Here is a 93,306-nt window from a genome sequence, read left to right as displayed (position 1 = left end):
TAGACCGCGTACCGTTCATGGTCGAACCCGGCCGTGCCCACCGGCCGCCACACGTCCTCGTCCTTCACCCAGGCGACGACGTGCTGCCACTGCAGTGCACGCGCCTCTTCGGTGCGGATGCCGGTCATGAGGCTGAGCACGACGTAGGCGTGCAGCCTCGACGCTTTGGCGGTCTCCAGCACCGCCGTGGCCTGCTCGAGGGTGAGCGCCTTGCTCGGCCGCCCGGCCCGTCCCTTGGGAGTGGTGACGAACTCGGCCACGTTCCGCACGACCCCGTAGACCTCTCTTCTCCTGGCGGATCCGAGAGCGAGGGGATGCTGCCGTTGGCGTCCAACCTGCGCGATGGGCCGTCCACGGCCTCGTGGGCGTCGTGGTGGGCGCGGCCGTGCGGGCCCGCTCTTTCTCGTGGAGGAGTTGCAGAACGAGCGACGCCATTGTAGTGATCTACAACGTAAAAGCAGCGTTCGAGTGAGGAGCCTTCGAGGTCGGCTGTCGTCCTGTCGCCTCAGGGCGCCGCTAGGTGACCTGCACTGGTTCGGGGCTGATCAGGTTGATCGGCGTTCGATGACGTGGACGCTGGGGCGGAGGGTGGAGAAGTCTTCGGGGTCGCCGTCCAGGGAGCGTTGCAGGGCGTGGGCGAGGTCGGCTCCGAGGGAGCCGCTGTCGAGGGCGACGGTGGTCAGGGGAGGCACGGCGAAGGCCGCGGCGGGGATGTCGTCCGAGCCGATGACCGCGAGGTCGTCCGGGGCTGAGAGATCGATGTTGCGCATTCCTGCGAGGAGGGCGAGTGCGACCTCGTCGTTGTAGGCGCAGACGGCGGTCGGAGGAGTGGGGGAGTCGCGCCATTGCGACACGGTTCGGGCGGCCTGGTCCGCGTCGAGGGGGACGGGGGCCGCGAGCGGGGGGGCCAGACCGGCGTCTGTGCATGCTCGTGCGACGCCGTCGAGTCGGCTGTGGGCCAGTTCTGCGAGTCGGGGGTCGTCGGGGAGGGCGTAGGAGATCTGCTCGTGGCCGCGGGCGATGAGGTGCTCGGCCTGCATGCGGCCGACGCCGCTGCTCCAAGGGGTGTCGGCGAGGTCGTGGTCCGGGGGCGGCTGGGGCAGGATCAGGCCGACGCCCGCGCGCCGCATGACGTCCTGCTCCTCTTGGGTGAACGGCTGCATGCCGAAGACGGCTGCGGGGGCGAGGGAGGTGTTCAATGAGGCCAGCCGTTCCGGGCCCCCGAGGTGGATGTGGGCGACCAGGGTGAGGCCCGCCTCGGTGAGCACCTCGGCGGCGGCGTCGACGAGCCGGTTCATGGCCGGGCCCAGGGGCCATGGGGGGAGGACGAGGAGGACGATGTCGCTCCTGCCGCTGCGCAGTGTGCGGGCGGGGGCGTACGGGATGTAGCCGAGACGGGCGGCGGCCTGCAGGACGCGTTCACGGGTCGCCGGCGGTATCGACTGATTCGGCTTGTCGTTGAGGACGAAGCTCACCGTCGCGCGCGACAGGCCGCTTTCCCGCGCCACGTCGGCACTGGTGACCCTGCGTGATGGCTTCTTCGCTGACACCGTCGCTCCCGCCGTCGGTTCCCTGCTGCGCTGCAAGGAACCGATGTTAGCCCCGGAGAAGCACGTGGGTTACACGTGTAATACGGCTGCGGTCTCGAGGCGCCGTCCTCGGGCTTGTCGGTGGGCGGTCAGGAGGTGACCATGAGTCGGGTGAGCCGGTGGAGATGGCGGCGGAACCGTTGCAGTGTTTCCGGGTCGTCAGGTGGCCGGCGGTGACTGGAGGCGTCGGGGTAGCCGCTCAGCATGTAAGCGTGGACTGCCCAGACGAGGGTCCACATGGTCGCCTCCGGGTCGAGGGCCGGGTCGATGGCCTGGGTGAAGAACGCGAGCGCCGTTCGCTGGGCGGGCGCGCCGACCTCTTCCTCCACGCCCGTGACATCGCTGGCATCGGACATCCAGCGGTGGAACCAGAGTTTCGGCACCTCAGGGTGTTCCAGGCACAGGTGCAGGTAGCGGTCCATCATCCGGAACAGACCCTCGGCATCAGGTGTGAAGTCTTCGCCGACCTTGTCCAGATGCTCGCCGATTCGCTGGGCGATCTGCTCGAACGTCGCCAGGTACAGGCCGCGCCTGCCGCCATGACGATCGGTCACCGTGTCGGGGGCGACGTCGGCTGCATCGGCGATCATCTGTGTGGACACCGCGTCGTAGCCGAGTTCGGCGAACAGGTGGGTGGCCGTGGCCCTTACCCGTTCGTCGGATGCCTCGCCCCGACCGTTGAGATCGTGGCCGGCGTGCATGTTTCCATTTGCCACGAGGACCACCACCAGGTCATCCGGCTGAAGGAACGCCTGGTCCCACGCTACCCGCCTTGAAACGGCTTACCCGGGGGCCGTCGGGGAAAGCCTTCGGCCCGTGTCCGAGGTTCGTCGGGCACGGGCCGAGCGCCGGTCAGGGTGCGGCCTTGCCGGTTTCGGCCTCCTCCAGCCGCTTCAGCTTGGGGATCAGTGCGACGGCCAGGAGGCCGGCGACCGCGAATCCTGCGGCCAGCCAGAAGCCGTTGGTGAATCCGGCGTCCAGGTAGAACTGGGTGCCCTGGACGACCCTGCCGTCCCGGGCCAGTACGACGAAGAACAGTTGCGTCACGACGGTGAGGAGGGTGCCCTGCAGCATGTTCTGGAGCCCGTTGGCGCGCGCCTGCTCGGCCGGGGACACCACCTCGATGATCATGACGGGGACGAGCGCGACGATCGTGCCGAGACCGATCGCCGACACGATGCCGACCGTCATCAATTGCGGGACGGTGTGGTGGAAGTTCGTTGTGAGCCCGTAGCCGACGGCGGCGAACAGCGCGCCGATCGCGAGCAGGATCCTGCTGTCCACGCGTCGTGCGAGCCATCCGGTCGCGACGGCCGTCAGGACGATCACGACGCTGGCCGGCGCGCCGATCCACGCGAGCTTGGTGGCGCTGAACCCCAGGCCGTCGGAGACGGTGGGGATCTTCGGCATCAGCCCCAGCAGCTGGCTGATCGTCCCGGCCGACAGCACGGTGCCAGCGAGCAGCGCAGTCGCCAGGAAGACCGACCAGACGCGGCGGCGGGACAGCATCGAGAGCTCGTAGAGCGGATGCGCGACGCGGCCCTCGACGATGACGAAGGCGATGATCGCCGCTGCTCCGCCGATGACGAAGGCGAGGAACCCGGCGCTGGACCAGCCCCAGTCGCTTCCCTTTCCGACGCCATAAACGATGGCGGTGATGCCGCCGCCGAGGAGCAGCCCGCCGGCCCAGTCCATCGGCGTGCGCTCGTCCCGGACCGGGCTCTCCGGGACGACGGTCAGCAGGAGGACCAGGCTCAGCGCGGACGCCGCGGCGAGGAACCACATGACGCTGCGCCAGCCGTAGCCGTCCAGAAGCCAGCCGGACAGGAAGGGCCCGAACACGGCGACCAAGCCCACTCCACCTCCGATCAGCCCGCTGGCGGGACCGACGAGACGCGGCGGGAACACGTCTCGGGCGATGGCGAACACCAGAGCCGCGATCGGCGCGTAGAACCCGGCCACGCCACGGCCGATCAGGAGCGTGGCGAAGTTCGGCGCGAGCGCCGAGATCAGGTCGCCGATCACGCCGAGCACGGTGAGGGCGATCATGACGCGCCTCTTGCCGTACAGATCGGCCGCCCTCATCACGAACGGGGTGAAGAAAGCGCCGATCAGCGCGCTGACCAGAACGAGCCAGGCGATCTGTGTCGTATGGAAATGAACGGCGATCTCGGACTGGGCGTTGCCGACCAGTAGCCCGGTGACCGACAGCAGTTGGGCCGGCCATATCAAGGCCACCAGAAGTAGTACGTAGCGTCCGGTGAAGTCGTCTTGCTCTGCGCCGGGTGGTGGGGAAGAGGCTGAGGTCATTGGGGTGGTTCCTCTTTGGAAGGGGGGAATGTGAGGGGGGTGGGTGGCGGTCCGTGATGGGTGCCGGCCAGATGTTCGCTTTTGGCTCCGAAGGGGCGAACTGACACGTGTAAGTAAAGTGGAAGGATGGTGCTGGTGACGCGCGGACATGGAGGGAAAGGGGGAATGTCGTTTTTGGAAGACGAAGTACTTACACGTGTAACTTCGGTGGAGCGTACCGTAACAGCGGCGGAGTGCCGCGGCAAGGGTGAAATGTGGGTTCGGGGATCACGCGGTCGCCTCACGGGCTTCGCGGGAGTCGGTGGCCTGGGTGGCCGCCGGTGAGCCGCCTCTTGCCGTGACCTGAGCTCGGTGTTAACGTCCTCGCATCCTAAGTTACACGTGTAAGTACCAGGATCGACGGCCGTTCCCTCGGCGAGCGCGGCCGGTCGATCGAAGCCACCCCGGAGACCGTGTTGTCCGAACCAGTTCCCCTGCCCTCCGTCGCGACACGCGAGGCGGCCCCCTCCCCGGCGGGCCCGAGTCGCGTCGGCGGCGGGTTCGTCGCGGTCTACGTCGTGGCGTACCTAGCCCTGTACGTCGCGGTCATGACGCCGGTGCTGGCGTCTCTCGCCATTCGCCTCGAGCAGATCGATCCCGCGGGGAAGGAGGCGGCCCTCGGGCTGGTGGTCGGGGCGGGGACGTTCGTCGGGCTTGTCTCGGGCCTGGTGGTCGGGGTGCTCAGCGACAACACGGCCTCCCGGATGGGGCGCCGCCGTCCCTGGATGCTGGGCGGCATGCCGGTGCTGGTCGCCGGTGCGGTGCTCACCGCGGCGTTCGGGTCGGTCGGCGGAGTCCTGGCGGGCTACGTGGTCATGCAGCTGGGCGTGAGCATGATCATGTCGCCGCTGACGGCGATCCTGCCCGACCAGGTGCCGGAGGAGCAGCGCGGGAAGGTCGGCGGGCTGCTCGGGTTCACCGCGCAGATCGCCGGGGTGGCCGGATTCCAGTTCGCGGGCGCCCTCAGCGGCTCGACGACGCTGCTCTTCCTGGTGCCGGCACTGGTGGCGTGCGGCGGAGTGCTGCTGCTCGTCGTGAGGATGCCCGACCCGCCGCTTCCTAAGGACGCGCGTCGGACCGGTGACCTGGCCGGGCTCGCCCGCAGCCTCGTGTTCGACCCGCGGCGGCACCCCGACTTCGGGTGGGCCTTCGTGGGGCGTTTCCTGATCCAGTTCAGCCTCATGGTCCTATCGACGTACCAGCTTTACTTCCTGACCGATCACCTGGGATACGAGTTGGACGAGGTGACGGGGCTGCTCGCGATCACCGGCGGGGTCGGGCTGGTGATGACCACGGTGGGGGCGGTCGCGAGCGGTTTCCTCTCCGACCGGTTGAGGCGGCGGAAGCCGTTCATTTACGCGGCGGCCGGTCTCTTCATGGTCGGCTTCCTGGTCGTGGCCTCGGCCTCCTCGTACGCCGGCGTACTCGTCGGGTCGCTGTTCATCCTCTTCGGAGCCGGGGTGTTCGGGGCGGTGGACCTGGCGCTGGCGACGGACGTCCTGCCGAACCGGGAGCGGGAGGCGGGCAGGTTCATGAGCATCTTCCATATCGCCAGCGCGCTTCCCCAGTCGGCGGCGCCGGCGGTGGCGCCGCTCGTCCTGGCGCTGGGAGGCGGTGGGAACTACCCGCTGCTGTTCGCGTTCGCGGCGGGCGTCGCGCTCCTCGGCGGGCTGAGCGTCCGGCCGATCAAGGGGGTTCGCTAGCGTGCTACTTACACGTGCTAGTAACCGTGTGCGCTCCGGCCGGATTCTGATGAGGGGGACTACTCGATGACAACACACGTAAGCGTGATCCGTTTCGAGCACCTGCGCGAGCCGCTGGGCGTCGGGACGCCGTGCCCGCGCGTGTCGTGGATCGTCGAGGCCGACGGGGATGGGTGGACGCAGAGCGCGTACGAGATCGAGGCGCGAGGCGAACGAGTCCGGGTCGATTCCGGTGAGTCGGTGCTGGTGGCGTGGCCGTTCGCGCCATTGGCGTCGCGCGAGCGGGCCGCGGTGCGGGTGCGCGTGCAGGGACCGGACGGGTGGTCGCCGTGGAGCGACGAGGCGCACGTCGAGGCGGGACTGCTGGACCCGGACGACTGGTCGGCGCGGTTCGTCGGCCCCGGCGAGGGCTCGCTGGTCCGCGGCGAGTTCGAGGTGCGCGGCCCGGTGCGGGCCGCGCGGCTGTACGCGACGGCGCTCGGGGTCTACGAGGCGGAGCTGAACGGGACGGTCGTCGGCGACCACGTGCTCGCCCCGGGCTGGACGGCCTACGAGCACCGGCTGCGCTACCAGACGTTCGACGTCACCGGGCTGCTGCGGGAGGGCGCCAACTGCCTCGGGGCCACGCTCGGCGACGGCTGGTACCGCGGGCGGCTCGGCTTCGAGGGCAAGCGCGCCCTGTACGGCGACCGGCTCGCGTGGCTCGCCCAGCTCGAGGTCGTCTACGAGGACGGGACGAGCGAGCGGTTCGGCACCGACGCGTCCTGGCGGGCGGCGTCCGGGCCGCTGGTGTCGTCGGACCTGTACGACGGCGAGGTCCACGACGCGCGGCTGGAGCGTCCGGGGTGGTCGTCGCCCGGCCACGACACCGGCGGCTGGTCCCCGGTCGAGGTCGTGGAGCGGGACCCGGCCACGCTCGTCGCGCCGGCGGGCCCGCCGGTGCGCAGGACCGAGGTCCTGGCGCCCGTGGAGACGAGGACGACGCCGGACGGCACCCGGATCGTCGACTTCGGCCAGAACCTGGTCGGCAGGCTGCGGGTCACCGCGCGCGGCCGGGCCGGGGAGAAGGTCGTGCTGCGGCACGCCGAGGTGCTCCAGGACGGCGAACTCTGCACCGCCCCGCTGCGCACCGCCAAGGCGACCGACACCTACGTCCTGCGCGGCGGCGAGGACGAGACGTGGGAGCCGCGCTTCACCTTCCACGGGTTCCGCTACGCCGAGATCAGCGGTCCGGTGCGGGACGTTGCCGCTGTGGTGTGCCACTCGGATCTCGAGCGCACCGGCTGGTTCACCTGCTCCGACCCTCTGGTCGAGCGCCTGCACGAGAACGTCGTCTGGGGAATGCGCGGCAACTTCCTCGACGTGCCCACCGACTGCCCCCAGCGCGACGAGCGCCTCGGCTGGACGGGCGACCTGCAGGTGTTCGCGCCGACGGCGTCGTTCCTGTTCGACAGCGCCGGCCTCCTGACGTCCTGGCTCGCCGACCTGGCCGCCGAGCAGCGGCAGGACGGCCTGGTGCCCTTCGTCGTGCCGAACGTGATGGGGACCGCCGGCAACGCGGCTGCGGCCTGGGGCGACGCCGCCGTCATCGTGCCCTGGGTGATGTACCGGCGCTACGGCGACACCGGCATTCTGGAGTCGAGTTTCGACAGCATGCGCGCGTGGGTCGACCACGTCGCGGGGCTGGCCGGGCCGGACGGGCTGTGGAACAGCGGCTTCCAGTTCGGCGACTGGCTCGACCCCACCGCGCCCGCGGAGCGGCCCGAGCAGGCCAAGACCCCGCCCGAGATCGTGGCCACCGCCTATTTCGCGCGGTCCGCCGATCTCCTCTCCCGGGCCGCCGCCGTCCTCGGTCGCGAGAAGGACGAGGGCCGCTACCGCGTGTTGGCGTCCCAGGTCCGCCGGGCGTTCCAGGACGAATACACCACCGCGTCCGGCCGGCTGCTCAGCGACTCTCCCACGGCGTACGCGCTGGCGCTGGAGTTCGCCCTCCTGCCTGGACCCGAGCAGCGTCACCGCGCCGCGGCACGGCTCGTCGAACTGGTACGCGGCGGCGGCTACACGATCGCCACCGGTTTCGTCGGAACGCCGCTGATCTGCGACGCCCTCACGGAAGAGGGGCATCTCGACGCGGCCTACCGGCTGCTGATGCAGCGTGAGTGCCCGTCATGGCTCTATCCGGTGACGATGGGCGCCACGACGATCTGGGAGCGGTGGGACAGCCTCCTGCCCGACGGCACCGTGAACCCCAGCGGCATGACGTCCTTCAACCACTACGCGCTGGGAGCCGTCGCCGACTGGCTGCACCGCACCGTCGCCGGCCTGGCCCCGGCCGCGCCCGGCTACCGGGAGATCGAGATCCGCCCCCGGCCCGGCGGGGGGCTGACCCACGCGGGCGCCCGGCTGCGCACGCCCTACGGGGCCGCCGAGTGCACCTGGCGGATCGAGAACGGACGCCTCGACGTGAAGGCCGTCGTCCCCGCGAACGCCACCGCGCACGTCACCCTGCCGGGCGCCGACCGGTTCACCGTCGGCTCGGGCGCGTACCGCTGGGACCTCCCGTACGCCGACGACCGGGACGACGCGGCGCCGCTCACCCTGGACAGCACCCTCGCGGAGGTCGCCGACCGGCCCGGCGCCCGGCAGGTCCTCGGCGACGCGATCGTCCGGCGGCTGCCGGAACTCGCCGAGCACGTCGAGGCGGGGCTGGGCGCCGTCCAGCAGAACATGACCGTCCGCGAGGCGATCGCCATGATCCCCGGCGGCGGCGACGACCTGCCCGCCGACATCGAGGCCGGCTTCGCCCGGCTCGGCTGACCGAGAGAGAAGAGGAACACCATGATGCGACTCGCCGACCGGCGCGTACTGATCACGGGGGCGGGCTCCGGCATCGGCCGGGCCGCCACGCTGCGGCTGCTCGCCGAAGGCGCCCGCGTGGTGGCCGGCGACATCGCCGAGGACGGGCTGAAGGAGACCGCCGCGCTGGCCGCGGAGGCCGGGACGGCCGACCGGCTCACCGTCGCGCCCGTCGACATCTCCGACGAGGCCGCGGTCGGTGCGGCCGTCACCGCGGCGGTCGAGAGCCTCGGCGGCCTGGACGCCCTGATCAACACGGCGGGCATGCTGCGCGGCGCCCACACCCACGAATGCTCGCTGGAGCTGTGGAACCGGGTGATCGGCGTGAACCTCACCGGAACCTTCCTGATGACGAGGGCCGCGCTGCCCGCGCTGCTGGAGTCCGGGCGGGGCGTGGTGGTGAACTTCAGCTCCACTTCGGCGTTCTTCGCCCACCCGTTCATGGCGGCCTACTCGGCGAGCAAGGGCGGCATCGCCTCCTTCACCCACAGCCTCGCGCTCGAGTACTCCAAGCAGGGCCTGCGGGCCGTGAACATCGTGCCGGGCGGCATCAGCAGCGGCATCACCGACAACATCGCCGACCTGGTGCCCGCGGACGTCGACTGGAACCTCTTCCTGAAGCTGACCCCGGCGATCGGCGACGGCATGCCCGGCCCGGAGAACGTCGCCGGGGTCGTGGCGATGCTCGTCTCCGACGACGGCGCGTTCGTCACCGGCACCGAGATCCGCATCGACGGCGGCGCCCACCAGTGACCCCGCCGCCCTGGCGGACCGACCCGCAAGCAACGTGAAAGGAACCCGAACGTGCCGCGAACCGACCCCGCCGACCTCCCGCTGGAGCGGAAGGCCGCCCTCTTGTCAGGGCGCGACTTCTGGAGCACGGAGCCGGTGGACGAGGCGGGCGTCCCCTCGATCGTCCTGTCCGACGGACCGCACGGCATCCGCCTCCAGAAGGGGGCCGCCGACCACATGGGGGTCCACGCGAGCCTCCCGGCCACGTGCTTCCCACCCGCCGTCGCCATCGGCTCGAGCTGGGACGTCGAGGTGGCGGCCCGCCTGGGCACCGCCATCGGCCGCGAAGCCCGGGCACTGGGCGTCGACGTGGTCCTCGGCCCGGGCGTGAACATCAAGCGCTCGCCGCTGTGCGGGCGCAACTTCGAGTACTACTCCGAGGACCCGCTCCTGTCCGGGGTGCTCGCCGCCGCCCACGTGAACGCGCTGCAGGGCGAGGGGCCGGGGGCGTCGGTGAAGCACTTCGCGGCCAACAACCAGGAGACCGACCGGATGCGCGTCAGCGCGGACGTCGACGAGCGCACCCTGCGCGAGATCTACCTGTCCGCGTTCGAACGCGTCGTCACCGACGCCCGGCCCGCGACGGTGATGTCGTCCTACAACCGGATCAACGGCGTGCCCGCCTCGCAGAACCGGTGGCTGCTCACCGAGGTGCTGCGGGAGGAATGGGGCTTCGACGGGGCCGTGGTCTCCGACTGGGGCGGCGTCTACGACCGGGTCGCCGCCCTGGCCGCCGGGCTCGACCTGCAGATGCCCGGGGACGGCGGCGACGGCGACGCCGCGGTCGTCCGCGCCGTCCGCGCCGGTGAGCTGGACGAAGCCGTCGTGGACGCGAGCGCCCGCCGCGTCGCGGACCTGGCCGGCCGTCGGGCGCCGGCGACGGGCGTCTTCGACACCGACGCCCACCACGCCCTCGCCAGGGAACTCGCGGCGGCCTGCGCCGTGCTGCTGAAGAACGACGGCGCCGTCCTGCCCATCGGCGAGGACGTGCGGCGCATCGCCGTCATCGGTGAGTTCGCCGCCGTGCCGCACTACCAGGGGAGCGGCAGCTCCCACATCAACCCGACCCGCGTCGACGCTCCGCTGGAGGCCGTCGAGGCGCTGGCCGCCGACCGCGGCCAGAGCGTGGCCTACGCACGCGGGTTCGCGCTCGACGGCGACGGCGACGGCGACGGCGACGGGGCGGGCTTGCGCCAGGAGGCCGTCCGGGTGGCAGGGGAGTCCGACATCGCGGTCGTCTTCCTCGGCCCCGCCAAGGACGCCTCCGAGGGCTTCGACCGCGCGGACGTCGACCTGCCCGCCGAGCAGGTCGAACTCGTCCGCGCCGTGGCGGCCGCCGCCCCGCGGACCGCGGTGGTGCTGTCGAACGGCGGCGTGGTCTCCCTGGAGGGCTTCCACGACGACGTCGACGCGATCCTCGAGGGCTGGCTGCTCGGCCAGGCCGGGGGAGGGGCCGTCGCCGACCTGCTGTTCGGCGTCGCCGTCCCGTCCGGCCGGCTGGCCGAGACGATCCCGCTGCGCCTGCAGGACACCCCGAGCCATCTGAACTTCCCCGGCGAACAGGGGCACGTCCGGTACGGCGAGGGCGTCATGGTCGGCTACCGGTACTACGAAACGGTCGACCGCGCGGTCCGCTATCCGTTCGGCCACGGCCTGAGCTACACCACGTTCGCGACCGGCGACCTGGACGTCACCCTGACCGGCGAGGACACCGCGATCGTCACCGTGACCGTGACCAACACGGGAGAACGGGCGGGCGGGCACGTGGTGCAGGCGTATGTCGCCACGACCGCCGGGCCCGTGCGCCGTCCCGCGCGGGAACTGCGCGCCTTCACGAAGGTCTTCCTCGAGCCCGGCGAGTCGCGGACGGTCGAGCTCTCGCTCGACCGGCGCGCGTTCGCGTACTACGACGTCGAACTCGGCCGCTGGGCGGTCGCGCCCGGCGACTACACGGTGCAGATCGGCGAGAACGCGACTCGCGTCGTCGCCGAACGGACGATTACCCTCACCGGCGACGCGGTCGCCGCGTCCCTGTCTCTGGACTCCCCGGTCGCCGACTGGTTCGGCCACCCGGTCGTCGGCCCCGTCCTCACCCGGACCATCAGCGAGGGCATGACCGACGAACAGCGGCGGGAGTCCGAGAAGCACGCCGACATGCTCGACATGGTCGCCTCGCTGCCGATGCGGCAGTTCCTGGCGTTCGTCAGCGTCTCCAGCGAGGACCTCGAGGCGATGATCGAGCTCAGCGAGCAGGCCCCGGCGTCCGTCACGGCCTGACGCTCCGCCGTGGCCCGCCGAGCGCTCCGCACCGGGTCACGGCACCCACCCCACCCGCACATGAGGAGTCCCCATGCCCCCCACCCCACGCAGACGGCTGCGCGCCGGCGTCGTGGCACTGCTGACGATGGCGGCCGTCGTCGTGGTGCCCGGTGCCGCCGCGGCCGCTCCGCCGTCCCCCTTCGGCGCCGCCTTCGCCCGCCAGTTCGCCGACCCGCCCGCCGACGCGCGGCCGAAGATCCGCTACTGGTGGGCGTGCGGGCAGATCGAACCGCAGGAGATCGAGAGCGAGATCAGGGCGATCGCCGACCGCGGGTTCACCGCCGCCGAGATCGCCTGCATGTTCAGCACGGACCCCGGCCAGTACGGCTGGGGCGGCCCGGTCCTCACCGACCGGCTCCGGCGGGCCGTCGAGGCAGGTCGGCGGCACGGCGTCCGCGTCGACCTCACCGTCGGGCCGTCCTGGCCGCTGGTCGTTCCCGGCCTGACCCCGGACGATCCGCGTGCCGCGCAGGAACTCGCCTACGGGCGCGCGATCGTGAAGGGCGGCACGGCTTACGACGGCCCCGTGCCGGCGGCGCCGCAACCGAAGACGGGCGTCACCAAGCAGACACTGGTGGCGGCGCAGGCGATCCGCTGCGCGCAGGAGTGCACCGGGACCAAGCCCGTCGAGCTGGAGAAGGACACCCTGACCGACCTGACCGGGTCGGTCCGCGACGGGCGGATCGCCTGGACGGCGCCGGACGGCGGGGAGTGGCTGCTGTTCGGCTACTGGCAGCGCGGCACCGGCCAGGCCGCAGTCTCCGGCCAGTCGGTGTCGGAGCAGGCCGCCCACGTCGTCGACCACTTCAGCGCGGCCGGGGTCGAGGCGGCGACGAGCTTCCTCGACACGAGCGTCCTGACGCCGGAACTGCGGCGCCTGCTGAAGAGCAACGGCGGCGACCTCTTCGAGGACTCGCTGGAACTCGACTCGGCGCAGCATTGGACCTGGGACCTGACGACACGGTTCAGCGAACTCCGCGGCTACTCCCTGCGCGAGAACCTGCCGATCCTGTTCATCGAGAACATCCACCGCCAGTACACGTCCGCCACGCCCGAGGACGAGCCCGACTTCACGTTCGGCGACGGCAGCGGCGAGCGCGTCCGCGACGACTACTACCGCACGCTGACCGACCTCTACATCGACGCGCACGTCCGTCCCTTGCAGAAGTGGGCGCACTCGCGGGGCCTGCGCTACCGCGCCCAGCCCTACGGCACGACGATCGACACACCGACGATCGACGCGGCGGTGGACGTCCCCGAGACGGAGTCGCTCGGGGGGAACGGAGGCTACACCGACGAGCCGTCCCGCTGGATCGCCGACGGCGCCGTCCACCTCGGCGGCAAGAAGGTCTACTCGCTGGAGTGCTGCGCCGCCTACGACCACGCCTACGCACAGACTTGGCCGCAGATGCTGGGCCACTTCAACACGGCCTTCGCGCACGGCGTGAACCAGGTCGTCTTCCACGGGTTCGCCAACGAGGGCGCGCTCGGATCGCCGTGGCCGGGTTTCTCGCCGTTCACCATGCAGACCGGCGGCAACGGCTTCTCCGAAGCATGGGGCCCGCGGCAGCCGACCTGGGACGACACCGGCAAGATCACCGACTGGACGGCGCGCATGCAGTACGTGCTGCGCCAAGGCGGCCCCTCGGTCGACCTCGCCGTCTATCGGCATGAGTACGGCGCCGACGTGCAGGTGCCGAACACGGCGGGCTTCACGCACGACCATGTCGGCCCCGAGCAGCTGGACGGAACGCGAGTGCGGAACCGCCGACTCGCCCCGGACGGGCCCGCCTACCGCGCGCTGATCCTGGAACAGCAGACGACGCTCCCGGTCGAGACCGCGCGGCTGCTGCTCCGGCACGCCGAGAGCGGCCTGCCGATCGTGATCGTCGGCGATCCGCCGTCCCGGACGCCCGGCGCCCACGAGGCGGCCCGGCAGGACGCCGAGCTGGCACGGATCGTCCAGCGGCTCCTCGCGCAGCCCTCCGTCCGCCGCGTTTCCGACCGCGGCGCGCTGCCCGCGGCGCTGCGCGGCCTCGGCGTGCGCCCTTCGGTGGAGACCGGCACGGCGTCCGGACTGCTCACCGTCCGGCGCGACCTGGACCGAGGAGTTCTGTACTACCTCCACAACCCGACCTCGAAGGCGATCACGGCACCGGTGTCGCTGGAGGGCAACGGCCGCCCGTACGAACTCGACGCGTGGACCGGCGGGATCACCCCGATCGGCCGATACCGGGCCTCCGCAGGACGGACGACCGTGCGGGCCGACCTGGCCCCGGGCGGCTCCACCGTGATCGCGCTGGCGGGACGACCCGGCGGTCACGTCACCGCGACGTCCGCCGGCGAAGTGACCATGCGGAACGGCCGTCCGCACCTGCGCGTGACGGAATCCGGCGTCCACACGGTGACCTTCGACGACGGTGAGCAGGTCCGCGTGGACGTGCCGGACGTCGATCGGCCCGTGCAACTGGACGACTGGACGCTGGCGGTCGACGACTGGCATCGGGGCGCCGACGGCTCCCGGGAGATCACCCGGCACGAGCTGCGGCTCGACGCGCTGCGGCCCTGGTCGCGCATCCCCGAGTTGCAGGACGTCTCCGGAGTGGGCACGTACACGACGACGGTGCGGCTCGACCACGCCGAGGGCGCCCGCCTCGACCTCGGCGAGGTCACCGACACCTTCACCGTGCGCGTGAACGGCCGCGCGATCCCGCCGTCCGACCAGGTCACCGGACGTGTCGACCTCTCCGGTCACCTGCGCCCCGGTGAGAACACGATCACGGTCCGGGTGGCGACGCCGCTCCGCAACCGGCTCCGGGTCACCCCCGGGTTCCCCGGCCAGGCGCAGCAGGCCCGCCAGGACTACGGCCTGATCGGCCCCGTCCGCCTCGTGCCGTACCGCGAGGTGCCGATCGAGTTCTGACGGCGCCGACGAAGTCCGGCATTTTCAGCCCTCGGGAAATGTCTCGAGGGCTGAAAATGCTGTCCTCGTTTGGGCGTAAATAATGTCGATAAAATGTCTGTCCCGCATCTTGATGTATTGCGGAAATGCTGGTTTATTACATATTGCTACCGGCCGGTAGGGAACTGTTCGTTCTCCCCTTGGAGTCATTCCATGCGCGTTGCCCGCCCCAGCGGCTCGTGGCCTCGATGACCGCAGTTTCCGCACTCGCCGTCGTCCTCTCCATCGCATCGCCCGCTCCCGCGCACGCGGAGCCCGCCTACGCGGAATACGTCGCCCTCGGCGACTCCTACGCCTCCGGGCCCGGCATTCCCGAACAGAAAGTTCCGGAATGCGAGCGCTCGGACCACAACTACGCCCACCTGCTGGCGGAGGCGCTGCAGCCGGCCTCCTTCACCGATGTCACCTGCGGCAGAGCCACCACCGAGCACCTGACGTCATCGCAGAAGGCCGGGGTGCCTCCGCAGTTCGAGGCCCTCGGCCCCGACACGGACCTGGTCACCCTCACGATCGGCGGAAACGACGCAGGGTTCATGACGTCCATCGGCACCTGCGCGCTTCTCGCCTTCGGTGAATGGTGGAGCAACCCGTGCCAGAAGCACTTCACCGCGGGTGGAACCGACCAGGTCGAGGCGAGAATCGGTGCCGCCGCCGCGAAACTCGACACGGCGATCGAGGGAATCCGCGCACGGTCACCGCGTGCACGCATCGTCCTGACCGGCTACCTGCGGCTCACGCCCGACTCCGGAGGCTGCTGGCCGTTCCTGCCGTTCGCGCCCGGTGACATCCCCTGGGTGACGGCCAAGCAGAAGAGCCTCAACGACATGATCGAGGAACGCGCCGAGGACGCCGGCGTCATGGTCGTCGACCCGTACGAGGCGAGCACCGGGCGTGACGCGTGCAAGAGCGCGAACGTCCGCTGGAACGAACCGACCCTCGGCGGGACGGCGCCCGCCCACCCCAACGCCGCGGGAATGGCCGCGATGGCCGAGCTCATCGAAGCCGAACTGAACGGCTGACGACGCCTGCCTCGCCCCGGCCCGCCCACGACGACGTGGACGGCCCGGGGGCCGGGCCTCAGCCGCCGACCGCCGTCCTTGGAGATCGACGTCCGCGCCGCCGCCCCGCGAGCCGGAAGGCGCGTCGCGGCGTGCCGCCGTTCACCACGGCAGGGGGTGGCGGAACTTGGCGTTCAGGAGGGCGCCGATCTCCGCCATCGCCAGACGGGCGCGAGCGAGGTGGTCGACCTGCATGGCGAACCCGTGCGTCAGGCCCGGGTAGCGGGTGACGGTCGTCTGGACCCTGGCCCTGACGAGGCGGGACGCGTACCGCTCGCCCCAATCGCGGACCGGGTCGCACTCGGCCACCGCCACGATCGTCTGGGGAAGGCCGGACAGGTCCTCGGCCAGGATGGGGAGGACGTACGGGGAGGTGGATCCGAATCCTTCGCCGGACAGTTCGCGGAGGTAGCGGATGTCGTCCAGTGTCAGGCCGGGGCCGCGGGCGAACTCCGCGATCGACTCCGCGGCCATGTCGGCGTCGACGCCGGGGTAGATCAGCACCTGGCAGCCGAGCGCGGGGCCGCCGTCGTCGCGTGCCTTGAGCGCGACGCCGGCGGCCAGCGTGCCGCCCGCGCTGTCGCCGAGGACGCCGATGCGGCCGGGGTCGACGCCGAGCCGGGCGGCGTTCTCGGCGACCCACACGGTGGCCGCGTAGCAGTCCTCCAGTTGCGCGGGCACCGGGTGCTCGGGGGCGAGCCGGTAGTCGACGGCGAAGACCTTGGCGCCCGAATAGTGCGCGAGGTTGATCGCCATCGGGCGGAACGAATGGTTCGAGCCCATCACCATGCCGCCGCCGTGGAAATAGACCACGGCGGGAGACGGGGTCTGCTCACCGGGCGTGTAGACGTCGAGGCGGAGCCTTCCACCGGGCCCGGGGATCCAGACCGTGTCGACGTCGGCCATGTCCGGCAGTCCCTCGGGATGCGGCAGTCCCTCCAGCCATTCGCGGACGCTCCGGAAACCGGCGTCCGCCATGCGGACGGGGTTCGTCTCGGCCCTGGCTTCCTGCAGCGCTCGCACGTCCGGGTCGAGCCTGAGGTCCATACGTGCTCCTGAGGGGTGGCGGCGGCGTGGCGGGCGTCCGGTTCAGACGGCGCCGCGGACGGCCAGCGGTGCCTCCGCCGGGTACTCGCGGGGAGCCATCTCGTAGGTCTTGTTCAGCAGCGCGATGAACGCCGGATCGGACATCGGGGCGGTGGGCTCGGTGAACCTGACGCCTCTGCGCCTCAGGTCGTGGATCAGCACCTCGAAGACCTTCTCGTGGGTGAGGTCGTCGGTGTGGTCGAGGTACGTGCGGACGTCCGACAGTTCGTCGAAGACCAGGGCGGTGTAGTGGAAGAGCGTCCGGATGTCGCGGTCGCGGTATCGCGCGATCTCCTGGTCGCCGTTGCGGATCACCCAGTCGTCGGGGTCCTCGGAGTGCAGCAGCGACTCCAGGCGGATGTCGGGGTGGTCGCGTTGGTGGGCGGGGCCGTTGCTCTCCCTGCGGTGGTACATCTTCGAGTTGTCGGACAGGATGCAGGTGTTGTTGAACGGCGCCTTGAACCGCTGCGGAGGCATGTCGGGGCCGTCGGGCCAGTAGGTGAAGCCCCCGTCGATGTCGGAGTCGTAGAAATACGTGATCATCTGCCCGGTCTTGACGGCCCAGTGGTCGAACAGGCCAGACTTCGCCATGACGCTGAGCAGCCAGATCGGCGTGTTCACGATCGAGCAGCCCCGCCAGTTGGCGCTGTCGAAGTGGCCGGCGTCGAAGCTGTGCGAGGGAACGCCGGTGTTGAAGAGCATGTGGAGGGCCAGGCCGTACTTCGCGCCGTGCATCTCCTTGACCGGGTCCAGCAGTTTCTTGCTGAAGTAGAGGTCGTGGATTTCGGGGTAGAAGACGACCCCTTCCTCGGCGAGGTAGTCACGGAAGACCGGTGCGATGAAGTCCGAGAGGCTGACCTCGGCCGGGTCCACGCCGGCGCCGCCGGAGACGGCGAGGTACTCCTCCGTCGACGAGAAGTGGTGGGCGAGCACCAGCTTCCATGGGGCGTGCCGGCGGACGACGTCGAACAGGGCCTCGACCTCGCCCGGCTCGTAGAAGTCGTGGATGAGCGTGGGGTGCATGACCGGTGTGATGGGGTGGCGCTGCTTCCTGGTCACGACGCTTCCTTTCTGGGCTCGACGAGTCTCGGACGGCTCAGGCCAGCGGCTCGATGATCTCGATCAGGTTGCCGCCCGGGTCCTGCACGAATACGACCTTCACGCCGTGCTCCTCCTCGGTCTTGAGCGGCCTCACGACCACCGCTCCGGCGTCCACCGCGCGTTCCAGGGCGGCGTCGATGTCGCCGACCCGCATGCCCAGTACGATCCCGCCGGGCTCCGGAACGGGGCGGGCCAGGAACTTCAGCAGGACGAGCGTGCAGCCCGCGTCGTTCGCGGCGTGCGTGATGATCTCTTCGAGCTCCCACTCGGTGCCCGCGCTGGACTTCACCCGCTGGATCACCTTGAAGTCGAAGGCCCGGCTGTAGAAGTCGAGCAGCGCTTCGGGGTTGTCGGTGACGATCTTGACGAAGGGCATGATCGCGGGGGGCGCCGCGGCATCGGCGGTGGGTGACATGTGTTCGGCTCCTTTGCGGATCTCAGCGGTCGCCGAACCGGGGAGTCCGCTTCTCCCGGAAGGCGGCGAGGGCGAGGCCATGTGCTTCGCGCCCGTCGGCGTCTCGCCGCCTCCGGCGATGCGAGCAGCGTCCGGGGAGGCGCCCGGGCCCGCCGGTGCCGGGCGCGGATGGCCGGCGGGCCCGGGGGTCACCAGGTGACGGGGAGGTCGGTCATGCCGCCGGTGAGGACGCCCTCCAGGTAGACCGGCTCGCCGGCGAGCTTCAGCTCGGGGAGGCGCCGGAACAGGGTGGCGATGCCGACCTGGAGCTCCATGCGGGCCAGCGGAGCGCCGAGGCAGTGGTGGAGCCCGTGGCTGAGCGTGAGGTGCGGGTTGCGCTCCCTGGTGACGTCGAACCTGTCGGAGTCGGCGAAGACGCCGTCGTCGTGGTTGGCGGTGCTCAGGTCGACGGCGACCGCGTCCCCGGCCTTGATGAGGACGCCGTCGAGTTCGACGTCCTCGGACGCGACGAAGGGGACGAGCCCGGCGAAGCCGCTCATCTCGCGGCCGAGGACGAAGCCGCCGTGCCGGAGGATCTCCTCGACCGCGGTCGGGATGACGCCGTCGATGTCGGCCAGCAGCGCGGCGTGCTGCCCGGGGTCGGCCAGCAGCGCCTGGACGCCGAGTTCGATGAAGTTCGCCGTGTTGTCGAAGCCGCCCGCGACCAGCAGCATCGCGATCTGGATGATCTCGTCGTCGGTGAGCCGGTCGTCGGCGTCCCGGGCGGCGACGAGGGCGCTGAGCAGGTCGTCCCGCGGGTCGTCCCGCTTCCGCGTCATGAGCTCCTGCAGGTAGAGGTACAGGGAGGTCATCGCCTCGGTGACCTCGTCCTCGGTCATGCCCGACGTGGCGAGCATCGCGTGGCTCCACCGGACGAAGTTCCCCCGGCCGTCCTCCGGCACGCCGAGCATGTCGCCGATGACCCGGATGGGCAGCCGGAGGGCGAAGGACTCGACCAGGTTCGCGGGCGGCCCCGTCTCGACCATCGCGTCGACGAGTTCGTCGGCGACCTCCTGGACCTTGCCGCGCAGCCGCTCGACGCGGCGCAGCGTGAACGCCTTGGAGACCAGCCGCCGGAACCGCGTGTGGTCCGGCGGGTCCATGAACTGCAGGGTCTGGGTCAGGAACGCCGGGAACGCGAAGGCGTAGGGGACCGGACGGCCGTCGGTGAACGGCCTGCGCACGAAGCGGCGGTCCTCGAGCACGGCCCGGCAGGTCTCGTGCCGGTGGAGCATCCAGCATTCGCCGCCGACGGGGAACGTCACCCTGGTCATCGGACGGTCGTCGCGGATCGCCCGCATGATCTGCAGGGCCTCGGCCGGGGGGACCGGGCCGAAGGGGAACTCGGCTCTGGCGACGGTCATGGTCGTGTGTCTCCTGGGTCTGGTGCGCGGGTCAGCTGGGTTCGACGAGGGCGCCGGTCTCGTCGCGGACGGTGATGGCCGAGGTCGGGCACAGTTCGAGGGCTTCGAGGACGTCCTCGGAGGGGGCGACCGAGTCGGCGACCGGCCGGGACCTGCCGTCCTCGAGGACGAAGTGGTCGCCGGCGGCGGTCACGCACATCTGGTTGCCGATGCAGCGCCGCCGGTCGACCTCGACCGTCCACCGGCCCCCGCTCACGACGCGTCCCCGGGCTCGTCGACCCCCATCAGCTCGGTGACGCGCGCCTCGGCGGGGTCGCAGATCTCCTTGATCCGGTCGGCGACCGTCTCGGGCGTGAGGGCGGGGTCGTGAACGCCGGGGGTGGTCATCATGACCTGCCGGGAGACCGTGCCTCCGGCGGCGTTCAGCACCTCGCCGGTGAGGGTGCAGGCCGGGTGGGCGAGGTAGGCGGCGACGGGCGCCACCAACTCCGGCGGCATGTGCTCCTTCATGTACTCGGCGGTGCCGGGCGGGAGCGCGTCGGCGGCAACGTCCATCATGCGGGTGCCCGCGCCGGGCGCCACCGCGTTCACCTTGATCCCGTGGGCGGCCCCGGCGACGGCGAGGTTGCGGGTGAGGCCGTAGACGGCGCCCTTGGACGACCCGTAGTGCACCATGTCCGGGACGCCCATCATCGCCGCGGAGATCGTGTTGACGATGCGTCCCTCGCCGGCCTCGGCGAGGTGCGGCCACGCGGCCTTGGCCATGAGCAGTGCGCCCTTGTAGTGGACGTCGAGGAACGCCTGCGCGGTGTCCAGGGTGAGGTCCTCGAACGTCGAGAGCCGGTAGTTGCCCGCGTTGTTGATCAGCGCGTCGATCCGGCCGAACGCCTCCAGCGCCGTGTCGATGATCGACCGGGCGCCCTCGGCGGTGGCGACCGACCGGGAGTTCGCCACGGCGGAGCCGCCCGCGGCGGTGATCTCCTCGACGACGTGCGCCGCGGGTCCGGGCGAGGGCGCGCCGCCGTCGGTGTCGCCGCCGAGGTCGTTGACGACGACGTTCGCGCCGCGGCTCGCCAGGAGCAGGGCGTGGGCGCGGCCGATGCCGCGGCCCGCGCCGGTCACGATCACCGTCTTGCCGGTGAAGTCGAGCATGGTCGTTCCTCTCGATGCGCCGTGTCAGGGACGGGTGGTTCCGCCGGAGACGTCCACCCGCGCCGCCCAGATCGACCCCTGGGCGCCCTTGCGGGACGCCTCCCAGTCGAAGACCTCGAAGCCGCAGCACAGGTAGAGGGTGGTGCGGTCCGGGCCGCCGAGTCCGCAGGCCGTGCTGGATCCCGCCTCCTCCGGCGGGACGGTGACGCGGCCGGTGACCTCGCCGCCCTCGACGATCCGCAGCGCGCGGAACGCGGGCGGCTGGGCGACCCAGACCGCGCCGTCGGCGTCCATGCACATCCCGTCGGGCAGCTCGTCGAGCTCGGCGAACACGCGGCGGCCGGTCAGCGACCCGTCCGGGCGCACGTCGAACGCGGTGAGCTTGTTGGCGAACGCCTCGGCGGTGACGAGCGTGGAGCCGTCCGCGCTGATCGCGATGCCGTTCGCGCCCATCAGCTCACCGGCCTCGTCGGCGACGTGGGCCGTGCCGTCCGGCTCCACGATCATGATGGGGGAGGGGGCGGGGGTCTCCTGCGCCCACAGGTTGAAGCCGAGCTGGGTGACGTACGCGCGCCCGGCGGCGTCCACCACCATGTCGTTGATCGGCCCGGCGGCGAGGTCGCGCAGGTCGGCGTGGACGGTGACGGCGCCGCCGTCCACGGCCAGGACGAGCTTCTCGAACATCGAGTTCACCAGCATCCGGCCGTCGGGCAGGAAACCGGTGCCGACCAGGATGACGGGCTCGCCGTCGCGGCCCTCCCGGGCGGACAGGTCGACCAGGGTCTCCGGGGTTCCGCCCTCCGGGGACAGGGCCAGGACGCGCGCGTTGTACATGTCGCTGAAGACGAAGCGGCCCTCATGCCAGCGCGGGCACTCGGTCCAGCTGAAACCGCTGGCGATGCGGTCGGCGGTCGCCTCGAACATGGCGTGCCTCATTTCGGGGTGGTGGTCCGGTGGGATGGGTTTCGGCGGGGGCGCGTCAGGCGGAGGGCCGGTCGTCGGCGTCGAAGAAGAGGTGGTCCGCGGGGTCGGGGGCGCGGAGCATCGCCCAGTAGTCCACGAGCCGCCACGGGCAGCTGATCCACGCCCGCCCGGCCTCGTTGCGGTAGTAGCCGCCGGCGGTACCGCCGTGCCGCCAGACGGTCCTGTCGAGGGACGCGTCGACGCGCCGGTTGTACTCGTCGGTCACGTCGCGGCGGGGCTCCATGGCGGAGCGGGAGTTCTCGACCAGGTATTGCAGGCACTCGATCATGTAGTGGACGTGTCCCTCGCTGACCGAGTTGTGGCCGCCGCCGTGGTTCGGGGCGGAGTTCGGCCCCGCCGTGACGAAGAGGTTCGGGAACCCCGGGACGGTGATGCCGAGGTGGGCGCGCGGGTCCTGGTGCCCGGCCCACTCGTCGGCGAGCTTGCGGCCGTCCCGCCCGATGACGTCCATGAACGAGAGGAACTCGAGCTTGAAGCCGGTCGCGAAGACGATGACGTCGGCCTCGATGAACTCGCCCGCGGTCGTCACGACGCCGTTCGGCTCGATGCGCCGGAACGACGCCCGGTGCAGCGAGACGTCGTCGCGGGCGAGCGCCGCGAGGAACCCCGGGTCCTTGACGATGCGCTTCGCGTACGGGGGGAAGTCGGGGGTCAGCGCCGCGCGGATGTCGGGGCGGTCGGGGAACGTGCGCTCGAGATGGTCGAGGCACGCGCGCAGGACGACGTCGTTGGCGGCCGACACGGACGGACGGTCGGCGTCCCACCCGGGGTCGATGCGCGGCTTGTCCCATCCCTTGTCGCCCGCGTACCAGTACGTCTTCACACGGAACCACTGCTGGTAGTACGGGATGTGGGACATCGCCCAGCGGGCGCCCTCGGGGACGGCCTTGTCGACCATCGGCTCGGGCACCATCCAGTGGGGCTGCCGGCACACGACGTGCAGCTCCGCGACGCGGCCGGCCAGGCTCGCCGCGACCTGGACGGCCGTGCAGCCGGTGCCGAGCATGACGACCCGCGTGCCCGTCAGGTCCACCGACGGATCCCACTCGGCCGTGTGCATGACTGTGCCGGCGAAGGAGTCCATGCCGTCGATGTCGGGCGTCGAGGGCGCGTTGAGCATGCCCGTAGCGGTCACCACGGCGTTCGCCTCGTGCACCCGGACGGCCCCGTCGGCGGCCCGGACCGTCACCCTCCACCGGCACGACTTCTCGATCCACTCGCAGCGCAGCACCTTCGTCCCGAAGGCGATGTTGGGGCGGAGGCCGTACTTGTCGACCACGTGCCGCATGTACTCCAGGTATTCGGGGCCGGTCGGGTAGTACATCGACCAGTCCGGGTTGAGTTCGAAGGAGTACGAGTAGAAATGGCTGGGCGTGTCGACGGCCGCGCCCGGATACACGTTGCGCGACCAGGTGCCGCCGATGTCGTCGCGCTCCTCGAAGATCAGGTATTCGAAACCCGCCTCCGCCAGTTTGACGCCCGCGTTCAGCCCGACCATTCCCGCGCCGATGACGATGACGCGGAAACCGTCCGGCGGCGCCTTGGTGACGGGCACCTGCCGCCGGTCCGGCTCGAATCCGCACATCTCCCGCAGGTGCGCCGCGAACTCCTTCCCGACGGAGTCGTCCACGCACACCTCGGCCATGCGCAGGAACAGGTCGTCGTCGGGAACGGTCAGCCGCGGGGTCATCCCGCCCTCGAACAGCGCGAACGCCCGCGCGCGGACTTCGGCCGCGACCGCGTCCGGGTACCGGCCGGGAACGCCCGGCCCGTCGCCCCGTTCGGCGTCGAGCCTCGCGCAGAACTCGCTCAGCAGCGAGGCGTCGCCGGTCATGTGGACCATCGCCATGAGCAGCGGGCCGGGTTCCGCGGCGTCCACCGCGGCGCGCAGCCGCGCACGGTCCACATCGGGCACCGGCCGCACGACATAGGTGGGTTCGGTCGGCGATATGACGGTCATGGGCACCGGAATCCTTCATTCACTTCGACGAGCCCCGCGGGCGCTGCCCATCAGGAAATCGTCCACCGATGCCCCGCGCCGCACGGCCGCCCAGTGAGTGGAACACTTCATGCGGCCGTTCACCGGAAGGCGAGAAGGCCGGAGAATAACGCGGAAACGCCTCCACCCCCGGAATTGGGTCCGGGGGGTGGAGGCGTCGGAATCGGGTCGGCGGGATCGGCTCGCGCCGCCGCCGGTTCGGTCGGTCAGACGACCACGCGACGGAGCGCCAGGCGCCAGCCGTGCTCGAGGCGTCGCAGGACGTCCTGGTACTGGCCGAAGGCGAGGATCCTGCCGGCGCCGTCGTCGCCGCGGCCGACGAGCGTCCAGTAGCAGCGGGCCCGCGCGGAGTCGGCGCCGTCGAAGTCGACCTCGACGTTCGTGATGACGTGCCGGGTCCCCGACTCGGGGCCCGCCACGCCCTTCTCCCGGTAACCCGTCAGCACGCGGGCGATCTCGCCGGGTCCCTGGAAGGCGCCGTCGTGGGTCTCCCACACGCCGTCCGGGGTGAACAGCGCGCCTACGTCGGCGGGGTCCCCCTCGTCGGCGAGGAAGGCGAAGCGCGCCAGCAGGTCGGAGATCTCCGCGCGGTCGTCGCCGCGGCCGGTTCCGTTCGGCATCTCGCTCAGTTCCCTTCCCGGCGGTCGGCGGCGACGGCGCGGACCGCCTCCGCGATCGGGACGAACGGGTGCGCGGACGCCTCCATCGGGCCCTCGTGCATCCGGTTGTGGCAGATCGACACGGCGAGGCCGGTGTCGAGTTCCGCCCAGGAGATCGACCCGCCCGCACCGGGGTGGTGCAGGATCCGGGGATCGGAGCCGACGGCCGGGTTCGCCGTCGGGCTGGATCCGCCCAGCCAGTACCCGAACGCGCTCACCGCCGCGACGCCCCCGAGGTAGCGGTCGGGGACGTCCGCCTCGTCGCGGGGCTCGGCGAAGCCGTCCACGCGGTCGGCCGGCAGCAGCCGGACGCCGTCCAGCTCGCCGTGGCCCGCGAGCATGGCGAAGAACCGGGCGAACGAACGCGCGTTGCCGATCGCGCCCGCGCCCGGGTTGACCGTCCGCCGGGCGAGTTCGGTGTTGTAGACCGTCGAGCCGGGGAACACCTGGCGCGGCATGCCGCGCAGGTAGTCGGCGGGCGCGTCGGGCGCCGGATCGCCGCCGAGCAGCCGGGCGACCCGCGCGTCCTCGGACTCCGGCAGCGGCAGGAACAGGTCGGTGATGCCGAGCGGCTCCACGATCTCATCGCGGATGAGCGCGTCGACCGTCCGGTGCTCGGGATCGGCGCGCCGGGCGATCTCGCCGACGATCCAGCCCCAGATCAGCGCGTGGTAGGCGTTGGTGCGGCCGGGCTCGAACGCGGGTTCCAGCTCGGCGATGGCGCCGACCATCCAGTCCCAGTCGGCCTGCCGCTCGGGCGTGACGTCCGCCGGCATCCATGGGATGCCCGCGCGGTGGCTCAGCACGTCCCGGACGGTGACGGCCTCCTTGCCGTTGCGGGCGAACTCGGGCCAGTACGTCCCGACGGGTTCGCGGTAGTCGACGAGCCCGCGCGCCGCGAGAATGTGCAGCGCCGTGGCGGTGATCGCCTTGGTGACCGAGAAGACGTTGAACAGGGTCGTGCCGTCCACCTCCCGCCCGGTCCGCGGGTCGGCGGATCCGGCCCACGCGTCGACGATGAGCTCGCCGTCCAGGTAGGCGGCGACCTGGAGGCCCTCCTCGCCGAGCTCGCGCGCCCGGTCGAGCGCCTTGGTGATCCTCGGATCCTGTGCGGGTGCGGCACCCATCTGTTTCCCCTTTCTCCATGGAAACGGCGGTGGGCGCGCCGGGGCGCGCCCGCCCGGTCAGGCGGAGCGGTCGGTCGCCAAGACCTCGAACATGTCGCGGGGGTCCGGCGGTTCCGTCTGCCCGCCGAGGTGGTCGGCGCGGGCCCGCAGCGCGTCGGCGCCCCGCTCGTCGTCGGAGAAGACCCAGAAGCGGCCCGCCGCGATCTGGTCGGTCATGTGCCGGGCGGCCTCCACCGGGTCGAGGCCGCTCGCGACGTTGGCCCGCTGCATCCAGTCGAAGAGACGGTCGGAGTCGGGGTCCCCGGCGGGCGCGGCCTCCTGCGCGTCGAGGAAGATCCGGCTGCGCACCGAGTGCGGCAGCACCGCGCAGACCTCGACGGGCGCGTCGAGCAGCCGCAGCTCCTGGTGCAGGCACTCGGTCATGGCGAGCACCGCGTGCTTGCTGACGATGTAGGGGGTCTGGAACGGCACGGTCCGCACCCCGCCGACCGACGACAGGTTCGCCACGACGGCCGGGCGTCCGGCGGCCATCATCCGGGGGACGAACGAGCGCACGCAGTGGTACACCCCGTCGACGTTGACCGACATCACCTGCCGCCACCGGGCGGCCGGCACGTCCCACAGCCGTCCGGCGGTCTCGATCCCGGCATTGTTGATCAGCAGGTCCAGGGCGCCGAACTCCGCGAAGACGTGTTCGGCCATGCGGTCGACGGCCGCGTCGTCGGTGACGTCCACCTCGTACGGGACGGCCCGGCCGCCGCCCGCGCGGACGTCGTCCGCGACGGCTTCGGCCCGGGAGCGGTCCACGTCGGCCACGACGACCCGCGTTCCGAGCGCGGCCAGGTGACGGACGAACCCCTCCCCGATCCCCGCACCGCCGCCCGTCACCAGCGCCGTTCCGTTCCCGAATCGTTCGGCTGCACTCGCCACACGTCCTCCTGCGGGCTCTGCGGTGTCGCGGCGCCCCGGACCGGCGGGCCGCGCGTCGGCTCACGGTGGCCGATCCGGCGAGGCGATGGGGAGCGCGTCTCCCACTGGGCGGACGGTCCGTTCGGTGTTCCGGTCGGTGGACGCCCCCGGACGGGCGATTACGCTTGTTCCCTAGGCTCGGATCGGCGTCATGAAGATCAGCGACCGGAAAGGGGGCTCGGCGTGAAGACCCCGGCGCGACGGACGTTGACCGAACGTCGATTCGAGGAACTGCGGCTGTCGGTGGCGATGGCCGCCCGCGACCTGTTCGTCCTCGACGGCGGGACCTCACCCACGGTCGACAGCATCTGCGAGCGGGCCGGGATCTCCCAGCGCACGTTCTACCGGCACTTCGCCGTCAAGGAAGACGTCGTCGTCCCGCTGTTCGAGCGGGCGGCGGAGCTGATCATCGAGGCGCTGGAGTCCGCGCCCGAGGACGGCGACGTCGTGACCGTCCTGGCCCAGGTGTTCTCCTGGGAGGTGTTCGAGGACACCAGGCCGGGCGAGCCGTGGCGGCGGTTCCTCTTCGTGATCGCGGAGTCGTCCGAGTACCGGCTGCGCTGGCACGCGATCGACGAGCCGCTGACCGGACCGGTCGCCGACTTCCTGCGCCGTCGCGGCCTGCTGGACGGGGGACCGTTCGAGAGCATGCTGCAGGCGGGCCTCGTACTGCAGGCGGCTCGGCTGGCCTACCAGCACTGGATCCACACGGACGCTTCCACCGACCTGGACAAGCTGCTCGAGCGGTCCCTGACGATCGTCGTGTCCTCCTGGAGCCAGGACGATCAGGCGCGCTGAGGCGCCTCGGCCCGCCCGCGCACGGCGCGGTGCGGCCCCGGTCCGGCGGGACGTGCGGGACGCGTCGCGCTCCGCTCGGCCTTCGCGGCGGTCCAAATCTTCGCGGCGGTGCTCTGCAGGTCGCCGCCCAGCCGCTTCTGCTTGAGGACGCCCGCCGGACCGGTGATCGACAGCGCCGCCGAGGCCCGGTCGGTGGGGCCGACGGCGGTCGCGATCGAGGCGAACCCGACCACCGCGCCGTGCGCGTCGTAGGCGACGCCGAAGTCGCGGATCTTGTCGAGTTCCCGCTCGAGCTGGGCGCGGGACCGCATGCCGTAGGCGGTGGGCGGGGCCGGCAGGTCGGCGTCCGGACGTTCCGCGGGGTCCAGCCCGGCGAGCAGGACGCGGCCCGCGGCCGTGTGCGGCGCGGGCTGGCGTGCCCCGACCTGCCAGCAGTTCCCGTCGTCCGGCCGTCCGCCCGCCCGCTCGACGTGCAGGATGTCCGCGTCGAGCAGGACGCTGAGATGGACCGTCAGTCCCGTCCGCGCGTGCAGGTCCTGCATGAACGGGCCCGCGACGCGGCGGATCCCGTCACCCCGCGCGACCAGCGACCCGAGTTCGAAGATGCGCAGCCCCAGCCCGTACTCGAACCCGTGCCGCTCCACCCAGCCGAGCTCGACGAGGCGCTGCAGGATCCGGTGCGCCGAGGATCTGGGCAGGCTCGACCGCCGGGATATCTGGGCGAGCGTGAGCCGCCGCGAACCGTCGAAGACCCCGAGCAGCGACGAGACGCGGTCGATCATCGCCGCCGGCGCCTGTTCCGCTTGCGATGAGGTCATGGTCCCCTCCAGCGCCACGATCACTGTGATGACAGAATCTGCGTAAGTGGCAGAATCTGTCACGGTGGTGTGATGCTATGCACACGTTCACACGGCTGTAAAGAGCGGATGAACGTCAGGCGGCCTCCGAACCCGCCGGTCGGCGGCGCTCGCCGCGCGACAGATGCGGGAACGATCGCAACGCTCGCGAAAGCCGGATCGAGCGGGCCACAAGACCTCCCGCCCATTGGGAGGTTGCGTGGCCGGTGACGTCGCCGGAACCTAGCGTCGGCGGTTCCCAGGGCGAAGGCGACGCCCCATCGCCGGCCCTTCCATGAACCGGCGCTGGACGGGCACCGGCCGACATGCACGCGGCTGTTGCGAGAGCTCACCTGCGACACGGAGACGTTGCACGAGGGAATCGGTGCGCGGGACCCGAGCAGCGGGCTGGGGACGGTGACCATCTCACCGTCCGGCGTTGAGAAGCAGAAAGGTTCTGTGATGACCGCACCCGACGGACGGACCGGGACGCCCGACGCGAACGTCGATCGGGCCGAGTTGCGGCGTCGCTACGGCCCATGGGCCGTGGTGACCGGCGGCTCGGAGGGCGTGGGGGCCGCGTTCGCGCTGCAACTGGCCGAAGCCGGTGTCCATCTCGTGCTCGCGGCTCGGCGGGCCGGCCCCCTGGAGGAGACCGCCGGAAAATGCCGGTCCGCCGGAGCCACCGTACGAACGGTGAGCGCGGACCTGACGTCCGAAGCGGGCGTGGCGGCCGTGCTGGAGGCGACGAAGGACATCGAGGTGGGCCTGCTCGTCCTGAACGCCGGAGCCAACACCCACGGCAGGCCGTTCTTGGATGGAGACCTGGACGCCTTCAACGCGGTCATCGATCTGAACGTGACATCCAGCTTGGCGCTGGTGCATCCGCTGGGGCGCCTGATGCGCGACCGAGGCCGCGGCGGCATCATGTTCATCGGCTCCTTGTCCGGTGGCCACGGCGCCGCGCGGCAGTCCGTTTACGGTGGCTCCAAGGCGTTCCTGCAGGTCTTCGGGGAAAGTCTGTGGCTGGAGTTGCGGGGTACCGGGGTGGACGTGCTGGTCTTCGTGCTGGGCCTCACCCGAACCCCGGCCATGGAACGGGCCGGCCTCCGTTTCGATCTGCCGGAAATCCCGTGGTCGCACCCGGACGACGTCGCACGCCAGGGGTTGGCTGCTCTACCGCACGGCCCGGTCGCCATCGTCGATGGATTCGACGAGAACTTCGCGCGGGCCGCCGACCCGGACCGGCGCGATGTCGTGTTGAAGGCCGCCGAACGCATGGCGAAGATGTTCGCTTCTTGACGGCCGCCGACCAGTGCCGTCCGCCGATGTGGAATGCGAGTCGATGAACGTGAGCACCGAGGAATTGCTCGAGGAGCTACACGCGTTGCGCGGGCGTGTCGCGCACCTGGAGGACGAGCTGTCCGTGCGCCGGGTCATCGCGGCCTATGGTCCGTTGGCGGACAGCGGGGACGCGGAGGCGACCGGTCGGCTGTGGGCCGAGGAGGCGGTGTACGACATGGACGTGGGCACGCTGAACGGGCGCGCGGAAATCACGGAAATGGTCGACGGTCCGGTGCATCAGGAGATCATCGGCGGCGGCGCGGCACATGCCAACGGGCCGGTGGTCGTCGAGTTGAACGGCGACACCGCCGTTGCGACCGGCCACTCGCAGTTGTTCCGCGGTGACGGTTCGGGAGGCTTCTACGTGTGGCGGATCGCCGCCAACCGCTGGGAGCTGGCGCGTGGGGCCGGTGGCTGGCAGGTGACCCGGCGGACCACCCGGCTGCTGGACGGGCGTCCCGATGCCCGCGAGCTGCTACGCCGTGCGGGCCGGAGCGACGGCGCGGCGTGCTGAGCCGGTAACGGATCGGCCTCCCGCCGGTACCGGCCGGCACCGGCGGGAGGCCGCGGCTCTGTCGGCGCCGATTCCCGATTCGGCCGGCGTCAGCCCTGCCACGGGACGATCGTGCGCACCGGGCCGGACAGCAGCACGCGCTCCGCGTCCGGAGCGGGAGCACCACGACCGGCCGCGTCCCACTGCCGTTCCCGCTCGCGGATCTCCCGGGCCACCTCCACCGGATCCTCATCTAGGTACAGCACCCGCATTCTCAAGGACCCTGCTCCCCTCTTCGTCCTGGGTGTGAACGGCAGCGTCCCATGCTCCTGCGGACCGAAATACGAAAATGTCCAAGCGCCGGCGACGCCGTCGCAGGTGAGCAGATCCGGGATGCGCATCGTGTCATGCCAGGCAAATTGCTCGTGGGCGCTCTCGCTGTGCGGATCGGCCAGTTCGGTGAGAGAGATGTGCAGCCCGCGGTTCGGGCGGAACGGAAGTACGTCCGCCGATACCCGCACCCGCGGATGCGCATACCCCTTGACCGGTGTGAAGAAGGCGAGCAGCGGACGCTGCACGCCGGGAATCAACGGCCCCCGCCCCCACTGGAACGAGTCCTCGGCGAGTTTGTTCCACTCGGCAATGCTTTCTTCGTAGGGCGGGCGGAACCAGTACATCGCGACGTAATCAACTTCGGCGAAGTCGCCGTTGACCGCTTCGTCCGCAGCGGCGCACTCGGCGGTACGGGACCAGCGATCGCCCCATGCCACGCCGGGCAGTGCCAGGTTCTCCGGCCGATGGTCGAGTTGATGCCACTCATTGTACTCGCGATGCCGCGACGGGTCGTTGAGTGCAACAAATGAGAAGAATGCGCGTTCGGAGAACACGTGCACCTCCGATGGGTGTCGCGGCGGACGAAGGGGTGGACCTTTTTTGTGTACTAGTTTTATTGAACTCTACGTGGTTTTCCGATGCCGATGATGTCGCTCTCCCAATGAGTGGGAAGCGTCGTCGCACTTCCCGAAATCGCTGGTCGCTTCTACGTTCGGGCGAGAGTGCAAGCGGCGGACGACGGTGACCGTCCACCGGTGGAGGCCGTCGCTCGACCGGTGACGGGCTTGTCATGCCGACCGGTTCTCCCGCCCATTGGGAGATTTCGTGGCCGCCGCCCCCAGCGGTGCCTAGCGTCTGCTTGCAGGAGATGCACGTCACCACCGGTGATCCCACAGCACACCCACCCTGTCCGGCCCCGGCTCCGCCGGGCACCGACTCCCTGGAGGTCTTCGTGACCACGACCCAGAATCCCCTGGACGACGAGGTCCGCGTGATCGAGGCGGTCGCGCCGCCCACCCGGTACGCGCGCGGATGGCACTGCCTCGGCCTGCAAGAGCAGTTCAACGATGGCAAGCCGCACGCGGTCGAGGCCTTCGGGACCAAACTGGTGGTGTTCGCCGACAGCACGGGCAAGCTGAACGCGCTGAACGCCTACTGCCCCCACATGGGCGGGGACCTCACCCAGGGCGAGGTCAAGGGCGACGCGATCGCCTGCCCGTTCCACGACTGGCGCTGGTCCGGCAACGGGCGGTGCGCAGGCATCCCGTACTCGAAGCGGGTGCCGCCCCGGGCGCGGACGAAGTCCTGGCTCACGCTCGAGCGCAACGGGCAGCTCTTCGTGTGGCACGACCCGCAGGGCAACCCGCCGCCGCCCGAGGTGACCATCCCGGAGATCGCCGAGTTCGGCTCGGACGAGTGGACGTCGTGGACGTGGGACAGCGTCCTGATCGAGGGGTCCCACTGCCGGGAGATCGTCGACAACGTCGTGGACATGGCGCACTTCTTCTACGTCCACTACTCGTTCCCGACGTACTTCAAGAACGTCTTCGAGGGCCACATCGCCAGCCAGTACATGAACGGCAAGTCCCGCCCGGACGTGGACCTGGGGACCCACTACTCGGGTGACGAGCGGACCAACGTCTCCGAGGCGTCCTACTACGGGCCGTCCTACATGATCAACCCGATGAAGGGCACGGGCGGCGGGGTGACCACCGAGTCGATCCTGATCAACTGCCACTACCCCGTGTCGCCGACCAGCTTCGTGCTCCAGTGGGGCGTGATGGTCAAGCGGCAGGAGGGCGTCTCCCTGGAGGAGGCGGAGCAGATGGCGCAGGGGTTCGCCGCCGGCGTGGAGAAGGGCTTCATGCAGGACGTCGAGATCTGGCGGAACAAGACCAAGATCGACAACCCGCTGCTGTGCGACGAGGACGGGCCCGTCTACCAGCTGCGCCGCTGGTACGAGCAGTTCTACGTCGACGTCGAGGACGTCACCCCGGAGATGACCCAGCGGTTCGAGTACGAGATCGACACGCAGCGGGCCAACGAGTTCTGGGAGAAGCAGGTCCAGGAGAACATCGCCGCGGGCCGCCTCGTCAAGGTCGAGCCGGAGCCCGCGAAGGCCGAGAGCTGACCACGACCGCGCGGGGTGCGGTGCGCACCCCGCGGGTCCCTTCCCGAGAACGGACGTCAGGAGTCAACGCGTGCAGCCCGTGTCCTGCCACTTGTGTGGTTCGTGCGTACTGGTCAAGAAGAACAGCCTCGCGCACACCGAAGTCCAGTGGACGACCGACACGAACCAATGCCTCGAACTGAACGAGCAGGCCGAGCGCGGTGTGCTCCGCGGCACCGTGCCCACCTGCCTGCAGTTGCGCGACAGCATCGAGGCGTCCGTGCGCGCCGGGGCGGTTCGGGTGCCCGTCCCGGACCTCGAGTACGAGGACGGCGGGCCGTGACCGGAACCGGGGCCTGCGCGGTGACGGTCGTCGACGTCGTCGAGGAGACCGCGGACGCCCGGTCGCTGGTGCTCGCCGCGCCGGATGAGGCACGCGACCGGTTCGGCTACCGGCCGGGTCAGTTCCTCACGCTGCGCATACCGGGCGACGGCGGCTCCGGGACGGCCCGCTGCTACTCGCTGTCGAGCGCGCCGGGAGTCGATGAGCACCTGAAGGTCACGGTGAAGCGGGTGGCCGGCGGGCTCGGGTCGAACTGGCTCTGCGACAACGTCCGGCCCGGTGACACGCTGGAGGTGCTGCCGCCCGCCGGCCTGTTCACGCCGGATCGGCTGGACGGCCGTCTGCTTCTCTTCGCCGGCGGCAGCGGCATCACCCCGGTGATCTCGATCGTCAAGGCCGTGCTGGCGCGGCCCGAGGGGAACGCGGTGCTCTGCTACGCCAACCGCGACGAGTCGTCGGTGATCTTCGCCGCCGAACTGCGGGAGCTGGTGGAGCGGCATCCCGACCGCTTCCAGGTGATCCACTGGCTGGAGAGCGTCCAGGGCCTGCCGACGGTCGGCGCCCTGGCCTCGCTCGCGGCCCCGTACGCGGACGGCGACGCCGCGTTCGTCTGCGGGCCGGAGCCGTTCATGGACGCCGTCCGCGAGGCGCTGCGGAGCGTCGGGATGCCTCGGGACAAGGTGATCGCGGAGCGGTTCCACTCGCTCACCGGCGACCCGTTCGCGGAGCCGGAGCAGGTTCCCACGGCGCCCGAGGAGGCCGCCGGGGCGCTGGTCACGGTCACGCTCGACGGGGAGCGGCACTCGCTCGCCTGGCCCTCGGAGACCCCGTTGCTCGACCTGCTGCTCGCCAACGGGATCAGGGCGCCGTTCTCCTGCCGGGAGGGGGCGTGCAGCGCCTGCGCCTGCCAGGTCGTCGCGGGCGAGGTGAAAATGCTGCGCAACGACGTCCTCGAGGAAGAGGACCTGGCGGAGGGCTGGGTGCTCGGCTGCCAGTCCGTGCCGGTGACCGACAGCGTCGAAGTCACCTACGACTGAATGTCACCGACGACGGAGCCCGGGAAGGCGGTGCGCGGAGGACCCGGCGGTGTTCCCGCCGCCGAGCCCCCTGCGCGGATCGTCTCGCTATTCCCCGGGGACGGGCCGGGCCGCCGCGTGCCGCGCGGCGACGTAGCCGAAGGCGATGGCGGGCCCGATCGTGGCGCCCGCACCGGCGTACTCGTTGCCCATCACCGAGGCGGACGCATTGCCGGTGGCGTAAAGCCCGTCGATCGGGGCGCCGTCGGCGTCCAGGACCCGGGCGTGCTCGTCGGTGACGAGGCCGCCCTTGGTGCCGAGGTCGCCGGCCTCGATGCGGACCGCGTAGTAGGGCCCGGCGCCGATCCGGTCGAGGTTGGGATTGGGCAGCGTCGGGTCTCCGTAGTAGTGGTCGTAGGCGCTGTCGCCGCGGCCGAAGTCCTCGTCCCGGCCGTTCCGGGCGAAGCCGTTGAAGCGTTTCACGGTGGCCTTGAGCGCGTCCGCGGGCACGCCGATGCGCCGGGCGAGCTCGTCGAGGGTGGCGGCCTTGGTGACCAGGCCCGTGGTGTACCAGTCCCGGGGGAACGGCTGTCCCGGCATGATCCCGGCGAACTGGTAGCGCTTGCGCGCCGTCGCGTCGAAAATCTCGTACGCGGGGACGTGCCCTCCCTCGAGCTGTGCGTGGACGAAGTTGACATAGGGCGCCGCCTCGTTCGTGAACCGTTCGCCCTTCTGGTTCACGATCACCATGCGGGGGATGCAGCGCTCGGTGACGAGGGGGAAGATCGAGCCGCCGGGCAGCCTGATCGACGGCATCCACCAGGCGTCGTCCATCAGGTCCAGGCCGGCGCCGATCCGCCGCCCGATCCGGATACCGTCGCCGACGTTGGAGCGCGCCCCGGCGCTGAAGTCCTCGCGGCCGAGTTCGGGCAGGTGCTCCTTGCGCAGTTCGGCGTCGTGGTCGAAGCCGCCGGTGGCGATGACGACGCCGCGCCGTGCCCGGACGCGCAGGGTGCGGCCGTCGCGCTCCACCACGGCGCCCGTCACCCGGCCGTCCTCGACGACCAGGTCGATGAGCGGGGCGTTGAGCCACAGCGGGATGTGCAGGTCCTGCATCGTCAGCCGCAGCCGGACCACGAGCGAGGCGCCGAGCGTCTTCATGTGCCGGCGGCGCACGAGGTTGCTCAGCACCCGCCAGGCGGCGACCCGCAGCATCCACTTGCCGGACCAGGTGCGCCGGAACATCATCAGCTGCCGTCCCTCGTACCCGGTGAACCACAGGCCCATCGGGGACGGCAGATCCGCCTCCAGCAGCAGCTCCTCGTCCGGGCCGAGACGCCGCGCGTCGATCGGCTTCGGCTCGATCGTCCGTCCGAGGGGGCGGCCGCCCGGTTCCTCCGGGTGGTAGTCGGAGTAGCCGGGGCACCAGCTGAAGTCCATGTGCCGGCTCGCCCGGTGCAGCATCTCCATCGCCGCGGGGCCCTGCTCGACGTAGGCGTCCAGCCGGGACGCCGGGACGCGGTCGCCGATGATCGCCCGCAGGTAGCGCCGCACGTCCTCCGGGTCGTCCGTGCGGCCGAGCCGCTCGAGCGTGGGGTTGTTGGGGATCCAGATCCCGCCGCCCGACAGGGCGGTCGATCCGCCGTAGCGCGGCGCCTTCTCGACGACGAGCGCGGACAGTCCCGCGTCGTGGGCGGCGATGGCGCCGGCCATCCCGCCCGCGCCGCTGCCGGCCAGCAGGATGTCGACTTCGTGGTCCCAGGTCGGGGGACTGGACGTCATGAGGAGGGCCTCCGGTCGAGAGGGAAGGGTCGCGCACGGACACGATCGGGAGCGCGACGAGCCGCACGTCGGCGGGGGGCGAGCCCGCTGGGGCGCGGGCGACGCGCAAGGTGGGCTCCCGATCGATTCTTCGCCGGACCGCCTCCGGGGGCGATGCGATCTCCCGGCCATTGGAACGTCCCGTCAACTGCGGCGATGCCGACCGGAGCGGTCCGGTGGCCACCCGGGGACGGCCGGACGGGCGCCGTGCGACGGAGATCAGAACCAGTCGGTCAACCGCGGCCAGGTGGCCCACGCGTCCAGCGCCCCGGTCGGCCATCCGCCGCTCCGGCGGTGCTCCGCGTCGTCCGGCCGGTCCCGCGGCGGGCGGGCGCCGGACGCGCGCCAGACCCGCTGGGCGGCGTGCTGCACCGCCGGGGTGAGCCGGCCGAAGTTCATCCGGCGGATCGGCCCGCACACCGACAGCGCCGCCGCGGGCGCGCCGGGACCGCGGACGGCCGCGGCGACGCAGCCCACGCCCCGGACCGCCTCCTCCCGGTCGAACGCCGCGCCCAGCTCCCGCACCCGCTGGAGCTCGCGCAGGAAGCGGCCGGGGTCGGTGATCGTGAACGGCGTCCGCGCCCGCAGGCCCCCGTCGATCACCTGCTGGACGGTCGCGTCGTCGGCGTACGCCAGCAGCGCCTTCCCGACGCCGGTGCAGTAGGCCGGTGCCCGGCCGCCCATCCGCGAGGGGAGTCCCGCGCCCTGCGGCCCGCCGATCTTCTCCAGATAGACGACCTCGGCACCGTCCAGGACGGCCAGGTGCACCACGTTGTGGCTGGACGCGGCCAGCTGGTGCATGAACGGGATCGCGGCGTCGCGGAGCCGGTCCCGGTGGAGCACCAGCGACCCGAGTTCGAGCATGCGGAGGCCGAGCCGGTACTGGTTGCCCTCACGGATCAGCCACCGGACCGCGACCAGCCGTTCGAGGATGCGGTGCACGGACGAGCGGGGCAGGTCCGTGCGGCGGACCACGTCGGCGAGCGACAGCTGGGCCGGGCCGTCGAACGCGTCGAGGATGAGCACGACACGGTCGATCATGGACGGCGGGGTCGCGGGGCCGTTTCTCATCCGGACTCTCCTGTTCGCCGCGGCGGCCCCTCGGCGCGGGACGCGGTGATCTGACATGGGTGACGGGGCCGCCCGAGCGGGAGGAGACCACGATGGGTGAGCGGGTCGGGGACGCCGTCGCGGAGGTGCTCCCCCGGCTGCGGGACCGCGCGGACGGGGCCGACCGGGCCGCGGCGGTTCCCCGCGCGTCGCTCGACGAGCTGACCGCGGCCGGTGTGTTCCGCATGCTCGCGCCCGTCCGGCACGGCGGAACGGAGTCCGACCTCGTCGGGTTCCTCGAGGTCGTCCGGGACATTTCGGCGTCGTGCGGATCGACGGGCTGGCTGGCGGGATGGTTCGGGGCGCACCTCTGGCATCTCGCGCTGTTTCCGGCCGAGGCCCAGCAAGACGTGTGGGGCGCCGAGCCGGACGCGCTGGTGGCCGCGGCCTACGCGGCGACCGGGAACGTCGTGGAGGTCGCGGGCGGATACCGCCTGCAGGGTCGGTGGAGCTGGGCGACCGGGTGCGAGCACGCCGGCTGGGTGCTGCTGGGCGGGATGCTCACCGCTCCGGACGGCGGGCCGACGGACCTGGCGGCGTTCCTGGTGCCCGCGGGCGAGCTGCGGATCGAGCGGAACTGGGACACCGTCGGCCTGCGGGCCGCCGCCGCGCACGACCTCGTCGCCGAGGACGTCTTCGTCCCGGCGCACCGGACGCTGAGCTTCGCGCCCTGCCTGGAGGGGAACGCCCCGGGCCGGGCGGCGAACCCTGGCGTGCTGTACCGGCTGCCGCTGCCGTCGGTGTTCGCCGCGGTCGTCGCCGCGTCGGCCATCGGGATGGCGGAGGGCGCGTACGCCTCCCAGGTCGGGTGGTTGCGGACCCGGCTCGGCGCGTCGTGGAGCGGGTTCTCGCCCGGCACCGACGACTTCAGCAACGCCCGCCTCGCCGCCGCGGGCGTCGACGTGGACGCGTCGTGGCTGCAGGTGGTCCGTGATGTGCGGGAGCTCGTGCGGGCCGCCGCGACGGCCGGTTCGGCCGTCCCGATGGAGCTGCGGCGGCGGATCCGGCGCGACCAGGTGGTGGCCACGCGGCGGGCGGCCGCCGCCGTGGACCACCTGTTCGAGCACTCCGGCGGCGAGGTCGTGCGCCTGGGCAACCCGGTGGAGCAGGCGTGGCGGAACATCCACACCACGCAGGCGCACGCCCTCAACGACCTGGACCGGACCCTGGCCATGTACGGCGCGGGCGAACTGGCGGTCGACGTCCATCCGCCGATGGTCTGAGACCGCCGTGACCAGGGTGGGGGACAGGGACAGGTTCGTCACCTCACCCTTCGCCGAATCGCGCCAGCCCGGAACCGAGCACCGGCGCGGCTCCCATGCGGACCTCGAAGGCCGCGTCGGCGCCCGTCACGTCCGCCTTCAGCTCCAGGACGTCCCCGGGGACGACCGGTGCGGTGAAGCGGCAGCTCGCGACGCGCAGATCGGCGGGGTGCGCGCCGATGCCGCGCGCGAGGACGAGGAGGCTCGCGGCCATGGTGCACAGCCCGTGCAGGATCGGACGCTCCTGGCCGATCGCCCGCGCCGCGTCCGGATCGATGTGGATCGCGTGCCTGTCGCCGCACAATCGGTAGAGCGCCGCCTGCTCGGGGAACGTTTCGACCGGCAGCGTGTGCGTCGCGGACTCCACCGCGGTGCGCGGGCCGCCCGGCCCGCGCTCTCCGCCGAAGCCGCCGGCTCCGGGCGCGAAGATCGACCAGCGGGCGACGAAGCACGCGCTGTCCACCCGGACCTCGAAGACGGCCGCCGAGCCCTTGTCCCATACGGCCTCCACCGACGCCGACATCGTCAGCTCGCCGCTCGGCGGCAGCGGAGCCAGCACCTCCAGGTGCTGGGCGCCGTGCAGCCCGCGGGACGTGTCGAACGCGCCCGCCGCGCCGAGCGCGTCCGGCCCCCACTGGGCGAGCGTGAGCCCGAAGGTGGGCAGCGTGCGGAGCCGGTCCTCGTGGACGAGGTCGAGTTCGGTGGCTTTCGCCCCGACCGCGAGGGCGTACAGAATCGCGTCCCGCTCGGTCCACGCGACCGTCCGCTCGCCGAGGGAGCGGCCGGCCCAGTCGCCCGCGTTCGTCGGGGTGTCGTGCGCCTGCGGCATCAGGACGTCCGCTCCAGGATCAGCGCCATGCCCTGGCCGCCCGCGGCGCACATGGTGACGGCGCCGACCTCCCCGTCGCGGTGGCACAGCCCGTTGACGAGGGTGGTGATCATACGGGCGCCGGTCATGCCGAACGGATGGCCGAGCGCGATCGCGCCGCCGTGCGGGTTCACCACGTCCGGGTCCAGGCCGAGGTCGTCGCACACCGGGAGGACCTGCGCGGCGAACGCCTCGTTGATCTCGACGAGATCGAGGTCGGAAGCGCTCAGCCCGGCGTTGTCGAGGGCCCGGGTCATCGCCTCGGTCGGGCCGAGGCCCATGATCTCCGGGGAGAGGGCCGACACCCCGGTGGAGACGATCCGGGCCAGCGGCGCCAGCCCGAGGTCGCGGGCGCGCTCGTCCGACATGACGACCAGGGCGGCGGCGCCGTCGTTGAGCGGGCAGCAGTTCGCCGCGGTGACCGTCCCGTCCGGGCGGAACACCGGGGCGAGCCCCGACACCTTCTCGACGGTCACGCCCGGTCGCGGGCAGTCGTCGCGGGCGACGACCGTGCCGTCCGGGAGAACGACCGGAGTGATGTCGATGTCGAAGAACCCGTCGGCGATCGCCTTCTCCGCCAGGTTCTGGCTCCGCACCGCGAACTCGTCCTGACGCTCGCGGCTCACGCCGCGCAGTGCCGCGACGTTCTCCGCCGTTTGTCCCATGGCGATGTAGGGGTCGGGGAGTTCGCCGGCGTCGCGTGGATCGGTCCACGGGGGAGCGCCCGCGGTGGAGCGGGCCTCGGTCCGGGCCGCCGCCTCGGCGTACCGCGGGTTGCGGGTGCCGTCCATCCCGTCCGCCTTGCCCTTGCCGAACCGGGAGACCGACTCCGCCCCGGCGGCGACGAAGGCGTGACCCTCGCCCGCCTTGATCGCGTGCAGCGCCATCCGGGTCGCCTGCACGCTCGAGGCGCAGTACCGCTGCACGACCGTGCCGGGAACCCCGTCCAGTCCCGCGCCCACGGCGACCTGCCGCGCGATGTTGTACCCCTGCTCACCCGCGGGCTGCGCGCATCCGACGACGATGTCGTCGAGGGACGCCGGGTCGAGCGCGGGTACCTGCGCGAACGCGGCGGCGAGCATCTGCCCCAGCAGATCGTCCGCGCGGACGTCTTTCAGCGATCCCTTGAACGCCCGGCCGATCGGTGACCGGGCCATGGCGACGATGACGGCGTCGGGCATGACTACCTCCAATGAAGAAACCTGGGGTGGCGGATCGGCACGGGTCAGCCGGCGCCGTAGACCGGCTCGGGAGCGGGGGAGCCGTCGATGAGCCCGCGCAGCGCGTCCCCGACGTCGGCGGCGTCCCACCGGTGCCCGAGGGCGGCGGAGAGGCCGTGCCGCCAGCCGTCCTCCAGGCAGATGCGGCCGCCCTCGACCTCGATCACCCGGCCGGTCACGTCCACGGACTCCTCGGCGGCGAGCCAGGCCACGACCGGTGAGACGTTTTCGGGGGCCATGGCGTCGAATCCGGTCCCGGTCGCGGCCATCTTCTCGGCGAACGCCTGCTCGGTCATCCGGGTCCGGGCGGAGGGGGCGATCGCGTTGGCGGTTACGCCGTAGCGGCCCAGTTCCTCCGCCGCGACCAGGGTGAGGGCCGCGATCCCGGCCTTGGCCGCGCTGTAGGTCGCCTGGCCGACGCTGCCCTGCAGCCCCGCCCCGGAGGTCGTGGCGATGAAGCGCGCATCGCGTGCCCGTCCGGCCTTGGACTCCGCGCGCCAGTACGCCGCCGCGTGCCGCAGCGGGGCGAAGTGCCCCTTGAGATGCACCCGGATGACGGCGTCCCACTCCTCCTCCGAGGTGTTGACCAGCATCCGGTCGCGGAGGAACCCGGCGTTGGCGACGAGGACGTCCAGCCCGCCGAACGTGTCGATCGCCTGCCGGACGAGCCGGTGCGCGCCGTCGAAGTCGGCGACGTCCTCGGCGTTGGCCACCGCCTCCCCGCCCAGGGCGCGGATTTCCTCCACGACCTCCTGCGCGGGTTCCGACGAGCGGCCGCCGCCGTCGAGCGCTGCGCCGAGGTCGTTGACGACCACCCGGGCGCCCTGCCGGGCGAGTTCGAGCGCGTGCGCGCGCCCCAGCCCGCGTCCGGCGCCGGTGACGATGGCGATCCGGCCGGTGCAGATTCCGTTCACTGTCTCTCCTCGTCCGTGATGCGCGCCGACGATCCGCTCGGGATGCCCGGGGGCGGGGCGCACCGCGATGCTAAGTTACCTAACAAACATTTGGCCAACAAGCGTGCCCGCAGGTCGGCGCGCCGGAAAGGGGCAGGGCATGGGCATCACGTCGGAGACGAAGGACGGCGTCCGCGTCATCACGATGGACTTCCCTCCGGTCAACGCGCTCCCGGTGGCGGGCTGGGGCGACCTGGCCGCCGCCGTGGACGAGGCAGGCCGGGACGAGGACACCCGGGTGGTCGTGCTCAGGGCCGAGGGGCGCGGCTTCAACGCGGGGGTGGACATCAAGGAACTGCAGCGGACGCCCGGATTCGAGGCGCTCGTCGGGGTCAACCGGCAGTGCTACGCCGCATTCAAGGCCGTCTACGAGTGCGCCGTCCCGGTGGTCGCGGCGGTGCAGGGCTTCTGCCTCGGCGGCGGCGTAGGACTGGTCGGGAACTCCGACACCATCGTGGCGTCCGAGGACGCCTACTTCGGGGTCCCCGAGGTCGACCGCGGCGCGCTCGGCGCGGCCACGCACCTCGCCCGGCTGGTGCCCGTCCACCTGCTCCGCACCCTCTACTACACGAGCCGGGCGATCCCGGCCCGGCAGCTCGTGCAGTTCGGCTCGGTCCTGGAGGTGGTGCCTCGCGAGCGGCTCGACGACGCGGCCCTGGCGGTGGCGGGGGAGATCGCGGCCAAGGACACGACGGTCGTCCGGGCCGCCAAGGAAGCGCTGAACGGCATCGATCCCGTGGACGTCAACCGTTCCTACCGGTTCGAGCAGGGGTTCACGTTCGAGCTCAGCCTGTCGGGGGTGGCCGACCGGCACCGGGACGCGTTCGTCGCCACCGGCGAGCCGCTGAAGGGGGACCAAGCGCGCTCCTGACGCGGGAGGCCGGCGCCGCCGCCGGACCGGCGAACGCCACGACGCTCCCTTGACGTGTGATTCGGGTCATCTTACGCTCCCGAGGCTAACAAATGTTTGTTTTTGCCGTGGACGCGGCGGACGGGCGGAGGACCGGGAGATATGAGACGACGTTTCATGGCGGCGGCCGCGGCCGCCGCGAGCGCGGCGGCGTTGCTCGCCGGCTGCGGGAGCGGGCCGGAGGGCGGCGCCGGCGGGCCCTACCGGGTGCTGATGACCGCGGGGCTCAGCGCCCAGGGGACCCTGGCGGGCAACGCCGCGACGTCCGTGCTCGCGGTGAAGGCCGGGGTCGCGGCCGTCAACGAGGCCGGCGGCGTCGCCGGCCGCGAGGTGAAGCTGACCGTCGTCGACGACGAGGGCAACCCCACCACCGCCCTCACCAACATCCGGAAGGCGATCGCCTCGGACCGGCCCGACGTCGTCATCAACGCCGGGCCGTCCCCGGTGACGGCCGCGACCCTGCCCGTGCTCGGGCAGAACGAGATCCTCTCCTTCAACATCGCCCCCACGGCGGACTCGGCGGATCCGAAGAAGAACCCGCTCAACTTCGACCTGACCGGCAACCCCGAGGACTACATCCGCGGCTTCATCCCGTACCTGCGGGAGAAGGGGTACAAGTCGGCCGGGATCGTGCACGGGAGCACGGCCAGCGGCGTCACGTTCGCCGAACAGATGGAGCCCGCGCTGGAGAAGGCGGGCATCACCGTCGCCGGAAACGAGGAGTACGACACGGCGGCGCTCGACATGACGCCCCAGCTCCAGGCGCTGAAGTCGCGGAACCCGGATGTACTGATCATGGACGGCTACGGGGCGCCGGTCGGGCACCTGCTCAAGGGCGTCGAGAAGCTCGGCTGGGACGTGCCCGTCGTCGGCAACAACTCGGTGAGCGCGACCAGCCTCGTCTCGACGCCCCCGCCCGGCGGCGTCCTCGGCACGGCCCAGACCGAGAACCTCGTCATGCAGGTCTACAAGAGCACCGTGCACGACCCGGACGACACGGCCGTGAACGACGTGGTCGCGGCCATGACCGGACTGGGGAAGATCGAGTCCACGCTCATCATGGCGACCAACTACGACGCGCTGCCCCTGATCGCCGCGGCGGCCGCCGACGTCGGCCGGTCCGACGACCCGAAGGCGCTCGCCGAGGCGCTCGAAAAGCCCGAGGTGCAGAAGACGGCCGAGGTCGTGATCATCGGCGGCTACAACTTCAAGCCCGGATCCCACGGCCCCAACCTCACCGCCGAGGACTTCGACTTCGTCGCGCCGTCACCCGTGAAGAACGGCCAGTTCACGTGAGGCGGCCCGGACGGGCCGGGGGAGGCGGCCGACCATGACGATCATCTGGGGCGGGCTGGCGCTCGGCGCGGTGTACGCGCTGGTCGCCATCGGATACAACATCGTCTTCATCTCGTCGAAGACGTTCAACTTCGCGCAGGCGCAGCTCATGATGGTGGGCACCTTCGTCGCCTACACCGGTCTGGTGACGCTGCGGCTCCCGGTGGCGGTCGTGGTCCTTCTCGCCACGGCCGCGGTCACGCTCGTCGCGGCGGTCGAGGAGCGGCTTGCCGTCCGGCCGGTCGAGGACCCCGAGACGGTGCTGGTCACCACCCTCGGCGCGGGGGTGCTCATCAACGGCCTGACCCAGGTCGTCTGGGGCGGGCAGCCGCTGGCCGTGCCGTTCTTCGGCGGTGACGGGGTACTGGAGCTCCTCGGCGGACGGGTCTACCCGGTGGAGATCGCGCTCGTCGCCGTCGCCGTGGCCCTGGTCGTCCTGTTCGGCTGGTTCGCCCGCCGTTCCGTCACCGGCCTGACGCTGCTCGCGATGGCCGAGGACCGCGAGGCGGCGATGCTGCGCGGGGTCGACGTCCGCCGGCTGGCCTTCGGCGCGTTCGCCGCGTCGGGGGCGCTCGCCGGACTGCTGGGCGTCTTCGTCGGCCCGAAGACCTTCGCCGTCGCGACCCTCGGCGCCTCGCTGGCGCTCAAGGGCTTCGTCGTCATGGCGATCGGCGGGTTCGGGTCGATGCCGGGCACGCTCGTCGGCGGCATGGTGGTCGGGCTGGCCGAGGCGCTCGCCGCCCGCCATCTGGGCAGCGAGTTCGCCGCGATCTCCGTGTTCGCCGTGCTGATCGCCATCCTGCTGGTCCGGCCGTCCGGGCTGTTCGTCCGCACGCGGGAGAGGTTGGTGTGACGATGGGCCTCTGGCGGGGACTGCGCGCCCTTCCCACCTGGACCGTGCCGGTGCTCTGCGCGGCCGTGCTCCTGCTGCTCCCGGCGTTCGGGCTCGGCTTCTCGGCCACCCGGCAGATCCAGCTCGCCTGCATCCTCGCCCTCCTGGTCAGCGGGCTGAACCTCAGCCTCGGGTACGCCGGGGAGCTGGCGCTCGGCCAGGCGGCGATGTACGCCTTCGGCGCCTACACGGCCGGCCTGCTCTCGGTCGCCGGGCACACCGACATCGTGCTGCAGCTCGCCGCCGCCGGCCTGGCGGTCCTGGTGGTGGGCGTGCTCACCGGGATGGTGGGGCTGCGGCTGGGGAGCTGGTCGCTGGCGATGACGTCGTTCTTCCTGGTGCTGATCGTGCCGGACGTCCTCGCCGTCTTCGACGATCGCACCGGGGGCCGGAACGGGCTCAGCGGCATCCTCGGCCCGACGCTGTTCGGCCGTCCGCTGGGCCCGACCGAGATCTACCTCGTGATCGCGGTGGTGCTCGTCGCCTGGTTCGCGGTCATGCGCAACATCGTGACGTCCCGGCACGGCGTGGCCCTGCGGGTGCTGAAGCAGAGCCCCGTCCTGGCGTCGTCCATGGGGATCTCGGTGTTCCGGATGAAGCTGCTGGCGTACGCGCTGGGCGCCATTCCGGCGGGCCTCGCGGGCGCCCTCTTCGCGAACCTCGACCTGTACGTCTCGCCCGAGGCGTTCGGCTTCGTGCTCGCCACGACGATCCTCGCGGCGGCGATCCTCGGCGGCGTGACCAGCGTGTACGGCGCCCTGGCGGGAGCGGCCATCATGCAGTTCGGGCCGAACCAGTCGTCGCGGTTCCAGGAGTTCGCGCTGGTCTTCACCGGCGCGTTTTTGATCATCGGTGGGGTCCTGCTTCGCGGCGGGCTGGCGGGCCCGGCCCGCCGTGCCGTGGCGCGCCTCGACCGGGCCGCGGGGATCCGCCCCCGGCCCGGGGCCGGTGCCGCGGAGGCGGCCGTCCCGCGGATCCGCGGGACGGAACTGGTCGTGGACGGCGTCTCCAAGTCGTTCGGCGGCAACCGGGCTCTCGACGGGGTGAGCTTCCGTGCGGAGCCGGGGCGGGTGACCGCGCTGATCGGGCCGAACGGCTCGGGCAAGACCACGCTGCTCAACATGGTCTGCGGCTTCTACCGCACCGACTCCGGCCGCATCCTCCTGGACGGCGCGCGGCTGGACGGGGCCGCCGCACACCGGGTGTCGCGGGCGGGCGTCGCGCGGACCTTCCAGACGCCCAGCGTTCCCGACGGGGTGACGGTGCTGGAGGCCGTCGCCGCGGGCCGGTACTCGGCGGACCGGGTGTCCGTTCTGTCCGCCGTCCTGCGGCTGCCGCGGTTCCGCCGGGCCCGGCGCGCGGACGTCGCGGAGGCCGAGCGCATGCTCGCGCTGGTCGGCATGGCGGAGCTGCGCGACGAACCGGCGTCCTCGTTGCCCCTGGGCATGCGGCGGCTGCTGGAAGTGGCGCGGTCCCTCGCCGCCTCGCCCGGGGTGCTGCTGCTGGACGAGGCCGCGTCCGGGCTGGACGAGGACGAGGTCGAGCGGCTGGCGGAGCTGATCCGGCGGATCCGCCGGGCGGGCGGGACGGTGGTCCTGGTCGAGCACAACTTCCGGCTCGTCCTGGACCTTGCGGACGACATCGTCGTGCTGGCGCACGGCCAGGTCGTCGCGCACGGGCCGCCGGCGGAGATCGAGACGAACCCGCGGGTGCTCGCCGAGTACCTGGGAGCCACGGAGGAGGTGTCATGACGGACGAGTCCCCGGACGCGTCCCCGCGGAAGCCCGTGCTGCGGGCGCGCGGGCTCGCCACCGGGTACGGCGACCTGCGGGTGGTCTGGGACGTGAGCCTGGACGTGTGGCCCGGCGAGCTGACCGTGCTCCTCGGGCGCAACGGCGCCGGCAAGACGAGCACGCTGCGGGCGCTCGCCGGTCTGAACAAGGCGTCCGGCGGGACGGTCGAACTGGACGGCGCCGACGTGACCCGGACGCCCGCGCACCGGAGGGTGCGGCGCGGCCTGGCGTACGTGCAGGAGGGCAAGCGCGTCTTCCACCGGCGGACGGTCGAGCAGAACCTCATCGTGGGCGGCTGCACGCGCCGCATGTCGCGGTCGGCGCTGCGCGGCGAGGCCGACCGGATCTACGAGATCTTCCCGGTGCTGGGCGAGAAACGGAACGTGCTCGCGGGCGACATGTCCGGCGGGCAGCAGCAGATGCTCGCGATCGGCCAGGCGCTGATGGCGGCGCCGAAGGCGCTGATGCTGGACGAGCCGTCCGGCGGCCTCGCGCCGGTGATCGTGGCGCAGGTCATGGAGCAGGTGGCACGGCTCACGGAGCACGGCATCGGCGTGCTGCTGGTGGAACAGGCGCTCGAGGCGTCGGTCCGGGTCGCCGACCACATCGTCGTCCTCGACATGGGACGGGTGCTGGTCGGCGTCCGCAAGGACGAGGTGGACGACATCGCCACGCTGCGCGAGGCGTACTTCGGCCGACGGGCCGGGCGGCCGCCGGAGCACGCGCCGACGGAGCCGTGAGGAAGGAACGAGAGTTGGCGTTGCAGATCGATTTCGCGGGCCGCGTGGTCCTGGTGACCGGGGGCACCCGGGGCGTCGGGGCCGGGATCGCCCGGACGTTCCTGGAGGCCGGTGCGGTCGTCGAGGTGTGCGGCCGCACCGAGCCCGAGGGCACGGCGTCCGGCCCGAGGTTCAGCCGGGTGGACGTGCGGGACGAGGACCAGGTCGCCCGGTGGGTCGACGAGGCGGCCGGGCGGCACGGCCGCATCGACGTCGCCGTGAACAACGCCGGCGGAGCGCCCTTCACCGGGTTCGCCTCGGCGTCCTCCCGCTTCCACCGCAGGGTCACCGACCTCAACTTCCTCGCGGGCGTCTTCGTGGCACAGGCGGTGCACCCGGTGATGAGCGAGCAGGACTCCGGAGGCGTCGTCCTCAACATCACCTCGATCAGCGCGCGGCGGCCCAGCCCCGGGACGGCGGTGTACGGGGCGGCGAAGGCCGCGCTGGAGAGCCTGACCCGCAGCCTCGCCGTCGAGTGGGCGCCGCGGATCCGGGTCAACGCCGTCAGCTGCGGTCTCGTCGAGACCGAGGGTTCGGCGGAACACTACGGGGAGCCCGGCCAGATGGAACGCGTGGCCGCGACGATCCCGCGGGGCGTGTTCGCCGCGCCCGCCGACATCGGGCGCGCCTGCGCGCTGCTCGCCTCCCCGCTCGCCGCCCACATCACCGGCGCCGTCCTCAACGTGGACGGCGGCGGCGAGTGGCCGGCGTTCCTCCAGCACGCGCCGGGTACCGAGAAGCTGCCGGGATCGGCGCCCTGAACGCGGGCGGGGGCCGGGAGCGGGCCTCAGCCGCCGTCCGTCCGGACGGCGGCGGCCCGCTCCCGCAGCACCGTCTTGAGGATCTTGCCGGCCGCGTTGCGCGGCAGGCTCGCGGTGAGGACGATCTCGCGGGGCGCCTTGAACCCGGCCAGCCGGGCACGGCAGTGCGCGACGAGCTCGCCGGGGTCGGGCGCGGCTCCCGGACGGGCGACGACGTGCGCGACCGCGACCGAGCCCAGGCGCGCGTCGGGACGGGCCACGACCGCGGCCTCGGCGACGTCGGGGTGCGCGGCCAGGACGTTCTCCACCTCGGCCGGGTAGACGTTGAAACCGCCGACGGTGAACATGTCCTTCAACCGGTCGGTGATCTTGAGGCAGCCGTGCTCGTCGAGGCGGCCGACGTCGCCGGTGCGCAGCCAGCCGTCCGGATCGACGGCGGCGCGGGTGGCCTCCTCGTCCTCGAAGTAGCCGAGCATCGTGTTGCGTCCGCGGACCAGGATCTCGCCGTCCTCGCCCGGCGCCGCCTCCGCGCCGTCGCGCCCCACCAGGCGCAGCTCCACGCCGTCGACCGGCGGCCCGGTCGTCTCCGCGACGTGGCGGGGGTCCTCGTTCGGGCGGGACTGGGTGACCATCATGCACTCGGTCAGCCCGTACGCCTGCGCCACCTGGTCGAACCCGAGTTCCTCCCGCATCCGGGTGAAGAGGGTCTCCGGGACGGTCGCCGCGCCCGCGGTGGCGAAGCGCAGCGAGGACAGATCGTGCTCCGCCAGCCGTGGGTTCGCCAGCAGCGACAGGAACAGCGTCGGCGTCCCGGGCATCACGGTGATGCGCTCGCGCTCGATCAGCTCCAGCAACCGGTCGCCGTCGAAGACCGGAACCGGGTGGATCGAGGCTCCGGCGGTGAGCGCGGTGATCACCCCCGCCTTGTATCCGAAGCCGTGGAAGAAGGGGTTGACCACGGCGTAGCGGTCGTCCGGGGACAGGTTCGCGCCTGCGGCCCAGATGCGGGCGACGTCGACCGTCTGGCGGTGGGCGCTCATGACGCCCTTCGCCCGTCCGGTGGTGCCCGACGTGTACAGGATGTCGCACAGATCGTCGGGCTTCACCCGGTCGGCGGCCTCCCGGGCCGTCTCCGGGGGGACGCCGTTCCCGGCGGCGAGGAAGTCGTCCCAGGGCAGCGCGCCGTCGGGCGCCCGTCCGGCGGGCACGTCGATGACGGTCCGCAGGTGCGGCAGTCCCGGGACGGGGCCCGTGCCCCCGGGCTCCGCGGGCTCCTCGGCGGCCGCCGCCCGCAGCATGCCGACGAGGTCGAGGTCGAGGAAGCCGTTCGCGGTGACCAGCGCGCGGGCGCGGGAGCGCGCGAGGATCGCCGCGGCCTCGTGGCCCCGGTAGCGTGTGTTCATCGGCACGACGACCGCGCCGACGGACTGGGCGCCGAGCATCGCGACGACGAACTCGTACCGGTTCGGCATCCAGATCGCGACGCGGTCGCCGGAGCGTACCCCGATCCCGAGGTAGGCGCGCGCGGCGCGCTCGACGAGCCCTGCCAGGTCCCGGTACCGCAGGCGCACGTCCCCGTCCACGACGGCCGGGCGCGCGCCGTGGTCGCGGACGGCGTCGCGGAGCATTCCGGGGATGGTCGTCGACGGGCTCACGGCGTGCATGTCACTCCAAGGGTGCGGGGCGGATGCGGTGTCCGGTCGCGCCGTGCGCGACACTGGACCACCGAACGAACAAATACTTGGTCAACCAGAGGGAGACGCAGATGGCGGTGGCGAAGGCGGGCGGCCGGGCGCCGAAGAAGGAGGCGGTCCGGGCGGACGGCATCGACAGGCGCGCTCGCCTGCTGGCCGTCGCGGCCGAACTCTTCGCCACCAAGGGCTACGCGGCCACGACGGTGCGCGACATCGCCGATAACTCCGGCATCCTGGCCGGCAGCATCTACCACCACTTCAGCTCCAAGGAGGCCATGCTCGACGAGATCCTCCGGGACTTCCTCTCCCGGCTCTACGAGCGGTTCTCCGAGATCGAGCGGCAGGGCGACGACCCGCGCGAGGCGCTCGGCAAGCTCATCCGCGTCTCCTTCGGATGGATCCACGAGGCCCCGCACGCGGTCGCCGTGTACCAGAACGAGAGCGACAACCTGATCGGGCAGGAGGCGTTCGCCTACGTCGGCGACTACAGCCTGAAGATCGAGCACATCTGGCTGCGGGTGCTCACCGCGGGTCAGACGTCCGGGGTGTTCCGCCCGGACCTCGACATCAAGGTGTCCTACCTGTTCGTCCGCGACGCCATCTGGTCGTCGGTGCGCTGGTACCGTCCCGGCGGGCAGCTGACGTCCGAGAGGCTCGCCGACGAGTTCCTCGCCCTGGCCCTGAACGGCCTGCTCTAGGGACGCCCGCCGCCCTCCGCTCAACCGGCGACCTCGCGCGCCCGCGCCGAGGACGGGTCGATCACCTCGCGGATCAGCCGCAGTTCCTCCGGCGTGGGCGCGCGGGTCTCGGTCGCGTCCGTCCCGTCGATCGCGAATCCCGTGTTGCGCCGGACGTCCTCGACGGTGACGCCCGGATGCACCGACCGGATGCGCAGGGTCCCGTCGGCGGCGTAGTCCAGGACGGCGAGGTCGGTGATGACGACCCCGAGGTCGTGGAACCGCAGCGCCGCGCCCCCCGCCGCGCGCGCCCGGTCGTTGCCCACGCCGGACACGATGTCGACGCGCTCGACGAAGACCTTGGGCGAGTGGCGGGCCACCCAGTAGTTCGTCCGGTGGTTCACGGTGTTGCCGGGCGCCCCCCGCACGCCGATCAACTGCCGCTTGGGACGGCGCCAGTCCCCGATCGCGGAGATGTTCTGGTTGCCGTACCGGTCGAGCTGGCTCGCCCCCATCATGCTCTGCCGCCGACCCGACTGCAGGACGTCGAAGATGTTGCGGAACGGTACCCACGCCTCGATCACGCCGCCGTGCGCGGCGGTCCGGCCGAGCGGCGGGGGCTCGCTCATGAAGAACGCCTCGCCGTCGGACAGCACGAGGTCGGGGGAGTGGGTCAGGCGGGCGAGGCGGGCGCCGATCACCGGAACGGTGCCCACGGCGTGCGCCAGCACCTCTCCGGCGCCGCGCCAGGAATCGGACGCGGCGGCGATGCAGACCTCGGCTCGGGTGAACTCCACGGTCAGGCACTCCTCTCGTTCGCGCCGGACGCGGCGGGGGCCGCGCGGCCCTCGACGGCGGCGCGGTAGCCGTCCTCGCCGGTGCGCAGGTACGTCTCCTCGAAGGCCCGCCAAGCCTCGGGGTCCTTGGCGGCGGTGGCGTACTCCTTCTGGAACGCCTCGTCGCGCTCGTAGCCGGGGGCGCAGGACGTGAAGTGGGCGCCGCCCGGCGCCTCGATCACGCCCGTCACGTACATCCGGCCGACGAGGAGCGACTGCACCGGTGCGGCGCGCCCGTCCGCGCCGGGCGCGAGCAGCCGCTCGGTCGGCACGACCTCCTCGCAGCTGAGGTAGCAGCGGTCCGCGCCCATGGCGTACAGGTCGTCGAAGTAGGGGTCCGGGCCGAGGTACTGCCCGTTGCCCGCGGCGTCCGCGCGGTCGAGGTGGATCAGCGCGACGTCCGTCCGGAGCGCGGGCATCGCGACGTACTCCTCGTCGGAGTAGGGGGACGCGACGGTGCGCAGGTCCGGATTCATGGTGAGGACGTCGGAGGCCAGGCCGGCGCGCGTCGGCAGGAAGTCGAGGCGCTGCGCGGCGGCCCGCAGGCCCGCCACGTACATGCCCTCGTCGTACTCGGCGATTTCGACGGTGCCGCTCTCGCGGGCGGCGCGGAAGTGCGGGTCGAGGGGGATGCTGTCCAGCGACACGAAACCGTAGACCAGCTTGCGCACCTTTCCGGCCGCGCAGAGCAGCCCGACGTCGGGCCCGCCCAGGCTCACGACCGTGAGGTCGCGCACGTCCGTCCGCAGCAGCGCGCGGACGAGCGCCATGGGCTTGCGGCGGGAGCCCCAGCCGCCGATGCCGATGGTCATCCCCGATTCGATCGTCCCGGCGAAGTCCTCCAGGGACATCGTCTTGTCCGTCAACGTGGTCGGTCCTCCTCGGTCTTCGGGGACGCCCGGCGCTTGCCGGTGCACGTCGCGTCCCGCATACTCGTCGGACAGTATCAAAACAAACATTTGTTAGAGAGGGAAGGCCCCGTATGGCACAGCAGCCCGCCACGGCCTCGCCGACGCCCGACGAGAACGGCTCCGGGACGCGGAGACATCCCGCGCTGAGAACCCGGGCGACGGAGCTGTTCGGCGTCGAGTACCCGATCGTCCAGACCGGCATGGGATACGTCTCCGACGCTCGCCTCACCGCGGCGACCGCCGAGGCCGGCGGCCTCGGCGTCCTCAGCGCCGGGCTGCTGTCCTACGAAGAGCTGTCGCAGGCCATCGACGGTGTGCAGTCGCTCACCGACCGGCCGTTCGGCGTCAACCTCCGCGCCGACCAGCCGGACGTCGTCAAGCGCGTCGACCTGCTGATCCGCAAGAAGGTGAAGGTCGCCTCCTTCGCGCTGGCCCCCCGCGAGGACCTGATCAAGCGCTGCAAGGACGGCGGGCTGGTGGTGATGCCCTCCACCGGCGCCCGCCGGCACGTCGAGAAGGTCGCCGCCTGGGGCGCCGACGCCGTCGTCGTGCAGGGCGGGGAGGGCGGCGGGCACACCGGCCAGGTCCCGACCAGCCTGCTGCTGCCCCAGGCCCGCGACGCGGCCGACGACATCGTCGTCCTCGGCGCGGGCGGCTTCTTCGACGGCCGCGGCCTGGTGTCGGCCCTCGCCTACGGAGCCGACGGGATCGCGATGGGCACCCGCTTCCTCCTCACCACCGACTCGCCGGTGGCGCAGGTCGTCAAGGAGGAGTACCTCCGCCGCGGCGTCGACGACACCGTCCTCACGCTGCAGATCGACGGGGTGCCGCAGCGGGTCGTCCGCGGCCGCACCATCGACCGGCTCGAGCGCGGCACCGCCCCCGGCCGCCTGCTGCGGGCGGCCGGGAACGCCGTCGCCTTCCAGCGGATGTCCCGGACGCCCTGGAAGGAGATCGTCCGCGAGGGCCTGGCGATGAGGCGCAACCACGGCCTGAGCTGGAGCCAGGTCGTCATGGCGGCCAACGCCCCCATGCTCTACCGGACCGCGCTGCTGGACGGACGTCCCGACATCGGCGTCATGGCCACGGGGCAGGTCGTCGGCCTCATCGACGACCTGCCGAGCTGCCGCGAGCTGATCGCGCGCATCGTCGACGAGGCCGTCGACGTCCTCGAACGCCTCGAGCGCGGCGGACGCTAGGGTCCCGCCGGGGCGGCCCCGGCCGCCCCGGCGGAGGCGGGCAGCAGACGGCGCCGATGCTCGTGCGGCTGCCCGAACAGCTGCGACGTCGCGTGCGCCCGCTTGAACAGCAGCTGCGCGTCGTGCTCCCAGGTGATGGCGATCCCGCCGTGCAACTGGACGGTCTCCGCGGCCACCGCGTTCAGCGCGTCCGAGCACCACGCCTTCGCCATCGCCGCCCGTTCCCCGAAGTCCGGCGCGTCCCGGGCGGCGGACCAGGCCGCCGCCCAGGACAGCGTCCGGGACGTCTCCACGTGCACGAGCATGTCGGCCATCCGGTGCTTGAGCGCCTGGAACGAGCCGATCGGACGGCCGAACTGCTCGCGCTCCTTGGCGTAGGCGACCGTCATGTCGAGACCGCGCTGGGCCGCTCCGACCTGCAATGCGGTGACGGCGACGGCCGCGACGTCGCGCAAATCGGCGAGCAGGCCGCGCGCGTCCCCGCCCAGCGGACGTGCGGGAGCCGCGTCGAAGTCGATCCGCGCGAAGCGCAGCGTCAGGTCCAGGCCGGTCACGGGGGTGCGCCGGACGCCGCCCGCGCCGGGATCGACCTCGTACAGGCCGACCCCGCCGGTCTCCCGGGCGGCCACGACGAGCAGCACGTCGGCTTCGGCGCCGTCGAGGACGAGGTGGGACGTCCCGCTCAGCGAGGCTCCGCCTTCGGCGTCCGCGGCCCGCACGTCGGAGCGGTCCAGGTGCCAGTGCCCGTCGCAGGAGGCCCAGGCGAGCGCGGCCAGGGACGTGCCCGCGGCGATGCCGGGAAGCAGCCGTGCGCAGGCGTCGGCGTCGCCCGATCGCAGGATCGCCTGCGCGCCGAGGACCGCCGAGCCGAGGAGCGGGGAGGGGGTGAGCGCGTACCCGAGCCGCTCCAGCACGACATGCGTCTCGAACAGGGAGAACCCCGCACCGCCGTACTCCTCCGGGATCGCCAGGGCGGCGGCGCCGATCTGCCCGCAGAGCGTCGACCACAGGTCCGGATCGTGGCCGCGCGGGCTCTCCACGGCGCGGCGGACGGCCGCGCCGTCGCCGCGCCGCTCCAGCAGGGAGCGGACCGCGGCGTCGAGCGCGGCCTGCTCCTCGCTCAGTGCGAAGTACACGAGATCCTCCTCAGACGGACGCGACCGGGGCCGCGGGCGCGGCGGTGACGGCGGCGAGGACCCGGGACCGGTGGAACCCGGCGGTGCCCCAGGCGGAGACGAGGGCGCGGATCTTCGTGATCCACAGGCCGAGGTCGAACTCCTCGGTGTAACCGATGGCGCCGTGCGTCTGCAGCGCGGTGCGGGACGCGCGGTACGCCGCCGCCGACACCGCCGTCTTGGCCGCCGACACGTCGCGGGAGGCGTCGGCCGAGCCCGCGCCGAGCGAGACGGCCGCGCCGTAAAACAGCGGACGGGCGAAGTCGAGCGCGACGCGGACGTCCGCGAGCGCGTGCTTGACCGCCTGGTACTCGCCGATGGCCCGCCCGAACTGCCGCCGGGACCCGGCGTACCCGACCGAGTCGGCCAGCACGCGTTCACCCGCCCCGAGCAGCTGGGCCGAGCAGGCCAAGACGGCCAGGTCGAGCGCTCGCGAGGCCCGTTCGGGCTCCAGAGTGCCCAACTCCTCCTCCGGGTGCGCCTCGAAGAGCAGGCGGGAGCGGTCGACGGAGGTGCGGGCGGCGCCGGTCCGCGCCGCGCTCAGCGCCGTCCCGTCGAGCAGCAGCACCCGGTCGGCCGCGTGGGCGTCCAGGGCGAGCGGCGCGAGCGGCGGCGCGGCGGCGGTCACGACGGTGCTCCCGTCGGCGATTCCCGCCAGGGACGGCCCGTCGGGGACGGCGCCGAGCAGCGCGGGCGCCAGGACCGCCGACTCGACGTACGGGCCCGGTACCGCGTGGCGTCCGAGGGCCTCGAAGGCGACCACGAGGTCGGCGGGCCCGGCGTCCAGCCCGCCGTGGGAGCCGGGCACGCAGAGGGCGGTGACCCCCAGGTCGGCCAGCCGTTTCCACAGTTCCATGCCCGGCCCGGCGTCGCCGTTCGCCCAGCTCCGCGCCACGGCAGGGACGCGCGCGCCGGCGAGCAGGTCGTCCAGCGCACGGGAGAAGGCGTGCTGCTCGTCGCTCAGGGCGAACCTCATCGGCGTCCTTTCGGCAGGCCGAGCAGGCGCTCGGCCACGATGTCGCGCTGGATCTCGTTGGTCCCCGCGTAGATGGGGCCCGAGAGCGCGAAGAGATAGCCGTCCATCCAGGCGCCGCCGCCGGCCGCGCCCGCGTCGCGCAGCTCCGCCCTGGACCCGAGCAGGTCCAGCGCGGTCTCGTGCAGCCGCACGTCCAGCTCCGACCAGAAGATCTTGTTGACGCTGCCGTCCGCGCCGACGGCGCCGCCCTCGGCGATTCGGCTGACGGTGCCGAACGTGTAGAGGCGGTAGGCCTGGGCGGCGATCCACGCGTCGGCGACGTCCCCGCCGAGCGCCGCCGCCTCCGGGGCCGACGCGTCCGCGCCGTGCTCGCGCCACAGGTCGAGGAGCCGGTCGGCGGCGGCGCAGAACCGTCCGGGGGAGCGCAGCGACAGGCCGCGCTCGTTGCCCGCGGTGCTCATCGCCACCCGCCACCCCTCTCCGGGCGCCCCGAGGACGTCGGAGTCGGGCACGAAGACGTCCTCGAAGAAGATCTCCGCGAAGCCCGGATGACCGTCCAGTTTGTGAATCGGGCGCACGGTGATGCCGTCGGCGTCCAGGGGGAACATGAAGTAGGTCAGCCCGCGGTGGCGTTCCGCCTCCGGATCGGACCGGAACAGGCCGAAGCCCCGGTGCGCGAACGCGGCCCGGGAACTCCAGGTCTTCTGCCCGTTGAGCACCCACCCGCCCCGGGACTCGTCGCGGGCGGCGGTGCTGCGCAGCGCCGCCAGGTCACTGCCCGCCTCGGGCTCGGACCACGCCTGCGCCCAGATCTCCGAGCCGTCCGCCATCGGCCGCAGGTAGCGTTCCCGCTGCCCGGGGGTGCCGTACTCGAAGAGGATGGGCGCCAGGAGCGAGATGCCGTTCTGCGCCACCCGGGCCGGGCCGCCCGCGCGGTAGTACTCCTCCTCGAAGAGCACCCACTCGAGGAGCGAGGCGTCGCGGCCGAGGTACTCCGCCGGCCAGGACACGACCGACCAGCGGCCCGCGGCGAGCGTCGCCTCCCATTCGCGGTGCGCCTCGAAGCCCTCGGCGGTGTCCATGCCGGGCAGGGGGACGGGCGGGACGTGCTCGCGCAGCCAGGCGCGGGCCTCGTCCCGGAACGCGCGCTCGCGGTCGTCCAGGTCGAGGTTCACCGGCCGTTCTCCGCGTTCGAGTCGCGCATCTTGCGGGCGTCCATCCCCGCCAGCGAGTCGACGCCGACCTCGGCGTTGTGCGCGTGCGCGGCGTGGTGCAGGCCGAACACCGAGTCCATCCCCGCCCGCATGCCCTGGAGGTCCTCGGCCTGGTTGATCGCCTTCTTGGTGAGCGCCAGCCCGAAGGACGGCATCTGGCTGATCCGCTCGGCGATCGCCAGGGTCGCGGCCTCCAGGTCCGCGCGCGGCACCACGTGGTTCACCATGCCGAGGTCGAGGGCGCGCTCGGCCGAGACGCGGTCGCCGGTGTACAGGAACTCCTTCGCCGCGCGCGGGTTCATCACCCACGGGTGGGCGAAGAACTCCACGCCCGGGATGCCCATGCGCACCACGGGGTCGGCGAAGAAGGCGTCGTCGGCGGCCACGATGAAGTCGCAGGACCAGGCCAGCATGAGCCCGCCGGCGATGCAGGCGCCCTGCACCATCGCGATCATGGGCTTGGGGATCTCCCGCCACCGGCGGCACATGCCGAGGTACACCTCGGACTCCCGCGCGATCCGCCGGTCCACCCCCTGCCTGCCGGTGTGGTCCCACCAGATCACGGCCTTGCGCTCGAAGGACTCGTCCACGTCGCGGCCGGGCGTGCCGATGTCGTGCCCGGCGCAGAAGTGCTTCCCGTTCCCGGCGAGCACGATGACCTTGACGTCGTCGTCGTCGACCGCCCGGGTGAACGCGGCGTCGAGGGCGTAGGTGACCTTCGAGTTCTGGGCGTTGCGGTACTCGGGGCGGTTGAGGGTCACGATCGCGACCGTCCCGCGCCGCTCGTAAGTGACGACCTCCTCCTCGGTTCGTCCCCCGGCGGCGTTCTCCGCGTTGCTCATTCCGTCTCCCGATTCCTGTCCGGTGAGTGGCACGCGCCCTTGCGATCGCGACCCTAACAAATGTTTGATTTCTCTTGCTATGGTGCAGTCCGCGGCGGACGGCCGCAACCCCGGCACATCGATGAGGACGGCGGAGGGGCGGATGTGGATCTGACGTACTCGGCGGAGGACGAGGCGTTCCGGCGCGACGTCCGGGACTGGCTCGAGACCCGTCTGCACGGCGACTTCGCCGGATTGCGCGGGCTCGGCGGGCCCGGCCGGGAGGACGAGGCGTTCGGCGAACGGCTCGAATGGGACCGCCACCTCGGCGCGCACGGCTGGACCTGCCTCGGCTGGCCCGTCGAGCACGGCGGGCGCGGGCTGAGCCTGGCGCGCCAGATCATCTTCCACGAGGAGTACGCGCGGGCGGGCGCCCCCGCCCGGGTCAACCACCTCGGCGAGGAACTGCTCGGCCCGACGCTGATCGCCTTCGGGACCGAGGAGCAGCGGCGCCGGTTCCTGCCGGCGATCACCGCCGTCCAAGAGCTGTGGTGCCAGGGGTACTCCGAGCCCGGCGCCGGTTCCGACCTGGCCGCCGTGTCGACCCGGGCGCGGCTGGACGCGGACGGGTGGGTCGTCGACGGCCAGAAGGTGTGGACATCGCAGGCGCACCACGCGGACTGGTGCTTCGTCGTGGCCCGCACCGTCCCGGGCTCCCGCCGCCACGACGGGCTGTCGTACCTGCTCGTCCCGATGCGCCAGGACGGCGTCGACGTCCGGCCGATCACCCAGCTCACCGGGACTTCGGAGTTCAACGAGGTGTACTTCGACGGCGCCCGCACCGAGGCGTCCCTCGTGGTGGGCGCTCCCGGCGACGGCTGGAAAGTCGCGATGGCGACGCTCGGCTTCGAGCGCGGCATCTCCACCGTGGGACAGCAGGTCGGGTTCGCCCGCGAACTCGACGCCGTGATCGAGCTCGCCCGCCGCAACGGCACCTTCGACGACCCGGTCGTCCGGGACCGCCTCGCGCACGCCCGGACGGGCCTGGAGGCCATGCGCCTGCACGCCCTCCGGACCCTTTCCGGTGACGGCTCCACCGGCGCGATGCAGGCGTCGGTGACCAAGCTGCTCTGGGCGAACTGGCACCGCGACCTCGGCGAGCTCGCCATGCAGGTCGCCGGTGCGACGTCCCTGGTCGTCGAGCGGGCACCGTACGAGCTGGACGACCTCCAGCGCCTCTTCCTGCACAGCCGCGCCGACACGATCTACGGCGGCTCGGACGAGATCCAGCGCAACATCCTCGCCGAGCGGGTGCTCGGCCTGCCCAGGGAGGCCCGACCGTGACCACCGCCAAGACCGAACAGCCCGCGCCGGACTACGTCCCGGGCCACGCCCTCCTGGAGGGCCGGACCGTCGTGGTCACCGCCGCCGCGGGCGCGGGCATCGGCTCGGCCGTCGTGCGCCGCTGCCTGGAGGAGGGCGCCCGCGCCGTCGTCCTCGGCGACACCCACGAGCGGCGGCTCGACGAGGCGCGGGAGTCGCTCGGCGCGGAGTTCGGCGCGGACCGGGTGGCCGCGGTGCCGTGCGACGTGACCGACGAGTCGCAGGTGGCGGCGCTGCTGGACGCGGCCGACCCGTTCGGCGGCGTCGACGTGATGATCAACAACGCGGGGCTCGGCGGCACCGTCTCCCTCCTCGACATGACCGACGAGCAGTGGAGCAAGGTCCTCGACATCTCCCTGACCGGGACGTTCCGGTGCGTCCGCGCGGCCGGCCGCCGCATGGTCGCGGCCGGACGGCGCGGCGTCATCGTCAACAACGCCTCGGTCGTCGGCTGGCGCGCGCAGGAGGGGCAGGCGCACTACGCCGCCGCGAAGGCGGGCGTGATGGCGCTGACCAGGTCCGCGGCCATGGACCTCGCCCCGCACGGGATCCGGGTGAACGCAGTGTCGCCGAGCCTGGCGATGCACCCGTTCCTCGCCAAGGTCACCACCCCCGAGTTCCTGGCGGAACTGAAAGGCCGCGAGGCGTTCGGACGGGCCGCCGAACCCTGGGAGATCGCGAACGTCATGGTCTTCCTCGCCTCCGACTACTCGTCCTACCTCACCGGCGAGGTCGTGTCGGTGAGCAGCCAGCACCCCTGATCCCGCCGCACCCCGACACCCGAGGAGGGTTCACATGGCCGAGGCCTACATCATCGAGGCGGTTCGGACGCCGGTCGGCCGCCGGGGCGGCGGACTGGCCGGCGTCCACTCCGCGGACCTGGGCGCCCACGTCATCTCCGCGCTCATGGACCGCGGCGGCGTCGACCCGGGACGGGTGGACGACGTCATCTTCGGCTGCACCGAGACCATCGGCTCGCAGGCCGGGGATATCGCCCGGACCGCCTGGCTGGTCGCCGGGATGCCGGACCACGTGCCGGGCGTGACGATCGACCGGCAGTGCGGATCCAGCCAGCAGGCGGTGCACTTCGCCGCGCAGGGCGTCATGTCCGGCACCGCCGACCTCATCGTCGCGGGCGGCGTGCAGAACATGTCGACGATCCCCATCTCCGCGGCGATGACGGTCGGGGAGCAGTACGGCTTCACCACCCCGTTCGCCGAATCGCCGGGATGGATCGCGCGCTACGGGGACCAGGAGGTCTCCCAGTTCCGGGCCGCCGAGATGATCGCCGACAAGTGGGACATCTCGCGCGCGGAGATGGAGGAGTTCGCGCTCCGCAGCCACCACCGCGCCATCGCCGCGACCGACGAGGGACGGTTCGCCAAGGAGATCGCGCCGCTCGACGGCGTCTCCGCCGACGAGGGGCCGCGCCGCGACACCGACCTGGAGAAGATGGCCGGGCTCCGGACGCTGCGCGAAGGCGGCCGGCTCACCGCCGCCGTCGCCAGCCAGATCAGCGACGCCGCGTCCGCCGTGCTGGTCGCCTCCGAGCGGGCCGTCCGGGAGTTCGGCCTGCGGCCCCGGGCGCGCGTCCACCACATCTCGGTGCGCGGCGACGACCCCGTCTGGATGCTGACCGGCCCCATCCCCGCCACCCGGCACGCCCTCGACAAGACCGGCATGTCGATCGACGACTTCGACCTCATCGAGGTGAACGAGGCGTTCGCGTCCGTCGTCCTCGCCTGGGCCAAGGAGACCGGCGCCGACATGGACCGCGTCAACGTCAACGGCGGCGCGATCGCGCTGGGCCACCCCATCGGGGCCACCGGAACCCGCTTGCTGACGACCATGCTGCACGAACTCGAACGCCGCGGCGGACGCTACGGCCTCCAGACCATGTGCGAGGGCGGCGGCCAGGCCAACGTCACCATCATCGAACGGCTCTGACCCGCTCGGTCACAACGCACAGATGCCGACAAGGGAGCAATCATGAACGACAGCGGCCGTCAGATGCATCTCGCGGTCTTCGCCCGCGGACTGGGCGCGGCGCACTCGGTGTGGCGGTCCCCGCGGACGGAACCCGAGAAGGTCCACACCCTGGAGCACTGGACGGGCGTCGCCCAAGTTGCGGAGCAGGGCAAGTTCGACGCGGTGTTCGTCGCCGAGGCCCTGAACCTCAGCACCTCGATCGGCACCGACGCCACCGAGTGGCCGGACGCCGTGAGCCTCGTGGCCGCGCTGTCGGCGGTGACGTCCCGCATCGGACTCGTCGCCACCAGCTCGACCACCTACAGCCACCCCTTCACCGTGGCCCGCCAGTTCGCCACCATCGACCACCTGAGCGGCGGCCGGGTCGGCTGGAACATCGTGACAACCGCGATCGCCGCGGCGGCGGGCAACTACGGCTCCGCCGACCTGCCCGAGCACGAGTCCCGCTACGAGCGCGCCGACGAGTTCGTGGACATCGTCACCCGGCTCTGGGACGGCTGGCGGGACGACGCGATCGTGCTGGACCGGGAGGCGGGCGTGTACGCCGACCTCGACCGCATCCGGCGGCTCGACCACGAGGGCGCGCACTTCACCGTCCGCGGTCCGCTGACGATGCCCCGGTCCCCGCAGGGCCGGCCCGCGCTGGTGCAGGCCGGTTCCTCACCGACCGGGATGAACCTGGCGGCTCGGTACGCCGACATGGTGTTCACCACGCAGTTCGACATCAAGGACTCCAAGGCGTTCGTCGACCGGATGCGGGAGCTGGTGACCGCCAAGGGCCGCGACCCGCACGCGGTCGCCGTCATGCCGGGCCTCACCCCGATCATCGGCAGGACCGTCCAGGAGGCCCGCGACCTGGCACGGGAACTCGGCGGCTTCGTGCAGACCGACGCGACGCTCGCCTTCATGCAGCAGATGTTCGGCGGAATCGACTTCACCGTCTACGACCTGGACGAGCCGTTCCCCGACGTCGCGGACCTGCTGCCCGCGCACGCGGGCGTGTCCCGGCCCCGCCTGTTCATGGACATGGCGAAGGAGGAGGGCCTGACCCTGCGCCAGGTCGCGCAGCGCATCGGGCTCAGCACCGGCCACCGCTCCATCGTCGGGACGCCCGACCAGGTCGCCGACGAGATGGCCGCCTGGTTCACCGCCGGCGCCGCCGACGGCTTCAACCTCCTGCCCGCCGACCTGCCCCGCGGACTCGAGGACTTCGTCGAGGAGGTCGTCCCGCGCCTCCAAGACCGCGGCCTGTTCCGCAAGGACTACACGGGCACCACCCTCCGCGAGCACCTCGGCGCGCCCGCGCCCGAGCCCGCCCCCGGGGACGGTCCCACCCTGAAGGAGGCCCGATGAGCGCCCCGGCCCCGGCCTTCGACCGGCGGCGGTTCCGCGACGTCCTCGGCCACTACCCGACGGGCGTTGTCGTCGTCACCGGCGTCGCCGACACGGGGGAAGCGGTCGGGATGGTGGTCGGCTCGTTCTCCTCCGTCTCCCTCGACCCGCCGCTGGTCTCCTTCCTCCCGAGCAAGACGTCGAGCACGTGGGCCCGGCTGCGCACCGCCTCCTCGTTCTGCGTCAACGTGCTCGCCGCCGACCAGGAGCACGTGTGCAGGCAGTTCGCCGCCAAGAGCGGCGACAAGTTCGCCGACGTGCCGTGGCGGCCCGCCCCGTCCGGCGCGCCCCTGCTCGAGGAGGCCGTCGCCTGGATCGACTGCGACTTCGACGCCGTCCACGAGGCCGGCGACCACCTGATGGTCCTCGGCCGGGTCCGCGATCTCGGCGTGCTGGAGCCCAGGTCACCGCTGCTGTTCTTCCAGGGCGGCTACGGCGGGTTCTCGCCGGGCGCGCTCGTCGCCCCCTACGAGAGCGACCTGCTCGGCCACATCCGGGTGGCGGACATCGCCCGCGAGCACATGGAGGCGGTGTCGGCCGACCTCGGGCTCGAGTGCTACGCGCAGTGCATCGTGGCGGACGAACTCGTCATCGTCGCCGGTTCCGCGGGCACCGGGCAGAGCACCGTGCACGGGCACATCGGCCGCCGGATGCCGTTCGCGCCGCCCTACGGCGCGCTGTTCGTCGCCGGACGCGACGAGGCCGCGATCGACGCCTGGCTCGCCCGGCGCAACCTCCCGCTCACCGAGCAGGACCGGGAGCACTACCGGCGGGCGCTGCGCCGGGTGTCGTCCCGGGGCTGGTCCATCGCCCTGCGCGCCCCCGAGCACGACGAGGTCTGGGACGAGATCGACGCGTTCTCCACCACGCCGCGCACACCCGAGCTGGAACGCCGGGTCGGTGCGCTGCTGGAACGGCTGAAGGAGCACTACGAGCCCGAGGACCTCGAACCCGAGCGCCTCCACGACGTCCGGCTGCTGGGCGCGCCCGTCCACGGGCCGGACGGCGACGTCGTGCAGGTGCTCGCCCTGTTCCAGATGCCGCCGCGGGCGAGCGTCGAGCGGATCGCCGGATGGCGGGACCGGCTGGTCCGCGCGGCCGACGCGGTCACCGCCGCGATCGGCGGCCGTCCGCCGCAGGCCCGCTGAGACACCGACCGGCCGCCCGCAGGACGCGGAGCCCGTACAGCGAAGAGGAGATGAGCCCATGCCCGGAGAACAGGCTCCCCGAGAACACGCGGTCGTCACCGGCGGCAGCAGCGGCATCGGTCTGGCGGTCGTGCGGCGGCTGATGAAGCGCGGGCTGGCCGTGACCGTCCTGGACATGCAGGCGCCGCCGGACGACGTGCCGCGGTCGTTCCAGATCGACGTGACCGACGAGGCGAAGGTGCGGGACGCGCTGACCGCCTCGGCCCATGCCGCGGGAACCGCGACCCGCCTCGTGACCTGCCACGGCATCCGCGGCGAGTTCAAGCCCGCCCTGGAACTGGACCTCGACGCCTACCGGCGGGTGCTCGACGTCCACCTGGTGGGGACGCTCGTCACCGCGCGGTCGCTCGTCGCGGGGATGCTGGAGGCCGGTCTCGACGGCGGGTCCATCGTGACCATCTCCTCCACGACGGCCTACGGCGGGTGGCGCGACCAGGCCGACTACGGCGTCGCCAAGGCCGCGATCGAGCAGCTCACGCAGAACCTCGCGATCGAGTGGGCGCCGTACGGCATCCGCGTCAACGCGGTCGCGCCGGGGCACACCCTGACGCCCATGGTGCAGGAGATGGTCGACCAGGGATACGACCTGTCCGCTACCGAGGCGCGGATGCCCCTCGGCCGACTGTGTTCCCCGGACGAGATGGCGGTGGCGATCGAGTTCATGCTGCTCGACGCCACCTTCTCGACGGGCGTGCGGATGCCGGTGGACGGCGGCTGGACCGTGGTCGGCAAATGACGGACGTCCCCCTTCGGCGGCTCGGGGACCTGCGGGTCTCCGCGATCGGCCTGGGAGCGATGACCCTGACCCAGGTGCCGGACTACGACGAGGAACGCGGCGTCCGGACGGTGCACGCGGCCCTGGACGCGGGCGTCACCCTGCTCGACACGGCCGACGTGTACGGCCCGGCGGGGGGCGACTACGGCGTCAACGAGCTCGCGGTCGCCAGGGCGCTCCGGCTCTATCCCGGTTCCACCGACCACGTCGTGGTCGCGACCAAGGGCGGTCACGTCCGATACTTCGACACCGACACATGGTGGATCGACGGCCGTCCCGAGTGGCTGCGCCGCGCCTGCGAGGCGTCGCTGCGTCGGCTCGGCCTCGACTCCCTTCCTCTCTACGTGCACCACCGCCCGGACCCGCGGACCCCGTACGACGAGAGCATGGGTGCGCTCAAGGAACTGCACGAAAAGGGGCTCGTGCAGCGCGTGGGCGTCTCGAACGCGAGCGTCGAGCAGGTCCGGATCGCCCACGACGTGCTCGGCGACGCCCTCGTCGCGGTCGAGAACGAGTACTCGCCGCGGGCGCGGGCCGCCGAACCCGTGATCGACCTGTGCGAGGAACTCGGCCTCACGTTCCTGTCCTGGGGGCCGCTGGGCGGGATGCGCGGCGCCAAGGACCTCGGATCGGCATTCGCCGCTTTCGGCTCCGTCGCGAAGGCCCGCGGGGTCAGCCCGCAGCGGATCGTGCTCGCGTGGCAGCTCCACCGGTCCCCTTCGATCATCCCCATCCCCGGGGCGAGCAGGCCCGAGTCCGTCCTCGACTCGCTCGCCGCGGCCGATCTCGTCCTCACGTCCGACGAACTCGGACGACTGAACCGGAAGTGAGAGCGATCCAGTGACCACAGAGAACAGCGACGTGATCGTCGTCGGCTCCGGCGGCGCCGCCCTCGCGGCCGCCTACACCGCCGCGGCGAACGGGCTGCGCACCATCGTCCTCGAGAAGACGGAGTACTTCGGCGGCACCAGCGCCTACTCGGGATCGGGCATCTGGCTTCCGGGCAACCAGGCGCAGCACCGCGCGGGAGTGCCCGACAGCGTCGAACTCGGAACGGAGTACTTCACGGCCATCGTCGGGGACCGCACCCCGGCCGAACTGCAGCGGGCGTACCTGTCCACCGGCCCCGAGCTGGTCGAGTTCCTCGAACGCGACCCCGCCCTCCAGTTCCGGTACCAGCCCTTCCCGGACTACTTCGAGGCTCCCGGACGCGTCGAGAACGGCCGGGACATCTTCCCCGTGCCGCTTCCCGCCGCCGAACTCGGCGACCGTCTCGCCCGGCTCCGCCCAACCGTCGCGCTCGACCAGCACGGCATCGAGCAGGACCGGGAGAACCTCATCGGCGGCCAGGCGCTCATCGGCCGGTTCCTGCTCGCGCTGGACAAGACCGGCAACGCCGACCTCCGCACCGGCACGCGGATGCGGTCCCTGATCGTCGAGGACGGGCGGGTGACCGGCGTCGTCGCCGACGGCCCGGACGGGACGGTTCGGCTGCGGGCCGACCGGGGCGTCGTGCTCGCCGCGGGCGGGTTCGAGCGCGACGACGAACTGCGCGCGCGGCACCACGGGCTGCCCGGCGGCGGCTGGACGTCCGCCGCAGCGGGCACGAACACCGGCGACGCACTTGCCGCGCTCCGGGCCGTCGGCGCGTCCGTCGACCTGATGGACGAGGCATGGTGGTGCCCGGCGACGCCCTTCCCGAACGGCCGCGCCGAGTTCACCCTCGGGCTGCGCGGCGGGATCTTCGTGAACTCGGCGGGGGAGCGGTTCGCCAACGAGTCCCTGCCCTACGACCGGATGGGCCACGAGATCCGCCGAGGCCACGCGACCGGCGTCTCCCACCTGCCGGTCTGGTTCGTGTTCGACGACAGGTTCGACAACGTGCCCGCCCTGTGCGAGCCGCGCCCGGACCCGGCCGCGTTCCGCGAGGCCGGGCTGTGGCGCACCGCCGACACCATCGATGGCCTGGCCGGCCTGATCGGCGTTCCCGCGTCGGCCCTGGCGAGCACCGTCGACCGGTTCAACGGCTTCGCCGCCACCGGCGAGGACGCCGACTTCCGGCGCGGCGAGGACCCGTTCGACCGCTTCTTCGCCGCCGGCGACGGCCCGAACCCGTGCCTGGTCCCCATCGACCGCGGGCCGTTCCACGCCGTCCAGATCGTCCTCGGCGACCTCGGCACCAAGGGCGGTGCCCGCATCGACCCCGACGCCAGGGTGCTGGACGAGTCCGGCGAGCCGATTCCCGGCCTGTACGCGGCGGGCAACTCGGCGGCGTCCGTCGCCGGTCACGTCTACCCGGGGCCGGGCGTCCCGCTGGGCTCGGGCATGGTCTTCGGCTACCGAGCCGCCCGCCACCTTTTGGCCGGCTGACTCGGAACGCGTGAGAAGGGGGCGCCCTCGGGGGGTGCCCCCTTCTTCGCGTTCGTCCTCTAGGCCGACGCCCGTGAACCCGCGGTCACGAGCGAACGTCCGTCGGGTCCGTCGGGTCGAGCCCGCGCAGCGCCTCGGTGAGCCGGCCGGTGTGCTCCCGGCTCTCCACGAGCTGCCGGAGCAGCCACAGGCGGAGCACCTGGGCGAGGGCCGCCGCGATGTAGAGACCGGCCCCGGCGATCGCGAGGGTGGCGAACGCGGTCGCGAGGACCTGGCTCGACACGATGTCGCGCAGGTCGCTCTGCGAGAGCGAGGCGTTGTAGGCGACGAACGCGCCGACGACCCCGGCGAGCATCAGCAGGACGCCGATGACGCGCATCGGCCGGTCCGACCTGGCCGAGCCGGCCCTGAGCCGGTGTGCCGCCGCGGCTTCGTGGAACTCCTTGCGGCGAGTGTCGGTGGCCATGTCATCCTCCCAGGTAGGCGGTGGAGAGTTCTTCTTCGATCTCGGCCGGGGGGCCGGTGCGGACGGCGCGTCCGTTCACCATCAGGACGGCCAGGTCCGCCAGCGGCAGGACGACCCGGGCGAACTGCTCGGCCAGCAGGATCGAGACGCCGTCGGCGGCGAGCGCCGCGACGACCTCGTACATCTCACCGACCACCAGCGGGGCGAGCCCCATGGAAAGCTCGTCGATCAGGAGCACGGCGGGATTTCTCCCCAGTGCCCGCGAGAGGGACAGCATCTGCTGCTCACCGCCCGACAGCGAGCCCGCGAGCTGGTCCCGGCGTTCCCCCAGAGCGGGGAAGCGGCTGTAGGCCGCCTCTTCCATGGCCTCGAGAGAGGTGTGCCGCCCCGCCGAGACCCAGAGGTTCTCCCGGACCGTGAGGTTCGCGAAGATTCCCCGGCCTTCCGGAATCAAGCACATCCCGAGGCCTGCGGCATCCGCGGCCGTGATCCCGGTGACGTCTCGTCCCGAGTAGTGCAGGGTTCCCGAGGTGGGGCGCACCAGCCCGCCGATGATCTTCATCGTGGTCGTCTTGCCGGCGCCGTTCGGTCCGAGGAGGGCGACCACCGCTCCGGTCGGCACGGTGAGATCGATGCCGTGCAGGACGGGGATGTCGCCGTACGACGCGTGGACGCCGCGCAGTTCGACGACGGGATCGAGGATGGTCATGCGACCGTCTCCGTTCCGATGTAGGCGGCGATGACCTCCGGCGACCTGCGCACTTCCTCGGCGGTCCCGGAGGCGATGAGCGTCCCGTGGTCGAGAACGTGGATCGTCGAGCAAAGGGACATCACGAGCGGAAGGTCGTGCTCGACCAGGCAGACGGCGATGCCATCGTCGGCGAGTCCTCGCAGCAGCTCGGCGAACCGCCCGCTCTCGTGCTCGGTCTGCCCCGACGCGGGTTCGTCGAGCAGCAGGAGTTTCGGTCGCGTCATCAGCGCGCGGGCCACCTCGACGACGCGCGCACGGCCCGTCGGGACACCGGCGACGTTCTCGTCCGCGATGTCGGTGAGCCCGGTGAGTTCGAGGATCCGGTCGGTCTCGGCATCGACGGGGAACCGTCGTCGCGTGTTCGCGCGGACGATGTCCCCGGCGACCCGGACGTTGTCGCGGACACTCAGCGACAGGAACAGCTCCAGACGCTGGAACGTGCGCGCCATCCCGAGCCGCGCGCGACGGCCGGGCCCGAGGCCGGTGACGTCCTCGCCTTCGAACAGCACGCGCCCGGACGCCACCGCCTGCATGCCCGTGATGCAGTTGAACATGGTCGTCTTGCCCGCTCCGTTGGGGCCGATGAGTCCCGTCACCTGACCGGACCCGACGGTGAAGCCGACGTCCCGGAGGGCCGTGTTCCCGCCGAACCGGACGGTCACGCCCTGAACCTCAAGCACCGACATGAGACCCCCTCACCTTGGCGCGCAGGGCGCTAATGCCGAGCCGCTCGTCCAGCCGGTCCGCGAGGTCGGGCGGGTAGTCCGAGTCGATGCCGATCAGCTCGGGGACCTCGGGTCGTGCGGGGCGGTGGCCGGGGACGCGCTCCGGGCGCAGCACCGCCCCGATCCGCGGCAGGCACAGCCAGAGGGCCGAGCTGAGGACGAGGAACGACATGGTGCCCACGACGTCGAACCAGGCCAGCGCGTAGAGCCCGCATTGGACCGCGACGGCGCCGCAGCGGATCTCGGGCGCCGTCGCGAGCCGGCGGTGGGCCGCGAAGACATCGTGGAGGACGCCGCTGGGATTGCGGGCGACCCCTATTCCGGCGAGCGCGGCGCTCACCGGGACGAGGTGGGCGAGGAGCCCGAGCGTCCCGCCGAACTGCGGGTGCGCCGTCGCGGTTTCGCTCAGCAGCGTCACCAGCGCCGTCATCCCCGCGCCGACGATCAGCCCGCCGAGCAGCGCGCCGCTGACGTACCCGATGCCGCCGATGACGGACAGCATCACCAGCGACAGGCTCAGCGTGAGGATGAAGTGGTCCTTGGTGACCGACCTGAGGGACATCGACATGAGGATCCCGCCGAGGCCGGCGATCGCGGTCGAGGTCGCGAAGACCGACAGCTTCAGCCACAGCAGCCGCTGCCCGAGCATCGCGGAGGCCGCGGGGCTGTCCTTCATCGCGGCGAGGCGGCGGCCGTAACCGCTGTTGCGGAGCGCCACCAGCCCGACGCCGAGCCCGGCGAACAGCACCGCGGAGACGAGGAGGAAGACGTCGTCGTCCGCGAGGTCGACCGGCCCGACCGCGAGCCGCGGGAACAGCAGGTTGCCGTTCGGGAAGATCGAGAACGTCCTGCCGAAGAGGGTGTGCTCCTGGACGTCTCGGAGCACCATGGACGAGACGAACACCCCGAAGGCCAGCGTGGCGAGCGCCAGATAGAGCCCGCGCAGCCGCAGCGCCGGTACCGCGACGAGCGCCCCGGTCACGGCCGCCGCGACGACTCCGGCGACCAGGCCGCCGACGCTGAGCCGCGTGTCGGCGCCCTCGCCTTGGACGCCAGCGTGGAAGGCGACGACGGTGGCGATGGCGGCGAAGGCCAACGGTGCGAGGTTCAACTCCCCCGCGTACCCGGTGAGAAGGGTTTGCGAGAGCGCGATGACGGCGAAGGCGATGCCGAGGTGCAGGAGGCCCACCGACGAGGGGTCGATGATCTGGCGGAAGGCCAGGACGGCGAGGACGAACACCCCGCCCCACAGGGCCGCGCGGCGGACGGTCGGCACCTCGTAGCGCTCCCGCGAGCGGGTCGCGACGCCCCGGAGCCGGTCGTGCCTGAGCACGAGCAGGACCGCGAACAGCACGACCATGGCGAGCGAATGGCGCAGGTTGCCCATCCACGTCCAGTCGGTCGGCGCGTAGGCGACGAGGTAGCTGCTCATGAGCCCGAGCACGACCGCACCGAGGAAGGTGAGCGGAATGCTCCTGAGCCGGCCGAACAGCGCCGCCGCGAACGCGTCGACGACCAGGAGGGTGAGCGCGTTCGCCTCGAGCGGCCCTCCGATGACCGGCGTGATGAGGACGCCGGCCAGCACGGCGAGGGTGGAACCGAGCGCCCACGCTCGCGCCGCCACCCGGTCGGGATCGTGCCCGGCCAGGCTCAGCAGGTCGGGGTCGTCGACGGTGGCCCGCATGAGCACCCCGAGCCGTGCCTTGACGAACAGCGCACGCAGGCTCACGGCCAGGGCGGCCGCGATCAGCAGGCAGATCACCTCGTGGTAGCGGAGCGTGACCCCGAAGGCGGTGACCGTGCTGTCCACCCCGAAGAACATCTCGGGGACACGAGCCTCCTGCGGGTCCCACAGCCACTGCGACAGCGCGACGAGGCCGAGCATGACGGCGACCGTCACCACGATCCGGGTGATCGGCTCGGTGTCGCGCAGGCCGCGCATGATGAGGGCGTGCTGCAGCAGTCCCATCGCGGGGCCCAGCAACCCGAGGACGACGGCCAGGGCGAACCAGGCGGGGAGGTCCCAGGCCACATCGAGCTGGTAGTAGGTGAACGCGCCGAGCATCGCCTGCGCGCCGTGGGCGAAGTTAAAGATCCCGGAGGTGTTGTACGTCAGGACCAGGCCTGACGCGGCGATGGCGTACACCGCGCCGAGCACCAGGCCCAGCACGGTGTACGTGAGGAAAGCGGTCACGGTTACTTCTTGAGGAACCGGGTCGAGACGCGGTCGCCGTTCAGCGTCACGCCCGAGAGCTTGGGATCGAGTTCGATGACCTTGCTCTTGTCACACGAGAACTCGCCCTGCTTCGCGGGGGACACCTGCTTCCAGGAACCGCCGTCGAGCCGGACGACCAGCGCGCAGTGGCTCGGCAGGTTCCCGCCCGGGTCGCTGGGCGCGTGCAGGCCCCCGCCAGTCCACTCGTGCACCTCGGACAGGCCCTTGACCACGCACTCGCGGGTGAGGTCGTCACCGCATCCCTTCGCCGCGGTCGCCCAGAGCAGGAACGCCGACGTCGCGGACATGCCCAGCATCGCCGGCTTGTTGCCGTCCGCCTTGACCAGGTCCACGTACTGCTTGACCGCAGGGGCCTGGGCGGCGTTCTCGAACGGCTGGAAGTACAGGGAGGTGATCAGGCCGTCCGCCGCGCCTGACTTGCCGTTCCACTGCGAGGCGACCTCGGTGTACCACTGGGCCTCCACGACCTTCGGCGGGTTAGAGCCGATCCGGTCGAGCGCCTCGAACAAGCCCATCTGGCTGGGGATGGGACCGTTGCTGGTCCAGACGGCCGAAGCGCCGCAGTCCTTGAACTTCTGGGCGAACGGCACGTAGTTCGCTTCGCCGTTCTGGCTCATCGAGATGCCGCAGTCGTTGACCTCGACGCCCAGTTTCCCGAGGACGGCGGCGACCTTCGCACTGGAGGCCTTGACCGGCGGCGAGTCGGAGAGCACCATCGTCGGGCTCTGCCCGAACTCCGGAACGAGATCGAGCGACTGGGCCAGCCCCGACGCGTTGTAGCGGTCGACCGGGAACGGCATCGGCTCGAACTTGTCGGGCCCCATGCCGGCGTTCGGGCCGACGGTGTACGACGGCACCGAGGGCAGACCGCAGCCGACCCGGATGGGCTCGGCGGCTTCGTCGTAGGCGAACCCCTGCCCGACCAGCATGAAGTCGGACGCGCACGCCTTCTGCATCACTGCGGCGGCGTTGGTCAGCGCGGCGTCGTAGCGAGTCCCGGTGATCTTGCGCCCGAGGATGCCGCCCCGCGCGTTGCACCACTCGATCATCGCGTCGATCGCGTCGCCGTTCTCCTCGCCCAGCCCCGGCGCGGCGGTGAAGCCCCGGTCGTCGCCGTACCCGATCCGGATTTCGGTGTCGGTGACACCCTGTGCGGTGGCGCCCTTGGCGGAGCCGGGCCCGCACGGCGAGGGCAGATCGCCGAACGTCTTCGCCGAAGCGGCCTGGTCCGGGCCGTCCGCGTCGGTGACGGGGTCCCCCGAGCGGCTGGATCCGCATGCGGTGGCGGCCAGACTGAACGCGAGGACGATGCCTCCGGCCTTCGCAGTCGTGCTGATTCTCATGCCGACGTGCTCTCCTTCGATCCCGCACCGCTCTGATCGGCGGTGCGCGCAGGAGAACTGTCGGTGTGACTGAGGCCACATGTATACGCGGTCTCCCATTCATTGGACGGCCTCTGGCCCGCACGTGCGAGGGCGAGACCCGCATCGGACGAGGAAACCGCGGCGAGCGACCGTTGCCCGTGCCGCCCTTCCATACGACCGAGAGAACGTGAAAGGGAGACACCGCATAGCGGTGTCTCCCTTATAAACTGAACTACTGATGGCCTCCAGGCGGTGGCCTCCTGGAGGCTCGGTAGGAGCTCGAAGAGTCAGGGCGACGGTTCGAGGACGAAGACCGGGATTTCGCGGTCGGTCTTCTGCCGGTATTCCTCGTAGTCGAGCCAGACCTCCGTCGCCATGGCCCACCACTTCTCCCGTTCCTCGGCCTCGACCCGTCGCGCGACATAGTCGCCGGCGACCGCGCCGTCCTGCAGCGATACGTGAGGGTCGGCCAGGATGTTGTGGTACCAGGAAGGATTGGTGGGTGCTCCACCTTGGGAGGCGACGACGGCGTAGCGCGTGCCGTCGGTGACCCGCATCAGCGGCGTCTTCCTGATCTTTCCGGACTTTGCGCCTTTGGTCGTGAGGATGATGACGGGCTTGCCCTGCAGCACATTGCCCTCCGTGCCGCCGGTGCGTTCGTAAAGTTCCACCTGTTCGGCGACCGGGGAGTAGGGGCTCGGTTCGTACTCGCCTGTCAGCGGCATCGCTACTCCTTTTCCCTTGTCACTCCGTAGACGTCAACGCGCCGTCCTCAAGTCATGAGCAACCGGTTGAGTCATTCCCCGGGCGGGGCGAAGGCGGCGAGGGGTTCGGAGCCGGACCAGTCGTGGCCCCAGTAGCTGTCGGCGGTGATCTCCTCGGCGGTGTAGTGCGTCTCGTCGACGAGCATGCCCTCGCAGCCGTACTCGAGGTCCCAGCCGCCGGGGGCGCGCACGTAGAACGACACCATCTTGTCGTTCGTGTGGCGGCCCAGTGTGGAGGAGATCGAGAAGCCCAGGCGGTTGACGTTGTCGAGCGCCCGGCCGACCGCGTCCAAGGTGTCGACCTCCACCATCAGGTGCACGAGGCCGGGGTCGCCGTCGTGCGGCGCCGGGATGACGGCGAGACTGTGGTGCCGCCTGTTGACGCCCATGAACCGGACGCGGACGGGACCGGCCGGGGTGTCGGCGGCCTTCATCGCGCCGCGCGGCAGGAACCCGAGAACCTGGGCGTACCAGGTCACGAGTTCCTCGCTGGCGGGAACGGGCAGAACCACGTGTCCCATCCCCTCGGCGCCGGTCACGAACTTCTGGTCCAGGCCGAGCCGCAGCGGACTGTGGTCGAGGACGGGACCGAAGAACACCTCGACCGGCGTGCCGCCGGGGTCGGTGAAGGAGATCGCGGCCTCGACGTCGCGTTCGGCGGCCTCGGTGTGCGACAGCACGGAGACCGCGACGCCGGACTTCTCGACGGCCTCCCGGACGGCGGCGAGCGCGAACTGGTCGCGGACCTCCCAGCCGACGGCCAGGACCCGGTCGGCGTCGCCCGGCAGGACGGCGAGGCGGTACCGGCGCTCGTCCATGCGCAGGTACAGGCCGTCGGAGACCGGGCCGGACCCCTCGGCGAAGCCGAGTCCGTCGATCGCCAGCTCGCGCCAGCGCGGCAGGTCCCGGGTCTGCACCCGCAGGTACCCGAGCCCTCGGATGTGTGTCACTGTGCCTCCTGTTGCCAACGGATTCGCCGGGTCTACCGGCGGTTTTCCCGATCAGTGGGAACGCGGGTCAGATCATCGAGCGCATCGGGCCCTGCGGGGGCTCGATGTCGAGGTCGGTGAGCGCGGACACGTGGTAGACCGCGCCGGGGACGTGGATGGCGTGCGCGAGGCCGACGTGGGCGTCCCGCCAGAATCGCTGGATCGGGTTGTCGACGCGCATCGCGTTGCCGCCCGAGCGGATCACCAGCTCGGTGACCGCGTGCACGGCGCGCCATGCCGACCGGACCTGGAGGCGGCGCCCGGCCGCCCGCTCGCCGAACGAGACCTCCTCGCCGGCGGCGGCCTTGTCGTACATGCGGGAGGCGAAGTCCAGGAGGCGGGTGCGGGACGCGGCGATCTCCTCGGCGGCCTCGCTCATCGCGTACAGCACGTACGGGTCGTCCTTGACCTTGGTACCGACGATCTGCACCCGGTCGCGCTGGTACGCCATGTGGTGTGCGAGGACGCCCTCGGCCATGCCGATCACGGCGGAGGTGATGCCGAGGGGGAACGCGCAGGAGAACGGCACCAGGTAGGTCGGGTTGGTCAGCCCGGCCTCGCGGGGCGCGGACCCGTCGATGACCTTGCCGAACTCCATGACGCGGTAGTCGGGCACGAACGCGTCGCGGACGATGATGTCCTTGCTGCCGGTGCCCTTCAGCCCGGCGACCTCCCAGGAGCCGTCCACGATCTCGTAGTCGGAGCGCGGCAGGATCAGGTGCAGGCCCACGAACGGCTCGACCGGCTTGCCGTCCTTGTCGCCGAGCATGCCGCCGAGGAAGATCCAGTCGCAGTGGTCGGTGCCGGAGGAGAACTGCCAGCGGCCGTTGAAGATGTAGCCGCCGTCCACGGGGCGGGCGACGCCCATCGGCGCGTACGGGGACGCGATCCAGGTGTCGGGGTCGTCGCCCCAGATCTCCTGCTGCACGCGCGGGTCGGCCATCGCCATCTCCCACGGGTGCAGGCCGACGATCCCGGCGACCCAGCCGGTGGAACCGTCCAGAGCGGCGATGCCCATGACGGCCTCCGCGAACTCCCGCGGGTGGGTTTCGAGGCCGCCGTGCGTCTCGGGCTGGAGCATCCGGATCACCCCGGAGTCGCGCAGCACCTTGGCGGCCTTGTCGTCCAGCTTGCCGAGCCGCTCGTTGACCGGGCCCAGCTCGCGGATCTCCTCCGCCCGTTCCATGATCGTGTCGAGCACGCGGTTGGTCATCGCCTGTTTCTCCATTGCAGTCTCGAGCCGTCCGGGGAATGGCCGGGAGCCGGTCCGGGCCGGCGGCGCCGGGGGTGGGAAGGGGGCGCCGAGAGCGGCCGGGGGAGTGGACGTTCGTCGGCGCGGCCCGCCGAGGCTAGGCGGCCTCCTCGCGGGTGAGGAACGCCAGGACGGCGTTCTCGCCGGCGTGCTTCCGCTCGATCGTCACCCGGTGCGGGCCTAGACCGTCCAGGAAGCGGGTCACCGCGCCCGAGGCCGCTGGAAGCCCAGGTCAGCTCCGTGGTCATGTCCCTCGATCCGCTCGTGGGGCCTATCGAGGAACGTAATCGCGGCCGTGCCGGGGGCGCCTCGTGGTCTCCCAGCCAGTGGGAGGCCGCCGCCGACGGTCCGTTCTCGGGGGTGGACGGCGTGCGCGGGCCCCGGCCGGGGTGATCGGCCGGGGCCCGTGTCCGTGGGGTCAGGACGTGGTCGTGCCGCCGTTGAGGCCGATGGTCTGGCCCGTCATCCAGGACGCCTCCTCGGACGCCAGGTAGGCGACGAGGTGCCCGGCGTCCTCGGGCGTGCCGAGACGCCCCACCGGGATCGGGTCGGCGAGCTTCTTGACCAGGTCGGGGTCCTTGACGTTGCGGAGGACCAGGCCCAGCGCCACGGTGTTGGCGGTGACGCCGGACCGGGCGTTCTCCTTGGCGATGTGCCGCATGAACCCGATCGCGCCCGCCTTGGCCGCCGCGTAGGTGGACACGCCGATGTCCAGCCCGACCGTCCCGGCACCGGACGAGATGGTGATGATGCGTCCCCAGCCGTTCTCGACCATCGGGTCGAGGGCGGCCTTGCAGCAGTTGAGGACGCCGTACAGGTTGACGTCGATGATCTGCGACCAGTAGCCGACCGGCATTTCGCGGAACTGGTGCATCTCCATGGTCCGGTCCGGGCCGCCCGTTCCGGCGTTGTTGACCAGGATGTCGACCGGCCGGCCGCGGTCGGCGACCGCGGCGAACCCGGCGGTGACGGCGTCGAGGTCGGTGACGTCGAAGGGCACCGGGAACGCGGAGCCCCCGGCCGCGGTGATCTCCTCGGCGACCTGCCGCGCGCGGTCGGGGTGGTAGTCGTTCACCGCGACCGTCGCGCCCTGGCCCGCCAGGGTGCGGGCGATCCCGGCGCCGACGTTCTGCCCGGCGCCGGTGACCAGCGCGACCTTGCCGTCCAGCTTGAACATTGATGCGTCTCCTGCCTGTTGGAATGCGAGAACTGTGCCGGGGGCGGCGGCCGGTGGGCGCGCCGTTCGGGTCATTGCCACTGTTCCGCGCCGGGGACGGCCGACGCCTCGATCTCGGCGAGCAGCGCGTGGGGGTTCCGCGGCGGCGAGCGGTGCGCCAGCTGGTCGGCGCGGGCCCGCATGGAGGCGATGCCCGCGTCGTCGTCGGAGAAGACCCAGAAGTCGCCCGCCGCGAGGGCGTCGGTCATGTGCGCGGCCGCTTCCACCGGGTCCATCCCGGCGGCGACGTTGGCGGCCTGCATGGCGTCGAAGAGCCGGGCGGCGACGGGATCGCCGGTCGGCGCGGACGCCTGGGCGCTCGTGAAGATCCGGCTCTTGACCGAGTAGGGCAGGATCGCCGAGATCTGAATCGGCGCGCCGGTCAGCGCCACCTCCTGATGCAGGCACTCGGTGAGCGCCAGCACGGCGTGCTTGCTGACGATGTACGGCGCCTGCAGCGGCGCCGACGACACCCCGCCGACCGAGGACATGTTGGCGATGACCGCGGGCCGTTCCGTTTCGATCATCCGGGGCAGGAACGCCTGGACCGAGTGGAAGATCCCGTCGACGTTGACCGCCATCACCTGCCGCCACCGGGCGACCGGGACTTCCCACAGTGGCCCGGCGGTCTCGAGCCCGGCGTTGTTGACGAGCAGCTCCACCGAGCCGAACCGCGCGAACGTCTGCTCGGCCAGCATCGACACGGCCTCGGGGTCGGTGACGTCGACCTCGGCGGCGATCATCCGTCCCGGGCCGAAGCCGAGCTCGCCGGCGAGCCGCTCGGCCCCGTCCGCGTCGAGGTCGGCGATGACGACGTTCATGCCGATCGAGGCGAGGTGGCGGACGAAGCCTTCACCGATTCCGGAGGCGCCGCCGGTGACCACGGCGGTCCCTCCGGCGAACCGTTCCCGCGCGGTGGGGCGCGCTCCGTCCGGCCCTGTGGTCGGCCCTGTGGTTGGCCCTGTCATGGCAGCTCCTCGAACTTGGCGCGGGCGAGCGCGCCGATCTCGGTGAAGGCGATCCTGGCCCGGCGCAGGTGCGCGGCCTGGGACAGGAACCCATGGCACACCCCGGGATATCGCAGCAGCGCGGTCGGGACGCGGGCGTCCCGCAGCCGGCGGCCGTAGTCCTCGGCCGCGTCGCGGAGCGGGTCGGCCTCGGCCGTGACGACGATCGCGTCGGGCAGGCCGGCGAGGTTGCGGGCCAGCGCGGGGACGCCGTACGGGGTGTCGGCGGACTCGTCCGGGCCCAGGTACTGGTTCTTCATCCAGACCACGTCGGCGCGGGTCAGGATGGGGCCGTCGGCGAACTCCACCATGGACGGGCGGTCGGAGGCGCGTTCCAGGCCGGGGTAGAACAGCATCTGCGCGCGGATCGGAGGACCGTTCTCGTCGCGGGCCCGCAGGGCGGCGCCCGCCGCCAGCGACCCGCCCGCGCTGTCCCCGGCGACGGCGATGCGCGCCGGATCGACGCCCAGCTCGTCCGCGGCGGCATGGGCCCAGCCGACCGCGGCGAACGCCTCGTCGCTCGCGACCGGGTAGCGGTGCTCGGGGGCCAGCCGGTACTCGACGCTGAGCACCGTCGCGCCGCAGGCGGCGGCCAGGCGGCGGGCGAGGGCGTCGAAGGAGTCGAGCGTGCCCATGATCATGCCGCCGCCGTGGAAATAGACGATCGCCGGGCCGCCCCGTTCCGGCCCCGGCCGGTACAGCCGTACCGGGACCGTGCCGTGCGGCCCCTCGAACGCCAGGTCGGCGACCTCCGCCATCTCGGGTGCGGGCGGCCGGGGGACCGACTCCATCCGCGCCCGCACCCCCTCGATGCCGATCTCTCCGTACGGCTTCGCTCCGGCCGCCTTCGCGGCGTCGACGAGCGCCTGCGCGTCCGGGTCGAGAACCACCATGCCGGGTCTCCTTTCCATGTCGGCGCGGCCGGATGTCAGCGCAGGTCGAAGCAGGACGGGTCGGGGGTGCGGCACATGTGCCAGTAATCGACCATCCGCCACGGCTGGGGCAGGAGCACCCGGCCCGAGGCGTTGCGGTAGTAGGTGTGCGCCCGGTCGGAGTTCCGCCAGATCGACCCCTCCATCTGGGCGTCGACCCGCGCCACGAACTCGTCCAGCGCCTCCGGCGTCACCTCGATGGAGCGGGCGCCGCGTTCGACGAGCAGTTGCAGGCACTCGGTGATGTAGTGGACGACGACCTCGGTCATGAAGTTGTGGCCGCCGCCGTGCCCGTTGCTGGAGTTGGGGCCCGAGGTGACGAACAGGTTCGGGAAGCCCGCGACCGTCCCGCCGAGGTAGGCGCGCGGGTCGTTGCCCGCCCACGCGTCGGCCAGCCGGACGCCGTCCCGGCCGACGATCTCGATCGTGGACAGGAAGTCGAGGGTGAAGCCGGTCGCGTAGATGATGACGTCGAGCTCGACGAACGTGCCGTCCTCGGTACGGATGCCGTCCGGGGTCACTTCGGCGAGCCCGCCGGTGACGACGTCGGCGCGGTCGCCGGCGAGCGCGGTGAAGTAGCCGCCCGGGTCGCGGATGATGCGCTTGCCGTGCGGCGGGAAGTCGGGCGTCATCTTCTTCAGAAGGTCCGGGTCGTGGCCGAAGGACGCCTCGAGGTGCCGCAGGCACATCTGCAGGTATCGGTCGTTGGCCTCGGAGATCGACAGCGGATGCGTCGCCATCCACTCCTTGTCGGCCCGCACGGTCGGATAGTTGTTGTCCGTGACGAACCAGTAGGTCTTGGCCCGCTGCCAGCGCTCGTAGAACGGGACGTGCCGCTTGAGCCAGCGCTCGCGTTCGGGGACGATGCCCTCGCCGAGGTTGTTGGGCATGACCCAGTGGGGCTGACGCTGGAACAGCGTCAGATGCTCGACCTCGTCGATGATCGCGTCGACGACCTGCACCGATGTGGCGCCGGCGCCGATGACGCCGACGCGCTTGCCGGTCAGGTCGATCGAGCGGTCCCAGGCGGCCGAGTGCACGCTCGTCCCGGCGAACGTCTCGCGGCCGGGGACGTCCGGGTACTTCGGGCGGTTGAGGAATCCGGCGGCCGTGATGACGGCGTTGGCGCGCGAGGTGACCTTCCGCCCGCCGTTGTCCGCGGTGATGACCCACACCTGGTCGTCGTCGTCCCACACCAGGGACTCGATCGTGGTGTTGAAGCGGATGTTGGGCCGGACGCCGTACTTGTCCACGACGCGCCGCAGGTACTCCTGGTACTCGGTGCCGACGGGGTAGTACCGGGACCAGCCGCCCTCCAGTTCGAACGAGAACGAGTAGTAGATGCTCGGGGTGTCCACGGCGACGCCCGGATAGGTGTTGATCCGCCACGTCCCGCCGATGTCGTCGGCGCTCTCGAAGATCTCGTAGGCGAATCCCGCGTCGGCGACCGCGATGGCGGCGCCGATCCCGCTCATGCCCGCGCCCAGGATCGCCACGGTGAAGTCGGCGGGCGGCGGCGTGCGCCGTTCGATCACGGGCGTGCTCGGCACGAACCCGGCCTGCTCCTTGATGACGCCGACGAACTCGTCGGCGACGTCCTCACCGGTGGCCAGGCTGATCATCCGGCGGAACAGGGCGTCGTCCGGCACCTGGAGGTACTCGCCCTGCGCGGCGCCGGAGAGCGCCTCGACGAGCAGCTTCTTCAGTTCCGCGAACTCCTGCTCGGGGAGGCGTCCGGCGGGAAGCAGGCGGAGGTCGCCCTTGTGGGCGGGCTCCTCGAAGTCGATGAGCGGCCCGAAGCGGTCCAGTGGCGAGAGGTCGCCGGTGATCTGCACCAGGCTCATCAGCAGCAGGGCGGGATCCCCGGCGTCCAGGTTCTCTTCGAGGTCGGAGGCGTTGAGACGGCGGGGCGGGACGTGCAGGTCGAGGAGGCGGTGGGGCTTCGGTGTCATCTACGACTCCTGCCGGAGAATCCGGGCCGGTGAGAGGGGCGGAAGAAGAGAGGAGGTGATCGGGATCACCCATTGAACGGCCCCGCCCGAGGGCTTGTCAACAATCCTGTTCTTCAAGATAGGATCCAATTCCACCGTCGAGCGTGAGGAAGAGCGGTCACGTGACACTGAGGATCACGGCGGTCGACGAACCGCCCGGGGCGCTGCACGCGCTGAGACGCGAGGTCGCCGAGTTCCTGGACCGGGAGATCGCCGAGGGCGGTTTCGAGCCGGAGGCCGATGCCTGGATGTCGGGCGTCGATCCGGCCTTCAGCAGGCGGCTGGCCGGTCGCGGCTGGGTGGGGATGACCGTCCCCGCCCGGTACGGAGGGCACGGCCGTTCCGCCCTCGAACGGTACGTGGTCACCGAGGAACTGCTGGTGGCGGGCGCCCCGGTGGCCGCCCACTGGATCGCCGACCGCCAGATGGCGCCCGGCATCCTGCGCAACGGCACCGAGGAGCAGAAGCGGCGCTACCTGCCCGGGATCGCGCGCGCCGAGCAGTTCATGGCGATCGGCATGTCCGAGCCGGACTCCGGTTCCGACCTCGCCTCCGTCCGCACCCGCGCGGTCGAGGTCGACGGCGGCTGGCGGCTCACCGGCACCAAGGTCTGGACGAGCGGCGCGCACATCGCCACCGCGATCGTCGTGCTCGCCCGCACCGACGACGGCGGCGGCGACCGGCACGCCGGGCTGTCGCAGTTCATCGTGGACCTGCCGCGTCCCGGCGTCACCATCTCGCCGATCATCACCATCGACGGCGCGCACCACTTCAACGAGGTCGTCTTCGACGACGCCGTCGTGCCGCCGACCGCGCTCCTCGGCCGTCGCGGCGACGGCTGGCGGCAGGTCACCGCCGAACTCGGCAACGAGCGGTCCGGCCCGGAACGCGTCCTCAGCACGATGCCGCTGCTGCAGGCGTGGGCGCGCACCGGCGCGTGGCGGGACGACCCCGTCGCGCGGGCCGACCTCGGGCGGCTCGTGTCCCGGCTGGCCGCGCTGCGGCGGCTCTCCCTCGCGGTGGCCGGGCGCCTTGCGGCGGGAGAGGACCCCGCGCTCGAAGCCGCCCTGGTCAAGGACCTGGGAACCGCGTTCGAGGGGGAAGTGGTGGACGTCGTCCGGCGGCATGCAGGCGCGGACAGCGGAGCGATGCCCGATGGGTTCGCGATGATGCTCGCCAAGGCCGTCCTGCACGTGCCCGCCTTCACGCTCCGCGGCGGCACGAACGAGATCCTGCGGACCATCGTGGCGAAGGGAATGGCCGGGCGATGAGCGATCACCTGACGGATCTCGCCGCGGCCGTCCGCGGAGTCCTGTCGGCACGCCGAGCGGTCGACGCCGCCGCTCCGCCGGGCGTAGACACCGCCCTGTGGGACGAGCTCGAGAGCCTCGGGTTCGTCTCGCTCGCCCTCCCCGAGGACCTGGGCGGAGGCGGCGGCACGCTCCGCGACGCGGCCGTGCTCGTCCGGGAGGCCGCCGGAGCGGGCGCGGCCGTTCCCGTCGCGGAGGCCGCGTTCATCGCGGCGCCGCTGCTGGCGGCCGCCGGGACGCCGCTTCCGGACGGCCCGTTCACCGCGGCCCTCGGTGACCTGCGGGCCGGGCCGGCGTCCGGCGGCGGATGGCGGATCGACGGTGCCCTGCCTCGCGTGCCCTGGCTGCGGTCCGTCGAGCACCTCGTCACCCTCGTCCGGACGCCGGACGGGCCCGCGGTCGCGATCGTGCCGGTCTCGAGCGCCGGGTTGCGCCCTGCCGACCGGCCGGACCCGGCCGGTGAGCACGACCCCGGCGCCGTCCTCGAGGCCGTCGAGACCGCGCGGGTGCACCCGCTGCCGGCGGGGGAGTGGCACCGCGAGGCCGAACTGCTCGGCGCGGCGGCCCGTTCGGTGCAGATGGCGGGCGCGGCCCGCGAGGCGCTCGACGCGACGCTGCGACATGTGGGGGAGCGGGAGCAGTTCGGCCGTCCCCTGGCGCGTTTCCAGGTCGTGCAGCATCGCGTCGCGGCCATGGCGGCCGACGTCGTGACCATGGAGGTCGCGGCGGACGCGGCGGTTCTGGCGCTCTCGGGCCCGGGTCCGGATCGCGAGCTCACGGTGGCGTCGGCCAAGGCGGAGACGTCTGCGCTCGCACGGTCGGTCGCGGCCGCCGCGCACCAGTTGCACGGCGCGATCGGCTTCACGATGGAGCATCGCCTGGGCGCGTTCACCCGCCGACTGTGGTCCTGGCGGGACGACTACGGCAACGAGCTGTACTGGCACCGCCGGATCGCCGACCTCGTGGACGGGAACGGCGGCGACACGTGGGGGCTGGTGTCCGGCGCCGGCCGGGCGCCCGCGGAAACGAGGGCCCATGGCGATGACTGAGCCGGAGGCCGAGACGCCCGAGACGTCCGCGGCCTGGGCCGTCCCGGAGCGACCGGCCGGCATCCTGCACGGGCTGCGCGTCCTGGACCTCAGCCGTGTGCTCGCCGGGCCGTACTGCGCCCAGATGCTGTCCGACCACGGAGCGAGCGTCATCAAGGTCGAAGGACCGGCCGGTGACGAGACGCGTGGATGGGGGCCGCCGTTCCACCCGGACGGGACGAGCGCGTACTTCCACGGGCTCAACCGCAACAAGCGCAACATCGGGCTGGACCTGTCGACCGAGGCCGGGCGCGCGGTACTGGCCCGCCTCATCGCCGAGGCCGACGTCGTCGTGGAGAACTTCAAGACCGGCACGATGGCGCGCTGGGGCCTCGGGTACGAGGAGACGCTCGCCGAGCGCCATCCCGGGCTCGTCTACTGCCGCATCAGCGGGTTCGGCGCCGACGGGCCCATGGGCGGGCTGCCCGGCTACGACGCCGTCCTGCAGGCGTACGGCGGGCTGATGAGCGTCAACGGGTACCCCGATCGCGAGCCGCTGCGGGTCGGCGTGCCCATCGTCGACCACGTGGCCGCCGGCCTGGCCTTCAGCGGGATCCTGCTCGCGCTGCACGCGCGCCGCGACGACGGCCGAGGCCAGCTCGTCGACATCGCGCTGCTCGACGCCGTCGTGTCCATCCTGCACCCGCACGGCGCGAGTTGGGCCGTCGATGGGCGGGCGCCTCGGCGGACCGGCGGAGCCCACCCGATCGTGGCCCCGTACCAGGTGTTCCGCACCCGCTCGGGCGACTTCTTCATCAGCGCCGCCAACGACCGGCAGTTCCGGGCGCTGATGACCGTGCTCGGACGTCCCGAGGTCGCCGACGATCCGCGGTTCGCCGACAACGCCGCGCGCATCACCCGCCTGGACGAACTGGTGCCGCTGCTGGAGGACCTGATCGGCGCCCGCGACGGCGGCGAACTGGCCCGGGAACTCATCGCGGCGGGCGTCCCGGCCGGACCGGTCAACGACGTCGGCGAGGCGCTGCGGACGGCCCAGGTGCTGCACCGCGGCCTGTTCGTCGACACGGACGGCTATCGCGGCGTGGGCGTGCCCATCTCGTTCGGCCGCTCCCCGACGCGGAAGCCCACCGCGCCCGTGGCCCGCGGGGCGGACACGGAGGCGATCCTCACCGGGCTCGGTTACGACCCCTCCGACATCGCCCGGCTGGGCGCGGAGGGCGCCATCGACCGCCGCTGACGGCCGGGCCGTCGATCGCGGTCCCGCTAGCGCCGCCGGGCAGGAGGCCCGGCGGCGCCGCGCCATGCCCGCAGGTCACGGGCGTATTCGCCCAGCGCGAATCAGGATTCTGAATAGGGCAGATATTTCGGACCAAGTCTTGTAACCAAGATTGGATCCTGTCACGATGAGACCCGCATCACAGCGGTGTCCACCGTCGACGGCCTTTCACCGGCCCGTCCGGGGACGTGCCGAGGAAGGACCGAACATGAGCGCCCAACCGATGTCCCCCCGGCTGCTGGGGGCGGGACTGCTGACACTCGCCCTGCTGACCGCCGGTTGCGTGAGCGAGTCCGGGGCCGAGAAGCCCGAAACCGGCAAGATCGCGGGCGACCTCGTCCGGGGCGGCGACGAAGGCGAGTGCACCCCGGACAAGGCGGGCGGCTCCGTCACCATCGCCGAACAGAACGAGTACGCCACCCTCGACCCGGCCGGCGGGTCGTTCAACTTCAACCCCGCCCAGCAGATCTACTCCAGCCTCATGCGCTGGAACCCCGGCGCCTCCGAGCACCAGCCGCTGCTGGCCGAGTCGCTGAGCGCGAACGACGACCACACCGTCTGGACCCTCAAGCTGCGCGACGGCGTGAAGTTCGGCGACGGGACGGCGCTGGACGCCGACGCGGTCGTCGCCTCGATCGACCGGCACCGCGCCGAGGGCTCGCTGTCGACCTGGGCGCAGCGCGCCCGCTCGATCACCGAGATGAAGACGGTCGACGACCGCACCGTCGAGTTCACCCTCGGCGCCCCCTGGACCGAGTTCCCCTGGCTGCTCGGCACCGGCGTCGGCATGATCACCAACCCGAAGGTCGACGAGAAGTCCCTGGCCGCCAAGCCCCCGGCCGCCGCCGGGGCGGGCGCGTTCGTCTTCGACCACTGGACGCCCGGCAACGAACTGGTGGTCACCAAGAAGTCCGACTGGTGGAACGGGCCCGTCTGCCTCGACTCGATCCGGGTGATCGCCCAGGTCGACAGCAAGGCCCGCAAGGACACCTTCGACAAGGGCGAGGCGCAGGTCTTCCTGGGCACCGCGGACCTGGACGTCTCCCAGAAGCTCATCGACGAGGGCGCGAACCACGCGAAGTACCCGCTCCGGCTGGGACTCACCCCCAACTTCGGCGTCGGCGAGGACGCGAAGACGACCGACGGCGCGAACAGGACGATCCGGCGGGCGCTCCAGCTCGCCATCGATCCCGAGCTGATGACCGACCGGGTCACCGGCGGCGTCGCCGAGCCCGTGACCACGCTCGTCTCCAGCGACAGCCCGCTCAACGACGGCCTGAAGGGCGTGCCCTACGACCGCGCGGAAGCCAAGAAGCTCGTGGACCAGGCCAAGGCGGACGGCTGGGACGGCCGGCTCGCGGTGATGGCGCTCAACCAGCCCAACAACATCGCCATCGGCAACCAGGCCATCGCCCAGTGGGAGGCCATCGGCATCGAGGCCGAACTGCGGACCGTCGAACTCTCCGAGTTCGTCAAGGCGTCCCTGATGGGCGGCGGCGGGTTCGACGTCCTGGTGTCCGGCGGCGGCAACCACCCGCTGCCCGAGTGCGTCTCGTGCGACCTGGACCAGTACGCCACCAAGGGGGCCGGCAACCGCGTCGGCTACAGCAACCCGAAGATCGACGACCTGGCCGAGCGGCTGAACGGCGCCGCGCCCGAGCAGCGCCCGGCGCTCCTCAAGGAAGTGCAGGCCGTCTGGAACGAGGACATCCCCCGCATCCTCTACGGCCAGCAGTACTACATGGTGGCCTGGACGCCCGAGCTGAAGGGCGCGAAGCCCGGACGGCTCCTCACCATCGACCTCTCCCGCGCATGGCTGGACAAGTGACCGTCGCCGAGACGCGCCCGGCCGGGAAGTCCGCCCTCCCGGCCGGGCGGGGCCGCACCCGGCGCGCGAAGACCGCGCGCTACGTCCTCTCCCGCGTCGTCCGGCTGCTGAGCATCATCGCGGGCGTCACGTTCATCAGCTTCTTCCTCCTCAAACTGACGCCGGGAGACCCGGTGGCCACCGCCCTCGGGCCGGAGGCCACCCCCGAGCAGGCCGCACGGCTCCGCGCGTCGCTGGGACTCGACCGTCCGGTCTGGGAGCAGTACCTCGACTGGCTGCGCGGCGTCGTGACCGGGGACTTCGGGAGCACGCTGTCCCAGCCGTCCCGGCCGGTGAGCGGCGAGCTGGCCGCGCGGCTGCCGGTGACGCTTCAGCTCATCGGCCTGACGGTCGTGCTGAGCCTGGCCATCGCGATCCCCCTCGCGGTGTGGTCGGCGCACCGGGCCGGCCGGACGTTCGACCGCGCCGTGTCGTCCGTCCTCTACGGATTCGTCGCGATGCCGGGCTTCGTCGCGGCCCTGCTCCTGGTCATGCTCTTCGTCTTCCACGCCGACGCCGTGCGCACGGCGGGGCTCGCGCTCGCGTGCGCGGCGCTCGCGCTCACGCTGGTCGCGGCGTTCCGCGCCCGGCGGCGGGAGGCGTCCCCGCTGCCCGCGCTCATCGGCGGCGGCGCGGCCGTCCTGGTCGGGGGCGCGGTGTACGCGCTGCTTCCCGAGTTCCCGCGGCAGGGCTTCGTGCCCGTGAGCGACGGGCTCGGCGCCAACCTCACCAGCGTGGCGCTGCCGGTCTTCGCGCTGACCTTCGTCGACATCGCCGTCTTCACCCGGCTGCTGCGCGGCGACCTCATCGGCGAGCTGGCCAAGCCGCACGTGCTCGCCAGCCGCGCCAAGGGCATGTCCACCGCCCACGTGCTCGTCCGGGAGTCCCTGCGCCCGTCGATGTTCTCGCTGATCACCGTGGTCGGCCTGACCATCGGCCAGCTCATCGGCGGCACCATCATCGTCGAGCACGTCTTCCGGCTGCCCGGCGTGGGCTCGCTCCTCGTCGCGAGCGTCCGCAACGGCGACTACCCCGTCGTCCAGGCCGCCATCTTCGTCATCGCGGCCGTCTACGTGACGGTGAACTCCCTGATCGACATCGCCTACACGTACCTCGACCCCCGCGTGAGGCAGGTGAACCCCGTATGACCGTCCCCCTGGCCAAGACCGGTGGCGCGCGCGTCCCGGACGCCGTCTGGCGCTGGGCCATCGTGCTGCTCGGCGCGATCCTCGTCGGCGTCGCCCTGTCCACCCCGATGGTGCTGCCGGTGGTGCGGCTCCTGCTGGGCGCTCTCGGGCTGGTGTTCGCCTATGCGGGTGCGTCGCGTCTCCTGCGCGCGCGCTTCGGCCCGGACTTCGATCCCGGGGTGTGGCTCGCCGGATCCTGGCTCGTCTTGATCGTCCTCGCCGCCGCGACGGCCGACCTGCTGCCGCTGCCCGAGTCGCTGGACCCGTCCAAGGCGCTGACCGAACCGACGTACGCCGCCCCCTCGGCCGCCCACCTGCTCGGCACCGACCAGTACGGGCTGGACGTCCTCGGGCAAATCGTCTACGGCGCCCGTGTTTCCCTCGTCGTCGGTCTCGGCGGCGTCCTCATCGGCGGGACGATCGGCACCCTCCTCGGGCTCACCGCGAGCTACCTGCGGGGCCGCGTCGACGGCGCCGTCGGCTGGGGCACCGACGTCCTGCTCAGCTTCCCGCCGCTGGTGCTCCTCATGGCGCTGGCCGCGGTGCTCGAGCCGCGCACCCGCAACATCTGCCTCGCCCTCGGGATCCTCGTGATCCCGTCGTTCGTCCGCCTGTCCCGGGCCGCCGGCCTCAAGGTCGCCGGGCAGCCGTTCGTCCTGATGGCGCGGGCGATGGGCGCGACCCGCCGCCGGATCCTGTTCCGCGAGATCCTGCCGAACATCCTGCCGTCCGTGCTGTCCTACGCGCTGCTGGTCGTCGCGATCCTCATCGTGGCCGAGGCGTCCCTGTCGTTCCTCGGGCTCAGCATCCAGCGGCCCGCGCCGACCTGGGGCAACATGATCGCCGAGGCCGAGGCGGAGTTCCAGACGCACCCGTTCCTGCTCGCGCCCGCCGTCCCGCTCTTCCTCACGGTGTACTCCATCAACCGCATCGGCGACTTCCTGCGCGCCGGCAAGGAGGGGGACTAGCCGATGACCGACGACACCACCGACCTTCTCGTGGTCCGCGGCCTGCGGACCACCCTGCGGACCTCACGCGGGCCCGTCACCGTGGTCGACGGAGCGGACCTGCGGGTCCCGAGGGGCTCCACCGTGGGCGTGGTGGGCGAGTCCGGCTCGGGCAAGAGCATGTTCGCCAGGTCGCTGATGAACCTGCTGCCCGCCGACGCCGACGTCACCGCCGACGAGATCACCTTCGACGGCCGGGAACTCGATCCCCGGCGCCCGCCCCACCGGCACTTCTGGGGCACGGAGATCTCGATGGTCTTCCAGGACCCGATGACCGCGCTCAATCCCGTCCGCACGGTCGGCGCCCAGATCTGCGACCCCCTGCGCGTCCACCGGCGCATGAACCGCCGGGACGCCCGTGCGCGCGCCGCCGAACTGCTCGCCCACGTCGGCATCCCCGCCCCGGACTCCCGGCTCGACCAGTACCCGCACGAACTGTCCGGCGGCATGCGCCAGCGCGCCATGATCGCCGTCGCGATCGCCTGCGAACCCCAGCTGCTGATCGCCGACGAACCCACCACCGGCCTCGACGTCACCGTCCAGCGGCAGATCCTCGCCCTGCTCCGCCGGCTCAAGGACGAGCACGGCATGGCGATGGTGCTCATCAGCCACGACATCGCCCTGCTCGCCGACGAGGTCGACGAGGTCAACGTCATGTACGCGGGCGAGGTCGTCGAGAACACCGGCGTCGCGCAGATCCGCGACGAAACCGTCCGGCACCGCTACACCGCGGCGCTCCTGCGCGCCCACCCCGACGTGGACGCGCCCGCCCGCACCCGCCTGGAGAGCATCCCCGGCGGCCCGCCGGACCCGCTCGCCATGCCCGCCGGATGCCGCTTCGCCCCCCGGTGCGAGCACGCCCGGGCCGTCTGCGCGACCGAGACGCCGCGACCGGCCCGCGACCCGCGGACCGGAGCCGCCTACGCCTGCCACTTCCCCGCCGAGTCGGCCGAGGAGCTCGTGTGAGAACGAAAGAGGAACCGCCGCGAGACCCCCTGCTGCGGGTGGACGACCTCGTCGTCGAGTACGCCACGGGCAACGGGATCGTCCACGCCGTGTCGGGCGCGACCTTCGAGGTGAACCGGGGCGAGACGCTCGGCATCGTGGGGGAGTCCGGTTCCGGCAAGTCGACACTGCTGCGCGCGATGCTGCGGCTCACCCCCCACAGCGGCGGATCGGTACGCCACGGCGACACCGTGCTGACCGACCTCGACGAGAAGCGGATGCGACCGCTGCGGCCGTCCCTGCAGATGATCATGCAGGACCCGATCGCCTCGCTGAACCCCCGGCGCCGCGTCCGCGACATCGTCGCCGAGGGCCTGCACATGTGGCCCGACCGCGTGGTCACCTCGGTCGAGAAGCAGGTCGCCGAAGGCCTCGAGGCCGTCGGCATGGACATCGGCACCGTCGGCGACCGGCGGCCCGGCTCGTTCTCCGGCGGCCAGTGCCAGCGCATCGCGATCGCCCGCGCCCTCGCACTGCGTCCGGACGTCCTGTTCTGCGACGAGCCCGTGTCCGCGCTCGACGTGTCGGTGCAGGCGCGCGTCCTCAACCTGATCCAGGACGCCAAGGAGGCCCTCGGGCTGACCGTCCTGTTCGTCTCCCACGACCTGGGCGTCGTCAAGAGCGTCAGCGACCGCGTGATGGTGATGTACCTGGGGCGCATCTGCGAGATCGCACCCGTCGAGGACATCTACGCCGCTCCGGCCCACCCCTACACGAACCTGCTGCTGTCGTCGGCGCCGGGCTCCCGGCGCCCCGCGGTGCCCGACCTCACGGGGGAGACGCCGTCCCCGCTCGACCCGCCGTCCGGATGCCGGTTCCGGACCCGCTGCCCGCTCGCCCAGGACCGCTGCGCCGACGAGATCCCGCCGCTCCGGGCCCTGCCCGGCGGACGCGGCGTCGCCTGCCATTTCCCGCTCGACCACGAAACCGAGGCCGGTGCCACAGCATGATCGAGACGTCCTTCGACCGGGGGATCGCCCGGATGACCCTGAACAACCCGGGGCGCAAGAACGCCATCACCCAGGAGATGGCGTCCGCGATGCAGGCGTTCTGCGCCCGCGTCCACGCCGACGACGCGATCGGCGCCGCGATCATCGACGCCGAGGGCGGCTACTTCTGCAGCGGCGCCGACACCCGCGACCTCGCGAACTCGTCGTCCGACCCGGCCTCGCCGGAGGCGGTGGCGCGGACGTCGGCCGTCTACGACGCGTTCGTCGGCGTCGGACGGCTGCCGGTGCCGACGCTCTCCCTCGTCGCCGGCGGCGCGGTCGGCGCCGGCCTCAACCTCGCGCTGGCCACCGACCTCATGCTCGTCACGCCCGACGCCGTCCTCGACAGCGGATTCCTCGCGCGCGGCATCCACCCCGGCGGCGGACACCTGGCGCTGCTCGGACGCGCGGTCGGCCACCGGCAGGCCGTCGCCCTCGGCGTGCTCGGCGTCCCCCTCTCGGGCACCGAGGCCGTCCGCCGCGGCCTCGCGTGGGCGGCCGTCGAACCCGGCGAACTGCTCGACACCGCGACCCGGCTGGTCGAGAAGGCCGCGGCCGACCCCGCCCTCGCCCGCCGCGTCAAGAACAGCGCCGCGCTCGAACTCGGCCCCCCGGCGGTCCCGTGGAGCGCGGCGGTCGAGATCGAGCGCGGCGTCCAGATGTGGTCGCTCGGCCGCAAGGGACACGACGGCTGGGCGCGCAAGCCGTCCAAGCCCCGGGTCCAGGGCGGCGGATCGTGAGCGGTGCCGGCCCGCTCGCCGGGGTGCGCGTGCTGGACTTCAGCACGACGTTCTCCGGCCCGTACTGCACGCTGCAACTCGCCGACCTCGGCGCCGACGTCATCAAGGTCGAGTCCCCGGACGGCGACATCACCCGGCGGCTGGGGACGTCCCGCTCACCGGAGATGGCGAGCGTCCACATCGCCGCCAACCGCAACAAGGCCAGCCTGTCACTGGACCTCAAGAGCGCGGACTCCCGCGAACCGGTGCGGTCGCTGATCGAACGGGCCGACTGCCTGGTCCACAACATGCGCCTGGACGCGGCCGCGCGGCTCGGCCTCGACCCCGACACCGCCCTCGCGGCGAACCCGCGCCTCGTCCACGCGGCCATCACCGGGTTCGGCAGCGACGGGCCCTACGCGGGCAAGCCCGCCTACGACGACACCATCCAAGCCGCGTCCGGGCTGGCCTGGCTGCAGAGCATCGGGAGGGACGACGCGTACATGGCCACCGCGCTCGCCGACAAGGTGACCGGGATGGCCGCCGCGCAGGCCATCACGTCCGCCCTGTTCTGGCGCGAACGCACCGGCCGCGGCCAGGCGATCGAGGTGCCGATGTACGAGACGGTCGTGGGCTTCACGCTCATGGAGCAGTGGGGCGGCCGCGCGTTCGTCCCGCCGCTCGGACCGACCGGCTACGCGCGGATGCGTTCCCCCCACCGCCGCCCGTACCGGACCGCCGACGGCCTGATCTCGGTGGTGGTCTACCACGAAGGCCACTGGCGGCGCTTCCTCGGACACATCGGGCAGGCCGCCCTGCTGGACCAGGAGAGATTCCGGACGGTCGAAGCGCGCAACGACAACATCGACGAGCTGTACGCACTGCTGGCGCGCGTCCTCACCGAACGCACGACGGCCGAATGGCTGAAGACGTTCGACGAGATCGACGTCCCCGCGATGCCGGTGCGGACCCTCGACGAAGTCCTCGACGACGAGCACCTGCGAGCCGTCGGCCTCTTCCACGAGGTGGAGCACCCGCAGGAAGGCACGTTCCTCGTGGCCCGTCACGCCGCGCGCTACAGCGACTCCCCGGTCGCCGCGCCACCGGAGCAGGCGCCGCCCGACCGGCTCGGCGCGGGCGCCGACGCCGTCGCCCGCTGGCTCGAAGACCCGTGACCGAGACTGAATCCACTATCGTATTCCGAGGAGCGCGGACAGGCGGATGGGAGCAGAGGATGCCGGCCGAGAAACTCGCGACCGGCGGACGGTCCCGGGCGGTGGAACGCGTGGTCGAGGAACTCCGCCGGATGATCACGGTCGGCGAGCTGCTCCCCGGCCAGCAGATCCGCCAGGAGAACATGGCGGAGCGCCTGGGCGTCAGCCGGCTCCCCATCCGCGAGGGGCTGCGCCAGCTGACCGCCGACGGCCTGGTCAGCCACACCCCCAACATCGGGTACACGGTCACGCGGCTGAGCCAGGCCGAGTTCGACCAGATCTACCTGATGCGCGGCCTGCTGGAGACCGAGGTCATCGGACGGCTCCCCGAGCCGACCCCCGAGCAGCTGCAGCGCGTCATCGACCTCAACGCCCAGGTGGTCGCCGCGGCCGAACGGGTCGACCTGGTCGAGATGCGGCTGCGCAACCACGAGTTCCACTTCGAGATCTTCCGTCTCGGCGGGCTGGACCTGGTCATCGACGAGATCGAACGCCTGTGGAACTGGGCCGCCCCGTACCACGCCGTCTACCTCGTCTCGCCCGAGAGCCGCCGCGCGATCCTGCACGAGCACGAGCAGATGGTCGAGGCGCTCCGCGAGGGCGACAACGCCCGCCTCGCCGAACTGATGAACCAGCACCGGCACGGCTCGGAGACGGTGCTCGGCCCGATGCTCGGCGGCGGCCACATAGTCCGCCCCACCTGACGCCACCGGAACTCGCGCTCGACGGTGGGCATCTCGCCGACCGTCCGAGCCGGACACCGTCCGGCTCCCGGTCGGCATGCCGCACAGGGCCGACGCCTTCGGCCGACCGAGTCCCTTGTAACGGGAAACGCGCACGCCCGTCAGCGCCAATGGATCCAATATTGGTTATCAACCAAGTAGCTCAGTAGTTGTCACTCCAGGAGGGGTAATGGGACGGCTGGAAGGCAAGACGGCGATCGTCACCGGGGCAGGACGTCCGGGCAACATCGGCGTGGGCATATGCGACGCGTTCCTCCGTGAAGGCGCCAAGGGCGTCGTCGCCACCGATCTGACGGACGGAGAGGGAGAAGCCCTGCGCCGCGAGATGGAGGAACGGCACGGCGCCGGCCGATTCCTCTTCCTTCGCCACGATGTGACCGAGCAGCGAGACTGGGAGCACGTGGTCGCGGCCACCGTCGCCGGGTTCGGGGGCATCGACGTCCTCGTCAACAATGCCGGGATCTCCATCCACGGCAACGTCGCCACCACCAGCCTCGAGGACCTCCGCAAGGTCATGGCCGTCAACCACGACGGCGTCTTCCTCGGCATGAAGCACTGCGCGCCGTCGCTCGCGGAAGCGGTCGAACGGTTCCCCGGCGGCGGCGCGATCATCAACAACATGTCGATGTCGTCCTTCATGCCGTCGGAGAAGAACCTCGGCTACACGGTGTCCAAGGCGGCGGGTCGAATGCTGACCCTGTGCGCCGCCGCCGAGTTCGGCTCCAGCCGCATCCGGGTGAACTCGGTGCACCCGGGGCTGACGCTGACCCCGCTGATCGACGAAGCGTTCGAGGACTACGCGCGTCGCGGACTGTGGGAGTCCCGCGAAGCCGCCGTGGACGGTGTCGCGGCGATGTCCCCGCTCGGCATCAAGAGCTACCCCGAGGACACGGCCCACGCGTTCGTCTACTTCGCCTCCGAGGAGTCGCGCTTCGTGACGGGCGCGGCGCTGTACCACGACGGCGGCCTCGGCAAGCGCTTCTGAGAGCGCCGTCATCCGGAGCCGGCCGTGAACCGAAGTGAGGAATCGGGCTTCTGCACCGGAGCGGAGGTTCTCTCTGACGGCGACCCGTCTGCCGGTCCGCCCAGGTGACGCCCCGGCCGTGTTCGCCGCTCGTGGCGATGAG

81 protein-coding genes and 1 pseudogene are annotated in these 93,306 nt (G+C 71.8%); 41 read left to right on the top strand and 41 right to left on the bottom strand.

Annotation, left to right across the window (positions count from 1 at the left end; all coding sequences use genetic code 11):
• The 4 genes and pseudogenes from AB0L25_RS28310 to AB0L25_RS28295 form a co-directional block, all read right to left on the bottom strand.
• Positions 1-269: pseudogene (locus tag AB0L25_RS28310) on the bottom strand (site-specific integrase); the annotation flags it as partial.
• A 276-nt stretch (positions 270-545) separates the two neighbouring features.
• The gene (locus AB0L25_RS28305) at positions 546-1,550 is read right to left on the bottom strand and encodes a LacI family DNA-binding transcriptional regulator (protein WP_500175752.1); all 1,005 of its coding nucleotides are present in this window, start codon (positions 1,548-1,550) and stop codon (positions 546-548) included.
• A gap of 128 nt (positions 1,551-1,678) precedes the next feature.
• Positions 1,679-2,317, bottom strand: a complete 639-nt coding sequence (locus AB0L25_RS28300) for a TetR/AcrR family transcriptional regulator (RefSeq protein WP_500175751.1) — start codon at positions 2,315-2,317, stop codon at positions 1,679-1,681.
• Positions 2,318-2,441: 124 nt separating this feature from the next.
• Positions 2,442-3,899: an MFS transporter gene (locus tag AB0L25_RS28295; RefSeq protein WP_500175750.1), complete on the bottom strand. Its 1,458-nt coding sequence runs from the start codon at positions 3,897-3,899 to the stop codon at positions 2,442-2,444.
• Between the two features lie 455 nt (positions 3,900-4,354).
• On the opposite strand from AB0L25_RS28295, the gene AB0L25_RS28290 reads away from it, so the two are divergent.
• The 6 genes from AB0L25_RS28290 to AB0L25_RS28265 all read left to right on the top strand — a co-directional run bounded on the left by AB0L25_RS28290 (position 4,355) and on the right by AB0L25_RS28265 (position 15,589).
• Positions 4,355-5,641 carry an MFS transporter gene (locus AB0L25_RS28290; protein WP_500175749.1) on the top strand — a complete coding sequence of 429 codons (1,287 nt, stop codon included), beginning with the start codon at positions 4,355-4,357 and terminating at the stop codon, positions 5,639-5,641.
• Positions 5,642-5,707: 66 nt separating this feature from the next.
• Positions 5,708-8,458: a family 78 glycoside hydrolase catalytic domain gene (locus AB0L25_RS28285; RefSeq protein ID WP_500175748.1), complete on the top strand. Its 2,751-nt coding sequence runs from the start codon at positions 5,708-5,710 to the stop codon at positions 8,456-8,458.
• 21 nt (positions 8,459-8,479) lie between these two features.
• A complete protein-coding gene (locus AB0L25_RS28280) occupies positions 8,480-9,250 on the top strand; it encodes an SDR family NAD(P)-dependent oxidoreductase (RefSeq protein WP_500175747.1) in 771 nt (256 codons plus the stop codon).
• Positions 9,251-9,301: 51 nt separating this feature from the next.
• Complete coding sequence (locus AB0L25_RS28275; RefSeq protein WP_500175746.1) at positions 9,302-11,566, top strand: glycoside hydrolase family 3 C-terminal domain-containing protein; 2,265 nt, start codon at positions 9,302-9,304, stop codon at positions 11,564-11,566.
• A 73-nt stretch (positions 11,567-11,639) separates the two neighbouring features.
• Positions 11,640-14,531: a glycosyl hydrolase gene (locus AB0L25_RS28270; protein WP_500175744.1), complete on the top strand. Its 2,892-nt coding sequence runs from the start codon at positions 11,640-11,642 to the stop codon at positions 14,529-14,531.
• 227 nt (positions 14,532-14,758) lie between these two features.
• Complete coding sequence (locus AB0L25_RS28265) at positions 14,759-15,589, top strand: SGNH/GDSL hydrolase family protein (RefSeq protein ID WP_500175743.1); 831 nt, start codon at positions 14,759-14,761, stop codon at positions 15,587-15,589.
• A gap of 141 nt (positions 15,590-15,730) precedes the next feature.
• On the opposite strand, the gene AB0L25_RS28260 is transcribed toward AB0L25_RS28265, so the two are convergent.
• The 11 genes from AB0L25_RS28260 to AB0L25_RS28210 all read right to left on the bottom strand — a co-directional run bounded on the left by AB0L25_RS28260 (position 15,731) and on the right by AB0L25_RS28210 (position 26,484).
• The gene (locus AB0L25_RS28260; protein ID WP_500175742.1) at positions 15,731-16,675 is read right to left on the bottom strand and encodes an alpha/beta hydrolase; all 945 of its coding nucleotides are present in this window, start codon (positions 16,673-16,675) and stop codon (positions 15,731-15,733) included.
• Between the two features lie 42 nt (positions 16,676-16,717).
• On the bottom strand, positions 16,718-17,773 hold the full coding sequence (locus AB0L25_RS28255) for a hypothetical protein (protein WP_500175741.1): 1,056 nt from the start codon (positions 17,771-17,773) through the stop codon (positions 16,718-16,720).
• Between the two features lie 37 nt (positions 17,774-17,810).
• A complete protein-coding gene (locus AB0L25_RS28250) occupies positions 17,811-18,230 on the bottom strand; it encodes a VOC family protein (RefSeq protein ID WP_500175740.1) in 420 nt (139 codons plus the stop codon).
• A gap of 188 nt (positions 18,231-18,418) precedes the next feature.
• A complete protein-coding gene (locus tag AB0L25_RS28245; RefSeq protein WP_500175739.1) occupies positions 18,419-19,633 on the bottom strand; it encodes a cytochrome P450 in 1,215 nt (404 codons plus the stop codon).
• 31 nt (positions 19,634-19,664) lie between these two features.
• Entirely contained in the window at positions 19,665-19,889 is a 225-nt protein-coding gene (locus AB0L25_RS28240; RefSeq protein WP_500175738.1) for a ferredoxin, read from the bottom strand.
• Positions 19,886-20,785 carry an SDR family NAD(P)-dependent oxidoreductase gene (locus AB0L25_RS28235; RefSeq protein ID WP_500175736.1) on the bottom strand — a complete coding sequence of 300 codons (900 nt, stop codon included), beginning with the start codon at positions 20,783-20,785 and terminating at the stop codon, positions 19,886-19,888. Before AB0L25_RS28235 ends, AB0L25_RS28240 begins: the two co-directional genes overlap by 4 nt.
• Before the next feature lie 24 nt (positions 20,786-20,809).
• The gene (locus AB0L25_RS28230; protein WP_500175734.1) at positions 20,810-21,709 is read right to left on the bottom strand and encodes an SMP-30/gluconolactonase/LRE family protein; all 900 of its coding nucleotides are present in this window, start codon (positions 21,707-21,709) and stop codon (positions 20,810-20,812) included.
• A 55-nt stretch (positions 21,710-21,764) separates the two neighbouring features.
• On the bottom strand, positions 21,765-23,729 hold the full coding sequence (locus tag AB0L25_RS28225) for a flavin-containing monooxygenase (protein ID WP_500175733.1): 1,965 nt from the start codon (positions 23,727-23,729) through the stop codon (positions 21,765-21,767).
• A 245-nt stretch (positions 23,730-23,974) separates the two neighbouring features.
• Positions 23,975-24,388, bottom strand: coding sequence for a nuclear transport factor 2 family protein (locus AB0L25_RS28220; protein ID WP_500175732.1), 414 nt, complete (start codon positions 24,386-24,388; stop codon positions 23,975-23,977).
• Positions 24,389-24,393: 5 nt separating this feature from the next.
• A complete protein-coding gene (locus AB0L25_RS28215) occupies positions 24,394-25,554 on the bottom strand; it encodes a serine hydrolase domain-containing protein (RefSeq protein WP_500175731.1) in 1,161 nt (386 codons plus the stop codon).
• A 57-nt stretch (positions 25,555-25,611) separates the two neighbouring features.
• On the bottom strand, positions 25,612-26,484 hold the full coding sequence (locus AB0L25_RS28210; protein WP_500175730.1) for an SDR family NAD(P)-dependent oxidoreductase: 873 nt from the start codon (positions 26,482-26,484) through the stop codon (positions 25,612-25,614).
• Positions 26,485-26,730: 246 nt separating this feature from the next.
• Here AB0L25_RS28210 and AB0L25_RS28205 point away from each other — a divergent pair, with 246 nt between their 5' ends.
• Entirely contained in the window at positions 26,731-27,321 is a 591-nt protein-coding gene (locus AB0L25_RS28205; protein WP_500175729.1) for a TetR/AcrR family transcriptional regulator, read from the top strand.
• On the opposite strand, the gene AB0L25_RS28200 is transcribed toward AB0L25_RS28205, so the two are convergent.
• The gene (locus AB0L25_RS28200; RefSeq protein WP_500175728.1) at positions 27,309-28,139 is read right to left on the bottom strand and encodes an IclR family transcriptional regulator; all 831 of its coding nucleotides are present in this window, start codon (positions 28,137-28,139) and stop codon (positions 27,309-27,311) included. The genes AB0L25_RS28205 and AB0L25_RS28200 overlap by 13 nt on opposite strands.
• Positions 28,140-28,619: 480 nt before the next feature.
• On the opposite strand from AB0L25_RS28200, the gene AB0L25_RS28195 reads away from it, so the two are divergent.
• A complete protein-coding gene (locus AB0L25_RS28195) occupies positions 28,620-29,459 on the top strand; it encodes an SDR family NAD(P)-dependent oxidoreductase (RefSeq protein ID WP_500175727.1) in 840 nt (279 codons plus the stop codon).
• A gap of 43 nt (positions 29,460-29,502) precedes the next feature.
• Positions 29,503-30,015, top strand: coding sequence for a nuclear transport factor 2 family protein (locus AB0L25_RS28190; protein ID WP_500175726.1), 513 nt, complete (start codon positions 29,503-29,505; stop codon positions 30,013-30,015).
• Positions 30,016-30,104: 89 nt separating this feature from the next.
• Here the strand turns inward: AB0L25_RS28190 and AB0L25_RS28185 are convergent, their stop codons facing one another.
• Positions 30,105-30,881 carry a hypothetical protein gene (locus AB0L25_RS28185; RefSeq protein ID WP_500175725.1) on the bottom strand — a complete coding sequence of 259 codons (777 nt, stop codon included), beginning with the start codon at positions 30,879-30,881 and terminating at the stop codon, positions 30,105-30,107.
• A 398-nt stretch (positions 30,882-31,279) separates the two neighbouring features.
• On the opposite strand from AB0L25_RS28185, the gene AB0L25_RS28180 reads away from it, so the two are divergent.
• From AB0L25_RS28180 to AB0L25_RS28170, 3 genes are all read left to right on the top strand, one after another.
• Positions 31,280-32,458 (top strand): 3-ketosteroid-9-alpha-monooxygenase, oxygenase component, encoded by a 1,179-nt coding sequence (locus AB0L25_RS28180; protein WP_500175724.1) that lies wholly within the window; start codon positions 31,280-31,282, stop codon positions 32,456-32,458.
• 70 nt (positions 32,459-32,528) lie between these two features.
• Positions 32,529-32,780 (top strand): hypothetical protein, encoded by a 252-nt coding sequence (locus tag AB0L25_RS28175; protein ID WP_500175723.1) that lies wholly within the window; start codon positions 32,529-32,531, stop codon positions 32,778-32,780.
• Positions 32,777-33,817 carry a 2Fe-2S iron-sulfur cluster-binding protein gene (locus AB0L25_RS28170; protein ID WP_500175722.1) on the top strand — a complete coding sequence of 347 codons (1,041 nt, stop codon included), beginning with the start codon at positions 32,777-32,779 and terminating at the stop codon, positions 33,815-33,817. Before AB0L25_RS28175 ends, AB0L25_RS28170 begins: the two co-directional genes overlap by 4 nt.
• A gap of 87 nt (positions 33,818-33,904) precedes the next feature.
• Here the strand turns inward: AB0L25_RS28170 and AB0L25_RS28165 are convergent, their stop codons facing one another.
• Positions 33,905-35,578, bottom strand: coding sequence for an FAD-binding protein (locus AB0L25_RS28165; protein ID WP_500175721.1), 1,674 nt, complete (start codon positions 35,576-35,578; stop codon positions 33,905-33,907).
• A 258-nt stretch (positions 35,579-35,836) separates the two neighbouring features.
• Positions 35,837-36,688, bottom strand: coding sequence for an IclR family transcriptional regulator (locus AB0L25_RS28160; protein WP_500175720.1), 852 nt, complete (start codon positions 36,686-36,688; stop codon positions 35,837-35,839).
• A gap of 92 nt (positions 36,689-36,780) precedes the next feature.
• Between AB0L25_RS28160 and AB0L25_RS28155 the strand changes: the two genes are divergently transcribed.
• Positions 36,781-37,950, top strand: a complete 1,170-nt coding sequence (locus AB0L25_RS28155; RefSeq protein ID WP_500175719.1) for an acyl-CoA dehydrogenase family protein — start codon at positions 36,781-36,783, stop codon at positions 37,948-37,950.
• A gap of 43 nt (positions 37,951-37,993) precedes the next feature.
• Here the strand turns inward: AB0L25_RS28155 and AB0L25_RS28150 are convergent, their stop codons facing one another.
• From AB0L25_RS28150 to AB0L25_RS28140, 3 genes are read right to left on the bottom strand one after another with little or no spacing between them, the layout of a single operon-like run.
• Positions 37,994-38,818 (bottom strand): MaoC/PaaZ C-terminal domain-containing protein, encoded by an 825-nt coding sequence (locus tag AB0L25_RS28150; RefSeq protein WP_500175718.1) that lies wholly within the window; start codon positions 38,816-38,818, stop codon positions 37,994-37,996.
• Positions 38,818-40,038, bottom strand: coding sequence for an acetyl-CoA C-acetyltransferase (locus tag AB0L25_RS28145; protein WP_500175717.1), 1,221 nt, complete (start codon positions 40,036-40,038; stop codon positions 38,818-38,820). The genes AB0L25_RS28150 and AB0L25_RS28145 overlap by 1 nt, the downstream gene beginning before the upstream one ends.
• Positions 40,039-40,082: 44 nt before the next feature.
• Positions 40,083-40,991 (bottom strand): SDR family oxidoreductase, encoded by a 909-nt coding sequence (locus tag AB0L25_RS28140; protein ID WP_500175716.1) that lies wholly within the window; start codon positions 40,989-40,991, stop codon positions 40,083-40,085.
• Positions 40,992-41,130: 139 nt separating this feature from the next.
• On the opposite strand from AB0L25_RS28140, the gene AB0L25_RS28135 reads away from it, so the two are divergent.
• The 6 genes from AB0L25_RS28135 to AB0L25_RS28110 all read left to right on the top strand — a co-directional run bounded on the left by AB0L25_RS28135 (position 41,131) and on the right by AB0L25_RS28110 (position 47,500).
• Complete coding sequence (locus AB0L25_RS28135; protein WP_500175715.1) at positions 41,131-41,901, top strand: enoyl-CoA hydratase family protein; 771 nt, start codon at positions 41,131-41,133, stop codon at positions 41,899-41,901.
• A 141-nt stretch (positions 41,902-42,042) separates the two neighbouring features.
• Positions 42,043-43,236, top strand: coding sequence for an ABC transporter substrate-binding protein (locus tag AB0L25_RS28130; protein ID WP_500175714.1), 1,194 nt, complete (start codon positions 42,043-42,045; stop codon positions 43,234-43,236).
• 34 nt (positions 43,237-43,270) lie between these two features.
• Positions 43,271-44,128 carry a branched-chain amino acid ABC transporter permease gene (locus AB0L25_RS28125; protein WP_500175713.1) on the top strand — a complete coding sequence of 286 codons (858 nt, stop codon included), beginning with the start codon at positions 43,271-43,273 and terminating at the stop codon, positions 44,126-44,128.
• Between the two features lie 2 nt (positions 44,129-44,130).
• Positions 44,131-45,918, top strand: coding sequence for a branched-chain amino acid ABC transporter ATP-binding protein/permease (locus AB0L25_RS28120; protein WP_500175755.1), 1,788 nt, complete (start codon positions 44,131-44,133; stop codon positions 45,916-45,918).
• Positions 45,915-46,700 (top strand): ABC transporter ATP-binding protein, encoded by a 786-nt coding sequence (locus AB0L25_RS28115; RefSeq protein WP_500175712.1) that lies wholly within the window; start codon positions 45,915-45,917, stop codon positions 46,698-46,700. The genes AB0L25_RS28120 and AB0L25_RS28115 overlap by 4 nt, the downstream gene beginning before the upstream one ends.
• A 14-nt stretch (positions 46,701-46,714) precedes the next feature.
• Entirely contained in the window at positions 46,715-47,500 is a 786-nt protein-coding gene (locus tag AB0L25_RS28110) for an SDR family oxidoreductase (protein WP_500175711.1), read from the top strand.
• A gap of 26 nt (positions 47,501-47,526) precedes the next feature.
• Here AB0L25_RS28110 and AB0L25_RS28105 read toward each other — a convergent pair whose 3' ends face one another.
• Complete coding sequence (locus AB0L25_RS28105) at positions 47,527-49,164, bottom strand: AMP-binding protein (RefSeq protein ID WP_500175710.1); 1,638 nt, start codon at positions 49,162-49,164, stop codon at positions 47,527-47,529.
• 101 nt (positions 49,165-49,265) lie between these two features.
• Here AB0L25_RS28105 and AB0L25_RS28100 point away from each other — a divergent pair, with 101 nt between their 5' ends.
• Positions 49,266-49,892: a TetR/AcrR family transcriptional regulator gene (locus AB0L25_RS28100; protein ID WP_500175709.1), complete on the top strand. Its 627-nt coding sequence runs from the start codon at positions 49,266-49,268 to the stop codon at positions 49,890-49,892.
• Between the two features lie 20 nt (positions 49,893-49,912).
• Here AB0L25_RS28100 and AB0L25_RS28095 read toward each other — a convergent pair whose 3' ends face one another.
• A complete protein-coding gene (locus tag AB0L25_RS28095; RefSeq protein ID WP_500175708.1) occupies positions 49,913-50,668 on the bottom strand; it encodes a CoA-transferase subunit beta in 756 nt (251 codons plus the stop codon).
• Positions 50,669-50,670: 2 nt separating this feature from the next.
• Positions 50,671-51,558: a CoA transferase subunit A gene (locus AB0L25_RS28090; RefSeq protein ID WP_500175754.1), complete on the bottom strand. Its 888-nt coding sequence runs from the start codon at positions 51,556-51,558 to the stop codon at positions 50,671-50,673.
• Between the two features lie 131 nt (positions 51,559-51,689).
• On the opposite strand from AB0L25_RS28090, the gene AB0L25_RS28085 reads away from it, so the two are divergent.
• Positions 51,690-52,817, top strand: a complete 1,128-nt coding sequence (locus AB0L25_RS28085; RefSeq protein ID WP_500175707.1) for an NAD(P)H-dependent flavin oxidoreductase — start codon at positions 51,690-51,692, stop codon at positions 52,815-52,817.
• Here AB0L25_RS28085 and AB0L25_RS28080 read toward each other — a convergent pair.
• The 4 genes from AB0L25_RS28080 to AB0L25_RS28065 are packed head-to-tail and all read right to left on the bottom strand — an operon-like array spanning position 52,814 to position 57,024.
• The gene (locus AB0L25_RS28080) at positions 52,814-53,953 is read right to left on the bottom strand and encodes an acyl-CoA dehydrogenase family protein (protein ID WP_500175706.1); all 1,140 of its coding nucleotides are present in this window, start codon (positions 53,951-53,953) and stop codon (positions 52,814-52,816) included. The genes AB0L25_RS28085 and AB0L25_RS28080 overlap by 4 nt on opposite strands.
• 10 nt (positions 53,954-53,963) lie before the next feature.
• Complete coding sequence (locus AB0L25_RS28075; RefSeq protein ID WP_500175705.1) at positions 53,964-54,968, bottom strand: acyl-CoA dehydrogenase family protein; 1,005 nt, start codon at positions 54,966-54,968, stop codon at positions 53,964-53,966.
• The gene (locus tag AB0L25_RS28070) at positions 54,965-56,143 is read right to left on the bottom strand and encodes an acyl-CoA dehydrogenase family protein (protein WP_500175704.1); all 1,179 of its coding nucleotides are present in this window, start codon (positions 56,141-56,143) and stop codon (positions 54,965-54,967) included. Before AB0L25_RS28070 ends, AB0L25_RS28075 begins: the two co-directional genes overlap by 4 nt.
• On the bottom strand, positions 56,140-57,024 hold the full coding sequence (locus AB0L25_RS28065) for an enoyl-CoA hydratase (RefSeq protein ID WP_500175703.1): 885 nt from the start codon (positions 57,022-57,024) through the stop codon (positions 56,140-56,142). The genes AB0L25_RS28070 and AB0L25_RS28065 overlap by 4 nt, the downstream gene beginning before the upstream one ends.
• Positions 57,025-57,174: 150 nt before the next feature.
• Between AB0L25_RS28065 and AB0L25_RS28060 the strand changes: the two genes are divergently transcribed.
• Genes AB0L25_RS28060 through AB0L25_RS28025 form a run of 8 tightly spaced genes read left to right on the top strand, consistent with a single transcriptional unit; the run spans position 57,175 to position 66,120 of the window.
• Positions 57,175-58,347, top strand: coding sequence for an acyl-CoA dehydrogenase family protein (locus tag AB0L25_RS28060; RefSeq protein WP_500175753.1), 1,173 nt, complete (start codon positions 57,175-57,177; stop codon positions 58,345-58,347).
• Positions 58,344-59,147: an SDR family oxidoreductase gene (locus tag AB0L25_RS28055; RefSeq protein WP_500175702.1), complete on the top strand. Its 804-nt coding sequence runs from the start codon at positions 58,344-58,346 to the stop codon at positions 59,145-59,147. The genes AB0L25_RS28060 and AB0L25_RS28055 overlap by 4 nt, the downstream gene beginning before the upstream one ends.
• A 34-nt stretch (positions 59,148-59,181) precedes the next feature.
• The gene (locus AB0L25_RS28050) at positions 59,182-60,333 is read left to right on the top strand and encodes an acetyl-CoA C-acetyltransferase (RefSeq protein ID WP_500175701.1); all 1,152 of its coding nucleotides are present in this window, start codon (positions 59,182-59,184) and stop codon (positions 60,331-60,333) included.
• A gap of 42 nt (positions 60,334-60,375) precedes the next feature.
• Positions 60,376-61,728 (top strand): LLM class flavin-dependent oxidoreductase, encoded by a 1,353-nt coding sequence (locus AB0L25_RS28045; RefSeq protein WP_500175700.1) that lies wholly within the window; start codon positions 60,376-60,378, stop codon positions 61,726-61,728.
• Positions 61,725-62,915 carry a flavin reductase gene (locus AB0L25_RS28040; protein WP_500175699.1) on the top strand — a complete coding sequence of 397 codons (1,191 nt, stop codon included), beginning with the start codon at positions 61,725-61,727 and terminating at the stop codon, positions 62,913-62,915. Before AB0L25_RS28045 ends, AB0L25_RS28040 begins: the two co-directional genes overlap by 4 nt.
• 58 nt (positions 62,916-62,973) lie before the next feature.
• Entirely contained in the window at positions 62,974-63,711 is a 738-nt protein-coding gene (locus AB0L25_RS28035; protein WP_500175698.1) for an SDR family NAD(P)-dependent oxidoreductase, read from the top strand.
• Positions 63,708-64,580 carry an aldo/keto reductase gene (locus AB0L25_RS28030; RefSeq protein WP_500175697.1) on the top strand — a complete coding sequence of 291 codons (873 nt, stop codon included), beginning with the start codon at positions 63,708-63,710 and terminating at the stop codon, positions 64,578-64,580. Before AB0L25_RS28035 ends, AB0L25_RS28030 begins: the two co-directional genes overlap by 4 nt.
• A 10-nt stretch (positions 64,581-64,590) precedes the next feature.
• Positions 64,591-66,120 carry an FAD-dependent oxidoreductase gene (locus tag AB0L25_RS28025; RefSeq protein WP_500175696.1) on the top strand — a complete coding sequence of 510 codons (1,530 nt, stop codon included), beginning with the start codon at positions 64,591-64,593 and terminating at the stop codon, positions 66,118-66,120.
• Positions 66,121-66,205: 85 nt separating this feature from the next.
• Here the strand turns inward: AB0L25_RS28025 and AB0L25_RS28020 are convergent, their stop codons facing one another.
• The 12 genes from AB0L25_RS28020 to AB0L25_RS27965 form a co-directional block, all read right to left on the bottom strand.
• On the bottom strand, positions 66,206-66,586 hold the full coding sequence (locus AB0L25_RS28020) for a hypothetical protein (RefSeq protein WP_500175695.1): 381 nt from the start codon (positions 66,584-66,586) through the stop codon (positions 66,206-66,208).
• 1 nt (position 66,587) lies between these two features.
• Positions 66,588-67,295 (bottom strand): ABC transporter ATP-binding protein, encoded by a 708-nt coding sequence (locus AB0L25_RS28015; protein ID WP_500175694.1) that lies wholly within the window; start codon positions 67,293-67,295, stop codon positions 66,588-66,590.
• On the bottom strand, positions 67,292-68,023 hold the full coding sequence (locus AB0L25_RS28010) for an ABC transporter ATP-binding protein (RefSeq protein WP_500175693.1): 732 nt from the start codon (positions 68,021-68,023) through the stop codon (positions 67,292-67,294). Before AB0L25_RS28010 ends, AB0L25_RS28015 begins: the two co-directional genes overlap by 4 nt.
• On the bottom strand, positions 68,010-70,256 hold the full coding sequence (locus tag AB0L25_RS28005) for an ABC transporter permease (protein ID WP_500175692.1): 2,247 nt from the start codon (positions 70,254-70,256) through the stop codon (positions 68,010-68,012). The genes AB0L25_RS28010 and AB0L25_RS28005 overlap by 14 nt, the downstream gene beginning before the upstream one ends.
• 2 nt (positions 70,257-70,258) lie before the next feature.
• Positions 70,259-71,641 (bottom strand): ABC transporter substrate-binding protein, encoded by a 1,383-nt coding sequence (locus AB0L25_RS28000; RefSeq protein ID WP_500175691.1) that lies wholly within the window; start codon positions 71,639-71,641, stop codon positions 70,259-70,261.
• Positions 71,642-71,949: 308 nt separating this feature from the next.
• Positions 71,950-72,387, bottom strand: a complete 438-nt coding sequence (locus AB0L25_RS27995) for a nitroreductase family deazaflavin-dependent oxidoreductase (RefSeq protein ID WP_500175690.1) — start codon at positions 72,385-72,387, stop codon at positions 71,950-71,952.
• Between the two features lie 71 nt (positions 72,388-72,458).
• Entirely contained in the window at positions 72,459-73,376 is a 918-nt protein-coding gene (locus AB0L25_RS27990) for a VOC family protein (protein ID WP_500175689.1), read from the bottom strand.
• A 67-nt stretch (positions 73,377-73,443) separates the two neighbouring features.
• Complete coding sequence (locus AB0L25_RS27985; RefSeq protein ID WP_500175688.1) at positions 73,444-74,628, bottom strand: acyl-CoA dehydrogenase family protein; 1,185 nt, start codon at positions 74,626-74,628, stop codon at positions 73,444-73,446.
• Positions 74,629-75,085: 457 nt separating this feature from the next.
• Positions 75,086-75,844, bottom strand: a complete 759-nt coding sequence (locus tag AB0L25_RS27980) for an SDR family NAD(P)-dependent oxidoreductase (protein ID WP_500175687.1) — start codon at positions 75,842-75,844, stop codon at positions 75,086-75,088.
• A gap of 71 nt (positions 75,845-75,915) precedes the next feature.
• Entirely contained in the window at positions 75,916-76,851 is a 936-nt protein-coding gene (locus AB0L25_RS27975) for an SDR family NAD(P)-dependent oxidoreductase (RefSeq protein WP_500175686.1), read from the bottom strand.
• Positions 76,848-77,783 (bottom strand): alpha/beta hydrolase, encoded by a 936-nt coding sequence (locus AB0L25_RS27970; protein WP_500175685.1) that lies wholly within the window; start codon positions 77,781-77,783, stop codon positions 76,848-76,850. The genes AB0L25_RS27975 and AB0L25_RS27970 overlap by 4 nt, the downstream gene beginning before the upstream one ends.
• A 35-nt stretch (positions 77,784-77,818) precedes the next feature.
• Positions 77,819-79,774, bottom strand: coding sequence for a flavin-containing monooxygenase (locus AB0L25_RS27965; protein ID WP_500175684.1), 1,956 nt, complete (start codon positions 79,772-79,774; stop codon positions 77,819-77,821).
• Between the two features lie 161 nt (positions 79,775-79,935).
• On the opposite strand from AB0L25_RS27965, the gene AB0L25_RS27960 reads away from it, so the two are divergent.
• From AB0L25_RS27960 to AB0L25_RS27905, 12 genes are all read left to right on the top strand, one after another.
• A complete protein-coding gene (locus AB0L25_RS27960) occupies positions 79,936-81,084 on the top strand; it encodes an acyl-CoA dehydrogenase family protein (RefSeq protein WP_500175683.1) in 1,149 nt (382 codons plus the stop codon).
• Complete coding sequence (locus AB0L25_RS27955; RefSeq protein WP_500175682.1) at positions 81,081-82,172, top strand: acyl-CoA dehydrogenase family protein; 1,092 nt, start codon at positions 81,081-81,083, stop codon at positions 82,170-82,172. Before AB0L25_RS27960 ends, AB0L25_RS27955 begins: the two co-directional genes overlap by 4 nt.
• On the top strand, positions 82,159-83,409 hold the full coding sequence (locus AB0L25_RS27950; RefSeq protein WP_500175681.1) for a CaiB/BaiF CoA transferase family protein: 1,251 nt from the start codon (positions 82,159-82,161) through the stop codon (positions 83,407-83,409). Before AB0L25_RS27955 ends, AB0L25_RS27950 begins: the two co-directional genes overlap by 14 nt.
• A 247-nt stretch (positions 83,410-83,656) precedes the next feature.
• A complete protein-coding gene (locus AB0L25_RS27945) occupies positions 83,657-85,276 on the top strand; it encodes an ABC transporter substrate-binding protein (RefSeq protein ID WP_500175680.1) in 1,620 nt (539 codons plus the stop codon).
• Entirely contained in the window at positions 85,261-86,463 is a 1,203-nt protein-coding gene (locus AB0L25_RS27940; RefSeq protein WP_500175679.1) for an ABC transporter permease, read from the top strand. The genes AB0L25_RS27945 and AB0L25_RS27940 overlap by 16 nt, the downstream gene beginning before the upstream one ends.
• A complete protein-coding gene (locus tag AB0L25_RS27935) occupies positions 86,460-87,470 on the top strand; it encodes an ABC transporter permease (RefSeq protein WP_500175678.1) in 1,011 nt (336 codons plus the stop codon). The genes AB0L25_RS27940 and AB0L25_RS27935 overlap by 4 nt, the downstream gene beginning before the upstream one ends.
• A 3-nt stretch (positions 87,471-87,473) precedes the next feature.
• Entirely contained in the window at positions 87,474-88,475 is a 1,002-nt protein-coding gene (locus tag AB0L25_RS27930) for an ABC transporter ATP-binding protein (protein WP_500175677.1), read from the top strand.
• A complete protein-coding gene (locus AB0L25_RS27925; protein WP_500175676.1) occupies positions 88,472-89,464 on the top strand; it encodes an ABC transporter ATP-binding protein in 993 nt (330 codons plus the stop codon). Before AB0L25_RS27930 ends, AB0L25_RS27925 begins: the two co-directional genes overlap by 4 nt.
• Positions 89,461-90,243 (top strand): enoyl-CoA hydratase/isomerase family protein, encoded by a 783-nt coding sequence (locus AB0L25_RS27920; protein ID WP_500175675.1) that lies wholly within the window; start codon positions 89,461-89,463, stop codon positions 90,241-90,243. The genes AB0L25_RS27925 and AB0L25_RS27920 overlap by 4 nt, the downstream gene beginning before the upstream one ends.
• Positions 90,240-91,397, top strand: coding sequence for a CaiB/BaiF CoA transferase family protein (locus AB0L25_RS27915; RefSeq protein WP_500175674.1), 1,158 nt, complete (start codon positions 90,240-90,242; stop codon positions 91,395-91,397). Before AB0L25_RS27920 ends, AB0L25_RS27915 begins: the two co-directional genes overlap by 4 nt.
• 59 nt (positions 91,398-91,456) lie before the next feature.
• Positions 91,457-92,140 (top strand): GntR family transcriptional regulator, encoded by a 684-nt coding sequence (locus AB0L25_RS27910; protein WP_500175673.1) that lies wholly within the window; start codon positions 91,457-91,459, stop codon positions 92,138-92,140.
• Between the two features lie 208 nt (positions 92,141-92,348).
• Positions 92,349-93,164 (top strand): SDR family NAD(P)-dependent oxidoreductase, encoded by an 816-nt coding sequence (locus AB0L25_RS27905; RefSeq protein ID WP_500175672.1) that lies wholly within the window; start codon positions 92,349-92,351, stop codon positions 93,162-93,164.
• Positions 93,165-93,306 lie beyond the last annotated feature (142 nt).

Source organism: Spirillospora sp. NPDC052242 (assembly GCF_040679555.1).
Lineage (GTDB): Bacteria > Actinomycetota > Actinomycetes > Streptosporangiales > Streptosporangiaceae > Spirillospora.
This window is presented reverse-complemented; position numbering and strand designations above follow the sequence as displayed.

Bases quoted from the DNA above. Each gene is read 5' to 3' on its own strand.
- AB0L25_RS28295 (WP_500175750.1), bottom strand. From the start codon at position 3,899: ATGACCTCAGCCTCTTCCCCACCACCCGGCGCAGAGCAAGACGACTTC.
- AB0L25_RS28285 (WP_500175748.1), top strand. From the start codon at position 5,708: ATGACAACACACGTAAGCGTGATCCGTTTCGAGCACCTGCGCGAGCCG.
- AB0L25_RS28280 (WP_500175747.1), top strand. From the start codon at position 8,480: ATGATGCGACTCGCCGACCGGCGCGTACTGATCACGGGGGCGGGCTCC.
- AB0L25_RS28270 (WP_500175744.1), top strand. From the start codon at position 11,640: ATGCCCCCCACCCCACGCAGACGGCTGCGCGCCGGCGTCGTGGCACTG.
- AB0L25_RS28265 (WP_500175743.1), top strand. From the start codon at position 14,759: ATGACCGCAGTTTCCGCACTCGCCGTCGTCCTCTCCATCGCATCGCCC.
- AB0L25_RS28260 (WP_500175742.1), bottom strand. From the start codon at position 16,675: ATGGACCTCAGGCTCGACCCGGACGTGCGAGCGCTGCAGGAAGCCAGG.
- AB0L25_RS28250 (WP_500175740.1), bottom strand. From the start codon at position 18,230: ATGTCACCCACCGCCGATGCCGCGGCGCCCCCCGCGATCATGCCCTTC.
- AB0L25_RS28245 (WP_500175739.1), bottom strand. From the start codon at position 19,633: ATGACCGTCGCCAGAGCCGAGTTCCCCTTCGGCCCGGTCCCCCCGGCC.
- AB0L25_RS28235 (WP_500175736.1), bottom strand. From the start codon at position 20,785: ATGCTCGACTTCACCGGCAAGACGGTGATCGTGACCGGCGCGGGCCGC.
- AB0L25_RS28230 (WP_500175734.1), bottom strand. From the start codon at position 21,709: ATGTTCGAGGCGACCGCCGACCGCATCGCCAGCGGTTTCAGCTGGACC.
- AB0L25_RS28225 (WP_500175733.1), bottom strand. From the start codon at position 23,729: ATGACCGTCATATCGCCGACCGAACCCACCTATGTCGTGCGGCCGGTG.
- AB0L25_RS28220 (WP_500175732.1), bottom strand. From the start codon at position 24,388: ATGCCGAACGGAACCGGCCGCGGCGACGACCGCGCGGAGATCTCCGAC.
- AB0L25_RS28215 (WP_500175731.1), bottom strand. From the start codon at position 25,554: ATGGGTGCCGCACCCGCACAGGATCCGAGGATCACCAAGGCGCTCGAC.
- AB0L25_RS28200 (WP_500175728.1), bottom strand. From the start codon at position 28,139: ATGACCTCATCGCAAGCGGAACAGGCGCCGGCGGCGATGATCGACCGC.
- AB0L25_RS28195 (WP_500175727.1), top strand. From the start codon at position 28,620: ATGACCGCACCCGACGGACGGACCGGGACGCCCGACGCGAACGTCGAT.
- AB0L25_RS28190 (WP_500175726.1), top strand. From the start codon at position 29,503: ATGAACGTGAGCACCGAGGAATTGCTCGAGGAGCTACACGCGTTGCGC.
- AB0L25_RS28165 (WP_500175721.1), bottom strand. From the start codon at position 35,578: ATGACGTCCAGTCCCCCGACCTGGGACCACGAAGTCGACATCCTGCTG.
- AB0L25_RS28160 (WP_500175720.1), bottom strand. From the start codon at position 36,688: ATGAGAAACGGCCCCGCGACCCCGCCGTCCATGATCGACCGTGTCGTG.
- AB0L25_RS28155 (WP_500175719.1), top strand. From the start codon at position 36,781: ATGGGTGAGCGGGTCGGGGACGCCGTCGCGGAGGTGCTCCCCCGGCTG.
- AB0L25_RS28150 (WP_500175718.1), bottom strand. From the start codon at position 38,818: ATGCCGCAGGCGCACGACACCCCGACGAACGCGGGCGACTGGGCCGGC.
- AB0L25_RS28145 (WP_500175717.1), bottom strand. From the start codon at position 40,038: ATGCCCGACGCCGTCATCGTCGCCATGGCCCGGTCACCGATCGGCCGG.
- AB0L25_RS28135 (WP_500175715.1), top strand. From the start codon at position 41,131: ATGGGCATCACGTCGGAGACGAAGGACGGCGTCCGCGTCATCACGATG.
- AB0L25_RS28130 (WP_500175714.1), top strand. From the start codon at position 42,043: ATGAGACGACGTTTCATGGCGGCGGCCGCGGCCGCCGCGAGCGCGGCG.
- AB0L25_RS28125 (WP_500175713.1), top strand. From the start codon at position 43,271: ATGACGATCATCTGGGGCGGGCTGGCGCTCGGCGCGGTGTACGCGCTG.
- AB0L25_RS28120 (WP_500175755.1), top strand. From the start codon at position 44,131: ATGGGCCTCTGGCGGGGACTGCGCGCCCTTCCCACCTGGACCGTGCCG.
- AB0L25_RS28115 (WP_500175712.1), top strand. From the start codon at position 45,915: ATGACGGACGAGTCCCCGGACGCGTCCCCGCGGAAGCCCGTGCTGCGG.
- AB0L25_RS28105 (WP_500175710.1), bottom strand. From the start codon at position 49,164: ATGCACGCCGTGAGCCCGTCGACGACCATCCCCGGAATGCTCCGCGAC.
- AB0L25_RS28100 (WP_500175709.1), top strand. From the start codon at position 49,266: ATGGCGGTGGCGAAGGCGGGCGGCCGGGCGCCGAAGAAGGAGGCGGTC.
- AB0L25_RS28090 (WP_500175754.1), bottom strand. From the start codon at position 51,558: ATGTCCCTGGAGGACTTCGCCGGGACGATCGAATCGGGGATGACCATC.
- AB0L25_RS28085 (WP_500175707.1), top strand. From the start codon at position 51,690: ATGGCACAGCAGCCCGCCACGGCCTCGCCGACGCCCGACGAGAACGGC.
- AB0L25_RS28075 (WP_500175705.1), bottom strand. From the start codon at position 54,968: ATGAGGTTCGCCCTGAGCGACGAGCAGCACGCCTTCTCCCGTGCGCTG.
- AB0L25_RS28065 (WP_500175703.1), bottom strand. From the start codon at position 57,024: ATGAGCAACGCGGAGAACGCCGCCGGGGGACGAACCGAGGAGGAGGTC.
- AB0L25_RS28050 (WP_500175701.1), top strand. From the start codon at position 59,182: ATGGCCGAGGCCTACATCATCGAGGCGGTTCGGACGCCGGTCGGCCGC.
- AB0L25_RS28045 (WP_500175700.1), top strand. From the start codon at position 60,376: ATGAACGACAGCGGCCGTCAGATGCATCTCGCGGTCTTCGCCCGCGGA.
- AB0L25_RS28040 (WP_500175699.1), top strand. From the start codon at position 61,725: ATGAGCGCCCCGGCCCCGGCCTTCGACCGGCGGCGGTTCCGCGACGTC.
- AB0L25_RS28035 (WP_500175698.1), top strand. From the start codon at position 62,974: ATGCCCGGAGAACAGGCTCCCCGAGAACACGCGGTCGTCACCGGCGGC.
- AB0L25_RS28030 (WP_500175697.1), top strand. From the start codon at position 63,708: ATGACGGACGTCCCCCTTCGGCGGCTCGGGGACCTGCGGGTCTCCGCG.
- AB0L25_RS28020 (WP_500175695.1), bottom strand. From the start codon at position 66,586: ATGGCCACCGACACTCGCCGCAAGGAGTTCCACGAAGCCGCGGCGGCA.
- AB0L25_RS28015 (WP_500175694.1), bottom strand. From the start codon at position 67,295: ATGACCATCCTCGATCCCGTCGTCGAACTGCGCGGCGTCCACGCGTCG.
- AB0L25_RS28010 (WP_500175693.1), bottom strand. From the start codon at position 68,023: ATGTCGGTGCTTGAGGTTCAGGGCGTGACCGTCCGGTTCGGCGGGAAC.
- AB0L25_RS28000 (WP_500175691.1), bottom strand. From the start codon at position 71,641: ATGAGAATCAGCACGACTGCGAAGGCCGGAGGCATCGTCCTCGCGTTC.
- AB0L25_RS27995 (WP_500175690.1), bottom strand. From the start codon at position 72,387: ATGCCGCTGACAGGCGAGTACGAACCGAGCCCCTACTCCCCGGTCGCC.
- AB0L25_RS27985 (WP_500175688.1), bottom strand. From the start codon at position 74,628: ATGACCAACCGCGTGCTCGACACGATCATGGAACGGGCGGAGGAGATC.
- AB0L25_RS27980 (WP_500175687.1), bottom strand. From the start codon at position 75,844: ATGTTCAAGCTGGACGGCAAGGTCGCGCTGGTCACCGGCGCCGGGCAG.
- AB0L25_RS27975 (WP_500175686.1), bottom strand. From the start codon at position 76,851: ATGACAGGGCCAACCACAGGGCCGACCACAGGGCCGGACGGAGCGCGC.
- AB0L25_RS27970 (WP_500175685.1), bottom strand. From the start codon at position 77,783: ATGGTGGTTCTCGACCCGGACGCGCAGGCGCTCGTCGACGCCGCGAAG.
- AB0L25_RS27965 (WP_500175684.1), bottom strand. From the start codon at position 79,774: ATGACACCGAAGCCCCACCGCCTCCTCGACCTGCACGTCCCGCCCCGC.
- AB0L25_RS27955 (WP_500175682.1), top strand. From the start codon at position 81,081: ATGAGCGATCACCTGACGGATCTCGCCGCGGCCGTCCGCGGAGTCCTG.
- AB0L25_RS27950 (WP_500175681.1), top strand. From the start codon at position 82,159: ATGGCGATGACTGAGCCGGAGGCCGAGACGCCCGAGACGTCCGCGGCC.
- AB0L25_RS27945 (WP_500175680.1), top strand. From the start codon at position 83,657: ATGAGCGCCCAACCGATGTCCCCCCGGCTGCTGGGGGCGGGACTGCTG.
- AB0L25_RS27940 (WP_500175679.1), top strand. From the start codon at position 85,261: ATGGCTGGACAAGTGACCGTCGCCGAGACGCGCCCGGCCGGGAAGTCC.
- AB0L25_RS27935 (WP_500175678.1), top strand. From the start codon at position 86,460: ATGACCGTCCCCCTGGCCAAGACCGGTGGCGCGCGCGTCCCGGACGCC.
- AB0L25_RS27930 (WP_500175677.1), top strand. From the start codon at position 87,474: ATGACCGACGACACCACCGACCTTCTCGTGGTCCGCGGCCTGCGGACC.
- AB0L25_RS27920 (WP_500175675.1), top strand. From the start codon at position 89,461: ATGATCGAGACGTCCTTCGACCGGGGGATCGCCCGGATGACCCTGAAC.
- AB0L25_RS27910 (WP_500175673.1), top strand. From the start codon at position 91,457: ATGCCGGCCGAGAAACTCGCGACCGGCGGACGGTCCCGGGCGGTGGAA.
- AB0L25_RS27905 (WP_500175672.1), top strand. From the start codon at position 92,349: ATGGGACGGCTGGAAGGCAAGACGGCGATCGTCACCGGGGCAGGACGT.